General features: G+C 63.0%; 102 protein-coding genes (2 of these 102 only partly in view). 44 read left to right on the plus strand and 58 right to left on the minus strand.

The features are described 5' to 3' along the window. Positions 1–302, plus strand: the 3' portion of a protein-coding gene (locus IGS58_RS24210) for an EAL domain-containing protein (RefSeq protein ID WP_230522893.1). 490 nt of this gene lie to the left of the window's left edge; only the last 302 of its 792 coding nucleotides appear in the window; the start codon falls outside the window, past its left edge; it ends in the stop codon at positions 300–302. Positions 303–348: 46 nt separating this feature from the next. On the opposite strand, the gene IGS58_RS24215 is transcribed toward IGS58_RS24210, so the two are convergent. The 7 genes from IGS58_RS24215 to IGS58_RS24245 form a co-directional block, all read right to left on the minus strand. Next, entirely contained in the window at positions 349–2409 is a 2061-nt protein-coding gene (locus tag IGS58_RS24215) for a D-(-)-3-hydroxybutyrate oligomer hydrolase (protein ID WP_230522894.1), read from the minus strand. Positions 2410–2485: 76 nt separating this feature from the next. Further along, the gene (locus tag IGS58_RS24220) at positions 2486–3466 is read right to left on the minus strand and encodes a branched-chain amino acid ABC transporter permease (RefSeq protein ID WP_034752665.1); all 981 of its coding nucleotides are present in this window, start codon (positions 3464–3466) and stop codon (positions 2486–2488) included. 31 nt (positions 3467–3497) lie between these two features. Continuing rightward, a complete protein-coding gene (locus tag IGS58_RS24225; protein WP_034783850.1) occupies positions 3498–4382 on the minus strand; it encodes a branched-chain amino acid ABC transporter permease in 885 nt (294 codons plus the stop codon). Positions 4383–4541: 159 nt separating this feature from the next. Beyond that, a complete protein-coding gene (locus tag IGS58_RS24230; RefSeq protein WP_230522895.1) occupies positions 4542–5750 on the minus strand; it encodes an ABC transporter substrate-binding protein in 1209 nt (402 codons plus the stop codon). An 84-nt stretch (positions 5751–5834) separates the two neighbouring features. Continuing rightward, entirely contained in the window at positions 5835–6563 is a 729-nt protein-coding gene (locus IGS58_RS24235) for an ABC transporter ATP-binding protein (RefSeq protein WP_034783852.1), read from the minus strand. After that, entirely contained in the window at positions 6563–7333 is a 771-nt protein-coding gene (locus IGS58_RS24240) for an ABC transporter ATP-binding protein (protein ID WP_035823437.1), read from the minus strand. Before IGS58_RS24240 ends, IGS58_RS24235 begins: the two co-directional genes overlap by 1 nt. Positions 7334–7476: 143 nt before the next feature. After that, on the minus strand, positions 7477–9102 hold the full coding sequence (locus IGS58_RS24245) for a GMC family oxidoreductase (RefSeq protein ID WP_070257833.1): 1626 nt from the start codon (positions 9100–9102) through the stop codon (positions 7477–7479). 1476 nt (positions 9103–10578) lie between these two features. Between IGS58_RS24245 and IGS58_RS24250 the strand changes: the two genes are divergently transcribed. Next, the gene (locus tag IGS58_RS24250) at positions 10579–11337 is read left to right on the plus strand and encodes a 5'-methylthioadenosine/adenosylhomocysteine nucleosidase (RefSeq protein WP_230522961.1); all 759 of its coding nucleotides are present in this window, start codon (positions 10579–10581) and stop codon (positions 11335–11337) included. Between the two features lie 75 nt (positions 11338–11412). Here IGS58_RS24250 and putA read toward each other — a convergent pair whose 3' ends face one another. Next, positions 11413–15066, minus strand: a complete 3654-nt coding sequence (gene putA / locus IGS58_RS24255) for a trifunctional transcriptional regulator/proline dehydrogenase/L-glutamate gamma-semialdehyde dehydrogenase (protein WP_230522896.1) — start codon at positions 15064–15066, stop codon at positions 11413–11415. Between the two features lie 207 nt (positions 15067–15273). Between putA and IGS58_RS24260 the strand changes: the two genes are divergently transcribed. Both IGS58_RS24260 and IGS58_RS24265 read left to right on the plus strand, forming a co-directional pair. Beyond that, on the plus strand, positions 15274–15729 hold the full coding sequence (locus tag IGS58_RS24260; protein ID WP_010393827.1) for an Lrp/AsnC ligand binding domain-containing protein: 456 nt from the start codon (positions 15274–15276) through the stop codon (positions 15727–15729). Between the two features lie 204 nt (positions 15730–15933). Beyond that, on the plus strand, positions 15934–17493 hold the full coding sequence (locus IGS58_RS24265; RefSeq protein ID WP_230522897.1) for a methyl-accepting chemotaxis protein: 1560 nt from the start codon (positions 15934–15936) through the stop codon (positions 17491–17493). Positions 17494–17542: 49 nt separating this feature from the next. Here the strand turns inward: IGS58_RS24265 and IGS58_RS24270 are convergent, their stop codons facing one another. After that, positions 17543–18523: a LysR family transcriptional regulator gene (locus IGS58_RS24270; protein ID WP_034752642.1), complete on the minus strand. Its 981-nt coding sequence runs from the start codon at positions 18521–18523 to the stop codon at positions 17543–17545. A 192-nt stretch (positions 18524–18715) separates the two neighbouring features. On the opposite strand from IGS58_RS24270, the gene IGS58_RS24275 reads away from it, so the two are divergent. Next, positions 18716–19021: a hypothetical protein gene (locus IGS58_RS24275; RefSeq protein WP_034783860.1), complete on the plus strand. Its 306-nt coding sequence runs from the start codon at positions 18716–18718 to the stop codon at positions 19019–19021. Positions 19022–19093: 72 nt separating this feature from the next. On the opposite strand, the gene IGS58_RS24280 is transcribed toward IGS58_RS24275, so the two are convergent. The 5 genes from IGS58_RS24280 to IGS58_RS24300 all read right to left on the minus strand — a co-directional run bounded on the left by IGS58_RS24280 (position 19094) and on the right by IGS58_RS24300 (position 22328). Next, on the minus strand, positions 19094–19690 hold the full coding sequence (locus IGS58_RS24280) for a chalcone isomerase family protein (RefSeq protein WP_070279916.1): 597 nt from the start codon (positions 19688–19690) through the stop codon (positions 19094–19096). A 112-nt stretch (positions 19691–19802) separates the two neighbouring features. Further along, a complete protein-coding gene (locus IGS58_RS24285; RefSeq protein WP_034752637.1) occupies positions 19803–20069 on the minus strand; it encodes a YfhL family 4Fe-4S dicluster ferredoxin in 267 nt (88 codons plus the stop codon). A 14-nt stretch (positions 20070–20083) separates the two neighbouring features. Further along, positions 20084–20581 (minus strand): pantetheine-phosphate adenylyltransferase, encoded by a 498-nt coding sequence (gene coaD, locus IGS58_RS24290; protein ID WP_034752633.1) that lies wholly within the window; start codon positions 20579–20581, stop codon positions 20084–20086. 112 nt (positions 20582–20693) lie between these two features. Further along, positions 20694–21353 carry a 16S rRNA (guanine(966)-N(2))-methyltransferase RsmD gene (gene rsmD, locus IGS58_RS24295; RefSeq protein WP_230522898.1) on the minus strand — a complete coding sequence of 220 codons (660 nt, stop codon included), beginning with the start codon at positions 21351–21353 and terminating at the stop codon, positions 20694–20696. 69 nt (positions 21354–21422) lie between these two features. Then, complete coding sequence (locus IGS58_RS24300) at positions 21423–22328, minus strand: DUF6279 family lipoprotein (protein WP_230522899.1); 906 nt, start codon at positions 22326–22328, stop codon at positions 21423–21425. Between the two features lie 25 nt (positions 22329–22353). Here IGS58_RS24300 and glmU point away from each other — a divergent pair, with 25 nt between their 5' ends. Continuing rightward, on the plus strand, positions 22354–23730 hold the full coding sequence (gene glmU, locus IGS58_RS24305; protein WP_230522900.1) for a bifunctional UDP-N-acetylglucosamine diphosphorylase/glucosamine-1-phosphate N-acetyltransferase GlmU: 1377 nt from the start codon (positions 22354–22356) through the stop codon (positions 23728–23730). Between the two features lie 650 nt (positions 23731–24380). On the opposite strand, the gene IGS58_RS24310 is transcribed toward glmU, so the two are convergent. Then, positions 24381–24854 carry an Lrp/AsnC family transcriptional regulator gene (locus tag IGS58_RS24310; protein WP_070257839.1) on the minus strand — a complete coding sequence of 158 codons (474 nt, stop codon included), beginning with the start codon at positions 24852–24854 and terminating at the stop codon, positions 24381–24383. A 161-nt stretch (positions 24855–25015) separates the two neighbouring features. Between IGS58_RS24310 and glmS the strand changes: the two genes are divergently transcribed. After that, a complete protein-coding gene (gene glmS, locus IGS58_RS24315; RefSeq protein ID WP_034782627.1) occupies positions 25016–26845 on the plus strand; it encodes a glutamine--fructose-6-phosphate transaminase (isomerizing) in 1830 nt (609 codons plus the stop codon). Positions 26846–26912: 67 nt separating this feature from the next. Here glmS and IGS58_RS24320 read toward each other — a convergent pair whose 3' ends face one another. Continuing rightward, positions 26913–27794 carry a methylenetetrahydrofolate reductase gene (locus IGS58_RS24320; RefSeq protein WP_230522901.1) on the minus strand — a complete coding sequence of 294 codons (882 nt, stop codon included), beginning with the start codon at positions 27792–27794 and terminating at the stop codon, positions 26913–26915. A gap of 13 nt (positions 27795–27807) precedes the next feature. Then, entirely contained in the window at positions 27808–28707 is a 900-nt protein-coding gene (locus IGS58_RS24325) for a LysR family transcriptional regulator (RefSeq protein WP_099395538.1), read from the minus strand. Positions 28708–28836: 129 nt separating this feature from the next. Here IGS58_RS24325 and msuE point away from each other — a divergent pair, with 129 nt between their 5' ends. The 3 genes from msuE to IGS58_RS24340 all read left to right on the plus strand — a co-directional run bounded on the left by msuE (position 28837) and on the right by IGS58_RS24340 (position 31515). Continuing rightward, positions 28837–29418 carry an FMN reductase gene (gene msuE / locus IGS58_RS24330; RefSeq protein ID WP_230522902.1) on the plus strand — a complete coding sequence of 194 codons (582 nt, stop codon included), beginning with the start codon at positions 28837–28839 and terminating at the stop codon, positions 29416–29418. Between the two features lie 65 nt (positions 29419–29483). Next, complete coding sequence (locus IGS58_RS24335; protein ID WP_230522903.1) at positions 29484–30461, plus strand: DUF1852 domain-containing protein; 978 nt, start codon at positions 29484–29486, stop codon at positions 30459–30461. A 25-nt stretch (positions 30462–30486) separates the two neighbouring features. Then, positions 30487–31515, plus strand: a complete 1029-nt coding sequence (locus tag IGS58_RS24340) for a methionine synthase (protein ID WP_070257843.1) — start codon at positions 30487–30489, stop codon at positions 31513–31515. A 111-nt stretch (positions 31516–31626) separates the two neighbouring features. On the opposite strand, the gene IGS58_RS24345 is transcribed toward IGS58_RS24340, so the two are convergent. Beyond that, a complete protein-coding gene (locus tag IGS58_RS24345) occupies positions 31627–33306 on the minus strand; it encodes a methyl-accepting chemotaxis protein (RefSeq protein ID WP_329958019.1) in 1680 nt (559 codons plus the stop codon). 268 nt (positions 33307–33574) lie between these two features. Between IGS58_RS24345 and IGS58_RS24355 the strand changes: the two genes are divergently transcribed. Beyond that, positions 33575–36004 carry a DUF3772 domain-containing protein gene (locus IGS58_RS24355; protein ID WP_230522904.1) on the plus strand — a complete coding sequence of 810 codons (2430 nt, stop codon included), beginning with the start codon at positions 33575–33577 and terminating at the stop codon, positions 36002–36004. On the opposite strand, the gene IGS58_RS24360 is transcribed toward IGS58_RS24355, so the two are convergent. Next, on the minus strand, positions 36001–36489 hold the full coding sequence (locus tag IGS58_RS24360) for a DUF2938 domain-containing protein (protein ID WP_230522905.1): 489 nt from the start codon (positions 36487–36489) through the stop codon (positions 36001–36003). The genes IGS58_RS24355 and IGS58_RS24360 overlap by 4 nt on opposite strands. Before the next feature lie 59 nt (positions 36490–36548). Here IGS58_RS24360 and IGS58_RS24365 point away from each other — a divergent pair, with 59 nt between their 5' ends. The 4 genes from IGS58_RS24365 (at position 36549) to IGS58_RS24380 (ending at position 40567) form a co-directional block, all read left to right on the plus strand. After that, positions 36549–37193, plus strand: coding sequence for an ArsR/SmtB family transcription factor (locus tag IGS58_RS24365; protein ID WP_092609715.1), 645 nt, complete (start codon positions 36549–36551; stop codon positions 37191–37193). Further along, positions 37193–37705 carry a ClbS/DfsB family four-helix bundle protein gene (locus IGS58_RS24370; protein ID WP_230522962.1) on the plus strand — a complete coding sequence of 171 codons (513 nt, stop codon included), beginning with the start codon at positions 37193–37195 and terminating at the stop codon, positions 37703–37705. The genes IGS58_RS24365 and IGS58_RS24370 overlap by 1 nt, the downstream gene beginning before the upstream one ends. A gap of 94 nt (positions 37706–37799) precedes the next feature. Continuing rightward, entirely contained in the window at positions 37800–39515 is a 1716-nt protein-coding gene (locus tag IGS58_RS24375) for an NAD+ synthase (protein WP_230522906.1), read from the plus strand. Next, positions 39512–40567, plus strand: a complete 1056-nt coding sequence (locus IGS58_RS24380) for a bifunctional nicotinamide-nucleotide adenylyltransferase/Nudix hydroxylase (protein ID WP_230522907.1) — start codon at positions 39512–39514, stop codon at positions 40565–40567. The genes IGS58_RS24375 and IGS58_RS24380 overlap by 4 nt, the downstream gene beginning before the upstream one ends. Before the next feature lie 26 nt (positions 40568–40593). Here IGS58_RS24380 and IGS58_RS24385 read toward each other — a convergent pair whose 3' ends face one another. Together IGS58_RS24385 and IGS58_RS24390 are read right to left on the minus strand one after the other, a co-directional pair. Next, positions 40594–41409 (minus strand): hypothetical protein, encoded by an 816-nt coding sequence (locus IGS58_RS24385; protein WP_070257921.1) that lies wholly within the window; start codon positions 41407–41409, stop codon positions 40594–40596. Between the two features lie 115 nt (positions 41410–41524). Beyond that, on the minus strand, positions 41525–42427 hold the full coding sequence (locus IGS58_RS24390) for a LysR family transcriptional regulator (RefSeq protein ID WP_070257851.1): 903 nt from the start codon (positions 42425–42427) through the stop codon (positions 41525–41527). Between the two features lie 127 nt (positions 42428–42554). Here IGS58_RS24390 and IGS58_RS24395 point away from each other — a divergent pair, with 127 nt between their 5' ends. The 3 genes from IGS58_RS24395 (at position 42555) to IGS58_RS24405 (ending at position 44876) form a co-directional block, all read left to right on the plus strand. Further along, on the plus strand, positions 42555–43976 hold the full coding sequence (locus IGS58_RS24395; RefSeq protein ID WP_230522908.1) for an MFS transporter: 1422 nt from the start codon (positions 42555–42557) through the stop codon (positions 43974–43976). Beyond that, the gene (locus tag IGS58_RS24400; protein ID WP_230522909.1) at positions 43973–44380 is read left to right on the plus strand and encodes a DUF4440 domain-containing protein; all 408 of its coding nucleotides are present in this window, start codon (positions 43973–43975) and stop codon (positions 44378–44380) included. The genes IGS58_RS24395 and IGS58_RS24400 overlap by 4 nt, the downstream gene beginning before the upstream one ends. Positions 44381–44459: 79 nt before the next feature. After that, positions 44460–44876: a hypothetical protein gene (locus IGS58_RS24405; protein ID WP_070257854.1), complete on the plus strand. Its 417-nt coding sequence runs from the start codon at positions 44460–44462 to the stop codon at positions 44874–44876. 22 nt (positions 44877–44898) lie between these two features. On the opposite strand, the gene IGS58_RS24410 is transcribed toward IGS58_RS24405, so the two are convergent. From IGS58_RS24410 to IGS58_RS24430, 5 genes are read right to left on the minus strand one after another with little or no spacing between them, the layout of a single operon-like run. Further along, a complete protein-coding gene (locus tag IGS58_RS24410) occupies positions 44899–45474 on the minus strand; it encodes a DUF1349 domain-containing protein (protein ID WP_230522910.1) in 576 nt (191 codons plus the stop codon). A 25-nt stretch (positions 45475–45499) separates the two neighbouring features. Beyond that, complete coding sequence (locus IGS58_RS24415; RefSeq protein WP_230522911.1) at positions 45500–46888, minus strand: efflux transporter outer membrane subunit; 1389 nt, start codon at positions 46886–46888, stop codon at positions 45500–45502. After that, complete coding sequence (locus IGS58_RS24420; protein ID WP_230522912.1) at positions 46885–49977, minus strand: MexW/MexI family multidrug efflux RND transporter permease subunit; 3093 nt, start codon at positions 49975–49977, stop codon at positions 46885–46887. The genes IGS58_RS24415 and IGS58_RS24420 overlap by 4 nt, the downstream gene beginning before the upstream one ends. A gap of 15 nt (positions 49978–49992) precedes the next feature. Continuing rightward, positions 49993–51093 (minus strand): efflux RND transporter periplasmic adaptor subunit, encoded by a 1101-nt coding sequence (locus IGS58_RS24425; RefSeq protein WP_230522913.1) that lies wholly within the window; start codon positions 51091–51093, stop codon positions 49993–49995. A 51-nt stretch (positions 51094–51144) separates the two neighbouring features. Then, positions 51145–51627, minus strand: a complete 483-nt coding sequence (locus IGS58_RS24430; protein ID WP_230522914.1) for a DUF2165 family protein — start codon at positions 51625–51627, stop codon at positions 51145–51147. 123 nt (positions 51628–51750) lie between these two features. Here IGS58_RS24430 and IGS58_RS24435 point away from each other — a divergent pair, with 123 nt between their 5' ends. Then, positions 51751–52410: a helix-turn-helix transcriptional regulator gene (locus IGS58_RS24435; protein WP_034782669.1), complete on the plus strand. Its 660-nt coding sequence runs from the start codon at positions 51751–51753 to the stop codon at positions 52408–52410. Here the strand turns inward: IGS58_RS24435 and IGS58_RS24440 are convergent. After that, positions 52407–53672 carry an MFS transporter gene (locus IGS58_RS24440; RefSeq protein WP_230522915.1) on the minus strand — a complete coding sequence of 422 codons (1266 nt, stop codon included), beginning with the start codon at positions 53670–53672 and terminating at the stop codon, positions 52407–52409. The two genes, IGS58_RS24435 and IGS58_RS24440, sit on opposite strands and share 4 nt — an antisense overlap. A 112-nt stretch (positions 53673–53784) precedes the next feature. On the opposite strand from IGS58_RS24440, the gene IGS58_RS24445 reads away from it, so the two are divergent. After that, positions 53785–54684, plus strand: coding sequence for a LysR substrate-binding domain-containing protein (locus IGS58_RS24445; RefSeq protein ID WP_230522916.1), 900 nt, complete (start codon positions 53785–53787; stop codon positions 54682–54684). Here IGS58_RS24445 and IGS58_RS24450 read toward each other — a convergent pair. Further along, positions 54681–55433 carry an SDR family oxidoreductase gene (locus IGS58_RS24450; RefSeq protein ID WP_070257866.1) on the minus strand — a complete coding sequence of 251 codons (753 nt, stop codon included), beginning with the start codon at positions 55431–55433 and terminating at the stop codon, positions 54681–54683. The genes IGS58_RS24445 and IGS58_RS24450 overlap by 4 nt on opposite strands. Positions 55434–55550: 117 nt before the next feature. Further along, entirely contained in the window at positions 55551–56582 is a 1032-nt protein-coding gene (locus IGS58_RS24455; RefSeq protein ID WP_230522917.1) for a methyltransferase domain-containing protein, read from the minus strand. Positions 56583–56721: 139 nt separating this feature from the next. On the opposite strand from IGS58_RS24455, the gene IGS58_RS24460 reads away from it, so the two are divergent. Further along, entirely contained in the window at positions 56722–57618 is an 897-nt protein-coding gene (locus IGS58_RS24460) for a helix-turn-helix transcriptional regulator (protein WP_230522918.1), read from the plus strand. A 55-nt stretch (positions 57619–57673) separates the two neighbouring features. After that, positions 57674–58078, plus strand: coding sequence for a VOC family protein (locus IGS58_RS24465; RefSeq protein WP_230522963.1), 405 nt, complete (start codon positions 57674–57676; stop codon positions 58076–58078). 28 nt (positions 58079–58106) lie between these two features. Here IGS58_RS24465 and IGS58_RS24470 read toward each other — a convergent pair whose 3' ends face one another. Next, positions 58107–60977, minus strand: a complete 2871-nt coding sequence (locus tag IGS58_RS24470; protein ID WP_230522919.1) for an insulinase family protein — start codon at positions 60975–60977, stop codon at positions 58107–58109. A gap of 283 nt (positions 60978–61260) precedes the next feature. Between IGS58_RS24470 and IGS58_RS24475 the strand changes: the two genes are divergently transcribed. From IGS58_RS24475 to IGS58_RS24495, 5 genes are all read left to right on the plus strand, one after another. Further along, positions 61261–62673, plus strand: coding sequence for a HAMP domain-containing sensor histidine kinase (locus tag IGS58_RS24475; RefSeq protein ID WP_070257870.1), 1413 nt, complete (start codon positions 61261–61263; stop codon positions 62671–62673). Continuing rightward, positions 62670–63212, plus strand: coding sequence for a hypothetical protein (locus IGS58_RS24480; protein ID WP_070257871.1), 543 nt, complete (start codon positions 62670–62672; stop codon positions 63210–63212). Before IGS58_RS24475 ends, IGS58_RS24480 begins: the two co-directional genes overlap by 4 nt. After that, on the plus strand, positions 63209–64576 hold the full coding sequence (locus tag IGS58_RS24485; protein ID WP_070257872.1) for a sigma 54-interacting transcriptional regulator: 1368 nt from the start codon (positions 63209–63211) through the stop codon (positions 64574–64576). The genes IGS58_RS24480 and IGS58_RS24485 overlap by 4 nt, the downstream gene beginning before the upstream one ends. A 267-nt stretch (positions 64577–64843) precedes the next feature. Next, positions 64844–65206 carry a BON domain-containing protein gene (locus tag IGS58_RS24490; RefSeq protein WP_034752546.1) on the plus strand — a complete coding sequence of 121 codons (363 nt, stop codon included), beginning with the start codon at positions 64844–64846 and terminating at the stop codon, positions 65204–65206. Between the two features lie 212 nt (positions 65207–65418). Beyond that, positions 65419–66432, plus strand: coding sequence for a bile acid:sodium symporter family protein (locus IGS58_RS24495; RefSeq protein WP_070257873.1), 1014 nt, complete (start codon positions 65419–65421; stop codon positions 66430–66432). On the opposite strand, the gene IGS58_RS24500 is transcribed toward IGS58_RS24495, so the two are convergent. Both IGS58_RS24500 and IGS58_RS24505 read right to left on the minus strand, forming a co-directional pair. Continuing rightward, on the minus strand, positions 66384–67847 hold the full coding sequence (locus IGS58_RS24500; protein ID WP_230522920.1) for a UdgX family uracil-DNA binding protein: 1464 nt from the start codon (positions 67845–67847) through the stop codon (positions 66384–66386). The two genes, IGS58_RS24495 and IGS58_RS24500, sit on opposite strands and share 49 nt — an antisense overlap. Next, positions 67844–69076 (minus strand): putative DNA modification/repair radical SAM protein, encoded by a 1233-nt coding sequence (locus tag IGS58_RS24505; RefSeq protein ID WP_230522921.1) that lies wholly within the window; start codon positions 69074–69076, stop codon positions 67844–67846. The genes IGS58_RS24500 and IGS58_RS24505 overlap by 4 nt, the downstream gene beginning before the upstream one ends. 212 nt (positions 69077–69288) lie before the next feature. On the opposite strand from IGS58_RS24505, the gene IGS58_RS24510 reads away from it, so the two are divergent. The 6 genes from IGS58_RS24510 to IGS58_RS24535 all read left to right on the plus strand — a co-directional run bounded on the left by IGS58_RS24510 (position 69289) and on the right by IGS58_RS24535 (position 73447). Then, the gene (locus IGS58_RS24510) at positions 69289–69813 is read left to right on the plus strand and encodes a hypothetical protein (protein ID WP_139144210.1); all 525 of its coding nucleotides are present in this window, start codon (positions 69289–69291) and stop codon (positions 69811–69813) included. 73 nt (positions 69814–69886) lie between these two features. Continuing rightward, entirely contained in the window at positions 69887–70258 is a 372-nt protein-coding gene (locus IGS58_RS24515) for a hypothetical protein (protein ID WP_230522922.1), read from the plus strand. A 214-nt stretch (positions 70259–70472) separates the two neighbouring features. Next, positions 70473–71231, plus strand: a complete 759-nt coding sequence (gene modA / locus IGS58_RS24520) for a molybdate ABC transporter substrate-binding protein (RefSeq protein ID WP_230522923.1) — start codon at positions 70473–70475, stop codon at positions 71229–71231. A gap of 17 nt (positions 71232–71248) precedes the next feature. Further along, positions 71249–71920, plus strand: coding sequence for a molybdate ABC transporter permease subunit (modB, locus tag IGS58_RS24525; protein ID WP_034782706.1), 672 nt, complete (start codon positions 71249–71251; stop codon positions 71918–71920). Positions 71921–71937: 17 nt separating this feature from the next. Continuing rightward, a complete protein-coding gene (locus IGS58_RS24530; protein WP_034782708.1) occupies positions 71938–72639 on the plus strand; it encodes a sulfate/molybdate ABC transporter ATP-binding protein in 702 nt (233 codons plus the stop codon). Positions 72640–72679: 40 nt separating this feature from the next. Then, positions 72680–73447: a TOBE domain-containing protein gene (locus IGS58_RS24535; RefSeq protein ID WP_230522964.1), complete on the plus strand. Its 768-nt coding sequence runs from the start codon at positions 72680–72682 to the stop codon at positions 73445–73447. Between the two features lie 92 nt (positions 73448–73539). On the opposite strand, the gene IGS58_RS24540 is transcribed toward IGS58_RS24535, so the two are convergent. Beyond that, on the minus strand, positions 73540–76614 hold the full coding sequence (locus IGS58_RS24540; RefSeq protein ID WP_230522924.1) for a response regulator: 3075 nt from the start codon (positions 76612–76614) through the stop codon (positions 73540–73542). Positions 76615–76863: 249 nt separating this feature from the next. On the opposite strand from IGS58_RS24540, the gene fnr reads away from it, so the two are divergent. Continuing rightward, the gene (gene fnr / locus IGS58_RS24545) at positions 76864–77622 is read left to right on the plus strand and encodes a fumarate/nitrate reduction transcriptional regulator Fnr (RefSeq protein WP_034782711.1); all 759 of its coding nucleotides are present in this window, start codon (positions 76864–76866) and stop codon (positions 77620–77622) included. A 3-nt stretch (positions 77623–77625) separates the two neighbouring features. Here fnr and IGS58_RS24550 read toward each other — a convergent pair whose 3' ends face one another. The 14 genes from IGS58_RS24550 to IGS58_RS24615 all read right to left on the minus strand — a co-directional run bounded on the left by IGS58_RS24550 (position 77626) and on the right by IGS58_RS24615 (position 93358). Further along, positions 77626–78150 carry a FixH family protein gene (locus IGS58_RS24550; protein WP_070257879.1) on the minus strand — a complete coding sequence of 175 codons (525 nt, stop codon included), beginning with the start codon at positions 78148–78150 and terminating at the stop codon, positions 77626–77628. A gap of 102 nt (positions 78151–78252) precedes the next feature. After that, positions 78253–79635, minus strand: a complete 1383-nt coding sequence (gene ccoG, locus IGS58_RS24555) for a cytochrome c oxidase accessory protein CcoG (protein ID WP_034782714.1) — start codon at positions 79633–79635, stop codon at positions 78253–78255. A gap of 2 nt (positions 79636–79637) precedes the next feature. After that, on the minus strand, positions 79638–80558 hold the full coding sequence (ccoP, locus tag IGS58_RS24560) for a cytochrome-c oxidase, cbb3-type subunit III (protein ID WP_230522925.1): 921 nt from the start codon (positions 80556–80558) through the stop codon (positions 79638–79640). Next, on the minus strand, positions 80551–80754 hold the full coding sequence (locus IGS58_RS24565; protein WP_230522926.1) for a cbb3-type cytochrome oxidase subunit 3: 204 nt from the start codon (positions 80752–80754) through the stop codon (positions 80551–80553). The genes ccoP and IGS58_RS24565 overlap by 8 nt, the downstream gene beginning before the upstream one ends. Position 80755: 1 nt before the next feature. Further along, positions 80756–81370 (minus strand): cytochrome-c oxidase, cbb3-type subunit II, encoded by a 615-nt coding sequence (gene ccoO / locus IGS58_RS24570; RefSeq protein ID WP_034782720.1) that lies wholly within the window; start codon positions 81368–81370, stop codon positions 80756–80758. 15 nt (positions 81371–81385) lie between these two features. After that, positions 81386–82813, minus strand: a complete 1428-nt coding sequence (gene ccoN / locus IGS58_RS24575; RefSeq protein WP_034782722.1) for a cytochrome-c oxidase, cbb3-type subunit I — start codon at positions 82811–82813, stop codon at positions 81386–81388. Positions 82814–82995: 182 nt separating this feature from the next. Continuing rightward, a complete protein-coding gene (gene ccoS, locus IGS58_RS24580) occupies positions 82996–83172 on the minus strand; it encodes a cbb3-type cytochrome oxidase assembly protein CcoS (protein ID WP_034782725.1) in 177 nt (58 codons plus the stop codon). A gap of 2 nt (positions 83173–83174) precedes the next feature. After that, entirely contained in the window at positions 83175–85607 is a 2433-nt protein-coding gene (locus tag IGS58_RS24585; RefSeq protein ID WP_230522927.1) for a heavy metal translocating P-type ATPase, read from the minus strand. Between the two features lie 22 nt (positions 85608–85629). Then, complete coding sequence (locus tag IGS58_RS24590; protein WP_230522928.1) at positions 85630–86394, minus strand: sulfite exporter TauE/SafE family protein; 765 nt, start codon at positions 86392–86394, stop codon at positions 85630–85632. A gap of 9 nt (positions 86395–86403) precedes the next feature. Continuing rightward, positions 86404–87852, minus strand: a complete 1449-nt coding sequence (hemN, locus tag IGS58_RS24595; protein ID WP_070257883.1) for an oxygen-independent coproporphyrinogen III oxidase — start codon at positions 87850–87852, stop codon at positions 86404–86406. 24 nt (positions 87853–87876) lie between these two features. Further along, positions 87877–89544: a methyl-accepting chemotaxis protein gene (locus IGS58_RS24600; protein WP_034782732.1), complete on the minus strand. Its 1668-nt coding sequence runs from the start codon at positions 89542–89544 to the stop codon at positions 87877–87879. 195 nt (positions 89545–89739) lie between these two features. Beyond that, positions 89740–91800, minus strand: coding sequence for an EAL domain-containing protein (locus IGS58_RS24605; protein ID WP_230522929.1), 2061 nt, complete (start codon positions 91798–91800; stop codon positions 89740–89742). 93 nt (positions 91801–91893) lie between these two features. Further along, positions 91894–92325 carry an inner membrane protein YiaA gene (gene yiaA / locus IGS58_RS24610; RefSeq protein WP_230522930.1) on the minus strand — a complete coding sequence of 144 codons (432 nt, stop codon included), beginning with the start codon at positions 92323–92325 and terminating at the stop codon, positions 91894–91896. Positions 92326–92410: 85 nt separating this feature from the next. Continuing rightward, on the minus strand, positions 92411–93358 hold the full coding sequence (locus IGS58_RS24615; RefSeq protein ID WP_230522931.1) for a DUF808 domain-containing protein: 948 nt from the start codon (positions 93356–93358) through the stop codon (positions 92411–92413). Between the two features lie 181 nt (positions 93359–93539). Between IGS58_RS24615 and IGS58_RS24620 the strand changes: the two genes are divergently transcribed. The 3 genes from IGS58_RS24620 to IGS58_RS24630 all read left to right on the plus strand — a co-directional run bounded on the left by IGS58_RS24620 (position 93540) and on the right by IGS58_RS24630 (position 96641). After that, positions 93540–94181 (plus strand): LysE family transporter, encoded by a 642-nt coding sequence (locus IGS58_RS24620; protein WP_070257886.1) that lies wholly within the window; start codon positions 93540–93542, stop codon positions 94179–94181. Between the two features lie 102 nt (positions 94182–94283). Beyond that, complete coding sequence (locus IGS58_RS24625; protein ID WP_230522932.1) at positions 94284–96023, plus strand: FecR family protein; 1740 nt, start codon at positions 94284–94286, stop codon at positions 96021–96023. Positions 96024–96344: 321 nt separating this feature from the next. Next, positions 96345–96641: a DUF493 family protein gene (locus IGS58_RS24630; RefSeq protein ID WP_034782741.1), complete on the plus strand. Its 297-nt coding sequence runs from the start codon at positions 96345–96347 to the stop codon at positions 96639–96641. Here IGS58_RS24630 and IGS58_RS24635 read toward each other — a convergent pair. Then, positions 96634–97833, minus strand: coding sequence for a multidrug effflux MFS transporter (locus IGS58_RS24635; RefSeq protein WP_230522933.1), 1200 nt, complete (start codon positions 97831–97833; stop codon positions 96634–96636). The genes IGS58_RS24630 and IGS58_RS24635 overlap by 8 nt on opposite strands. A 125-nt stretch (positions 97834–97958) precedes the next feature. On the opposite strand from IGS58_RS24635, the gene pdxR reads away from it, so the two are divergent. The 4 genes from pdxR to IGS58_RS24655 all read left to right on the plus strand — a co-directional run bounded on the left by pdxR (position 97959) and on the right by IGS58_RS24655 (position 102075). Next, complete coding sequence (gene pdxR, locus IGS58_RS24640) at positions 97959–99431, plus strand: MocR-like pyridoxine biosynthesis transcription factor PdxR (protein ID WP_230522934.1); 1473 nt, start codon at positions 97959–97961, stop codon at positions 99429–99431. A gap of 75 nt (positions 99432–99506) precedes the next feature. After that, on the plus strand, positions 99507–100211 hold the full coding sequence (gene lipB / locus IGS58_RS24645; protein ID WP_070257891.1) for a lipoyl(octanoyl) transferase LipB: 705 nt from the start codon (positions 99507–99509) through the stop codon (positions 100209–100211). 39 nt (positions 100212–100250) lie between these two features. Then, positions 100251–101267 carry a lipoyl synthase gene (gene lipA / locus IGS58_RS24650; RefSeq protein ID WP_034782748.1) on the plus strand — a complete coding sequence of 339 codons (1017 nt, stop codon included), beginning with the start codon at positions 100251–100253 and terminating at the stop codon, positions 101265–101267. A gap of 145 nt (positions 101268–101412) precedes the next feature. Beyond that, positions 101413–102075 (plus strand): uracil-DNA glycosylase, encoded by a 663-nt coding sequence (locus tag IGS58_RS24655; RefSeq protein ID WP_230522935.1) that lies wholly within the window; start codon positions 101413–101415, stop codon positions 102073–102075. A 68-nt stretch (positions 102076–102143) separates the two neighbouring features. Here the strand turns inward: IGS58_RS24655 and IGS58_RS24660 are convergent, their stop codons facing one another. Continuing rightward, positions 102144–104300, minus strand: coding sequence for a TonB-dependent receptor (locus IGS58_RS24660; protein ID WP_230522936.1), 2157 nt, complete (start codon positions 104298–104300; stop codon positions 102144–102146). Positions 104301–104391: 91 nt separating this feature from the next. Next, on the minus strand, positions 104392–104748 hold the full coding sequence (locus IGS58_RS24665) for a hypothetical protein (protein ID WP_230522937.1): 357 nt from the start codon (positions 104746–104748) through the stop codon (positions 104392–104394). Positions 104749–104898: 150 nt separating this feature from the next. Here IGS58_RS24665 and IGS58_RS24670 point away from each other — a divergent pair, with 150 nt between their 5' ends. Then, positions 104899–106056 carry a PepSY-associated TM helix domain-containing protein gene (locus IGS58_RS24670; RefSeq protein ID WP_230522938.1) on the plus strand — a complete coding sequence of 386 codons (1158 nt, stop codon included), beginning with the start codon at positions 104899–104901 and terminating at the stop codon, positions 106054–106056. A gap of 84 nt (positions 106057–106140) precedes the next feature. Next, positions 106141–106563 carry a PaaI family thioesterase gene (locus IGS58_RS24675; protein ID WP_230522939.1) on the plus strand — a complete coding sequence of 141 codons (423 nt, stop codon included), beginning with the start codon at positions 106141–106143 and terminating at the stop codon, positions 106561–106563. 2 nt (positions 106564–106565) lie between these two features. On the opposite strand, the gene IGS58_RS24680 is transcribed toward IGS58_RS24675, so the two are convergent. The 7 genes from IGS58_RS24680 to IGS58_RS24710 form a co-directional block, all read right to left on the minus strand. Continuing rightward, complete coding sequence (locus IGS58_RS24680) at positions 106566–107261, minus strand: anti-sigma factor (protein ID WP_230522940.1); 696 nt, start codon at positions 107259–107261, stop codon at positions 106566–106568. Then, on the minus strand, positions 107258–107848 hold the full coding sequence (locus tag IGS58_RS24685; protein ID WP_034782766.1) for a sigma-70 family RNA polymerase sigma factor: 591 nt from the start codon (positions 107846–107848) through the stop codon (positions 107258–107260). Before IGS58_RS24685 ends, IGS58_RS24680 begins: the two co-directional genes overlap by 4 nt. Before the next feature lie 110 nt (positions 107849–107958). Then, positions 107959–108480, minus strand: a complete 522-nt coding sequence (locus IGS58_RS24690) for a peroxiredoxin family protein (RefSeq protein WP_034782768.1) — start codon at positions 108478–108480, stop codon at positions 107959–107961. 83 nt (positions 108481–108563) lie between these two features. Further along, on the minus strand, positions 108564–109250 hold the full coding sequence (locus tag IGS58_RS24695) for a BON domain-containing protein (protein WP_070257900.1): 687 nt from the start codon (positions 109248–109250) through the stop codon (positions 108564–108566). Next, positions 109243–109839 (minus strand): phosphoheptose isomerase, encoded by a 597-nt coding sequence (locus tag IGS58_RS24700; protein ID WP_034752465.1) that lies wholly within the window; start codon positions 109837–109839, stop codon positions 109243–109245. The genes IGS58_RS24695 and IGS58_RS24700 overlap by 8 nt, the downstream gene beginning before the upstream one ends. A 57-nt stretch (positions 109840–109896) precedes the next feature. Then, on the minus strand, positions 109897–110256 hold the full coding sequence (locus IGS58_RS24705) for a YraN family protein (protein WP_230522941.1): 360 nt from the start codon (positions 110254–110256) through the stop codon (positions 109897–109899). Positions 110257–110265: 9 nt separating this feature from the next. Continuing rightward, positions 110266–111471, minus strand: coding sequence for a penicillin-binding protein activator (locus tag IGS58_RS24710; RefSeq protein WP_081345741.1), 1206 nt, complete (start codon positions 111469–111471; stop codon positions 110266–110268). Positions 111472–111636: 165 nt separating this feature from the next. Between IGS58_RS24710 and rsmI the strand changes: the two genes are divergently transcribed. Then, positions 111637–112545, plus strand: a complete 909-nt coding sequence (gene rsmI, locus IGS58_RS24715; protein ID WP_230522942.1) for a 16S rRNA (cytidine(1402)-2'-O)-methyltransferase — start codon at positions 111637–111639, stop codon at positions 112543–112545. A gap of 41 nt (positions 112546–112586) precedes the next feature. Here the strand turns inward: rsmI and IGS58_RS24720 are convergent, their stop codons facing one another. Next, positions 112587–113018 carry the 3' portion of a hypothetical protein gene (locus tag IGS58_RS24720; RefSeq protein ID WP_070257903.1) on the minus strand. The gene runs 171 nt beyond the window's last position, so only the last 432 of its 603 coding nucleotides appear in the window; its start codon lies beyond the right edge, outside the window — the gene reads right to left on this strand; the stop codon is at positions 112587–112589.

Raw genomic sequence — 113018 nt, forward strand, 5'->3', positions numbered from 1 at the left:
TCGATGATTTCGGCGCCGGCTATGCGGGCTTGAACCTGCTGGCCGAATACCAGCCCGACATCATCAAGATCGACATGGACCTGGTACGCGGGATCGATATGCACGCGCCACGCCAGGCGATCGTGCGGGCCATCGCCAGCCTGTGCCGTGAGCTCGGTATCCGCGTACTGGCCGAAGGCATTGAGACACGCGCCGAGCGCGATTTCCTGGCCAGCTGCGGCATTTCCCTGATGCAGGGCTACTGGTTTTCCAAGCCTGTCTTCCAGGGACTGGGCCACATCCCCGATACGGCCTGGGAATAAAAACGGCCACGTGAAACGTGGCCGCAAGTTCCACAAGCGATACTGCCTAGTTGGGAATGTCGACGACCGTCCCCGTCACGCTGATGACATTGCCGGGCGCCGGCGCCGCGGCGATCGCTGGCACGTTGACGTTGGTGATCAAGGTTGACGCATCGGCGCGCGTCACCGTGCGCACCACCTGCGATGGCGGCAAGGCTTGCTTGGCATTCAAGTGTACATACATGGCATCGAGCGCCCGGTTCAGGTACACGTGCAGGGGCACGATCAGGGTCGGCAAGGCGCTGCTGAAGGAATCGAAATGGTTGGCGTTCGTCACCTCGATATAGCGCAGGCGGCTATTCGTCCCTTCCACGGCGGCGTTCAGCCCCAGATAGGCGCGCGAAGCGTGATTGACGGGAATCAGGGTATCGCTGCGGCCATGCACGATGATGGCCGGCTTGCCATTCAATTTGCCGCTGGCCGCGACCTCCGCCATGCCTGCCCGCACGCGCACGCTTTGCCCGGCCAGCGTGCCTTGCAAGTTGGCGCCACTGACGGTATCGCGTCCCGTCGCCAGGCTGCGCAGGCACAGGAAGCCGTCGAGAGACTGGTCCGCCAGGCCGCTGGAAGACGACACGCCGGCCGTGTACACCCTGGCGCCGCCCACGCTGTTTTCGTACACGACATTGCCGAGGATGCCGTTTTGCGCGGCAAAGCTGGCCGCCTTTTGCGCCGACGTGAACGCGACCGGATTACCGCTGCCGTCCGTCTGCGCAAACGTGAAACCGCACACCTTGTCCGTGACGGAGAATTTGCCGTAGGCATACGCATACGTGACAGCCACGAGGATATTCGTGCCCGCGTGTGCCGCCTGCAACGGATCGGAATCCAGCAGCCAGCCATACGCGCGCAAGCGCTGCTTCGCGTCCGCCTGCTGCGCAGCCAGGTCGGCGCCGTTCAATAAACCCTTGCTGACGAGCGCCGTGCAGCGTCCCGCATTGCCGGCCACGGAAGCGATGCATGGCTGATACAGGGCCGCATAGGTGGCGTAGTCGAACAGCGCACGGCCGGGATTGGCGACTACCGCCCCACCCTGGCGTACGCTGTAGGCGCTTGACGCCGCCGGCTGGATCTGCGGCTCGCTGGCCGCCACGCCGCTGATCAAGCCCTTGGTATCCTGTTCCGCCGCCAGCAAGGCCGAACCGGCGCCGTTGGAAATACTCGAGGCAATCGTGATGGTGTTCTTCGGCGTCAGCCGCACGATGCGCGCACTGCCGTCGCGGGCCAGCACGCCGTAGCGCTCGTTCAAGACGTAATACGCCATCTCGATGGCCTGCAAGGTCACCTTGCCCCAATCCTTCTCGGGATTTTGCTGCGAGTGCGCGTGCTTGAAGGCGATGCGGTTCGGGTTCGCGCCGGCCCAGGCCAGGCGGTCGGCGTCGCTCAAGTCGGGCGCGAAGAGCGCATTCTTGCCGGCCGCCACCCTGCCCGCGCGCACGCCGTTCTGCAGGTTGACGCTGTCGTCCTCGAACACGTACAGGCCCGTGCCGGAGCCCTTGTCGGCATACGCCACGGCGCAGCCTTTTTTCAAGCCCCATTCACCCGAGCTGCCGATGGCGCCGTAGATGCCGCGCGAGCCGCTGGACGTGCCCGTGACGATGCAGGCATGGTCGGGATCGAAGCTGGCCGGCACCTGCACCATCAAGGTGACATTCTTCTTGCCCGAGCCATCGTCGGCATAGGCGATGTATTCACTGCCCGCGACCAGGCCCTCGCCCGTGCCCACGTTCCCGGACGCATCCACGTTCGGTCCGTACAGGGTGCCGTAGCCGCTGTTGGCGGCAATGTCGAGTACGGCGCGGTAATTGGCGTAGATGGCATTGCGGCGCAGTTCGAGCGGCGTCGGTTGCTCCACGTTCGCATACGCGGGCGCGGCGCCAGCCAGCCCCGTCTTGCCGAGGCCAGCCGTCAGCAGATCGTTCGTCTTGCCGTCGTAGTCGGCGCGCGTGATGGTACCCAGGTAGCTGGGCATCTGGTTCAGCTCTTCCGGTGCATGGTTGCTGCCGCAGGCTGCCAACGCCAGCAGGGTGCACAGGCTGCTCCCCGCGCGCGTGATCGTCGTTTGCATGGTGGTTCTCTCCGTTGAAGTAACAGTGGACGCACAATGAAAAACGCCGGACGATCCGTCCGGCGTTGCTTGAAAATCAGACCGCGGCCTTGGCAGCCCTGCCGCCGAAGCGCGCGATGGCTTCGCCGACAATGCCGCGCCGGAACATCAGTACGCAGATAACGAAGATCACGCCGGTCACCATGCCCACCGATTCGCCCAGGGTGCCGAACCACTCGATGCCCGTGTGCGTGGCCAGATAGGTACCGACATCGCCCAGCTTGTTTTCCAGCGCGATGATCAAGACGGCGCCGAGGATGGGACCGGACAAGGTGCCCATGCCGCCTACCAATGTCATCAGCACGACCAGGCCCGACATGCCCCAGTACACGTCGGTGAGGGTTTCAAAGCCCAGCACCAGGGTCTTGGTGGCGCCCGCCAGCGCGGCCAGTGAAGCGGACAGCACGATGGCCATCAGCTTGTACTTGTTGACGTCGTAGCCCAGCGAGATGGCGCGCGGTTCGTTTTCCTTGATCGCCTTGAGCACCTGGCCGAACGGCGAGTGGATGGTGCGCACGATCAGGGCGAAGCCGGCAACAAAAATGGCCAGCACGACGTAGTACAAGACGGTGTCATTGCCCAGGTCTATCGTGCCCAGCAAGGTTCCACGTGGAACACCCTGCAAGCCATCCTCGCCCCCCGTAAAGGGCAGACGCAAGGCCAGGAAGTACACCATCTGCGCCAGCGCCAGGGTGATCATCGTAAAGTAGATGCCCTGGCGGCGGATCGCCAGGCCGCCGATCACCAGGCCCAGCAAGGCGCCCGTGGCGACGCCGGCCAGCAAGCCCAGTTCCGTTGGCCAGCCCCAGGTGCGCAGCGCGTAGCCGGTGACATAGCCGGCGCCGCCGAAGAAGGCCGCATGGCCGAACGACAGCAAGCCGGTGTAGCCGATCAGCAAATTGAAAGCGCAGGCAAACAGGGCAAAGCACAGCAACTTCATCAGGAAGACGGGATAGCCGTAAAACGGGGCCGCCAACGCCAGCAGCAAGGCAATGGCGTAGCCTACATTTTTATTCATCGTGGTAGCTCCAATACATGACTGATGAGGATTACTTTTCTTTGCCGAACAGGCCGGCGGGACGCAGCAGCAGCACGATGACCATCACGACGAACACCACGGTGGCCGAGCCTTCCGGGTAGAACACGCGGGTCAGGCCCTCGATCACGCCCAGGCCCAGGCCCGTCAGGATGGAGCCCATGATGGAACCCATGCCGCCAATTACCACCACGGCAAACACGACGATGATCAGGTTCGAGCCCATCAGCGGCGAGACCTGGATGATCGGCGCCGCCAGCACGCCGGCGAAACCGGCCAGCGCCACGCCGAAGCCGAACGTCAGGGTCACCATCAGCGGCACGTTGATGCCGAACGCTTCCACCAGTTTCGGGTTTTCCGTGCCGGCCCGCAGGTAGGCACCGAGCTTGGTTTTTTCGATGACGAACCAGGTAGCCAGGCACACGGTGAGCGAGGCGATCACCACCCAGGCGCGGTAGTTCGGCAGGATCATGAAACCCAGGTCCGTCGCGCCGGCCAGCGCTTCGGGCACGGCATACGGCTGGCCCGAGACGCCATAGAAGGAGCGGAACACGCCTTCCATGATCAGGGTGATGCCAAAGGTCAGCAGCAAGCCATACAGGTGGTCGAGTTTATATAACCAGCGCAGCATGGTCTTTTCGATCAGGATGCCGACCAAGCCGACGAGGATCGGGGCGATGACCAGCATGGCCCAGTAACTGATGTCGAAATAACTGAGGCCCATCCAGGCCAGGAAGGCGCCCATCATGTACATGGCGCCGTGCGAGAAATTAATCACATTAAGCAAGCCGAAGATAACGGCCAGACCGAGGGACAACATGGCATAGAACGAGCCGTTGACGAGACCCAGCAGCAGCTGGCTCATCATCGCTTGTATTGGAACGCCGAAAATTTCCATGGCATCACAGTATAAAAAGCACCGCCGGACGACGGTGTGGTATCAAGGGAAACACGCCGCCGCAAACGGGTGCGGCAGCGCAAGGCGTACCCTGCGGGCGAAGCGTGCAGGACAGAGCGCCCGCGCAGCGGCGGGTACTCTGTGGAGGTTGCTACAGCGTTATTTCCACAACGAACACTTCGACTCGGCCTTGGTCACATACGCTTGCGCACCGGGCACAGTGGCGACCACCTTGTAGTAATCCCATGGATACTTCGACTCGGCCGGTTTCTTGACTTCCATCAAATACATATCGTGCACCATGCGGCCATCGGGACGCACTTCGCCATTCTGGGTAAACATGTCGTTGATCTTGGTCTTTTTCAGGTAAGCCATGACTTTCTCGGTGTCATCCGTTCCCAGCGCCTTGACGGCTTTCAGGTAGTTCGCCGCGGCCGAATAGTCGGCCGCCTGCAGCATCGACGGCTCTTTCTTCATCTTGGCGAAATAGCGTTTCGACCAGGCGCGCGTGTCCGCATTCAAGTCCCAGTACCAGCCATCCGTCAGGTACATGCCTTGCGTCAGGTTCAGGCCCAGCGAATGGATGTCATTGATGAAGATCAGCAAGCCCGCCAGTTTCATCGATTTCGTCAGGCCGAACTCATTGGCCGCCTTGATACTGTTGATGGCGTCGCCGCCCGCATTGGCCAGACCGAGGATTTGCGGCTTGGACGATTGCGCCTGCAGCAGGAAGGAAGAGAAATCCGAGGCGCCCAGCGGATGCTTGACGCTGCCCAGCACCTTGCCGCCAGCTGCCTTGACGACCTCGGCCGTGTCTTTTTCCAGCGAATGGCCAAACGCGTAGTCGGCCGTCATGAAGTACCAGTTCTTGCCGCCCTGCTTGACGATGGTGCCGCCCGTACCGCGCGCCAGCGCCACCGTGTCGTAGGCGTAATGCACGGTGTAAGGCGTGCACTCTTCATTCGTCAGGCGCGAGGAACCGGCGCCGATGGCGATGAAGATTTTTTTCTTTTCCGCCGCGACCTTGGCCATGGCCAGGCTGGCGCCGGAATTGGTGCCGCCGATCAGCATGTCGACGCCCTGCTGGTCGAACCATTCGCGCGCCTTCGAGGCGGCGATGTCGGCCTTGTTTTGATGGTCGGCAGAAATGAATTCCACTTTTTTGCCGGCCAGCACGACGCCGGCATCGGCGATCGCCATCTTGATGGCTTCCGCGCCGCCGAGGCCGTCGACGTCGGAATACACGCCCGACATGTCGGAAATAAAACCGATCTTGATCGTGTCGCCCGATACCTGGGCATGCGCGGCGGCGGAAAAGCCCAAGGCGCAAAGAGTGGCGGTGGCAATGGCGATAGCGTTACGTTTCATAGTGTCTCCGTTGGGATTATTGTTTGCTATTCAGTCGATTGCTGGACGATAACGCGTACCAGATGGACGCGTACTACATGGGGACTACACGCCAAGCAGCTCGGTCAATACCGGCATCTTGGCCTCCAGTTCGGATGCAGCAAAAGTCTCGACGATCTGACCGTGCTCCATCACATAAAACCGGTCCGCCAGTGGCGCGGCAAACCGGAAATTCTGTTCCACCATGACAATGGTGTAGCCCTTCGCTTTCAGGGTGGTGATCATGCGCGCCAGCCCTTGCACGATGACGGGCGCCAGGCCTTCGGAAATTTCATCGAGCAGCAGCAGGCGCGCGCCCGTGCGCAGGATGCGCGCTACGGCCAGCATCTGCTGTTCCCCGCCCGACAGGCGCGTGCCCTGGCTGTGGCGGCGTTCCTGCAAGTTCGGGAACATGGCGTAGATTTCTTCCACCGACATGCCCTTCTCGCCGCTGGCCAGGGTCGGCGGCAGCAACAGGTTTTCCTCCGTCGACAGCGAGGAAAAAATGCCGCGCTCTTCAGGACAATACCCGATGCCCAGGTGGGCGATTTTGTGCGTGGCCAAACCTATCGCTTCGACACCGTTGACCTTGATCGAGCCCGTGCGCGCGCCCGTCAGCCCCATGATGGCGCGCAAGGTGGTGGTGCGGCCGGCGCCGTTGCGGCCCAGCAAAGTCACCACTTCACCCTGCTCCACTTTCAAGTTCACGTCATGCAGGATGTGCGATTCGCCATACCAGGTGTGCAGCTGTGCAATTTCCAGCGCGGGTGCGCCGCGATTCGCTTGTGTCGCCATCAATGCGCCCCTTCCAGTTCCGCGTGGGTGGTGCCCATGTACGCTTCCATCACTTGCGGATTGCGCGACACTTCCGCGTAACTGCCTTCGGCCAGCATGGCGCCGCGCTGCAGGACGGAAATCTTGTCGCAGATACCCGAGACCACGCTCATATTGTGTTCCACCATCAGAATCGTGCGGCCAGCCGACACCTTTTTGATCAGTTCCGTCACGCGGTGCACGTCTTCGTGGCCCATACCTTGCGTCGGTTCGTCGAGCAGCATCATTTCCGGCTCCATCGCCAGGGTGGTGGCAATTTCCAGCGCCCGCTTGCGCCCGTACGGCATGTCGACCGTGATGGTGTCGGCAAATTCCGTCAGGTCGACCTCGGCCAGCAAGGCCATGGCGCGGTCGTTGAGCTGGTTCAATGCGCGTTCGCTTTGCCAGAAGTGGAACGAGGTACCCAGCTGGCGCTGCAAGCCGATGCGCACATTTTGCAACACGGACAAATGCGGGAAGACGGCGGAAATCTGGAAAGAACGGATCACACCCATGCGGGCGATCTGGGCCGGTTTGGCGGCAGTGATATCTTTCCCATTGAACAGGATCTGTCCTGAAGTGGGGACCAGGAATTTGGTGAGCAAGTTAAAACACGTGGTCTTGCCGGCGCCGTTCGGACCGATCAAGGCGTGGATATGGCCCCGCTCTACCTTCAGGTTCACCTCGCTCACAGCGGTGAAACCCTTGAATTCCTTGGTCAAATTTCTTGTTTCCAAGATTACGTTTGACATCGTGTCTCCTAGTTGTACTTTTTGTACTACTTAGTCATTTTTATAATACACAACTTAAATTTAACGCACAATACAGTATAACTACGGGGATTTTGCGCCAGCCCGAATGGCGCAAACTCGCGCCTTTACCCAGCTATTTCCTGCTATTTCCAGGCCGCGTGTATCATTTGCGCCGCTTTTTCCGCGATCATCACGGTGGGCGAGTTCGTGTTACCAGAAGTAATGTACGGCATGATCGATGCATCGACAACGCGCAAGCCAGCCACGCCGATCACGCGCAACTGGCTGTCGACCACGCTGGATGCATCGCTGGCCAGGCCCATGCGGCAAGTACCCACCGGGTGGAAGATGGTGGTACCGATCTGGCTGGCGGCCTGCGCCAGCTCTTCCTGGCTCTGGAATTGCACGCCGGGCTTGTATTCCTGCGGCGCAAACTTACTTAACGCCGGCGCGGCAACGATGGCCCGCGTCAGGCGCAAGGCGTCGGCCGCCACTGTGCGGTCCTGCTCCGTACTCAGGTAATTGGGCACGATCTTCGGCGCCGCATAGCTGTCGGCCGAGGCGATCCGCACATGGCCGCGCGAAGTGGGCCGCAAATTGCAGACGCTGGCCGTAAACGCGGGAAACGCATGCAAGGGCTCGCCGAATTTGTCCAAGGAGAGCGGCTGCACGTGGTATTGCAGATTCGGCGTAGCTTGCTGCGGATCGGACTTGGCGAACGCGCCCAGCTGCGATGGCGCCATCGACATGGGCCCGCTCTGGAACAGCGCATACTGCAAGCCGATCTGCATCTTGCCCAGCATATTGCCCGCCATGATGTTCAGGGTTTTCACGCCCTGGACTTTGAATACCATGCGCAGCTGCAAATGGTCTTGCAGGTTGCCGCCCACGCCAGGCGCGTCCAGCACGGGCGCGATGCCATGCTGCTGCAGCAAGGCGGCCGGGCCGATACCGGACAATTGCAGCAATTGCGGCGAACCGATGGCGCCCGCCGTCAGCAAGGTTTCCCGCCGGGCTGTCGCCTGCCACTGCGTGCCGCCGCCCGTAAATACAATACCCGTGCAGCGCGGCCCTGACTCCGTCGTTTCCAGCAGCAATCGTTCCACGTGGCAGCCCGTCATGATGGTCAGGTTCGGGCGGCGCGATGCCGGTTTCAGGAACGCTTTCGAGGTATTCCAGCGGATGCCGCGGCGCTGGTTGACGTCGAAATATGCGCTGCCGCTGTTGTCGCCGCCATTGAAATCGCTGGTTTTCGGGATGCCGACCTGCTGCGCCGCATCGCGGAACGCGTTCAGGATATCCCACGACAAGCGCTGTTTTTCCACGCGCCACTCGCCGCCGACGCCATGGTTTTCCGACGCGCCGCCGTAGTAATCCTCGCTTTGTTTAAAGAGCGGCAAGACCTTGTCCCAGCGCCAGGAAGCGTCGTCCGTCAAGTCGGCCCAGTGGTCGTAATCGCCGGCCTGGCCGCGCATATAGATCATGCCGTTGATGGAAGAGCTGCCGCCCAGCACCTTGCCGCGTGGATAGATCAGGCTGCGCCCGCCCAGGCCAGCGTCCGCCTGCGTGGAATACAGCCAGTCCGTGCGGGGATTGCCGATGCAATGCAGATAGCCAACGGGGATGTGGATCCACACGTAATCGTCTTTGCCGCCCGCTTCCACCAGTAAAACGTTGGCATCCTTGTCGCGCGTGAGCCGATTGGCCAGCACGCAACCTGCCGTGCCGCCGCCCACGATGATGTAGTCGTATTCGCCTGCCGATTCCAATGAAGCTCCTTTCGGTATGCCATCAAGCTGTCGCGCGGCGTGTCTCCCCACCGCGATCCGCTACCAGAGTCTGTCTTTCTTCATGCATGCATGGCTGTTGAGCCGCCTTGAGATTACCACCAGTGCCGGGCCAGGGCGACATTAATCGTGGCCAGCGATATGAGCGAGCGTCACGGCAAGCTCAAAAACAGGGTCGCCAAGCTGTGGATAACCGTATGGATATCCACAGGTACGATATGTGGGTAAACGAAAATTTTTTTGGACGCCTTTTTTTTATCCCAAAACCATCCCAGGCAGATACACCCCTTACTCAGCGCTTATCCGCACGCCAAGCGATTGTTTACAAGGATAAATCGGGACTTATCCACAGAAGATGTGCCCGTTAACTACTATTACTATTCTTGTATATGAACTTCTTAAGGTAAACCCGACAACGCGCGCTTTGCCTGCCCTTCGTCTTTGAAAGGGTTCGCAAGCTTGTCTTCAAAAAAAAGCCGGCGAGCGGCTTTGCTGACAAAAAAAATTCGAGCCAACAACTGCGCGACGAAAACCGGTGTGGCCAACATCACGCGCACAGCACTGCCAAACCGTTTTGCAAAATGGGAACGTCAACCGACCTGACCAGCTGCTCAGCTAACAGGCCGTTTGATGTCAAAGAGAGGGGGAATTTGCTTCGATTGTGGATAAGTCACTTGATATCCACAGGATGACTTGTGAGTAAACACGAAGTTATGCGCAGGCCCGCATTTTATACAATTTTGCTCCTCGCGTGATACAGCGATTATGCACGCTTTATTTTGTGCGTAAACGGTTGATCCTGTTGAAAAAAAGTGACTTATCCACAGAAAAAAACGCGTTTACTATTACTACTATTTTTATATATAGATCTATTGTAAACCGATAAAAAAAGCGGAAGTCCGGGGATATTTTCAAAAAGCAGGCAAAAACCGTCCAAAAAAAAAGCCAACGGCGACATCACGACCCATTGCCAAACCGTCTTCCAGGAATCACCTGGATGCGAAGGTCTGTGAAAGAACAACGTTCGTGGTTGCTCAAGCTGGATTGCCAGGCAAGGATCAGGGCAGACGAAGCACGTCAACCATGCCACTACAGCAAGAAAAACCATGATTTTTGCTTGCTGCTGTGGATAAGTGCCTGCATATCCACAGGATGAGATGTGGGAAAAGTCAATCTTTGTCCACAGCCCGATTTTTATCCCAAACAAGTCCTTGCTGGATACAATGCTTGTGCGCCTACTTTTTTGAGCGCCAAGTTGATGATTTTTATACGGTATACCGACTTATCCACAAAAAAATGGCCGTTTACTATCACTACTATTTTTATGTATACATCTTTATTTAAAACACAGAGACAAACGCGAACGGTGGAAAAGTTGCCGAAACGGCTGTTTTCACCGTGTAAACCGTTTTGCAATCCCCAAAAACCTGTAAAAACAGCATGAATTCACACAAAAAAATGCGTTTAGGCATCATCAGTGCCTTGCACGAAGAACAGCAGGGGCTCGTAGAAGCCATGCAAGGCCCCCAGAGGCGTTCACACGGCATGCGCGACTACACCCTGGGAACCCTGTGGAATATCGACGCTGTGTGCGTCCTGTCGCGTTTGGGCAAGGTTGCCGCTGCCATGACAGCTTCTATCCTTGTGGAAAAGTACGGAGTTACCCACATCGTCTTCACCGGCGTGGCCGGCAGTGGGGATAAACGCGTGAAAGTGGGTGATATCGTGGTGGCCGAAGCGCTGCTGCAGCACGATATGGACGCCCGTCCCCTGTTTCCCCGCTTCGAAGTGCCGCTGACAGGCTTGCAGCGTTTTGCCACGGACCTGGAATTGAGCACGCAACTGGCTGGTGCAGCCGAAGATTTCTTGCGTGACGATGTCTCCAGCGTGCTCAAGGCAGCGCATATCGTGGAATTTGGCTTGCAGCACGCACAGGTCCACCGTGGCCTGATCGCCAGCGGTGACCAGTTCATCAGCAGCGCCGCGCATGTGAACCAGCTGAAAGAAGATATCCCCGACCTGCTGGCCGTCGAAATGGAAGGCGCCGCCGTGGCGCAAGTGTGTTTTGAACTGGGCGTGCCGTTTACCGTCATGCGCACCATTTCCGACAATGCCAACGAAGAGGCGGCCGTCGACTTCATGCGTTTCGTGCAGACCGTCGCCTCGCCGTATGCGTTTACGGTGATCCAGCAATTGTGCCAGCGCCTGGCTGGCTGATTTTTTAGCTAGCGTGCATAAAAAAAGGGCAGAACCACTGGTTCTGCCCTTCCGCGTTAACTGTCTGCCTAAAATTTAGACACTTAACATCATCAAGCTGGCATTTCCACCTGCTGCCGTCGTATTCACGCACAGCGCCCGCTCAGCGACCAGGCGCCACAGGGGGATGACACCCTCCTGCGTGGTGGCGATGGTGGCCACCAGGGCCCCTTCCCGTGCCGCCAGCAGCGGTTTGAGCTGGCCATCGAGACTCGGTTCGATCATGGCGATCTGGAAATCATGCTTGACCGACTCCAGGCTGCTGACGACCTGGATGCGGTCCTTCAGCGCGGCCGGCAAGTCGCCGGGAATCAGATCCGGCGCTTGCGCCAGCACGAGGGCCTGGTTACCGGTGGCCAGCACGGCGGCCAGCTGGTTCATCAAGGTGCCGGACGTGGCCGCCGCACACAAGATCGTGCCCCGCGCGGCAAAGCTCAGGGTATTGCGCTCGCCGGTCGGGCCTGGCAAGACGGTAGTGCTGCCCAGCAAGGTGGTGCGCGCATAGTCCTGTGCCAGTTGCTCGACCTTGTCGTGGCCATGCATCTTCGCCCAGACGGTCAGCGCATCCAGGGCCGGTGGCGCCTGGCGCTGGTGCTGCGCGCCGGCCGGCGCATTGCGCTGCAGGCGTTTCAGGTACAGGGGGCCACCGGCTTTCGGTCCCGTGCCCGATTTGCCTTCGCCGCCGAACGGTTGCACGCCGACGACGGCGCCGACGATGTTGCGGTTCACATAAATATTGCCCACATGCGCGCGCTTGGTGATGAAATCGATGGTTTCATCGATGCGCGTATGGATGCCCAGGGTCAAACCGTATCCGCTGTCGTTGATCGATTGCACCAGTTGCGGCAAGTCGGCCCGCTTGTAGCGGATCACATGCAGCACGGGGCCGAAGACTTCCTGCGTCAATTGCGCCAGCGACTTGATTTCCAGCACGGTCGGGGCGACAAACGTGCCTTTGACGGTCGGCAAATCGAGCGAATAATGGTCGATGGCCATGGTTTTCATCTTGTTGATGTGCGCCAGCAGATTACCTTGCGCTTCCGCATCGATGACGGGACCGATATCGGTCGCCAGGCGGTCAGGATTGCCAACGCGCAATTCCTGCATGGCGCCCTTGAGCATATGGATGGTCTTGTCGGCGATCTCCGTTTGCAGGAACAGCACGCGCAAGGCCGAGCAGCGCTGGCCGGCGCTGTCGAAGGCGGACGACATCACGTCCTGCACCACTTGCTCCGGCAAGGCGGACGAATCGACGATCAGGGCGTTCTGGCCACCCGTTTCGGCGATCAGGGGGATGTCGATGCCTTCGGCCACGGCGCGGGCGGCCAGGTTGCGGTTGATCAATTGCGCCACTTCCGTCGAACCCGTGAAAATCACTCCTTTCACGCGCGCGTCATTGCACAGGCCGGCACCAACGATCTCGCCGCTGCCGGGCAAGAATTGCAGCGCGCCCCGTGGCACGCCTGCCGCATGCAGCAATTGCACGGCGCGGTGGGCGATCAGCGGCGTCTGCTCGGCCGGCTTGGCCAGCACCACGTTGCCTGCGGCCAGGGCGGCGGCCAGCTGGCCCGTAAAGATGGCCAGCGGGAAGTTCCACGGACTGATGCAGGTGACGGGACCCAGCGCCAGGGTGTTCGGCGCGTGTTCCACCTGCGCCGCGTAGTAGCGCAGGAAGTCGACGGCTTCGCGGATTTCCGCGATCGCATTCGGCAGGGACTTGCCCGCTTCGCGCACGGCCAGGGCCATCAGCTCGATGTGGTGTTCTTCGAACAGGTCGGCCGCGCGCTGCAAAGCTTGCGCGCGGATCGAAGGCTCTGTCGTTTGCCAATCCATGGCGTACGCGCTGGCGCTGGCCAGGGCCGTTTCCACGTCGGCTGGACCGGCTTCCATGACCTTGCCCACGACATCGTCATGCTGGGCCGGGTTGTGCAGCATGTGCGTGGGGCCATTCAGGCTGACGGCGCCATCGATCAGCGGCGCAGCCTGCCATGACTGTTGCTGCGCCAGGCCGGTGGCCAGGGTACGCAAGGTGTCTTCATTCGACAGGTCCAGGCCGGCCGAGTTCTTGCGTTCACTGCCAAACATGTCCAGCGGCAGCGGAATCGACGGGTGCGGCAAGCCGCCCTGCAGGCGCGCCTGTTCCAGGGGATCGCGGATCAGGCTATCGATGGCCACGTTTTCGTCGACGATCTGGTTGACGAACGACGAGTTGGCGCCGTTTTCCAGCAGGCGGCGCACCAGGTAGGCCAGCAGGGTTTCATGCGAACCGACGGGCGCGTAGATGCGGCACGGCTTGTCCAGATTGTCGGGGCCGACGACCTGGTCGTACAGGGTCTCGCCCATGCCGTGCAGGCACTGGAATTCGTAGTCGGTGATGCCGTCGCGTTTCGCCCAGGTATAAATGGTCGACAGGGTTTGCGCGTTGTGGGTGGCAAATTGTGGATAGATCAGGCTGCTGGCGGCCAGCAGTTTTTGCGCACACACGAGGTAAGAGACGTCCGTGTAGACCTTGCGCGTGTAGACGGGATAGCCTTCCTGGCCATCGACTTGCGCGCGTTTGATTTCCGCATCCCAATACGCACCCTTCACCAGGCGCACCATGAACTTGCGGCCGCTGCGGTGCGCCAGGTCGATCAGGTAATCGATGGCGAACGGGCAGCGCTTCTGATACGCCTGCACCACATAGCCGATGCCGTCGAAGCCGGCCAAATCGGTATCAAAGGCAAGTGCTTCCATCAGGTCGAGCGACAGTTCCAGGCGGTCCGTTTCTTCCGCATCGATGTTGAAGCCGATGTTGTACTGTTTTGCCAGCAACAGCAACGCTTTGACTTTTGGCAGCAATTCTTCCATGACACGGGCACGCTGGGCGCGGCTGTAGCGCGCGTGCAGGGCCGACAGTTTCACGGAAATGCCGGGGCCGTTCTTGATGCCGCGCCCGTTCGACGCCTTGCCGATGGCATGGATCGCCGTTTCGTACGAGGCGTAGTAGCTGGCCGCGTCCTGCTGCGTCAGGGCCGCCTCGCCCAACATGTCGTACGAGTAGCGGTAGCCGCGCGTTTCATTCTCGCGGCTGTTCTTCAACGCTTCCTCGATGGTCTGGCCCGTCACGAACTGGTTGCCCAGCATGCGCATGGCCAGGTCGACGCCCTTGCGGATCAGCGGTTCGCCGCCTTTGGCGATGAGCTTGCTCATGGCCGAACCGAGGCCCGATTCGCTGCTGGTGCTGACCAGTTTGCCCGTAATCAGCAAGCCCCAGGTGGCGGCATTGACGAACAGCGATGGCGATTCACCCAGGTGCTTCTTCCAGTCGCCCTTGCTGATTTTGTCGGCGATCAGGCGATCGGCCGTTTGACTGTCGGGTATACGCAACAGCGCTTCAGCCAGACACATCAATGCAACGCCTTCTTCCGACGATAGCGAGAACTCGTGCATCAGTGCATCGACGCCCGATGCGCGTGTGCGTTTTTGGCGCACGTTCGAGACCAGGCGGTGCGCCAGCGCTTGTCCTTCGGCTGTCGTTTCGGTGCTGCTGGGGCGCACTTGTTGCAACAGCCACTGCACGGCGGAAACCTCATCGCGCCTATAGGCGGAGGTGATGGCGGCGCGTTGTGGTGTCGCTTCGGGCAGGATTTCTGCCTGGAACGCAGCAAAAGGAATCGGGGTAAAAGCCGAGGGGCCTGCAGGGTGCATAAGTGCTCTTTACAAGGAAATAGGGGACGAAAACTGACGTAATTCTTGCTCTTTTTTGGTGCAAAAAAATACAGAAAGTCGGACGTTAAGATGATTCGATTGTAAAGGGGATTCTTATGGATTAATTCTGGTAATACAGGGGACTAGCAATAGATAGTTTTTGATGCGACAATTTAACCAAATAATATTAATTTGGGGGTGATAGGAATGCTGGACAAGATCAGTAAGAAAATCTTGATGGAATTGCAGAGCGATGGACGCATCAGCAATGTGGAGCTGGCCGCGCGCGTGAACCTGTCGCCGGCGGCCTGCCTGGAGCGCGTGCGCAAGTTGCACGAATCCGGTTACATCATGGGCTATACGGCCCAGTTGAACCCGCAGCTGCTCGACGTATCGCTGCTGGTGTTCATCGAAGTCGTGCTTGATCGCACGACACCGGAAGTGTTCGATGCCTTCAAGCATAGCGTACAAATCATTCCAGAGGTACTGGAATGTCATATGGTGGCCGGCGGTTTCGATTACCTGGTCAAGGCGCGCGTCAAGGATATGGCCGCCTACCGCGAATTCCTGGGCAAGACGCTGTTGCAGAAAGGTGTGCGGGAAACCCACACTTATGCCGTCATGGAAGAGGTTAAAAACACCACCAAATTGCCAATTAAGTGACCTTGGTGTAGCCGCCCTACTTTTCTGATTGAGCTATCGGAACAAATGTTGTAGGGTAGAACTACAATTCTGCTACCCGGTAGCCGCCTGAAACGCCGCGCAGACGTTACGTTCAGGGTGCAAGGTGGGCAATCGTGCCCACCCGCATACGGTTACGGCACGTCCCCTCAACGGGACGTGACGGGTTCGCGCAGCGGGGGACAAATGAAGCAGTTGCAGCATCAGCTGGTGCGTTTCTTTGTATTCACGATCCTGGCCATGGCCGTGGCCTGTTGCCTGGCCTATCTGCTGCTGCTCTCGGGCGGCGACCATCCGTATCTGATCGCCTGCGTGGCCGCCGCCATCGGCGCCGCGCTGCTGGCGTTTGCCGGCCGTGCGCGCGGCGAGCCAGGCTTGCATCAGTTCGCCGACACGGTGGGCAACGCCATCGACGCCATCATGATCGGCGCGGCGGAAACCTCGTATTTTGTCGATTCCGTCAAACAGAAGGTGGAACTCGATGTGCGCACGGCCAGCGACATCGCCGACAGTTCCGTACAAAATGCCGTGATGACGGAAAAGATCGCCGCCAATGCGGAGCGGGCCGCCAAGGTGGCCGCCGGCGTGCGCGTGGAAAGCGTGGCGGCGCGCGCCGAAGTGGACCAGGGCTTGCAGCGCATCAATAAGGCACGCGAAGAAGCGCAAGGTGCTTCCAGTACCATGCTGAGCTTGCAGGAAAAATCCAAACGCATCACAGGTTTCACGGAAGCCATTTCCGATATTTCCGCGCGCACCAACTTGCTGGCGCTGAACGCCGCCATCGAGGCGGCGCGTGCCGGCGAACATGGACGCGGTTTTGCCGTGGTGGCCGGGGAAGTGCGGCAACTGGCGCAGCGCACCAAGGAAGCCTCCGATGAAATCAGCGTGATGGTGCGCGAAATCAATGAACAGTCGGAAAAAGCTGCGCGTGGCATGAGTTCGCTGGCGGCCGGCGTCACGGAAGCGGCGCGCAATGTGGAAAGCGTGCATGCATCGCTCAGCCATATTGAGGAATCGTCGGGCGTGTCGGAAGACGAGATCGGGCAAATCGCCCGCGCCTCGCGCGAACATGTCGACACGACGCAAGTGATCGCCGATGCCATCCTGCAAATCCGCGACAGCATGCTGTCGACGAACGCCGAATTGCCGCGCGCCACACAGTCGGCCATGGCCCTGGCCGAGCGGGCCGAAGTGATCGCCGGCGCCCTCGGCGAATCGAGCGTGGCCACGCCGCACGACGAGATCCGCGAGGCGGCCCAGCGCGCCGCGCGCGACGTGGGCAAACTCTTCGAGCAAGCCATCGCGTCGGGGCGCATCACGCGCGAAGCCCTGTTTGACCGCCACTACCGCCCCATCCCGAATACCAATCCGCCCAAGCACAACACGAAGTTCGACGCGTTTACGGACAAAGTGCTGCCGGATGTGCAGGAAGGCGTGCTGGCGGCCCTGCCGCACCTGGCCTACGCGGGTGCCGTTGACAACAATGGATATTTCCCGACGCACAACAAGAAGTTTTCCCAGCCGCTGACGGGCGACTACGCCACGGATATCGTGAATAACCGTACCAAACGCATCTTCAGCGACCGCACGGGCAAGCGCTGCGGCAGCAACACCAGGGCGTTCCTGTTGCAGACCTATAAACGCGACACGGGCGAAGTCATGCACGATTTATCCGTGCCCATCCACGTTGATGGCAAGCACTGGGGCGGTTTCAGAATCGGTTACCGGTCCAGCAGTCACGCATAAAAAAAACGCCTGATGTTTCATCAGGCGTTTTTTTGTGCCGGTAGAACACTTATTCAATATGCGGCTTCGGCGCCACGCCGCCGCCGGCCGCCGTGGCCGTGCGCAGGGTGGGCGTGTTCATGCTTTCCAGGTGGTTGCGCAGCCATTTGTGGGCGGGGCTGCGGGCGTCGCGCTCGTGCCACAGCATGTCCAGGTGGACGGCTGGCAGGGTCAATGGCAAATCCTTGTACAGCAGCGATTCCGTCATGCCTGTCGAGGCGATCAGGTGGCGCGGCAAGACCGTGATCAGGTCGGAATTGGCGACGACCCGCCCTGCGGTAAAGAACTGGTTGACCGTCAACAGGATGCGCCGTTCGCGGTGGATCTGCGACAGCGCCTCGTCGATCAAGCCATGCGCGCGGCCGGAAAAGCTCACCAATAAATGATTCGCCGCGCAGTAGTTATCCAGGGTCAATTCCTTGTCGGCCAGCGGATGGCCGCGCCGCATCACGCACACATACTTGCCGGAATACAGGCGTTCATGGCGGATGGGCGAACCCGTTTCGCTCGACAGTTGCGCCGCCACGCCGGGAAAGAAGCCCACGGCCAGGTCGATGTCGCCGCGCAGCAGCATCGGGCGCGGTTCACGCGTGGTCAGCGGCATCATGCGCACGTTGACGCCGGGCGCTTCCCGTTCGATCGAGCGCATCAGCGAAGGCAGCCAGAACGCGGCCGTCGCATCGGCCATGGCCATGCGGAAGGTGGCGTGGGTTTTCGACACGTCGAAGGTTTCCGGCGTGACGGCCGCTTCCAGGCTGGCCAGGGCCGACCGCACGGATGGCCACAGCGCTTCGGCGCGGGGCGTGGGTTTCACGCCGTACGCCGTGCGGATCAGCAATTCGTCACCGAGGCTCTCGCGCAGGCGTTTGATGGCGTTCGATACCGCCGGCTGCGTCATCGCCAGGTGGCCGGCTGCGCGCGTCAGGTTTTGTTCCGTCATGACGGCGTCGAAAACACGCAGCAAGTTCAGATCCAGCGTCAGAAAACTCATGGAAAGCCCAAGATAAAAGTTGAATTGATTACTTAAGAGTGTAAACCGCGCCGGGCACGAATATTTTCACTCGTAAAAAAATATTACAGTTTTCCATTCATGATTCATATAATTGGTATCAAGAAATGGAATTAGATTTATATGTTGCACTGCACTATAGTACTGGCAAATTCTATAATGCACTGGAACACTATGTCTACCTTCGCCTCCGCCCTGTACGCAGTATCCGCACCCGTGCTGGAGATTTCCCTGCTGAATGCCCTGCAACTCGTGCTGGTGATCGTGGCCGTGGGCGCCTTCGCCCTGCTGTTCAAGCCTTTGCTGGTGGGGATCGCCCGCGCCATGGTGCTGCTGGTGCGTCCCAAGCTGAGCCGCGAAGAGCGCCTGGCACGCCAGCAGATGCGCGAAGCGCAAGCCTTGAAGCGCACCCTGGGCAAGATGGATGGCGTGTCGCCAAGCAATGCCGCCGAGCTGCGTGCCCTGTCGACGCGCGCCTGAGCGATCAACTGTTGCAGATGACAAGCCGGCGCGAGCCGGCTTTTTTACGCCCGCGTTTTCGTTCAGGCCGCTTCAGGCCATGTCGCCCAGCAAATGCGCGCGCAACAAGGTGTCGGCCGGGTGGGCGCCGATCCAGATTTTCAGCAGCGCATTATAGAAAGCCAGGTCCGGCACCATGTCGCCCACCTGTTTGCCGTTCAGCTTGCACAACGTGCCTTCCTCCGGCAGCCAGTCCACGGTGAGAATGTCGCCCTTTTTCAGGCCGGGCACCATTTCGAACATGGCGCCGAACTGCATCGTCTGGCTCAGCAGGCGCGTGCGGTCGGCCTGGTCGGAGCTGCGCTTCAAGCCCTGCATGAAGGCTTGCCCCAGCTCGTCCGAGGTGATGTCGCGCAGCATGACGATTTCCAGGCGGCGCGGTCCGGGCAGCGCCAGGATGTCGGCCAGCTGGGTTTTCTTTTCCGGCAGGTACAGCGCGATCGTGTAGACCTTGAAGATGACCTTGTAGCGCACGCCGGCGCCGTTGAGTTTCAACTCGCGGCTGGCCAGCTGTACCGTGTCGTCCAGCTTGACGCCGCCGATCTCGACGGCCAGCGCTGCTTGTGCCAGGGCGGCGCACAGGCCGACGGCAGCGAGGGAGCGGCCCAAACGCGATGTGCATATTTGCATCTTCTACCTCCGTGGAAACCATGGGCTGTGGATAAGTCAGCACACAGTGTAGAACAGTTGGCAGAAGCTGGCGCCACGCAGAAGTGGCCCAGAAGTGGCGCGGGAGAAATGCTCAGGTTTTTGCGGCGGGGAGTTCCGCCTGCAAGCGTTCGTACTTGGCCATCAATTGCTCCGGGCTTTCGCGCCAGGCGGGATTGAAGGGGATGCAGCTGACGGGGCACACTTGCTGGCATTGCGGCTCGTCAAAGTGGCCCACGCATTCGGTGCATTTGTTGGGATCGATTTCGTAGATTTCCGCGCCCATGTAGATCGCGTCATTCGGGCACTCGGGCTCGCAAATGTCGCAATTGATGCATTCGTCGGTGATCAGTAATGCCATGATTTCACTCTTACTTATTGCGATGATGCAGCGTTGGCGGCAATCTTGTTTTGCAGCCAGCGGTTCACCGAGGGGAAGACAAACTTGGAGACGTCGCCGCCCAGCGCCGCGATTTCGCGCACGATGGTGCCCGAAATGAATTGGTACTGGTCGGATGGCGTCAGGAACATGGTTTCGACATCGGGCAGCAGGTAGCGGTTCATGCCCGCCATCTGGAATTCGTATTCGAAGTCGGAGACGGCGCGCAAGCCGCGCACGATGACCCGCGCTTCATGCTTGCGCACGAAATCCTTGAGCAGGCCGGAAAAGCTTTCCACTTGCACATTTGGGTAATGGCCCAGCACTTCGTTGGCGATTTCCAGGCGTTCGTCGAGCGAGAAAAACGGCTGCTTGTTCTTGCTGTCGGCCACACCGACGATCAGCTTGTCAAACAGACCCGATGCGCGGCGCACCAAATCTTCATGACCGCGCGTGAGCGGATCGAATGTTCCTGGATAAACGGCTACAACCATTGCGGCTCCCTGACGATGCACCAATATAGACGCGCATTATGCCTGAAATTGGTGACCACCTTGGTGCTGGGCCTCGGGGCAGGGAGCCTTTTTGCCTTATTTATAGGCAGATTCAGGCAGTTGCCGGCACTTTGTTGTAAGTTAGCAAATGATAATAAACGGTGCCCGCCTTGTCGGCGCGGATGACTTCCCACGGCGCCATCCACTCCGGTTTTTCCAGTGCGCTGGCTTCATCGAAGACCAGCGGCAAGCCCGATTCCGCGTACACCATGCCGCCTTCCGTGAGCAGGTTGGCGCACAGTGGCAACACTTTCGCCAGGAAGTCCTGCTGGTAGGGCGGATCGAGGAAGATCAGGTCGAAACGCTGGCCGCGCGATGCCAGGCCTTGCGCCGTCAGCAGGGCGTCTCCGCGCAGCAGTTGCACGTTGTCGGCGCGCAATTTCACCTTGTTCTCTTCCAGCTGGCGGATCACGGGCGTATGCGTATCGACCATGGTGACGGCGGCGGCGCCGCGGCTGGCCGCTTCAAAACCCAGCGCGCCGCTGCCGGCGAACAGGTCCAGCACCTGGGCGTTGGCCCAGTCGCCGTCGCGCAAGTGATTGATCCAGTTGAACACGGTTTCGCGCACACGGTCCGGCGTCGGGCGCAAGCCCAGTGCCTGCAAAACAGGCAGCACGGAACGCTTCCACTGGCCGCCGATGATGCGTACCTGGTTCGGTGGCGGCGCGTGGTGGACGGGGACTTTGGCGGGTTTCTTTATTTTCTTTTGCATGGGGATTTCTTCAATTCGGTGGCGGCCACTATAGCATATGGCCCCCTCCCCCCTGCTGGCGCTGCCGCTCTATTTGGGTTGCGTGGCTAGGGAATTGAAATCGTCGATCCAGCCCTGGATGCGCTTGACGGCATGGGCCTTTTGCGCCGGCGTGGCGATCTTGATCACCGTCAAGACCATCTGCGCCGTGCTGCTTTCGTAGGCATCGAAGAAGGCCTTGCGCTCCGAATGTTCGAGGCGCTCGAAACTGTCCTTGATCAGGGTCGTGATCAGGGCTGCGCTGGCTTCCTTGCCGAGTTTTTCCTGGTGAACTTTCTTGACCAGGTTCAACACATTCTGCTGGCGCCGCATGCGTTCGTCGAGCCAGATCTCATTGTTCAGCGGACGCGCGTCGGACGCCTTGCGGATGATGGCTTCCTGTTCGCTGCTGAAGCTGCCGAACCACAGTTCGAATTGCTCCATGGCTTTCTTGTAGCGCAGTTTCTGGCGCTTTTCCTGGTCGCCGCTCAAGTATTTCTTGCGGTAATCATCATTGTTCGACTTGAACTTCTTTTCCATCTGCGCGATCTGCTCGGGCTTGAGCGAGCGCGCCAGGTCGGCCAGCTCGGGCGCCGCTTTCAGCAGCAGCGCCTGGGTGCGCTGCTTGATCTCGCTGTAGTCCGCCATCAGGTCTGCCTGCGTGGTATTGCCTTGCAGCTGCTTCTGGCCCGTGCGCAGGATTTCCACGTAATCCTTCAATTGCGTCTTGCGGTGCCAGTCGAACAGCTTGTCGATATCGTCGCGCACCCAGCCCTTCTGGTCGCGGTCCAGGTCGACATACGCGTTCAGCCACCAGTACAGTACGGTATCGCCATTGTTGTAGGCCAGACGCAAGCCGCTGCAGCCGGCCATGACGACGAGCAGGATGGCCAGCACGGCATAAGTAAAACGGCCAAAGGGCATGGAAGACGGGGCCTGCGTGTTAAACTTTTTCATATTCTTAACTTATAAAAGACGGTCTATGAACGTTGTCATTCTCGCTGCCGGTATGGGCAAACGCATGCAGTCGGCACTGCCCAAGGTATTGCACCCGTTGGCGGGCAAGCCGCTGTTGTCGCACGTCATCGACACGGCGCGCGGCCTGGCGCCGTCCCGATTATGCGTGATTTACGGGCATGGGGGCGCTGCGGTGCTGAAGTTGCTCGACGGCTACAAGGTGAACCATGCCGTGCAGATCGATGCCGCCGAGCAGGCGCAGCAACTGGGCACCGGTCATGCCGTGCAACAAGCGCTGCCTTTGCTCGATGACAGCGTGCCGACCCTGATCCTGTACGGCGACGTACCGCTGACCAGCGCCGTTTCCCTGCAGCAGTTGGTGCAGGCGGCGGGCCAGGACAAGCTGGCCATTTTGACCGTGGAACAGGACGATCCCTTTGGCCTGGGCCGCATCGTGCGCGAGCAGGGTGCCATCGTGCGCATCGTCGAGGAAAAGGATGCCACGCCAGAAGAGCGCGCCATCAAGGAAATCAACAGCGGCATCATGGTCGCGCCCACCGTACAACTGAAACAATGGCTGTCGGCCCTGTCGAATGACAATGCCCAAGGGGAATACTATCTGACCGATATCGTTGCCCAGGCTGTCGCCGATGGCGTGGCCGTCACCTCGGCCCACCCGGCCGCCGTGTGGGAAGTGGCGGGCGTCAACAGCAAGGTGCAGCTGGCCCAGCTGGAGCGCATCCACCAGAACAATATCGCGCAAGCGCTGCTGGAACGGGGCGTGACCCTGCTGGACCCGGCCCGCATCGACGTGCGCGGCGAACTGATTTGCGGCCGCGATGTCACCATCGATGTCGGCTGCGTGTTCGAAGGCAGAGTCGAACTGGGCGATGGCGTGCGCGTGGGCGCCAACAACGTCTTCATCAATGCCACGGTGGCCGCTGGCGCGCACATCAAGCCGTTCTGCCATATCGAGGATGCCGTCGTTGGCGCCGCTTCCATCATCGGCCCGTACGCGCGCCTGCGCCCGGGCACGGTCCTGGCGGAAGACGTGCACATCGGTAACTTCGTCGAAGTGAAAAACAGCCAGATCGCCGCGCACAGCAAGGCCAACCACCTGGCCTACATCGGCGACGCCACCATCGGCTCGAAGGTCAACATCGGCGCTGGCACGATCACCTGCAACTACGATGGCGTGAACAAGTTCCGCACGGTAATTGAAGACGACGCTTTTATCGGCAGCGACAGCCAGCTGATCGCGCCCGTCACCGTCGGCAAGGGAGCCACGCTGGGCGCCGGCACGACCTTGTCGAAAGATGCGCCGGCCGGCAAGTTGACCGTGTCGCGCGCGCGCCAGGTCACCATCGACGGCTGGACGCGTCCCGTAAAAATCAAGAAATAAGCACCCCGCCCTCGGTACGCATGACGTCGTCAGCCTGTCCGGGCTGGCGGCGTTTTTTATGCCTGTGGATAATCCTGTGGAGAGTTGGCTGGCAACCCGGGATAAGTTGCGCCATTCTTCGCACCCAATATTTCTTCTACATTATCGAGTGTGGATAAGCATGTGAACAAGCATGCTGAGAAGTGATGGATAAGCCAGGTATAAGCTGCGTATAAGTGGTGAAAAAGCGGTGGAAAACTTGGGATAAGTTATCTGGCCCAGCTTGCCGATCGAGCGTACATGCCAGTCTGTGTAGACAAGCAAAGCATCCCCTGAGTTTGCTTGTCTGGATTGTGGATAAACTTGTGCGTAATCTGAGAATAAGTCATGAATAACTTGTAAGTCTTTGTATTCTAAAGATATTTGTGGCCTATTTATGCGGGCCGCTTGTGGGTAAAGCTGTGTAAAAGCCTGTGACTAAGGCGTGGGCAAGCGAAGGATAAGGCGGGATAAGTTTTAGCTGGGAGCCGATCCACATTTCTTGAGAAACCTCATGCGAGATGGGATTGTGGCAGCCGTGGACATCGGTGATTTTCATGCTGTGGATAAACTTGTGCATAAGCATGCAGAAAAGTGAGGATAAGCAAGGATAACTTCCCTGCCAGCCGGGTTTACACAGCGATGCGCGTCTCGAACTTGCTGCGGAACGTGGAAAAATAGCTTTTCACGTTGCGCACATTCGCGTGCGCGGCGAACAGGCGGTGCGCCAGCGCGTGATACGCGGGCATGTCGGCCACCTGCACCATCAGCACGAAGTCGGGCCCGGGCGAGACGCGGTAGCATTGCAACACGGCGGGCTCGTCCGCCACGAGTTGCTCGAATTCCGCCATGCGCTCCGCCGCCTGCACGTCGAGCGTGATTTCCACGATGGCCGTCAGGCGCGCGCCCACCAGCTGCGGCGCGACGATGGCCACTTGCCGCTCGATGACGCCGCTTTCCCGCAAATGCTTGACCCGCCGCAAACAGGTGGGCGCCGAAACGTGCACCGCCTGGGCCAGCTCGCTGTTGGTTTGCGATGCATCAATTTGCAGGGCGTTCAGGATGCGACGATCGATCTCGTCGAGGGTAATGTTGCTATCGTTCATGATTGCGATGAATTGGAAAATAAATCGATTCTAAATGAAATAATATTTCATCACAAAATGAGTGTGAAATATTCAGTCAAAAATACACGGATTTAGAAAGCATATTTCATTCACTCTGCATTAGCATGCGTGCATTGATTAAATTTTAGACAGAGGTTTCCATGTGCGGCATCGTCGGCGCGGTAGCGCAACGTAATATCACTCCCATCCTGGTCGAAGGCTTGAAGCGCTTGGAATACCGCGGCTACGATTCCTGCGGCATCGCCCTGCATGCGGATGGCCGTTTGCAGCGTTCGCGCTCCACCTCGCGCGTGGCCGAGCTGGAAAAGCAGATCGCCGAAGAAGGCTTGAGCGGTTTTACGGGCATCGCCCACACGCGCTGGGCCACGCATGGCGCCCCTGTCTCCTTCAATGCCCACCCGCACTTTTCCCCAACGGAAGAGAACGCCCGCGTGGCGCTGGTGCATAACGGCATCATCGAAAACCACGACGAACTGCGCGCCGAACTGACGGCCCTCGGTTACGTCTTCCAGAGCCAGACGGACACGGAAGTGATCGCCCATCTGGTCGAGCACATGTACAACGGCGATTTATTTGAAACCGTGCAGCAGGCCGTGAAACGCCTCGACGGCGCGTATGCGATTGCCGTCTTCTGCCGCGACGAACCGCACCGCGTGGTCGCCGCGCGCCAGGGCTCGCCCCTGATCGTCGGCCTGGGCAATGGTGAAAACTTTGTCGCGTCGGACGCCATGGCGCTGGCCGGCACGACCGACCAGATCATCTACCTGGAAGAAGGCGACGTGGTCGACCTGCAACTGTCGCGCTGCTGGATCGTCGACGTCGATGGCAAGCCCGTCGAGCGCGAAGTGAAAACCGTGCATGCGCACACGGGCGCGGCAGAGCTGGGCCCGTACCGCCATTACATGCAGAAGGAAATTTTTGAACAGCCGCGCGCCATCGGCGACACGCTCGAAGGCGTGACGGGCATCATGCCGGAACTGTTCGGCGACGACGCCTATAAAATCTTCAAGCAGATCGACCGCGTGCTGATCCTCGCCTGCGGCACCAGTTCGTATGCGGGCATGACGGCCAAATACTGGATCGAGTCGATCGCCAAGGTGCCCGTCAGCGTGGAAGTGGCCAGTGAATACCGCTACCGCGACAGCGTGCCGCACCCGAACACGCTGGTGGTCACCATTTCGCAAAGCGGCGAAACGGCCGACACCCTGGCCGCCCTGAAACATGCGCGCAGCCTGGGCATGCAGCACACCTTGACCATCTGCAACGTGGCCACCAGCGCCATGGTGCGTGAATGCGCCCTGGCCTACATCACGCGCGCCGGCGTGGAAGTGGGCGTGGCCTCCACCAAAGCGTTTACCACGCAGCTGGCCGGCCTGTTCCTGCTGACCCTGTGCCTGGCGCAAGTCAATGGCCACTTGAGCGAAGAACAGGAAGCGGCGCACCTGAAAGCCATGCGCCACCTGCCCGTCGCCATCGCTTCCGTGCTGGCGCTGGAACCGCAGATCATCGCCTGGTCCGAAGAGTTCGCCCGCAAGGAAAACGCCCTCTTCCTGGGCCGCGGCATGCATTACCCGATCGCCCTGGAAGGCGCGCTGAAGCTGAAGGAAATCTCGTATATCCACGCCGAAGCGTATCCGGCCGGCGAACTGAAGCATGGCCCGCTGGCCCTGGTGACAAATGAAATGCCCGTCGTCACCATTGCGCCGAACGACGCCCTGATCGAAAAGCTGAAATCGAACATGCAGGAGGTGCGCGCCCGCGGCGGCCAGCTGTACGTCTTCGCCGACGTCGATTCGCGCATCAGCTCCGGCGAAGGCCTGCACGTCATCCGCCTGCCCGAGCACTACGGCGACCTGTCGCCGATCCTGCACGTGGTCGCGCTGCAATTGCTCGCGTATCACACGGCGCTGGCGCGGGGCACGGATGTGGACAAGCCACGCAATTTGGCCAAATCGGTGACGGTGGAGTAAGCAGGCCGGATGTTGCCCTTCTCTGGCGGCGTGGTGCCGCCAGAGAGGCGCTCGTCACACCGGATGCTCAAGGGCCTGGGCCGGTGCGAGCACGGTACTGCTCTATCCACTTGACGGATTGTGCGATGCCGCCGAAGGGAAAGAAATGCAGGCTGACCTCGCCATGGGCTGCTGTCAGGCCGGCGGCCAGGCGCTCGACAAACAGATCCGGTCCTGCCGTGCCGAACAGCTTGCCGATGGACACGCCGTACTTGGACCACATCGATGCGCAGGCGCTGACGCCGCACATGGCGGCATAACGGGCCAGCACCGCGATGCTGGCGGGGCCCGGGACGCCCACGCGCACGGGATGGTCAATGCCACGCTCGCGCAGCGCTTTGAGCCACGTCAACACGATGTCGGCATCAAACGCAAACTGCGTGACGATCGAGGGCGCCATGCCGCGCTTGCCGATGCTGTCGCACTTGCGTTCAAGCACCTCCCACTGTTCGGCCGTGCTCATCACCGGATGGCCTTCCGGGTGACCACCCACGCCGATCACTTTGATTCCCGCGCGCTCGAACACGCCCGTGTCGATCAGCGAGGCACTGTCGGAAAACGGCCCCATCGGGGTGGACGGATCGCCGGCGATCACGAAGCAGCGCTCGACGCCCGCTTCGGTGACCGCGCGCTGGATGAGCGACTCAAACTCGGCGAGCGAGGCAATCCGGCGCGCAGACAGGTGCAGCATGGGTTCAAAGCCGAGGCTGCGCACGGTCCGCGCCGCGGCCAGCCGCGCGTCGTTATCCTCGCGTGGCAGGTAGGGAATGGCAATGGTGGATGCGGGCGCTATCCGCGGCGCCGCCGCGCTCAACGCCGGCATGTCTTTCGCACTGACTTCCAGGGAATAGGCGTGCGTGATGTTGCCAGCGGCCCTGAGCTGAGCTGGATGCATCAAGAGATGACCCATGGCGTCGCCGCGGTCACTGCGCACTGGCGCTGGCCGGCTGGCGCGCCAGTGCGATGAAGGCCCGCACGTAGTCGATGGCGGTGTCCGTCTCGCGTGCTCCCAGGAAAATTTGCTTGGCGATGCCGTGCACACCCAGCCGCACAGGTACCACGTCCATCTTGGCCGCATATTCCTCGACCAGCCAGCGCGGCAGGGCGGCCACGCCGCGGCCGCTGGCCACCATCTGCAGCATGATGTCGGTGGTTTCGATGGCTTTGTGGCGCTTGGGCGTGACACCGGCCGGCAGCAGGAACTGGTTATAGATGTCCAGGCGCTCGATGTCCACGGGGTAGCTGATGAGCACTTCCCGGGTCAGCTGCTGGGGCTGCACATAGGCCGCCGAAGCCAGGGCATGGCCCTTGGCCACGACGAGCACCTGCTCGTAGTCGAACACGGGTTCGAATGTCAGTCCAGGCTTGTACAGCGGATCGGGCGTGACCAGCAGGTCGATTTCGTAGCCGAAGAGCGCGCCGATGCCGCCGAACTGGAACTTCTGCTTGACGTCCACATCCACGTCGGGCCATGCGGCCAGATACGGCGACACCACCTTTAGCAGCCACTGGTAGCAAGGGTGGCATTCCATGCCGATGCGCAGCGCACCGCGCTCGCCCTGTGCGAACTGGCCCAGGCGCTCTTCGGCCAGATCCAGTTGCGGCAGCACCCGGTTCGCCACCGCCAGCAGATACTGGCCGGCCTGCGTCAGGCGCAGGTTGCGCCCTTCGCGCAGCCAGACGTCGGTGCCCAGTTGCTGTTCCAGCTTCTTCATGCTGTGGCTCAGGGCCGACTGGGTCAGGTGCAGCACGCCTGCGGCAGCCGTCAGCGACCCTTGTTTCTCGACCTGCTGGACGATGCTGAGGTGGATGCGTTCAAGCATTGAGATGAGCCATGTTCATGGATGTATGAAATAAGACCATTATACTTCATCGATTCCCGCCGCTATCATCGATTCCCTTGTTGCCTGCACTCTTTCGGCCCTGGCGCATCCATCCACATGAAAGCAAACATGACACGTCCACTTCATTTAGTCGCGGTTTCCGGCGGGCTGCAACGCCCTTCCAAGGCGGCCGCCCTGGCCGAGCACCTGATGGACCTGATCGCCGATGAAGTGCTGTGCGAACAACGCCTGGTCGAATTGGGCCAGTTCGCACCGCAGCTTGCCGGCGCGGTCTGGCGCTCCCACCTGCCCGATACGGTGGAGCGGGAACTTGCAGCGGTCGAGCAAGCCGACATCCTGGTGGTGGCAACACCGGTCTACCGCGGCGCATACACGGGACTGTTCAAGCACTTCTTCGATTTCATTGACCAGGACGCCTTGATCGACAAGCCGGTCCTGCTGGCGGCCACCGGCGGCAGCGAGCGCCATGCCCTGATGATCGACCACCAGTTGCGGCCGCTGTTCAGCTTTTTCCAGGCACGCACATTACCGCTGGGTGTGTATGCGACCGACAAGGATTTCCTCGACTACCGCCTGCAGGACGAAGCCCTGATCCAGCGGGCCACGCTGGCGGTGCAACGGGCATTGCCCTTGCTCGATTTGACGCGCCATGCGAGATCTGCCACTGCTGAAGAGCTGGTCGCAGCCTGATACGCATCACGACGCTCAGCCATCAACACATACATTATTCGCAAAAATCAGGACACCAGATCACCATGAGCAAAGATTTTATATTCAGTATCAAGAGCATTGTTTTCGATGAAAACTATCATCCATCGGACAATACGCGCCTGACGACCAATTTTGCCAATCTGGCCCGGGGAAACAGTCGCCAGGAAAACCTGCGCAATACCCTGAGGATGATAGACAACCGCTTCAACAACCTGGCGCATTGGGATAACCCGAACGGCGACCGCTATTCGGTAGAGCTTGAAATCATCTCGGTGGAGCTGAATATTGATGTCGAAGGCAGTAATATCCCGTTGATCGAGATATTGAAACCGACCGTTATCGACAAAAAAACCGGTGAACGCATCGATGGGATCGCGGGGAATAATTTTTCCTCCTACGTGCGCGATTACGACTTCAGCGTGCTGCTGCCTGAGCATAACAACAATCAATCCACCTTCACCGCTCCCGACGATTTCGGCGATTTTCATGGCAAACTGTTCCGGCACTTTGTCAAATCACATACGTACAAAGAGCGCTTCAGCAAGCCGCCTGTCATCTGCATCAGCGCCTCGAGCAGCAAGGTCTATCACCGGACGGGGAATCAGCATCCCGTATTGGGCGTCGAGTATCAACAAAATGAATTTTCCTCGACGGATCAATATTTTGAAAAAATGGGCATGCAGGTTCGCTACTTCATGCCGCCAGATAGCGCCGCCCCCTTGGCGTTTTATTTCATCGGCAACCTGCTTGGCGACTACACCAATCTTGAGCTGATCGCCACCATCAGCACGATGGAGACGTTCCAGAAGATTTACCGCCCCGAGATTTACAACGCCAATTCGGCGGCAGGCAAGTCGTATCAGCCGAGCCTGAAGAACCAGGACTATTCATTGACGCAGATTGTCTATGACCGGGAAGAGCGCAGCCAGCTGGCAGTCAAGCAGGGCAAATATACGGAAGAGCATTTCATCAAGCCATACAAGCATATTCTTGAACAGTGGACTGCCAGTTACGCTCTCTGACCAACCAACACACGAAATCACCACCATGAAAAAATTATTGCCTACCTCGACCGCCGGCAGCTTGCCGAAACCTTCCTGGCTTGCCCAACCTGAAAAACTCTGGTCGCCGTGGAAATTGCAGGACGAGGAATTAATCGAGGGCAAACAGGATGCCTTGCGTTTGTCACTGCAGGAACAGCAGCAGGCAGGGATCGATATCGTCAGCGATGGCGAGCAGACGCGTCAGCATTTTGTCACCACGTTCATCGAGCATCTGAGCGGCGTCGATTTTGACAAACGCGAGACCGTCAGAATCCGCGACCGCTATGATGCGAGTGTGCCGACCGTCGTTGGCGCCGTGAGCCGCCCGAAGCCGGTGTTTGTTGACGACGCCAAGTTTTTACGCCAGCAAACCACGCAGCCGATCAAATGGGCCCTGCCAGGTCCGATGACGATGATCGATACGCTGTATGACAGCCACTACAAGAGCCGCGAAAAGCTGGCCTGGGAATTTGCCAAGATCCTCAATCAGGAAGCCCGGGAACTAGAGGCGGCCGGCGTCGACATCATCCAGTTTGACGAACCTGCGTTCAATGTCTTTTTTGATGAGGTGAATGATTGGGGGATTGCCACCCTGGAGCGGGCGATCGAAGGGCTCAAGTGCGAAACGGCCGTGCATATTTGCTATGGTTACGGCATCAAGGCCAATACGGACTGGAAAAATACGCTGGGGTCCGAATGGCGTCAATACGAGGAATCTTTCCCCAAGCTGCAGAAATCGAATATCGACATCATCTCGCTGGAATGCCACAACTCGCGTGTTCCCATCGACTTGATCGAACTCATACGCGGCAAAAAAGTGATGGTCGGGGCCATCGACGTGGCATCCAATACCATTGAAACGCCGGAGGAAGTGGCCAACACCCTGCGCAAGGCGCTGCGCTTTGTCGATGCCGACAAACTCTACCCTAGCACCAACTGCGGCATGGCGCCCTTGTCTCGTCACGTAGCCAGAGGCAAACTCAATGCGCTCAGTGCTGGCGCAGACATCATCCGGAGAGAACTATCGGCCTAGCCGCGTCGTGTCAAATTTGATTGTTGATTGACATGGATCAGATCGCGTAGCAGGAAGCAGCCATGCTGCATGACGCCACAGGCGCCGAGAGGCACCTGTGGCGTTGCTGCCTTAGAACTCTTCCCAGTCGGATGACGCCGTTGCTGCCGGTGCAGCTTTCCTGGCCGCCGGCACGCGCAGGGCGACGGCTTGCTGGCGCGGTACGGTTGTCGCGGCGATTGCCGGCTTGCTTGCCGGTGCGCCGGCGTCCAGCTTGAAGGCGCTCACCACCTGCGCCAACGTAGCCGCCTGCTCCTGCATGGCAGCGGCGGCGGCCGCCGATTCTTCCACCAGGGCCGCGTTTTGCTGGGTGACGTTGTCCATCTCGCTGATGGCCTGGTTGATTTGCTCGATGCCGGCCGTCTGTTCCGCGCTGGCCGAGGTGATTTCTTCCATGATGTCCGTGACGCGGCGCACGCTGTCGACCAGGTCGCTCATGGTGTTGCCGGCCTGATGCACGAGCTCGCTGCCCGCCGCCACGGTCTGGGTCGAGTCGTCGATCAGGGTCTTGATTTCCTTGGCCGCGGCAGCGGAGCGGTGCGCCAGGCTGCGCACTTCCGTGGCCACGACGGCAAAGCCGCGGCCCTGCTCGCCCGCGCGCGCCGCTTCCACGGCCGCGTTCAAGGCCAGAATGTTGGTCTGGAAGGCGATGCCATCGATGACGCCGATGATGTCGGCAATCTTGCTTGACGAGGCATCGATTTGCCGCATGGTCGCTACCACTTGCGCGATGACGGCGCCGCCGCGCTGCGCCACGCCGGAGGCCGTATCGGCCAGCACATGCGCCTGGCGCGCATTGTCGGCATTCTGCTTGACGGTCGAGGTCAGTTCTTCCATGGAAGAGGCTGTCTCTTCCAGCGAACTGGCTTGCTGCTCCGTGCGCGCAGACAGGTCCAGGCTGCCTGCCGCTACTTCGGACGAGGCCGAGGCGATCGTTTCCGTGCCGGCGCGCACCGTGCCCACCGTTTGCGCCAGGTTGTCGTTCATGCGCTTGAGTGCCTGCAACAGTTGTCCCATTTCATCGCGCGAATGCACGGTGATCTGGCTGCGCAAATCGCCTGCGGCCACCGTGTTGGCCACCTGCAGCGCCGTGGTGACGGGGCCGGTGATCGAGCGCGTGATGCCATACGCCAACGCCGCCGCGATGGCCAGTGCCGCCAGCGACATGCCGATCAGCAAGGTGCGCGTATTGGCATAAGTGGCATTGGCGTTGTCGCCCGCCGTGTTGGCCAGGGTATTTTGCAAGCTGATCTGTTCAGCAATCAACTGTTTATAGACGAGCAATACGGGACGCAGCTGGCCGTACAGGTAGGCGCTGCTGTCGTCCGGCGTGCCGCTACGGATCAGTTCAAGCAAGGCCTCCTGCCCCTGCGCGTAGCGGGTGTTGGCGTCGTTCATCTTGGCCAGCAACGCGCGTTCGCGGTCGGAATCGAGCATGTTCGCGAGCTTGCCGAGATTGCCGGCCGCCGCCTGGCGCGCAGCCAGGATGGCGTCCGTTTGTTTGCGCTGGTCGGCCGGATCGGCGCTGAGCATCATGTTGCGCAGCGCAATGGCGATATCGTTGATGTTGGCCGACACGCTGTTGGCGAGCTCGATCTTGGGCATGCTGTCATGCACGATATGGCCGGTGCCCTGGTTGATCTTGCCCAGCATGGCAATGCCCAGGCAAGAGATGATGATCAGCATGGCGCCGATGGTGCCAAAGCCTGTGGCGAGGCGTGTGCCGATGGTCAGGTGGGATAAAAACTTCATGGCTGTCTCAATACGGAGGGAATGGTGAAAAGGTCGGCGGCGTGCAGATGGCTGCCGCGCCGCCAAGCGGACGACGATCCTAGACCTTTTCGAATGATATTTCCATAGGGCAATATGTCTAGTTTCTCCCCGGGGCACACGCCAGTTCCGCCTGTCCTGCGGCTTGCCCGCGTTTTCAGCTATATTGGCAGGCACCTGCCGGGCAGCACGCCATGACTGGCGCTGCTGCCAATCCGGCCGTTTTTCTCATTTCCAGCCATAGGTCCGCATGACTTCTTTCCGTGTCCGTTTCTTCCCCTTCCTGTTGGCCTTGCTGCTGGCGTGCTCGCTCGCCCCGCCGCCCGCCTGGTCGCAGCCCGTCGATGACGCCGCCACGGCCGACCAGCGTCTCGATGGCTTGCGCAAGCAGATCACCGGTATCCAGAAGGCGCTCGATGGCGAGGCTGAGCTCGATGATGCGACCCTGTCGCAGATGCGGGCTGATGCGCTGGCGGCCAGCGCCGAGGCGGACAAGGTGGCCGATGCGCTCGCGCCGACGCTCTCCAGCGTGCAGGCGCGGCTGGCCGAGCTGGGCAAGCCGGCGGCGGGTACGAAAGATGCGCCCGACGTGGCGGCGCAGCGCAGCCAGCTGGACCGCACCAGCAGCGCGCTCGATGCGCAAGTCAAACTGGCGCGCCTGCTGGCCGTGGAAGCGACGCAGGCCTCGGAACAGGTGTCGACGGTGCGCCGCGCCCAGTTGCAGGCGCGCCTGGGCGAGCGCACGGCTTCGATACTCGCCGGTTCGTTCTGGAAACAGCTGCATGCGGAATTGCCGCAGAACCTGCAGCGCTTGCGGGCGCTGGAGCTGGAGTTGGCGAACGCGGCCAGCGCCACGCCGTGGTCGGCCTGGGGCGGCTTGCTGGCCGCCATCGTGGCTGTGATCGGCGCCAGCGTCTGGGCATCGCGCTACTTGCTGGTGGTGACGTCCACGCGCGTGCCGCATGGCCGCTTGCGCCGCTCGCTGCATGCGCTGGCCGTGCTGGTGCTGGCGCTGGCCACGCCGGGCCTGGTGGCGGAATTGCTGGCCATGGGGCTGCGCTGGGAGGGCGGCCTGTCCGAAAAAACCTCGACTTTCCTCAGCAGCTTGATCGGCATCATCTGCTTTGCCGGTTTTACGGCGGGACTCGGCCACGCGCTGCTGTCGCCGCGCCGCGTGTCGTGGCGTCTGCTGCCCCTGCCCGATGCGCTGGCGCACCGCATGCGCAACTTCCCGTCGATGTTTTCCTTCATCGTCGTGCTCGTGTGGGCGACGGAACGGGTCACCATCGTCATCAATGCGGGCCTGTCGACGGCTGTGGCCGTCAACTGCATCGTCGCCCTGGTGATGAGCACGACCATCGCCTATGGCTTGATGCGCGCCGAGCGCTGCTGGCGCCAGTTGCGCGAGGCTGATCCCGCCACCCTGGTCACGCCCCTGTGGCTGCGCTGCGTCACGGTTCTGTTGTGGCTGGCGCTGGCGTCGAGCGTCATCAGCTTGTTGATCGGCTATGTGGCGTTCGGCAGCTTTGTCGCCAAGCAAATCGCCTGGGTCATCGTGGTGGTGTGCAGCACCTATCTGCTGACGGTGCTGGTGGACGATATCTGCATGCTGCTGGCCTCCACGCCACCGCCGCCGGACGCGGCCCATCCTGTACTGGCCACGCCCAAGGCGCGCGACCAGGCGGCCGTGCTGCTGTCGGGTATCGGCCGCGCCATCGTCGTGCTGCTGGCCCTGATGCTGCTGCTGGCGCCGTTCGGTGAAGGTCCGGGCGAGCTGTTCCAGCGGGTCGGCAAGCTGCAGGATGGCCTGGCCATCGGCGAGGTGGCGATCCGCCCTGCCGCGCTGATCCAGGCCCTGCTGGTGCTGCTCGTTGGTTTTGTTGCGCTGGGCCTGTTCAAGCGCTGGCTGCAAAACAGTTATTTGCCGACCACTAATCTCGATACGGGCATGCAAGTGTCGTTCATCACCTTGTTCGGCTATATCGGCGGCGTGCTGGCCGTGGCGCTGGCCCTGTCGGCGGCCGGCATCGGCCTGGAACGCATCGCGTGGGTGGCGTCAGCCTTGTCGGTGGGTATCGGTTTTGGCTTGCAGGCGGTGGTGCAGAACTTCGTTTCCGGCTTGATTTTATTGGCCGAACGTCCTGTGAAAGTGGGCGACTGGGTGTCGCTCGGTGGCGTGGAGGGCGACATTCGCCGCATCAATGTGCGCGCCACGGAAATTCAACTGGGCGACCGTTCCACGGTGATCGTGCCGAACTCGGAATTCATTACCAAGACGGTGCGCAACGTGACTCTGGCCAATCCGCTGGGCCTGGTGCAGGTCAAGCTGCCGCTGCCGCTGGGCACGGATGCGCAGGCGGCGCGCGCGCTGATCCTGTCCGTCTTTGTCGACAATCCCGACGTGCTCGACACGCCGGCGCCCAGCGTGCAGCTCGATGGCATCGACAATGGCCTGTTGCTGTTCAACGCCACCGGCTTTGCCTCGTCGCCGCGCTTGACGTCGGGCATCCGCAGCGCGCTGCTGTTCGAACTGCTCAAGCGCCTGGACGAGGCGCACATCGCGATTGCCAAGCCCAGCACGATGGTGCTGAGCACGGTGCCGGCCCAGCCGGAGGCACCGGCCATGTCGGCGGTGGCAGCCGCACCGGCACCGGCTCCCGTGCCACCGCTGACCTCCTAGCGGACCGTCGACCACAGCAGCGCCGCCAGGTACAGGCCGATGCCGAACGCCGTGTGGGCCATCAGGCTGCGCAGGCGGGCGGCCGTCGGATGCGGCGTCTTGCTGGCGGCCAGGCCGGCGCCCATGCCCGGCTGCAAGATGCAAAACGGCGCGGCCACGCTGACGAGACTCGCCAGCAGGGCTGGCGCGAACGTCGGCCCTTGCACCCATTCCTCTCCCACCAGCGCCAGCAGCACGGCCGCAAACAGCACGCCGATCACATAATGAAACGTCCAGCCCAGGATCGCTTCATCGCGCACGGGCGCCGCCTGGGCGATGTTGGTGTGCGTGATCGTGCCGCGCGGCAGATGGCCCAGCCAGCGCCCCACCATCGCAAAGTTCAGCGAAGGAATGCACCAGTAGCGTTTTAACGCCACCGCCCACACATCCATCACCGCCGTCGCGCCCACGCCGATGGCCAGCGCATCGAGCCAGAGTATTTGCATTGCCGCTCCTAACATTCAATTGATTGCTTGAATGTTATAAGGGTGCTAGCATCGTGTCAATGAAAAATGCCGATATCGAATTTCTCACCGGTTCCGCCGGGTTTGCCCATATTTTAGGCAGTGCGCCGCGATTGCGCCTGCTCGAGCAGATCGCACATGGCGAATATGCGGTGGAGCAGCTGGTGGAGTTGACGGGTTTGTCCGTGGCGAATACGTCCCAGCATTTGCAGCAGTTGCGGCGCGCCGGTTTCGTGCAGGCGCGGCGCGACGGCAAGCGCGTGCTGTACCGGCTCGGCAGCGGTCCCATCGTGCAGCTGCTGGCCGCGCTGGACGTGTACGCGCAGCATCAGCGCAGCGAGTTACAGGCGCTGGGTCGGGGTGACCACGTGGAAGCGATCACGGGCAATGAGTTGCTGGAACGCATGCACGAAGCGAGCATCACCGTGCTCGACGTGCGGCCCGCGCAGGAATTCGCTGCCGGCCACTTGCCCGGTGCGATCAATATTCCTTTTGATGACTTGCAGCGCCGCCTTGGCGAATTGCCCGCGAACGCAGAGATCGCCGCGTATTGCCGCGGCCCGTACTGCGTGCTGTCCGTGCAGGCTGTGGCGGCCCTGCGCCAGCACGGCTTGCATGCGCGCCGTCTCGGCAGCGGCTACGATGACTGGCAGGCGGCTGGCTTGCCGGTGAGCCGGGCGGCGTGATGGCGATCCCCGACAGCAAGCAGGAACTCATCGACGCCATCAACAGCACGTATGCAAAGTTGATGCAGGAGCTGGCGCGCGTGCCGCCCGCGCTGGCGCGCGATCCCGTGCTGGAAGGACAAGTGGCGGGCACGCGCATGAGCGTGTGCGACCTGCTCGCCTATCTGGTCGGTTGGAACGAGCTGGTCTTGCACTGGCATGCGCAGCTGCGCGACGGCAAACGCATCGAGGATATCGCCTTTCCCGCCGAAGGTTTCACGTGGAACGCTCTGGGAACATTGGCGCAGCGCTTCTATGCGGACTATGCTGAACTGGGCATGGACGACTTGCTGCAGCGCCTGGAACAGGCGAAGAACCAGCTGCTGGCGCTGATCGAGGCGCACGACGACGCGCAATTGTATGGCCAGCCCTGGTACACGCATTACACGATGGGGCGCATGATCCAGTTCAACACGGCGTCGCCGTATGCGAATGCGCGCACGCGCTTGCGGGCCTGGCTCAAGACCTTGTAGCAAGCCGACCGGCAGGCTTGCACGATTGCATCAGTACGCTCAGGAAAATTTCAGGCAGGATAGTGGTTTCAAGCGTAACCAATGAAGGATCACCATGCTGACCATCGCCCTCGCGCAGATGAATCCCACCGTGGGCGATTTCGACGCCAATGTCGGCGCCATCATCGCGCGCATGCAGCGTGCCAGCGACGATGGCGCCGACCTGCTCGTGTGCCCGGAACTGTCGCTGTGCGCGTATTACCCGGGCGACCTGTTCGAGGACGCCGCCTTCCTGCGCGACATGCAGCAGGCGCTCGATACGCTGCTGGAAGCATCCACGCGCTGGCCGGCGCTGGTCACCGTCATCGGCACGGCGCGGCCCAATCCCGGCGTCGGCAAGCCCCTGTACAACGCCTTGCTGGCGCTACGCGACGGGCGCATCGTGGCCGAATACTACAAGCAGCTGCTGCCCACCTACGGCATCTTCGACGAGGGACGGCATTTCGAGCCGGGCCCGCCCGGCGCCTGCACCCTCGATATCGCCGACTGCAAGGTCGGCTTCATGATTTGCGAGGATGGCTGGAACGACGATGGCCGTGCCTACGCCGTCAATCCGTTCGATGCCTTGCACGCGGCGGGGCCCGACCTTGTCGTCAGCATCAACGCCAGCCCGTCCGACATCGGCAAGCGCGCGCAGCGCCACGCCGTGTTTGGCGCCGCCTGCGCGCGCGTCAACCTGCCCTTGCTCTTCGTCAACCAGGTGGGCGGCCAGGACCAGCTCGTGTTCGACGGCGCCTCGTTCGCCATCTCGCCCGGCGACGGCCTGCAATTCGAGGCGGCCCGCTTCGTCGAGGATTTTCCCTTGCTGCGCTTTGCCGATGGCCGTTTTACGCGCCCCGATGGATCGGCGTTTCCCGTGCCGGACCCGGACGGCATCCCCGCCGTGGAGTTTGCGCGGCGCCAGATCGTGCTCGGTTTGCGCGACTATGCGCGCCGCTGCCGCTTCACGAAAGTCGTCGTCGGCTGTTCGGGCGGCATCGATTCGGCGCTGACCCTGGCCCTGGCCGTCGAGGCGCTCGGCGCGCCCAATGTCGTGGGCATCACCATGCCGTCCGTGTTTTCCAGCCCCGGCTCCGTCACCGATTCCGTCGCCCTGTGCGCCAACCTGGGCATCGTCCTGCACACGCATGCCATCCGCGACATCGTGGCGCAATACGAAGCCGGCTATGCCCAAGCCTTCGACGGCAGGCTGCAGGGGCTGCCGCTGGAAAACCTGCAGGCGCGCGTGCGCGGCACCATCCTGATGGAATACTCGAACGCCTTCGGCGCCCTGCTGCTCACCACCGGCAACAAGAGCGAAATCTCGGTGGGCTACTGCACCCTGTATGGCGACACGAACGGCGGACTGGGATTGATCGGCGACCTGTATAAAACGGAGGTATTCGCCCTGTCGCGCCATCTCAACGCCAGCGCCGGGCGCGAACTGATACCCGTCGCCGTGCTGGACAAGCCCCCGTCGGCGGAACTGGCGCCGGGCCAGCGCGACACCGACAGTTTGCCGCCGTATCCCGTGCTCGATGAAATTCTCAAATGGCATATCGAGGGACGCCGCCTGCCGGCGCAGGAAAGCGCGCAAGCGCTGACCCTGGTCGACCAGCTGCGCGAGACGGATGAGGGGCGGGCGCTCGTGACGCGCATCCTCGACATGGTCGCCCGCAACGAGTACAAACGGCGCCAGGCGGCGCCCATCATCCGCGTGCGTTCGCGCGCCTTTGGCAGCGGGCGCCAATTGCCGATCGCCGCCCACTACCCCACCGGAGACGACGCATGACCCTCACTTATTCTGCCGACGCGGCCATCCTGATCGGCCGCTTCCAGCCGTTTCACCATGGCCATGCGGGCTTGCTGCAGAAGGCGCTGACGACGGCCGCCCAGGTGGTGGTGGTGCTCGGTTCCGCCTTCCATGCGCGCAGTCCGAAGAATCCGTTTACGTGGCAGGAGCGGGCCGCCATGATCGCCGCCACCCTGCCCGAGGCGCAGCGCGCGCGCGTGCATTACGTGGCCGTGCGCGATTATTACGATGATGGCCTGTGGGCCGATGCCGTGCGGCGCGCCGTGGCGGGCGCCTTGCCCGCGGCGCAGCGCGTCACCCTGGTGGCCTGCTTCAAGGATGCCACCAGTTATTACCTGCACCACTTCCCGCACTGGCAGTTATTGAATCTGGAGATCGATCCCGGTGCGCCCATCGGCGCGACGGCCATCCGCAACGTGCTGTTCGAAGCGGAAGACGTGGATGTGTCGCTGAGCGCCGTGGCGCAGCTGCTGCCGGCCGCCATCGGCCAGTATGTGAAGGCGTGGACCTTGTTGCCATGGTATGCACCGCTGGTGCAGGAATACCGCGCCATCGAAGCGTATAAAGCGCGCTGGCGCGCGGCGCCGTATCCGCCCATCTTCACGACTGTCGACGCGCTGGTGCAGACGGGTGGCCACGTGCTGCTCGTGCGCCGCGGCGGCTATCCGGGCAAGGGCCTGTGGGCATTGCCCGGTGGTTTCCTGGAGCCGCGCGAACGCCTGCTGCAGGGCGCCCTGCGCGAGCTGGCGGAAGAAACCCAGCTGGGCGTGCTGGCGCCCACCCTCGTCGAGGCGCTGGTCGGCGTAGCCGTGTTCGACCATCCGGACCGCAGCCAGCGCGGGCGCACCATCACGCATGCGCATTATTTTGACCTGAAGACGCGCCAGCTGCCGGCCGTGAAGGCGGCCGACGATGCGGCGCTGGCGCAATGGGTGCCGGTGAGCGCCCTGCCGGCCATGGAAGAGCAATTCTTCGAAGACCATTTTCACATCCTGAACCACTTCCTCAAGCTCACGCACGAGGGGCGCTGAGGGGGGGCTATCCCCCTCAGCGCGCATCAGGAAGTGATGCGTTCCCAGCCATGTTTGACAGCTGCCTTGAAGTTGTCCCACGCTGATTGCGGATACGTGTGCTCCCACGTGGAACGCAGGTCCGCTTCCACGTCGTCCCACGGGCGGCCCCGGTAGCTGTCGCTGCTGGCCATCGAATGGCCATAGCGGTAGGCGGGATCGTAGTCCTCGAAGCGCGCGCCGGTGGCGACATAGGTGGCGCTCCAGTGGCTGCGGTAGTACTGCTCGTCGTCGTAGCTGGTGCCTGGCAGGTTGTCGGCGCTGGGGTAGCGGCGCGCGTTGGCGCCCGCGCCCGATGACGGCGGCGCCATGCCGCCCGCAAATTGCTGCGATGCCGCCGCTTCGTTCAGGTTGCCCTGCTGCGATGGCGCGCTCGATTGCATGCTGGCGCCCTGGCGCATTGCGCTGTCGTCGTGCGGCGCGCCTTGCCAGCCGCCGGCGCGCCAGTGGTCGGCATGCGCATCGATGTCGAGCGGCGCGTAGCGCTCGACGAGGTCGGTGGCGCGCTGGATATCGGCGTCGCTCGCGCCTTCCAGTGTCAGCACGACATGTCCGCGCCGCACGGCTTCCGCATAGATGTGGCGGTCGGCGTGGCTGCCGAACAGATCCGTAAAGAAATGCTTGATATTGTCGAGCAGGCTGTCGCTGTCGTCGCGGCGGATGTTTTCCGTGGCGGAAAAGTCGTCACTGCCCGCATCGTGCAGGCGGATGCTGGCGCCGGGAAAGCCCGCCGTGATCAGGTCGTGCCGGGCGCGCTCGGCCATGTCGCGGACGGCGAAAACTGCTGCCAATGTATGTGCCATGATGGTCTCCAATCGGTGAACAACGTCCTTCCAGTGTAGGCCGTGAAAACCGAAAGGGGCGCTCGTTTGCCCCTTGGAAACCGTTGTCATCGTCAAATATTGACGAAGTGAAATCTCAGTCCGGCGTGCCCACGAATGTGCGTAAAAAGTCGATAAAGGCGCGCACCTTTTCTGCGATATGCTGCGTGTTCGGATACACGGCATACACGCCCTGCTCCGGGAAGGCGACGTCGGGCAGCAGGCGGCGCAGGCGTCCCGCGCGCACTTCCCCCTCCACCTGCCATTGCGGCAGCAGGGCCACGCCGCAGCCGCCCAGGGCAAAGCCCAGCAGGGCCGAGGCGGAGTCGGAATGGATGGCGGCGTCGTCCTGTACGGCAAAGGCGGCGGGACCGTCGGGCGTGTGCACCTCCCAGCGCAGGGGCGTGCTGAGGCGGCTGTGCGCCAGCCAGCGCGCGCGCTGCAAGTCGGGCAAGGTGGCGATGTCGCGGCCGGGCAGGCTGGCCAGGTAGGCGGGCGAGGCGACAGGCCAGATCGCATACGGCTCGATCAGCGCGGCGCGGTAGCTTGAGTCGTTGAGTGAACCCATGCGGATGGCCAGGTCATAGCCGCCCGAGATCAGGTCTTCATGCGACGACGACGAGGAATGCTGGATCTGCAATTGCGGGTGGGCGGCGGCAAAGGCGATCAGCGCGGGGATCACCGTGCGGCTGCCGTATTCGACGGTGGTCGTCAGGCGCAGGGTGCCGCGCAAGCCCTGGTGGCCCTGGCGCGCCGTTTCGATGGCGCCCTGGGCTTCGCTCAGCACGCGCTGGCAATCCTCATAAAAGCGCCGCCCCACGTCGGTCAGCGCCAGGCTGCGCGTGCTGCGCGTCAGCAGCGACACGCCCAGCTCCGCTTCCAGCTGTTTCAAGTTAAAACTGACGACGGCCTTGCTCTGGCCCAGCACGGCGGCGGCGGCCGTCAGCGAACCGGCATCGACGATGGCGATGAAAATACCCAGGCGGTCGAGACTGATCATAAATAAAAATGAATAAACATGCGGCTTCCAGCGGTTTGTCAAAATTTGTTTGACAGTGTAATCGGGGCCGGCCCGTTACGCAAATGGCGCTAGGCGCTTAAGCTGGCCGTTTGCCATTCGGAGCACCATGGACTATCGCAAAAAAGTGGCGGCCATCTATCTGCTGGGGTTTTTCGTCGACCTGATCAACATGTTCATCACCAGCGTCGCCTATCCCGACATCGGCCATGCCCTGCACGCCTCGGTGGCGCAGCTGGCCTGGATCAGTACGGCCTACATCCTCGGCCTGACCATCGTCATCCCGGCCAGCGCCTGGCTGGCTGCCTATTATGGCAGCAAAACCGTGTTCATGGCATCGTTGCTAACTTTTTTATGCGCCAGCATCGGCGCCGGCCTGGCGCCCTCGATCGAGGCGCTGATCGCCTGGCGCTGCGTGCAGGGCCTGGGTGGCGGCTTGCTCATTCCGCTGGGGCAAAGCATGACCTACCAGCTGTATCGGCCTGCCGAGCGTCCCGGCCTGTCCTCCGTCATCATGCTGGTGGGCTTGCTGGCGCCCGCCCTGTCGCCCGCCTTGGGTGGCGTCATCGTCGACAGCCTGTCGTGGCGCTGGATTTTTTACCTGAACGTGCCGTTTGCCGCGCTGGCGCTGCTGCTGGCCGCTTGCTGGCTGCGTCCCGACCCGCCGCGCGCGCAAGTGCCCCGCCTCGACACGGGCGGCCTTGTGGCGGGCAGCACAGCCATCCTTTTGCTGTTGCTGGGCTTGACCATGCTGGGCACGCCGGGCGAGCTGCTGGCCGGCGCCGGCGTGCTGGCCCTGGGCGCCGCCTGCGCATGGGTCTACGTGCGCGGCGCGCTGCGCAAGTCGACGCCGCTGCTCAACCTGCGCCTGGCCGCCGAACCGCTGCTGCGCATTGCCATGCTGATGTATTTGCTGGTGCCGGGCGTCTTCATGGGCGTGAGCCTGCTGGCCATGCTGTACCTGCAGGGCGTGCTGGGCATGTCGGCGTCGACGGCGGGCGCGCTGATGCTGCCGTGGGCGCTGGCCTCGTTTGCGGCCATCTCGCTCACGGGAAAAAGCTACCGCCGCGTGGGGCCGCAACCCCTGTTCATCGCCGGTGCACTGCTGCAGGCGGCGGGCATGCTGATGCTGCTGCGCGTGGCTGCGGCCGATCAGCTGTTCTGGCTGGCCGGCGCGTATGCCGTGATGGGCTTTGGCGGCGGTTTGTGCAGCAGCACGGCGCAAAGCACGGCGTTCTTGCGCACGCCCGACGCGCAACTGAGCCAGGCCAGCGCCGTGTGGAATATCAACCGCCAGCTGGGCTTTTGCCTGGGCGTGGCGCTGCTCAGCGTACTTCTGAATGGCTTGCTGGCGGCGCAGGGCATCGCCACCCTGGACGACCCTGCCCTGCATGCGCGCGCGGCGCGGGTCTTTCACTGGTGCTTTGCGCTGGCCGCCAGCGCGTGCGTGCTGCCTGTGGCACTGTGCATGCGCATCGACAACCGCGCCGTTCTCGACCTTTTACATCACCATGGAGTAGCCAAAAAATGAAGACAACGCACCCCTGTTTTGACGACGTGTTATCCACGCATGTGCTGATCCGCGAGTGGCTTTCGGGCGCAGCCACGGCGCCGGAACATTGCGCTGATTTGCTGGCGCGTTTTTCACCCGATTTCACGATGGTGTCACCCGGTGGCAAGCAGCTCGATCATGCCGGCTTGACGGCGTTTTTCCAGGGCGCCGGTGGCAGCCGTCCGGGCCTGCTCATGCGTATTTCCGACCTGGCATTGATCCAGGACAGCGCCGCCGGCGCCACCGTGTCTTACCGCGAATTCCAGTCGCTGCCCGGCGCAGAAAACACCGAGCGGCTGTCGACCGTCGTGTATGAGAAAACGCCGGATGGCGCCTTGCTGTGGCGCCATTTGCACGAGACGTGGGTGGCGCGGGCGGATTGATCTTGCCACGTGGTGGCACGCGCGCTGCCTGAAGGACGATGCGCGTATCATGCGGTTCTTGCACTCGGAGAAAACAAAGATGCGCATAGACACGACATCGGACTCGCCAAGCTGGACCAAGGTCTTTGATATTGGTCATGAACTGCGGCAGCTTGGTCCCTTGATGGAAGAAAAATATCCTGATCTCGACTGGGAATTGTTTGTCTGCCTGCGCTGCGTGCCAAAAGACTTGCAGCGAAAAACATTCTGCCGCTATTACGCCAGCGACAACATGTTTGGCCTCGATATCGCCATGGACGAGGAAGACTTCGTGCCGGTGAAAAAAGACACGCCTGGGCAACGCAAATTGATCGGCACAGCTTTCTTCACTTTTTTTGCCGCCAGCATCCGGAAATACGAGAAAAAACTCCCGGGACTCCAGCCCGTTTCAGCGCAACTGATCGCCGATGTGCGGCAATGGTGCATCGATAATCAGTGGACGGATTCCGCCGTCTGATCCGCCATGCACACACGGGCACTCAAGTGAGGTCGTGCAAGTCCTTGCGCTGGGCCGGGCCCAGCGTAAATTGCGAAAACGCGACCTCGAGGCCGGCGCGTTCCGGCGTGCAGCACATGGGCCCGACAAGGTAGCTGCTGGCCTCGGGAAATGGCGCCAGGCGCAGCAGCGGCCACAGCTTGCCATCGGTCGAATACTGCACCCGGATCACGCCCTTTTCCACCGTCACGCGCAGCCAGAAACCATCCGGCATGGCGGGAGCGATGCTGACGGCCCAATCCGATGTGTCCACCGTCAGCACGGTGCTCAACAGTAACTGGCCGTCGGAAAATTCGACGCCGCATTTGATCCAGTTTTCCGCGTCGATGCGCACCATCATGCCCGCCTGGTCGTACAGCGCTGCGTACTGCGCCGCCACATGCAGCTGCGCCGTGAAATCGCCCTCGATTTGCGTGCCGAAAAAGTGGCCGCTGTCGCGGATAAACCCATACGCGGTCTTGCGCCAGAAATCCGTGTTGGCATCCGTCGTCACGCGCAATTGCGCGCCGTCGGCGGACCAGTTTTCCGGTGGATTGAGCCAGCTGCCTTGCGTGAACATTGCGTGCCTTTCCGAGCTAAAAAGATCACATAGTTTGCCCCCATCCCAGCGCCTTGTACAGGGCAATCGCATCGATATAGGACGCCGTTTCCGCCAGCAGCGCTTCGCGCCGGATATCGTACAAGGCGCGCTGGTTTTCCAGCACGGCCTGGTAGCTGCCGGAACCACCCTGATAGCGCGTGCTGGCGATGCCTAGGGCCGCGTTGCCGTGGCGCGCCGATTCCAGCAGGGAAGCCAATCGCGTCTGGTTTTGCGCCAGCTGCGTGACGGCATTTTCCACGTCTTCCTGCGCCAATAACATCGTTTGTTCATAGCGCGCCAGCGCGCCCTGCGCTTCGGCCTGCGTGCCGCGCAAGCGCGCCTTGACGCTGCCGAGGCGGAAGGCCGGATAGCTGATGGAGGGCGCCACCTCGAAGGCGCGCGCGCCGCCGTCGAACACGCCGCTGCCGCGCAGTGCAAAGAAACCCAAAAAGCCGCCCAGGCTCAGGCGTGGATACAGGTCGGCCGTGGCGGCACCCACGTCTTCACTGGAGGCGGCCAGCAGGCGTTCGGCACGCACCACGTCGGGCCGCTGCTTGATCAGGCGGTTCACGTCGCCGAGCGGCAGCTGGCCCGCCAGCGGCGCTTCCTGGCGCGGCATGGTCGCCAGCGAAATGGCGCCCGGCGTCTGGCCGCTCAGCACATCGAGCCGGTACTGCGCCTGGCGCAAGCCCGCCTGCAAGGGCGGCAGCATCGCCTCGCTGCGGGCCAGGTTGGCCAGCGCGTTGTGGCGCTCTTCCGGCAAGCCGCTGCCGGCACGGATGCGCGCATCGATCAGGGCGACGGTGTCGCGCCAGCTGTGCACCTGCGCCTGCGTCAGCGCCAGGTTTTGCTGGTAGCCCAGCGCCTCGTAGTAATTGCGCGCCACCTCGGCGGCGATCGTCAGCTGCACTTGCCGCAAGTCCGCCTGCACCGCTTCGGCGCGCGCCTGCGCCGAGCGGCTGATATGGGCCAGGCGGCCGAACAGGTCGATTTCCCATTGCGCGTCGAACCCTACGCGCGTGCTGGCGCTGGCGGCGCGGCTATCGGGTGTGTCCTGTTGCACCTGGCGTTGCCAGCCCGCCTGGCTGGTGACGGCAGGCAGCTCATCGAGCCGGCGTTCGTCGAAGACGGCGCGCGCGGCCATCAGGTTCGCTTGCGCCTGGACGATATCGAGGTTGTGTTCGAGCGCGCTGGCGATCAGCTGCGACAGGCGCGCATCGTCGAAAAACGTCCACCAGGCGGCTTCGCTGGCGGCGCTCGCACCGGGGGCGAATTGCGCCTGCTGCGGGCTGGCCAGGGTGATGGCGGGCGTGCCCGGCGTGACATAGGCGGGGCTGACGGCGCAGCCGGCCAGCAGGGGGAAAAGGGAGACGAGATAGCGGTAATTTTTCATGGGGATTCCTTCAGCGCCTGGGACAGGTCGCGCGCGCGCGGCGTGGCATGGTCGGCTGTGTGGCGGCGGGCCAGAAAGGTGTACACGGTGGGCAGCACGAACAGGGTGAAGAAGGTGCCGATCAACATGCCCGAGACGATCACCACGCCCAGCCCGAAGCGGCTGTTGGCGCCGGCGCCGGAAGCGAACAGCAGCGGCACCAGGCCCACCACCATGGCGGCCGTCGTCATCAAAATCGGGCGCAAGCGGATCTGCGCCGCCTTGCGGATGGCCGTGATGCGGTCGAGCTGTTCATGTACCTGCAATTCGTTGGCAAACTCCACCATCAGGATGCCGTGCTTGCTGATCAAGCCGATCAGGGTCACGAGGCCGATCTGCGTGTAGATGTTGACGGTGGCGTAGCCGAGGGCCAGCGGGATCAGGGCGCCGCAAATCGACAGCGGCACGGTGATCAGGATGATCAGCGGGTCCGTCAGGCTTTCGTATTGGGCCGCCAGCACCAGGTAGATGACGACGACGGCCGCCAAAAAGGCCAGCAGCAGGGCATTGCCTTCCGTGGCGAACTGGCGCGCATCGGACTGCCAGTCGTAGCTGAAGCCCGGCGGCAGGGTTTTCGCCACGCCGTCGAGGAAGGCGACGGCGTCGCCCAAGGTCACGCCCGGCGCCGGTACGCCCTGGAAGGTGGCCGCATTTTGCTGGTTGAACTGGGTCAGCATGTTCGGCTCGATCTGTTCCGTCACGGACACGACGGCGGACAGGGGCAGCAGGCTGCCGTCGTCGGCGCGTACGTACTGCTGCGTCAGGGCTTGCGCCGTCAATCTCTGTTCGCGCGGGCTTTGCGCGATGACGTCGTAGGCGCGGCCATCCATGCCGAAGCGGTTCAGATAATTCTCGCCCACCAGCACGGCCAGCGATTCGCCGATGTCCTGCATGCGGATGCCCAGGCTGTTCGCCTTGGAGCGGTCCACGCGTACTTTCACGACGGGGTTGTTGTAATCGAGGTCGCTGTCGACCACGGCAAACAGGCCGCTGTCGCGTGCGCGCTGCTTGACGTCTTCCATGGTGCGGAACAGGGTGGCGTAATCCTGCGCGCTGCGCAAGACCATCTGCACGGGCAAGCCGCCGCTCGATCCCGGCAAGGGCGCCAGCTGGAAGGCGAAGATGCTGGTGCCTTCCACGTCGCCCACGGCGTGCTGCAATTCCGCCTGGATGACGGCCGCATTGCGCGAACGCTCGGCCCACGGCGTCAGGTTGATGCCGCCGATGCTAGACGCAGGCCCCTCGCCGCCGTTGATGATCCAGCGCGAATCCGTTTCGGGGATATTCTTGTAGATGTCATCGAGCTTGTAGGAAAAGCGTTCCACGTAATCGAGGTTGGCATGCTGCGGCGCCTTGATCGCCGTCAGCACGCTGGCCTGGTCTTCCGCCGGCGCCAGTTCGCGCTGCGGCAGCAGGTACAAAAACGGCAGACTGACCATCACCAGCGCGGCGAAACCGGCGCTCAGCCAGCGGTGGTGCAGGGAGTGGTCCAGCAGGCGCGCATAGCGCGATGTCAGGCCTTCGAAGAAATGCTCGGCGGCGCGCGCCATGCGCCCTTCCGTCTGTTTCGGCTGCAGCAGCAGGGAGCTCATTACGGGAGACAAGGTCAGCGCCACCACGCCCGACACCACCACGGCGCCGGCCAGGGTCAGCGCGAATTCCTTGAACAGCGCGCCAGTCAGTCCCCCCATCATGCCAATCGGCGCATACACGGCAGCCAGGGTGATCGTCATGGCGATGACGGGTCCGGCCACTTCGCGCGCGCCGACCAGGGCGGCCGCCACGGGCGTCTTGCCTTCCTCGATATGCCGGTGCACGTTTTCCACCACGACGATGGCGTCATCGACCACCAGGCCCACGGCCAGCACCATCGCCAGCAAGGTGAGCAGATTGATGCTGAAACCGAAGGCCAGCATCAGTGCTGCCGCGCCCAGCATCGACAGCGGGATGGTCACGACGGGAATCAGCACGGAGCGCAGGGAACCCATGCACAGGTAGATGACGATGACGACGATGAGCAGCGCTTCGAGCAGCGTATGCGCCACCTCGTCGATGGACGACTGGATGAAGCGTGCCGTCTCGAATGCCAGCTCGACCTTCACGCCGGGTGGCAGGGTTTTCTGGATCTCCGGCAGCAGCTTCCTGATGCCGTTGACGATCACCAGCGGGTTGCCGCCTGGCGTGGGTGACAGGCCCAGATACACGGCCGGCACGCCGTCCATGATGCCGCTCGTCTCCGTGGCGGCCGCACCCAGTTCCACCGTGCCCACATCCTTCAGGCGCACCAGGGCAGCACTGTCATCGCCGCCCTTGCGGATGACCATGTCGCGGAACTCCGCCACGCTGGTCAGATCCGTGTTGACGCTGATGTTCGAGACGACGAATTGTCCTTTCACCTTGCCGGGCGCCGCCTGGTAGTTATTGCGCCGCACGGCGTCGGCCACGTCGGCCGCCGTCAAGCCGCGCGCGGCCAGCTTGGCTGGATCGATCCACAATCGCATGGCCAGCTGCTGGCCGCCATACACGTCGACCTTGGCCACGCCGTCGATGGTGGCGAACATCGGTTGCACCACGCGCGCCAGGTAGTCCGTCAGCGCGGGTGCGGACACGCTCTCGCTGGCAAAGCCGACATAGGCGACGGCCGAGGAATCGCCGGCCGAGCGCTCGATGACGGGGTCAAACGCGCCTTCTGGCAGCTTGTAGCGCACCTGGTTGACCTTGGCCATGACTTCCGTCAGTGCCTGCGTGGAGTCGCGGTTCAGCTCCATGCGCACGGTGACCGTGCTGCTGCCCTGCACCGACGACGAGGTCAGGTAATCGATGCCTTCCACCGACGATACGGCTTGCGCAATCGGCTGCGTGACAAAACCCTGCATCAGTTCCGCCGAGGCGCCCGGATACGTGGTTTTCACCGTGATGGTGGACGATTCGAGCATCGGATATTGGCGGATCGGCAGCTGCAGGATGGCGATCACGCCCAGCATCAGGATCAATGTGCTGATCACCAGCGCCAGCACGGGGCGGCGTACGAATAAATCGGTAAATTTCATGGTGGTGGCCTTCCCTTACGAGCCGGCCTTGGGCGCGGCGCGCTTGGCCTCGTCCAGGGTATTGGCCACGGCTTGCACTGCCATGCCGTCGGCCAGTTTCAGCTGGCCCGAGGCGACTACCCGCTGGCCTTCGCGCAAGCCGTCAAGAATGGCGACCCGGCCCCCGGCCCGCTCGCCCAGTTTCACGCCCACGCGCTTGACGGTGAGCGGCTGTTTTCCTTCCTGCTGCGCGACGAACACGGTGTCGCCATACGCGCTGTAGGTCACCGCCGTTTCCGGCACCGTCAGCTGCTGGCCTGCCTCGCGCGCCACGCGCACATTCGCATACATGCCCGCTTTCAGCGCGCCGCGGGGATTGCTCAATGCCGCCTGTACCTGCACCATGCGCGAGCGGGCGATCAGCGGGTCGATGGCGTTGATCTTCGCCGTGAAGATGTCATCGGGATAGGCGTCCACCAGCACTTGCACGGCCTGGCCTGGCGCCAGCTTCGCGCTGCTCTGTTCATCGAGGGCGAAGTTCACCATCAGCGACTTCGTGTCGATCAGGCTGGCCACCGTGTCGGCCGCGTTCAGGTACTGGCCCGCGTGCACCTTGCGGATGCCCAGCTGCCCGGCGAATGGCGCGCGGATGGTCTTTTGCGCGATCAGCGCTTCCGTCTGGCGCACGTCGCCCAGAGCCGCGTCGCGGGCGGCCAGGGCCGTGTCGAGCTGCTCCTGCGTGGCCGCCTTTTCCTTGACCATCTGCACCGTGCGGGCATGGCTGCTTTCCGCGTTTTTCAGCTGCGCGCGCTGGCGCAGCAGCATAGCCTTTTCTTGGGCGTCATTCAGCTGCACCAGGATGGCGCCGGCGGGCACGGTCTGGCCCGACTCGAAGCGGATCTGCGTGATGCGCCCGCCCGTCTCAGCCGCCACCTGCACCTGGCGCGCCGCTTCCAGTTCGCCCACGCCGGCGAAGTAGCGTTCCTGCGTGCCCAGCACGACGGGGACCAGCGCCACCTTGGTGGCAGGATAGGCGGCGGCATCGGCCGCATGCGAGTCGGCACGCGGATACAGCGCGGCACCGGCGACGGCCAGGGTGATGGCCAGCGCGGAGGCGCCGACGATTTTCGTATTCATGATGAAGTCCTTTACTGCAGTCAAAGGGAGAAGAGGCGCAGCGGAGGCTGATCAGGTCCGCTGCGCGTTGAAAAGTACAAACAGGGCAATGGTCCACAGCAGCAGCACCAGATGCGTCGTCTGCAAGCCTTCCTGTGCGATCCAGTAGCCGAACCACAGGCCGCCCAGGTGCATCAGCAGCAAAAAGGCGGCCATGGCGCACAAGGCCAGATTCAGCCAGGGTAAGGCAGCGGCCGGGCCGTCGCCGGCAAACAGCGCCACGCCCGTCCAGGCGGCAATGGCGGCCAGCAGTTGCAGCGTCAGCACCACGCCCAGCGACAGCCGATGCAAGCTCAAGGATGTGAGCGCGCGGCGCAGCAGCGGCGTCTGGATGGTCGGGTCCTGGCGCAGCGGGTCCATGCGCATGGTGTTGCCGATGGCCCAGACGGAGCCGTGGAAGGCGTGCAAGTTGTTGATGGCGGCCAGGGTGAGCCAGATGGCCAGGCCGGTAGCGAGGATGGCGTGAAACAGCCAGATGGAGTGCTGCAGCTGCATGGGATTCCAGTCCAAAGAGTGTCTTGCTGGCACGCGGACGTGGAAACTCCTCGACAGCGGGGAGCTACCGGCCTATTATGCAAGCAATTAGTTGGTTAACTGGCCCCATGATAGTTGAGCGAAATGAATTACACAAGTAAACGTTTGGATAATAGCGAAGCGCCGCAAACGACGGAGCGCATCCTGTATTTCATCAAGACCAAGGGACCCGTCTCCACGGCGACCCTGGCCAAGACGCTGGACATGACGGGCGAGGCGGCGCGCCAGCAAGTGCAAAAGCTGGTGGCGGCGGGCTTGATCGAGGGGCGCCAGGAAGCGCAGGCGGGCGCCGGCCGGCCACGCCAGAACTGGGTCTTGACGGAGGCGGGCAATGCGCGCTTTCCCGACACGCATGCGCAGCTGACGATCAAGCTGATCGGCTCGGTGCGCCAGCTGTTCGGCGAAGCGGGGCTGGATAAACTCATCACCCAGCGCGAGGAGGAAAGCCGCAGCGCGTATGCGTTGGCGTGCTCGGCGCCGGATTTGCCCACGCGCTTGCAGCAGCTGGCGGCCGTGCGCGATGAAGAGGGCTATATGGCGCGCGTGGAAGCGGACGGCGACGACTGGCTGCTGATCGAAGACCACTGCCCCATCTGCGCCGCCGCGCGCACCTGCCAGGGCTTTTGCCGCTCCGAATTGCAGCTGTTCCAGGAAGTGGTGGGGCCAGGCGCCAGCATCGTGCGCGAGCAGCATGTGCTGGCCAATGCCATGCGCTGCGTCTACCGCATTTCTGTCTTGCCCTAAGCCTTGGGAAACAGGGGCCAGGTGCACAGCGCCACCAGCCCCGCCAGCCACCACACGACGGGCCAGCTGCTGGCCGCCAGCAGGTGCGGGATGGCGATCGGCGTAAGGAACAGCCCCACGTAGACCGCCGTGTTTGCCATGCCCAGGGCCGTGCCCGCGTTGGCGCCGCCCGCTTCCGTGGCCAGCTCCGTGTAGGCCACGCCATGCCAGGCGGATACGGCGATGCCGGCAGCCACCACGGCGGCCATCAGCAGCCAGCCCGGCGCGTCCAGCCAGGCGATGCATCCCAGCAAGACGAATGAGGCCAGCGCCACCAGGGCCGAGCCGCGCAGCCAGGCGGGCCGGTTCGCGTGGCGGTCCGTGTGGCGTCCGCTCCAGATGCGCATCACCATGGCGCCCGCCTGCAGGGCCACCATCACGGCCGTGATGGCCGCCAGGCCCAGGTGACCATGGTCGTGCAGGAACACGGTGGCGAAGCTGAGCACGGCAAATTGCGGCACGCACAGCAAGCCGATAGCGGCCACCATGCGCCAGACTTTACGATTCCGCAAGGGCGGCGCAGGCTTGACCTCCATCAGGCCCGTGGACGCGTTGTGCGGGCCCGTGGCAGCCTCGGCAGAGAAATCGGGCTCATGCATCCAGCGCCACGTAAAAAACGCCGACAGGGCGCATACGAGGGCCAGGGCGCCAAACACGGGCATGAAGCCATAGCGCGATGCCAGGCTGGGCAGGACGAGGGCGCCCAGGCCGCCGCCCAGGGGCACGGCCGTCTGGCGTATGCTCATGGCGAAACCCCGTTCGCCGGCGCCGAACCAGCGCATCACGGCGCGCCCGCTGGCGCCATTCACGCTGCCGCCCAGCACGCCGACCAGCGCCAGCCCGGCCGCCAGCGCCCATAGCGGTGGCACCGTGCCCTCAGTCGGGGTGATCCATAGCAGCAAGGTCAATAGTGCCAGCATGGTCCCCAGCAAGCCGGTCAGCAGCACGGGGCGGTCGCCCCAGCGGTCGGTGGCCATACCCCATGGCAATTCGGTCAGGGCCACGCCCAAGCCCATGGCACCCAGCGCCACGCCCAGTTCCGTATTGCCCAGGTGATAGCCGCTGCGCAGCCAGATGGCCGTGGTGGGCATGCCGTTGGCGGCGGCGGAAAAGCTGGCATTGGCGGCCACGCCGACGGCCAGCACCTTCCAGCGGTGGGCATTGCCCAGCGCGGGCGCGGTGACGGGGACAGGAACAGGAACGGTTGGGCAGCTGGTGTTCATGGCATGGACGGGAAAGTGGTTGACCCTGACAGTGTTGCGCAGTACGATCGTTCTGAATATCAGATAATTTACCAGTCACCATCCCATAAAACAGGACAATCTCCGTCGCGCCATGAGCTTGCTGAATTTCGACATCGCCTTCTTGCGCAGCTATGTGGCTGGCATCGAGCTGGGCAGCTTTGCCCGCGCGGCGGACAAGGTGGGCCGTTCCACCTCGGCCGTCAGCGCGCAGCTGAAAAAACTCGAGGAGCAGGCGGGCATGCCTCTGTTCCGCAAGGATGGCCGTGGACTGGCGCTGACGCCGGCCGGCGAAGTCTTGCTCGGCTACGCGCGCCGTTTGCTGGAACTGAACGACGAGGCGGCCGTCGCCTTGCGCGGCGCGGAACTGGAAGGCTGGATCCGGCTGGGCCTGCAAGAGGATTTTGGCGAAGCCTTGCTGCCCGACGTGCTGGGGCGCTTTGCCCGCGCGCATCCGAAAGTGCGCATCGAAGCGCACGTGGCGCGCAACACGGCCTTGATGCAAGGCCTGGCCATGGGCCAGCTGGACCTGGCCCTGCTGTGGGGCGGCGCGTGCACCGCTGACGTGGCCGAGTACCCGTCGCAGCAGCGCCAGCATATTGCCGAACCGGCCATGCGCTGGATCGCTTCGTCCAGCCTGGCCTGGCGGCCCGAGTCGGGCGAACCGTTGCCGCTCATTGCGTTCGATCGCGACTGCCTGTTCCAGCGCTGCGCCACGCAGGCGCTGGACCATGCCGGCATCGCCTGGCGCACGGCGTTTACCAGCCCCAGCCTGGCCGGTCTGTGGGCGGCGGCGGCAGCCGGGTTGGGCGTGACGGTGCGCACGGGCCTGGGCTTGCCCTCAACCGTGCGCGCGCTCGATCACGTGGCGGCGGGCTTGCCCGCCCTGCCCCCGTTGTCGCTGGAGCTGCTGCGCGCCTCCAGCGTGCCGAGGCCGCCCGTCGAGCGGCTGGCCAGCCTGATCATCGAGTCGTTGCAACAAGATGCGGCTTAAAACTCCTGCACCGTCGGGCGCAGCACGATTTCATTGATGCTCACGTCGTCCGGCTGCCCGATCGCATACGCGACGGCGCGTGCCACGGCGTCGGCGGGGATGGCTTGCTTGTAAAACTCCTTCAAGCCGGCCGCGCTTTCCGCATGGCTGCTGCCACCCGTCAGCTCCGTGGCGATGGCGCCCGGCAAGATGGTCGTGGTGCGGATGGTGCCGCCGCTGGCCGCCAGCTCATGGCGCAAGCCCTCCGAGATGGCGCTGACGGCAAACTTGGTGCCGCTGTAGACGGTCCCGCCAGGGCTGAAGACTTTTTGTCCCGCCACCGATGAGATATTGATGAAGTGGCCGCTGTTTTGTGCCTGGAAATGCGGCAGGACGGCAGCGATGCCATTCAACACGCCCTTGATGTTGATATCGATCATGTTGTTCCACTCGTCGACTTGCAAGGCGCTCATCGGCGCGATGGCCATCAACCCCGCATTGTTGATCAGCACATCGACCTTGCCGAACACGGCGAGGGCCGTGTCGATCAGATTCTTGACCTCGGCAGGCACCGTGACGTCGGTATCGGCAATGGCGGCCTGGCCGCCGGCCGCCGTGATTTCCTCGGCGAGGATGGTGAGCAAATCCATGCGCCGCGCACCGAGCACGACGCAGGCGCCCAGTGTGGCCAGATGGCGTGCCGTGGCTTCGCCCAGGCCGCTGCTGGCACCGGTGATGACGACGACTTTCCCTGCGATATTTAGACTCATGATGGATTCCCTGTGGAGGCAGCAGAGTGCTGCGGATGACATCGATCAATGCTGGCACAGCTTAGCGCATTTGCGCCTTTTGCTGCTATAAAAAAGATAATTATTAAATGATAATTGTTAGGCGCGCGCAATCAACACCTGCACGGGTGCCATGGGGAAATCGCTGGCGCTGTATTGTTCCACTTCCCGCCAGCCCGTGTCGCGCAGCAGCTGCGCCAATTCTCCCTGGCGCGTCACCGTGCGGCCCAGCATGCGCATCGGCAAGTAATACGGCAGCACGCGCGCCGCGTCGCCGGCTGCCGGGGCGATTTCCGCCTGCACGCAGATGAAGACGCCTCCGGGTTTCAAGGCTGCATGGATCTTGCGCAAGGCCGCTGCCATGTCGGGCACGAAATGCAGCACGGACGAGCACCAGATGAGATCGTAGCCACTGCCGATATCGTCACTGTCCAGATCGCCACCCAGCGTTTCCAGCCGGTCCGATAGTTGCGCATGGGCGATGTTCGCGGCCGCCACGGCCACCGTTTCCGGCCAGTCGAAAACGCAGCCGTGCAAGCCCGCATGGGCTTGCGCCAGCGCAATGGCAACCCAGCCCGGGCCGCCACCCACATCAAGCAGGCGCAGCGGCGTGAGGCCGTCTGCAAACGGGGCGATGCGCTGCATCACGGACAGGGCCGCGCGCATGGTGACGGCGCGTTGTTCCTGGCCAATTTGCTGCTGCGCGGCAGCGGCCCAGTTGACCCCATTCGCCGTGCTGTACGGTGCGGCCTTGCCGCCCTCGCGCACCAGCGTACTCAGCTGCGTGGCGAAATGGCGCAGCGCATGCAGCCGGTACAGCCAGGCGTCGCCGCAAAAGGCCACGGAGTCGCGGCAGAAATACTGCAAGGTGGCGGCCGTGCAGCGGTAGCGCTCTGCCTCGTCATCGGCCGCATCGCGTTCCAGCACCTGCATGCTCCAGAGTAATTCCAGCAGCAGGGCCGTGTGCGGCGCGTGCAGCGACAGGGTGTCGGCCAGCTGCGCCGGCGTGTGCGGCGTGGCCAGCAATTCGAAAATGCCCAGTTCCAGGGCGGCGGCCAGCCCGTCCGCCTGCACGGGGGCGACGGCCAGGTCCCAGTAGGGTTGCAAGGCGTGTTGCGAGGTGAACGGCATGGTGCTTCCTTTCGGCGTAGTGGGCACGAGGTGTGCATAACGCTATTTTATGCAACAATGAGAATAATTATCATTTGCATTTGTATGCGACCCGGTGCATTTCGTATGCGCGACGGCGCGCGGGAAAACAGGAGGAGCGATGATGGAACAGGACAGGGAAGCGGCAGGCTGGACGCGGCGCCAGCTCGATCCCGGCATGGGCGAGTGCCGCGCCGACCAGCGCCAGGTCGATCAGGGCTTGCTGCTCGTGCATTCCGATTACCGTCCGCGGCTGGCGCTCGTCGAGCAATCGAAGCATGACGATGCGGGCGGCATGGTGATCACCATCGGCCTGCAAGGCGCATCCTGCTACACGACGCGCGATGGCGAACAATTGCGTTTCCGGGGTGGCCATACGACGGTGACGGCGTTTCGCCACACGAGTGGCGAGCGCCGTTTCGAGGCGAATCAGCGGGCGGCGCAATTGCGCGTGCTGGTCGCTGAAGACGCGCTGGCGCGCTACTGGCCGGAGGGACTGGCATCCCTGCTGCCCAACGGTGGCGCGCGCCAGCTGGCGCATGCGGCCACCACGGCGGCCTGCGCCCAGCATGCCCGGGCGCTGGTGCGTGCGACGGACCCGCTGGCCGTGCATATCGGCGTGCTCAGTGTCCTGGCGGAACAGTTGCGGGCACTGCGCCCGGCGCCCGCGTCCGCTCCCGCGCCGCGCTGGCCCGAGGCCGAGATGATCAAGCTGGAGCGTGCCTACGCGCTGATGCAGGAGCAGATGGCGCAAGACCTCACGCTTGATTACCTGTGCGCGCAAGTGGGGCTGAGCCTGTTCAAGCTCAAGCAGGGATGGCGCTACCGCTACAACGACAGTCCGCAGCGCACCCTGCTGGCGCTGCGCATGCAGCGGGCAAAGTTACTGCTGGAAAATGGTTGCCAGGTGGCGCAAGCGGGCTGGCAAACGGGCTATCGCCATCCGTCCAATTTCAGCGCCGCGTTCAGCCGCTATTTCGGCTACGCGCCGAAGACCGTGGGACGCGCTGGCACGTAAAAAGCCGGTGTAGAATCGGCGGGCAGCACACTCATACGACCCACAAGGAGACATGATGGCCCGCAAAATCTTTGTCAATCTGCCCGTCCAGTCGCTGGAACGTTCCGTAACGTTCTTCACGGCGCTGGGCTTCAGTTTCAACGCCCACTTCACGGATGAAACGGCGACGTGCATGATCGTTGCCGACGACATCTTCGTGATGCTGTTGACGCACGACAAATTCCAGCAATTTACGCCCAAGCAGCTGTGCGATACCAAGGTGGCGACGGAAGTGCTCGTGTGCCTGTCGGCCGAGAGCCGCGGCGAAGTCGATGAGCTGGTGGCGAAGGCCGTCCAGGCGGGCGGCAGCATCTACAAGGAGCCGATGGATTTCGGCTTCATGTATGGCCACAGTTTCCAGGACCTGGATGGACATCAGTGGGAGTTGATGTTCATGGAGCCGAATTCAATACCGCAATAGTTGCGGTATTGAATTCGGAAAAGCGCTCTTAGCTGGCCAGCGCCAGCAGATCGACCACGTCCAGGCCGGCCAGGTCTTGTGTCGTATTGCCCGCAAACGCGGCGCGGCTCGGCTGGCCGTTCTTCAGCCAGGTGCGCGTGACTTCCTTGATCTGCGCCAGGGTGCAGGTCAATACGCCGGTGCGGAATTGCTGGCGCACGGCTTCCGTCGTGCCGCGCTGCTGCATGTTCCACGCCGTCAGCGCTTCCGCGTACGGCGAGTGCGGCTTGTCGAGGCCCTTGATGACGCAGATGATGGCTTCTTCCACTTGTTCCTGCGAGAAATCGCCGTCGAGGATTTGATCCAGGGTCGTGCCGAAGTCGGCGAACGTGCCGGCCAGGCGCGGATCGCGGTAGGAGCTCAACGTGAACGTGCCGGCGCCGGCCGCATAGCTGGCGCTGCCGCCATACGCGCCGCCTTTTTCGCGCAGGGCCGTATGCAGCACCTGGTTGGTCATCAGTTCGGCAGCCACGGCCAGGGCGGACGCGTCCGGATTGTGCACGCCAGGTACGGCCCAGGAAACGAAGCAATGGTTGATCTGGCTCGTCGCATGCAGGGCCGTGTTGGCCAGCGGCAAGGCAGTTGGCGTTGCCGTGTCGCTTGGCGTCGTGGCATCGGTGCTGGCTGCCGGCAATTCCAGCAAGCGGGCCAGGGTGATGCCATCTTGCTCCAGGCCTGCGCACAGCACGGTTGGCTGCTGGGCGATGATGTGCGCGTGCAGGGTGTCGAGTTCGCGGGCGATTTCCTGCAAGCCTGCCGACGTCTTGCTCAATTGCTGCAAGCGGCGGTAGAACGGCAGCGCTGCCGGGCCGCCGACGATGTCGTCGAAGCGGCGCGTGGGCGACAGCGGTGCCGCCGCAGCCAGCATGGCGTAGCGGTTGCCCGATTCGGCCAGGCTGGAGAGTTTGTCCTGCACCAGGCTTTCGATCAGGAAAGCCAGGCGTTCTTCTTCATCGAAGCGGGGCTTGGCGATCCAGGCCGACAGCACGGCGGCAATCGCCGCGTGTTCTTCACGCAAGCCGCTGGCCGAGAACGACAATTCCACGCGCATCGCCTGTTGCGGGCGGGGAATGGCTTCCAGGCCGATGTGGAACGAAGGCACCATGCTCTGGCGCCAGGCACTGGCATCGTCGAACGACATGTCGCCCACGCCCAGTTCCGGCGCCAGGTCCGTGTACAGGCGCAGCCAGGGCCACGACGCTTCCGGCAGGCTCGACACGTCGTACAGCACGTTGGCATAGCTGATGCCGTTCGAGGCGATACTGAACGCCACGGCGCCATCGACGGCGGCGGGAATCGGCAGTGCCGGGCGCGGCAGCGCACTGACGTCGCCGGGGCGGATGCGCGGCAAGACTTCGGAATTCGATGGCAGTTGCTGATGCGCTTCCAGCGCGGCGGACTCGGCCACGATGTGCTCGCGTTCGGCGTCCGTCAGCGTCGTTTGCAGGGCCGCCAGCTTGGCGTCTTCCTGTGCGGCGCGGTCCGTGAAGTAGGCGCTGTCGGGCACCACGTGGGTCGTCAAACGGGTCGGATTGGCGATCAGCTCGCGCACCAGCTGCTTGAAGAATTCCGGGTCTTCGATCTGCTGTTCCAGCGTTTCCAGGATGGCCGCGTTGTCGAACGCATCCATCACGTCGCCGCCGTACATGGCCAGCGGCAAGGCGTGCAGCAGGCGGCCCAGGCCGTAAGGCATGCGGCCGCTGCTGATTTCGCGCTGGCTGTACTTGATGTCGCGCAAGGCCGCGTGCAGCACGGCGGCGGGAATGCCCTCTTCCGCCGTCTCTTCCAGGGCCGTCCAGATGCGCTGGTGCGCATCGGCGATCTGTTCCTGGGTTAAACCTTCCATGCCGATGTGGAACACCATCTGGCGGATGCCCGCGTCGCGGCCGTTCATGTCCGATGGGCGGCCATAGCCGGCCGATTCCATGGCGCGCATGACGGGCGCCGACGATTCGCCCAGCAAGCCGTGCGACAGCAGATGCGCGTGGTAGTACGCGATGGGGTCGCTCGACTCGCCCATCAGCCAGGCGAATTGCAGGCCGAACTCATCGTCGCGCGCTTCCTGCGACGGAATCTTGACGATGTTTTCCTGCGGCGTGGTCCACGCGGGCGCCAGCTGCGGCAGGCGGCGTTCGGAGAAACCGCTGAGCTTGGACAGTACGCGCTCGGCGACTTGTTCCTGCACGGCCGACGCTTCGATATTGCCGGCGGTCATGATCACAGCTTGCGACGGATGGTAGTGGCTGGCGTGGAATTCTTTCAGCATGGCATGCGTCAGTTCCGGGATCACCAGCGGATCGCCGCCCGACTCCACTTCATACGTCGTGCCCTTGAGCAAGGCGCTGGCGATGCCGCTGTCGAGCGCGCGCATGGGGCTGTTGAAAGCGCCCTTCATTTCATTGAAGACGATGCCCTGGTACACGAGCTTGTCGCCTTCGAACGCATGGCGCCAGCCTTCCTGGCGGAAATTCAGGTAATCGAGGTTCGGGAAGAAGGCCGCGTCCAGGTAGACGTCGAGCAAGTTGAAGAAATCCTTGCGGTCGGTGCTGGCGAACGGGTACACGGTGCGGTCCGGATAGGTCATCGCATTCATGAACGTGGCCGTCGAGCGGCGCAGCATCGAGAAGAAGGGGTCGCGCACCGGGTAGCGGGACGAGCCGCACAAGGCCAGGTGCTCGAGGATGTGGGCACGCCCGTCGCTCACTTCCGGCACAGTGGGAAAGGCCACCAGGAACACCATCTCAGCCTGCTCGGTATGCATGTGGATATGGCGCATGCCCGTTGCTGGCTCGACATATTGCTCGATGGTTGCCTGCAAGACTGGAATGAAGTTGCTGCTGACTTTTTCAAATGTGCTCATGCGGTATGGGATCTCTGCGGTAGGTGATTCGGAGTGTCGGTGGGGCTGCATCACATATGGGGGCAAACTGGCGCAATGCCAGGGCGGGCCCCAGTTTGATGCCTGTATGAAGCTTTTCCCTATTGTACTAGGAGTATTCGTGCGCCGCCGCCGGGGCCTTGCCGGCGGCTGGAAAAGCGACAGTGTTGCAAAATTGATCATTTCAGAGTGGGTGGCGTCTCCGAATGAAAGCTTAGCGTACCATGCGCCTTTTACTGTCCAGACTGAACCGAAGGCGCCTACCTTGTCCCGACTTTCCTTTCGCCAACTGTTATTTGCCGCCTTCATTTTGACGACGGGCATTTTGACGGCCACCTCCGTGCAAGCCCTGCTGACCCTGGAACACCTGGCGCGGCTGGGGCGCGAGACGGCGGCGCAGGCGATTGCCTTGACGGAACAGTCGCAGCGCCTGTCCGAGCGCACGCTGGCCATGGAGCGCAGCGCGCGCCAATTCCTCGTGCTCGACGACCCCGTGTTCCGCGAGCGCTACGCGGCGGCCCGCGACGAAGCGACGGCGGCGCTGCAAGTGCTGAACCGGGCCACGCCCGAGTTCGCTCCCCAGCTGGCCGACGAATGGACGGTGCAGGCGCAATCGGCGTGGGAAGTCTTGCAAGCGGGTAAGCGCCGCAAGCGCGATGGCCATGCCGTCGTGTACCGCGCGTTTGCCCGCATGACGCAGATCAATGACAGCCTGGCGCGCGAAAGCAAGACGGAAATCGGCAGCCGCAACGACGCCCTGCTGGCCGAGCTGGAACGCCAGCGCCGTCTGCTGGGCGTGCTGGTGGGCGGCGCCGTGCTGCTGGCGGCCGTGCTGGCCACCTGCTTTGGCTTCTTGCTGTCGCGCCCGCTGCGTCGCATCGAGACGGCCATCGAGCGCCTGGGCGACAAGCGCTACGACCAGCCCATCGTCGTCGGCGGACCGGCCGATACGCGCCGCCTGGGCCAGCAGCTCGACTGGCTGCGCCAGCGCCTGGCCGATCTCGATGCCGACAAGGAGCGTTTTTTGCGCCACATTTCGCATGAGCTGAAAACGCCGCTGGCAGCCCTGCGCGAAGGCGTGGCCTTGCTGGAAGACGAGGTGGCCGGCAAGCTCAGCGACAGCCAGCGCGAAATCGCCGGCATCCTGCAGCAAAACACGGCCTCGCTGCAAACCCAGATCGAAGACTTGCTGCGCTACAATACCGCCGCTTTTGACGCCCAGCACCTGGCGCACAGCAAGGTCGATCTGCTGGTCTTGCTGCAAGATGTGGTGGCCGGGCAGCGCCTGCAATGGCTGGCGCGCCGTTTGACGGTCGAGGTGCAGGGCGAGTCCCTGATCGTGCAGGCCGACCGCGACAAGCTGGCGACGGCCTTGGCGAACCTGCTGTCGAATGCCGTGCGCTTCAGCCCGGAAGGCGGCACCGTACGGTTTACCCTGTCTTGCGAAGGCGGCCGCGTGCGCATCGACTGCATCGACGAGGGAGCCGGCGTGGCGCCCGAGGATGCCGCGCGGATTTTTGAACCGTTTTACCAGGGAGTGCGCCAGGCGGCCGGCGCGCGCAACGGCAATGGCATCGGCCTGTCCATCGTGCGCGAATATATCGCCGCCCACGATGGCAGCGTCACTCTTTTACCGCGCCCCGCCGGCGCGCATTTTCGGATAGAACTGCCCTTATGATGACGAGAATTTCCCTGGCCGGCATGGCCGTCAGCGCGCTGCTGTTGGGCGCTTGCGCCGCCAAGCCCCCCATCCAGACGCCCGTGCTGGTGCAAACGCCGCCGCGCGTGGTGGTGGTGGCCGATCCCCAGCTGACCGAATTGCTCGCGTATCAAGGCGCCTTGCGCCTGATGACGCCGTCGGAACTGGTGAAAGCGCAGCTGGACCTGGCCAAGGCCGATCACGCGCCGCACAACACGCTACGCCGCGCCATGCTGCAAGCGGCCTTGCGCGGTCCCGGCGACCTGGCCCGCGCGCAAGCCTTGCTGGAACCGCTGGCCACGGCCACGGGCAAGGACGCGCAATTGCTGGCGCCGTTGGCGCAATTGCTCGGCAGCCAGTATGCGGAGCTGCGCCGCCAGGAAGAGAGCATCGACAAGCTCAACACGCAGTTGCGCGACGCCCAGCGCCGCATCGACCAGCTCAATGAAAAACTGGAAGCACTGAAAAACATCGAGCGCAGCCTGTCCGTGCGCCCTGCCGCGGGAGCGCCGAAATGAGCGAGCACGCCCACATTCTATTGGTCGACGACGATCCCGACCTGCTGCGCCTGCTGACCATCCGCCTGAAGGCGGGCAACTATCGGGTCACGGCCGTGGGCAGCGCGGAAGCGGCACTGGCGCGTCTGGCCGTGGAATTGCCGGCCCTGGTCATTACCGACGTGCAATTACCGGGCCGCGACGGCCTGGCCTTGTTCGATGAAATCCGCCGCCAGCATTCGGCCCTGCCCGTGATTCTCTTGACGGCGCACGGTACCATCCCCGACGCCGTCGACGCGACGGCGCGCGGCGCGTTTGCGTATCTGACGAAACCGTTCGACGGCAAGCTGCTGATGGAAAAAGTGGCGTATGCCATCAACTTGTCCACCGTCATGCCGGCGGCAGCGTCCGGCGACGAGAGCTGGCGTGCCGAGCTGATCAGCCGCAGTTCGCAGATGGCCGAACTGCTGGCCGAAGCCAAGCTGGTGGCCGGATCGGACGCCAGCATCCTGATCCGCGGACCCTCCGGCACGGGCAAGGAATTGCTGGCGCGTGCCTTGCACAACGCCAGCCGTCGCGCCAAGGCGCCGTTCATTGCCGTCAACTGCGGCGCCATTCCCGAGCAGCTGCTGGAATCGGAACTGTTTGGCCACGTCAAAGGTTCGTTTACGGGGGCCGTCGGCAACCGCGAAGGCTTGTTCCAGGCGGCCGATGGCGGCACCCTGTTTTTAGATGAGATCGGCGACATGCCCTTGCCGCTGCAGGTGAAACTGCTGCGCGTGCTGCAGGAACGGGCCGTACGCCCCGTGGGCGCCGACCAGACGCGTCCGGTCGACGTGCGGCTCCTGTCCGCCACGCACCGCGACCTGGACGTGGCCATGCAGGAGGGGCAATTCCGCGAAGACTTGTATTACCGCCTGAACGTGGTGACCTTGACCCTGCCGCCGCTGGCCGAGCGCCGCGAAGATATCTCCCTGCTGGCGAATCATTTCCTGCAGAAACTGGCGGCCAAGTACCAGAAACCCCTGAATGGCTTCGCCCCTGACGCCTTGACTGCCCTGGTGGCCGCGCCATGGCCTGGCAATGTGCGCCAGTTGGTCAATGTCGTCGAGCAAGTGTGCGCGCTGGCCACGGCGCCGCTGGTGCCCTTGTCCCTGGTGCAGCGCGCGCTGCGCGTGCCGTCCCTGGAGGCGCTCAGCTACAACGAAGCCAAGCAGCGTTTCGAGCGCGACTACCTGATTCAATTGCTGCGCCTGACGGACGGCAACGTGGCCGACGCGGCCCGCCTGGCCGACCGCAACCGCACGGAGTTCTACCGTTTATTACAGAAATACGAGCTGACGCCGGCCCTGTTCCGGCTTGACGGCGACCCTGTCGCTGAATAGCGACAAAAATAAAGCGTTGAAAATCAGGGGCTTGGCGTAAAACATTGACGGTCTTGCCACAAACTGTCGCTGTCAGGCGACAAAAAGCCCCGTTTTTCCGGCCAGATCCGTCTGAAACGCGCTGGAAAAATCGAGTTAGAATGTAAGTCATTGATTTTCAAGGAAATTTAAAAGCTGGCACGGTGCTTGCTGTATGGGTAGATGTGACGCTTCAAAGTGTTGCTTTATCCAAGTAAGAAGCTTTTAACTTCATTGAGAGGAACTACCATGCAAACATCGAAACTGTTCAATACCCTGGTTGCCGCTATCGTACTGTCGGGCGCCTCGATCACCGCTTCGCATGCAGCTGACTCCGCCCCAAAAGCACAAGCTCCTGCTGACACCGTAGTGGCCGCCAACGCTGCCGCTGCCGTCCCTGATGAAACCATCACTTCCTCGGCCAAGGCCGCCCTGAGCGCCGATGCGCAAGCCGCTGCCCTGCCAGTCAAGGTAGCAACCCAGCAAGGTGTGGTCGTCCTGTCGGGCGACGTGCCGAGCGCCGAAGCGGGTGACCGCGTCGTGCAGATCGTCGCTTCCGTGAGCGGCGTGAAAGAAATCAAGAACGAGCTGAAAGTCAAAGCCGCCGGTTAATCCCCTCGCGCTGTACTTTACTCCGGGTTGCCCTGTCTGCGGACAGGGCATTTTTTTGTCTGTCCGGTTTGCGCTGAAAAGCCAGGCCATGCCATCAGGCAAGGAATTGGGCAATACAGGTAGAATAGCCAGTACTGGCGCCGCTCCCGGCGCTGTTTGTCATCCCCGGCACAGCATGCTGTTGCAAGGCTGCACCGTTACCAGGCTACCGCATGTCTTCTTTTTCCCCCGCTGCCCTGTTGCGCAATCTGAAACCCGATAATTTCACCATCGCCCTGCTCGTCACCGTGGGGCTGGCCACATTCCTGCCCTGCACGGGCCAGACGGCCGTGGTCTTCGGCAACATCACCACCGTTGCCATCGGCGCCCTGTTCTTCCTGCATGGCGCCAAGCTGTCGCGCGAAGCCGTGGTGGCCGGCGCCATGCACTGGCGACTGCACTTGCTGGTGCTGGCCAGCACCTTTGTCCTGTTTCCGCTGCTGGGCCTGGCCCTGCGTCCGCTGGCGCTGACCTTCCTCACGCCCGACCTGTACATGGGCATCTTGTTCCTGTGCGCCCTGCCGTCCACCGTGCAGTCCTCAATTGCCATGACGGCCATGGCGCGCGGCAACGTGCCGGCCGCCATTTGCAGCGCCTCGGCCTCGAATTTCATCGGCATTTTCCTCGCCCCCATTCTGGTGGGCTTGCTGGTAGCCAAGGGCGCGGAAAGCAAGTCGTCGGTGGACGCCGTGCTGTCCATCGTCATGCAGCTGCTGCTGCCATTCCTGGCCGGCCAGTTCCTGCGCCGCTGGATCGGCCGCTGGGTTGACCGCCATAAAGCCACCCTGAAATATGTCGACCAGGGTTCGATCCTGCTGGTGGTCTACACGGCCTTCAGCGAAGCCGTCAGCGAAGGCCTGTGGCATACGATTTCGGTGGAAACCCTGGTCGCCCTGGGCTTGATCAGCCTGCTACTGCTGGCGCTGGTGCTGGGCATTTCCACCTTCATCAGCCGCCGCCTGGGTTTCAACAAGGAAGATGAAATCGCCATCGTCTTTTGCGCCTCGAAGAAAAGCCTGGCCAGCGGCGTGCCGATGGCCAAGGTGCTGTTTTCCACCCGTTCGCTGGGCATGGTGATCTTGCCGCTGATGCTGTTCCACCAGATTCAGCTGATGATCTGCGCCGTGATCGCGCAACGCTATGCGCGGCGCGATGAGGGGCAGGAAGTGCCGGCTTCAACGCTGTGATGGCTATCCTGCCCTAGCAGCAGCGCCTGCCGCAACCCCGCCACGATCACTTCGTAAGCTTGCCGCCGGCTCCCCTCATCGGGCGCGCGCAGCACATACGAGGGGTGATATACGGCGACCACCCAGCGCCCATCGTGCCGGATCGGCGTGCCGACCAGCGGCGTCATGCTTGCCGCGCCGTCCTGCAGGATGGACTTCAATGCCGTGCTGCCCAGCGCCACGATCACTTGCGGTTTTACGCTGGCCAATTCCTGTTCCAGCCAGCCATGGCAGGCGAGGATCTCGCGCTGCGCTGGCGTCTTGTGCAGGCGGCGCTTGCCGCGTGGTTCCCACTTGAAATGCTTGACGGCATTGGTCAAGTAAATACTGTCGCGCGCCATGCCCGCTTCCCGCAGCGCCTGGTCCAACAGCGCGCCAGCCGGGCCCACGAAGGGCAAGCCTGCCAGGTCTTCCTGGTCGCCCGGCTGCTCGCCCACCAGCATGATGCGCGCCTGTGGCGGCCCGGCGCCGGGCACGGCTTGCGTGGCGTGCTGCCACAGCGTGCAGCGGCGGCATTGGTCCAGGGTGGTGGGCAGTTCGCGCGCGGGCTGGGCGCGCTCGGCGGAGAGCGGGATCATGGTGGCGCCGCTGCGCTGGCCCACGCTGGCCGTCTGGCCCGTGCGCCGTTCGCCGTTGGCGGCGCCGCTGAGCATGGCGGGCACGATGGCGCCTTCGGGCAAGTTCTTCCAGAAGCGCGAGGGGATATGGCTGCGCAGCAGGCCGGCATTGACGCGCGCGGGATTGAAGATGCTGCGGTAGTAGGTCAGCCACAGGGCTTCGCCCGCATCGTCGATATCGGCCGCTCCGCGCAGCAGGGCCGGTCCCGCATGCAAGGTCGTGCCATCCCACAGCATGCTGGCGACGGGCGTGGCGATCATCCAGCTGGCAGATCCCATGCGGCGGGCGAAGTGGCGCGCCACCTGCGGCAGCACGTCGTGCGTGGGCTCGAACCAGGCCACGAAGCGGGGTGCGCCCTCACTTTCCGCCCGCTCGCGGAAACGCACATACGCATGCATGTCGTGCTCTTCGCGGCGCACGGCCTTGGCCATGGCGTGCAGGCGCGCGCCGTCCGCGTCGGCGGGAGAAAGTACATCGTGCTGGTCCAGTTGCCAGCGCCAGAGCACCTGGTACAGGAAGGCCCAGCGATCCGGGGCACTAAAACAGGCGGCGCTTTCCAGCAATTCCACCAGGGAACGGGGCAGGCGCAGCAGTGGCGCGCTGGTATCCGTCGCATCTGGCGTCGAGGAAAACAGGTCGCCATCACCGGGCTGTGACTGCCAGGCAACGTCGGCAGGCGGCACGCCGCGCGCGATCAGTTCGCGCGCGGCCGCGCGCCACTCGTCGAACGATTGCGCCAGCCGCACCACCGTACTCATGCGGCCTGCAGCTCCGGCCACAAATTCATCTGCTGCGGCGCTTCCGCCAAGGCGCGGCGCAGGTGTTCCGAGGCGGTGGTGTCGCGTGCGGGAAAGTAGTCGGCCGTGATGATGAAGGGGGCGATTTTCTTCATGCTGCAGCGCAGGCGCGACAGGTCGGCGTAGCGCACTTGCCGCAACTGGCGCAGGTCGACGATGCGCTGCGCGTTGCGCAGGCCGATGCCGGGCACGCGGGCGATCATGTGCTGCGCCGCGCGGTTCAAGTCCAGCGGAAAATGTTCGCGGTGCGCCAGCGCCCACGCCAGTTTCGGATCGATATCGAGCGCCAGGTTGCCGCCCGTGGCGGGCAGCAGTTCGCTGGCCTGGAAACCATAGCTGCGCAGTAAAAAGTCGGCCTGGTACAGCCGGTGTTCGCGCAGCATGGGCGGCGGCGCCAGCGGCACGCTTTTCGGGCTGTCGGGGATGGGGCTGAAGGCCGAGTAATACACGCGCTTGAGTTTGTAGCTGCCATACAAGGTCTCAGCCGTGGAGAGGATTTGCTGGTCGTCGCTGGCGTCGGCGCCGACGATCATCTGCGTGCTTTGCCCGGCCGGCGCGAAACGCGGCGCGCGCGGTTCTTCCGCTTTCTCATCGAGCTTGCGGCGGATGGCGCCCATGGCCAGCTTGATCGTATGCACGCTTTTTTCCGGCGCCAGCTTTTGCACGCTGTCCTGCGTCGGCAGTTCGATATTGACGCTGAGCCGGTCGGCATAGCGGCCCGCCTGCGCGACCAGGGCGGGATCGGCGTCTGGGATGGTTTTCAGATGGATATAGCCGCGGAACTGGTGCACCTCGCGCAACTCGCGGGCCACCTGCACCAGCTGCTCCATCGTGTAGTCAGCCGACTGGATGATGCCGGAACTGAGGAACAGGCCGTCGATGTAGTTGCGCAGGTAAAAGTCGGCCGTCAGCTTGACCACCTCGGCCACCGTAAACCGCGCGCGCGGCACGTTCGAACTACGGCGGTTGACGCAGTACTGGCAATCGTACAGGCAGTAATTGGTCAGCAGCACTTTCAGCAGAGAAACGCAGCGCCCGTCCGGCGTGTAGCTGTGGCAAATGCCCATGCCGGAGGTGGCGCCAAAGCCGTCCTTGCCGATGGAATCGCGTTTGGGCGCGCCACTGCTGGCGCAAGACGCGTCGTACTTGGCCGCGTCGGCCAGGATTTCCAGCTTGTCCGTCAATTCCATGGTGCACCCCGATATACTGTGTTTATATACAGTATATCAGGAATGCAGTGCGACATAGTACGCAAGAGGCTGCGTTATTTGGCCATTGAGGAATGGCCTGCAAACGGTAAGGACATTGCATATAAGTAATGAAATATAGTGCTAGGATGTCAATGTTAGCTGGCGTTTCATTCTGTGAGGCGCTTAGCCAAAAATACCTCCGATCCACTCCCATGTTCAGCCTATTTCAGAAAAAACTCGTTCTATTATTTCTCGTCCTTTTCTTCCAGAGCCCGTTCGCGCAAAGCGATACCCTGCCCAAGCTCTCTGCCGTCTCCACAAACGCCTGCGATAAAAAAAATGGCGCATTGCAGATTAGTGTCGTGCTGGACAAGACCATCGCCGCCGCACACGAACCCGTTGGCGTGACCATCATGGTGGCGAATACCGGTAGAGATACCTTGCACTTGCCGGCCTTCATGGAACTGGAATCCTATTGGCTGCGTTTCGAGGTGCTCAATGAAAAAAACCAGCGGGTACGCTGGTTGGGGCCGGAAATGAAAATACTGGAGACAGATGACAAGGTCTCTTTGGAACAAGGCTATCAATGGGGAAGAAAGTTCCGTGATTTCGAGCGGCGCTACGCTGTATCCAAGGCCGGCATGTATCGCATACGGGCCATTTATGGCATATCGCCAGAGGGACGCTGTCCATTTGGCCGCGTCGTCTCGGAAGTCGTCAGCTTGCGCATCCGCTAGCAGGCGGCGTGCACTGGTTCGCAGACAAGCATGTCGTGATGTTTTGGTACTTGCAATGCAGGAGGCTGAGGCCATGAAGCAGGAAATAAAATTAGGCATAGGAGCCGCTCTGCTGGTTCTTTTTGCGTATTGGGTCATGCAGGAGCGGCGTACGACCGGTGAGGAACCAGTCGTTACGCCGCTGGAGCAGCGGGCGATCGATGGTGATGGAAAGGCCATTGCCGAACTGCGCCAGGAATATTTGAAAAAAGGCGAAGTATCCACAGCGAATTACTGGCTGTATGCGGGAGCCCTGCGCGGGAATGCCGCATTGGTGGAGGAATATGCGCAACGGTTTGCGGCGATGTCGGAAGACAGGCAGGCGGCGCAAATACAAGGCATCAAGACCAGTTCCGCATCGCCCGCGCAAAAAAAGGCCTTGCTTGAGAGGCTAGGAAAAAATTGAACGGCCAAGTTAAGCGATGAATTTGCTCGATCCGCTTGATCGCTTCCCTGCTGGCAGGTGTCATTGACGTACCGCAGCCAGCTGCCATTTCCCGGCGCTGGCTGCATTTTCCCTCATTTGCTCTTTGCCATTGCTTGACCCATGCGATGGCAGAACGCTATATATAAGTGTATATTACGCTCCTTGTTCACTGTTCACTTACAAGGATACGATCATGCGCCTCACCTCCCTCGCCCGCCTGCTTGGCACCGCTCTTCTCGCTACTGCCGCCAGCTCCGCCTTTGCCGGCGAAGTGGTGGTGTCGGCCGCGGCCAGCCTGACGAATGCGTTCAAGGATGCGGCGCAGAGCTATGAGGCGCAGTATCCAGGCAGCAAGGTGTCCTTGAACTTTGCCGCCTCGGGCGTGCTGCTGCAACAGATCGTCAAGGGCGCGCCCGTCGACGTGTTTGCCTCGGCCGACCAGGAAACCATGGATGCGGCGCAAAAGCAGGGCCTCGTCTTGCCGGCCGACCGCATGGATTTCGTCGGCAACAGCCTGGTGCTGATCGTGCCGCACGATAGCAAGCTGGGCATCAAGAGCCTGGGCGACCTGACGCAAAAAAGTGTGACCCGCGTGGCCATCGCCAACCCGGCCAGCGTGCCCGTCGGCCGCTATTCGGAAGGCGCGCTGAAGAAGGCCAAGCTGTGGGATGCCGTGCAGACCAAGGCCATCGGCACGCAGAACGTGCGCCAGTCGCTCGACTACGTGGCGCGCGGCGAAGTCGATGCGGGCTTTGTCTACGCCACCGACGCGGCCATCATGAAAGACAAGGTCAACGTGGTGCTGGACGTGCCATTGGATGCGCCCGTGCTGTATCCGATCGCCACCATCAAGGGCAGCAGCAATGCCGCCGAAGCGAAGCGCTTCGTCAGCTACCTGCAGACGGCGCCGGCGCAAGCCATCCTCGCCAAGTACGGTTTCAAGAAGCCATAATTCAGGTAGGCGCCTGCATGGATATCGCCTGGACCGCGCTGGCCCTGTCGCTCAAAGTGGCGGCGTGGGCCACGGCGCTCAATTTGTTGCTCGGCATCGGCACGGGCTATCTGCTGGCGCGCACGCGTTTTCCCGGGCGCGAGCTGCTCGACGCCCTGTTGACCCTGCCGATGGTGATGCCGCCTACCGTACTCGGCTATTACCTGCTGGTGCTGCTGGGCCGGCGCGGCACCCTGGGCGTCTGGCTGCAGGACAGCTTCGGCATCAACCTGATTTTTACCTGGCAGGGCGCCGTGATCGCCTCCACCGTGGTCGCCTTTCCCCTCGTCTTCAAGCCGGCGCGCGCCGCCTTCGAGGCCGTCGACGGCCAGCTGGAGCAGGCCGCCCGCGTGCTGGGCATTTCGGAAATGGCGATTTTCTTTCGCGTGACCTTGCCGCTGGCCTGGCGCGGCATCCTGGCCGGCGTGCTGCTGGGCTTTGTGCGCGCCCTGGGCGAATTCGGCGCCACCCTGATGGTGGCCGGCAGCATCCCCGGCAAGACGCAAACCCTGTCGGTGGCCGTGTATGAAGCCGTGCAGGCGGGTCAGGATGACGTGGCCAATACGCTGGTCCTGATTATCTCCTTTGTCTGCATCGTGGTGCTGTTGTCGGCTGGCCGCCTGGCGCCCGGGCGCATCGCGCACAAATGACGGCTATGATGACGCCTATGCAACTCGACCTCGACATTCGCGCCACCTTGCGCTCTGGCAAACGCCGCTTCGACATGCAAGTGCAATGCACGTCCGATAGCCAGCGCATCGCCATGTATGGCCCGTCCGGCGCAGGCAAGAGCATGACCCTGAAAGCCATTGCCGGACTCTTTACGCCTGACGCGGGCCATATCCGCCTGAACGGGCGCACCCTGTTCGATGCCGCCGCCGGCATCAACCTGCCGCCGCAGCAGCGCAATGTCGCCTACCTGTTCCAGGATTACGCGCTGTTCCCGCACCTGACGGTGCGCCAGAACGTGGGATTTGGCCTGGCGCGGGGCTGGTTCAATCCGCGCGCGCGCGAAAAATTGCAGAAGGTCGAGCATTGGCTTGACGCCTTCCACTTGCAGGAACTGGCGCATCAGTTTCCCGACGAGTTGTCCGGAGGCCAGCGCCAACGGGTGGCGCTGGCGAGGGCGCTCGTGGCCGAGCCAGCCGCGCTGCTGCTCGACGAGCCGTTTGCCGCCCTCGATCCGGCCCTGCGTGTCAAAATGCGTTTGGAACTGAGCCAATGGCAGCAGCGCCTGGACGTGCCCATGATCCTGATCACACACGATCCGGAAGATGCGCGCATCCTGGGCGAGCATGTGCTGTACTTGCGCGACGGACAGATCGATAACAGGGAAGAACACATGGCATTGGGTGAACGCATTGGATAAATCAGCGGCAGCGGAAATCGGCTTGCAAGGCTCGGTATGGATGACGGTGGGCGGAGAAAACCTGGGCGGCGCCGGCCGGGTGGAATTGCTGGGCGCTATCGCCGAATGCGGCTCCATCACGCAGGCGGCCAAGCTTGTGAAGATGAGCTACAAGGCGGCCTGGGACGCCATCGACGCGATGAACAACCTGGCCGGCGAGCCGCTGGTCGAGCGCCTGACGGGCGGCAAGGGCGGCGGCGGCACGCGGCTGACGCAGCGGGGGCGCCAGCTGGTCGACAATTTCCGCATCATCGAGCGTGAGCATGCCCGCTACCTGCGCCAGCTGGGCAGCCAGGCGGAAGGCATCGCCGACGATCTTTTACTCATACGGAGAATGGCCATGAAAACCACGGCACGCAATCAATTCCTGGGCAAGGTGGCCGAACTGAAACAGGGCGCCGTCAACGACGAAGTCACCCTGGAATTGCCCGGCGGCCAGCAGATCGTCGCCATCGTCACGCAAGGCAGCAGCGCCAGCCTGGGCCTGGTGCCGGGCGCGGAAGCGTTTGCGCTGATCAAGGCTTCGTCCATCATCCTTGTGGCGGACAGCGAAGGCGCGCGCTTTTCCGCGCGCAACCAGCTGGCCGGGGTCGTGACGCGCGTGCAGACGGGTGCCGTCAACACGGAAGTGGTGCTGGACCTGCCGCGCGGCGGCACGATTGCGGCCATCATCACCAACCAGAGCAGCACCGACCTGGGCATCGCCATCGGCAGCAGCGTGACGGCGATTTTCAAGGCATCCAGCGTGATCCTGGGCGTGCCCGCGTAAATGGGGTAGGTCGGATTAGCGCGCAAGCGCGTAATCCGACAAGGTTCCGGGGTCAGACCCGGCGGGTCTGACCCCAGTTTTACGTTGCAGGCTTAATCCTTCAGCCTGGACAACCAATCCGCCGCCGCCGCCAGCGCCTGCTCCAGTTCCTGCGCCGTGTGCGCCAGCAGCGCCGGCACCTCGTCCAGGCGGCCCGCGTCGATGGCTTCCTCGGTGGCGAACGCGGCGCGGATCAGGCGTTTCGTGCCCAGGGTGCCCACGGAGCCGCGCACGCCGTGCAGGATGCGCGCCACGTCGCTGTGGCGGCCCGATTGCAACGCTGTTTCGGCGTCGCGCACGGGCGTCATGCCCTTGTTCAGCGCGTCTTCCACCATGCGCCGCAGCACGCCGCGCCCCTTCGCGTCGCGTCCCATCACGCGCATCAGCGGCGCCATGGAAAACACTTCTTCATCGGCGACGCGTACCGGCTCGGCCGCCTGCACTTGCGGGCGCTTGGGCAGGTGGCGCAGGATGACTTCCATCATCTCTTCCACCACCACGGGCTTGGCGATGAAGTCGCTGATGCCGGCCGTCATGCAGCGCTCGCGCTCGGACGCCAGCACGCCGGCCGTCATGGCGATCACGGGCAGGTTCAGGCGCAGTTCCGTGCGGATGATGTGGGTGGCGCTGAAACCGTCCATGACGGGCATCTGCATGTCCATCAGCACGATGTCGTAGCGCAGCGCTTCCGTGCGCAGCCGTTCCACGGCTTGCAAGCCGTCGCCCACCACGTCCAGGGTGGCGCCCATGTGTTCGAGGATGCCGCGCGCCACGGCCTGGTTCAAATGATTGTCTTCCACCAGCAGGAAATGCACGCCGGCCAGTTCCGTGCCCAGCGGCTGGTGCAGGATGCGCTGCTCGCCGCCGTCATTCTTGGCGATCAGCGCCTGGTGCAGGGCATCGAACAGGCTGGAGCCCGTGATCGGCTTCATCAGCACGACATCGGCCTCGGCCGCACTGGAGATTTCCTCCAGGTGGTTGCGGGCGAAGGCGTTGACCATCACCACGATGGGCTGGCGCTGGCCGCTGGCCGCCTGGCGGATGGCCTTGGCCGTGGCCAGTCCGTCCATCACGGGCATGTGCCAGTCGGCCAGCACCACGTCATACGGCTGCTGCTGCGCCAGGCGTTCGCGGTACAGTTCGATGGCGGCAAAGCCGGAGTCCACTTCGTCGGCCAGCCAGCCCCACGCCTCGATCAGCTTGACGATCAGTTCGCGCGTGGTGCGGTTGTCGTCGGCCACCAGCAGGCGCAGCTGGCCCAGGGCCGGCGTGCGCCGCGTTTCGGCCGGCTGCGCCAGCATCTCGAAGGGCACGCTGAACCAGAAGCGGCTGCCCTTGCCTTCGCTGCTGGCGACGGCGATGTCGCCGCCCATCATGTGGATCAGCTGCTTGCTGATGGCCAGGCCCAGGCCCGTGCCGCCGAAGCGCCGCGTGATGCTCTGGTCGGCCTGTGAAAACGCGGCAAACAGCTGCTGTTGCTGCAGTTCCGTCATGCCGATGCCCGTGTCGCGCACTTCGAAGCGCAGCCAGGCGCGGCCACTCTCGCTCTCGGCCAGGCTGACGGCCACTACCACTTCGCCGCTCTCGGTAAACTTGATGGCGTTGCCGGCCAGGTTGACGAGAATTTGCTGCAGGCGCTGGGCGTCGCCGACGAGGCGCCGCGGCACGTCGGGCTCGACGGCGATGGCCAGTTCCAGCTCCTTTTCGCCCGCATTCATCGTCATCGTCGTGGCCAGGGTATTCATGACTTCATCGAGGTCGAATTCGACGGGCGACAATTCCATGCGGCGCGCCTCGATCTTCGAATAGTCGAGCACATCGTTGAGGATGCCCAGCAGCGACTGGCCCGCCACTCTGACCATGGTCAGGTACTTGCGCTGTTCCGTGTCGAGCTTGGTATTGCCCAGCAAATACACCATGCCCAGCACGGCATTGAGGGGCGTGCGGATTTCATGGCTCATGTTGGCCACGAAATCGCTCTTCGCGCGGTTGGCCGCCTCGGCCCGGTCGCGTTCCTGCTCCAGCTCCGCCGCGCGCGCTTCGAGTTCCTGCTGCAGGCGGTCGCGTTCGCTCATCAGGCCATTGAACGCTTCCGTCAGTTCGCCGATCTCGTCGCGCTGCTGTACCGGCACGGGGGTGAAACGGCTGCCGCTGGTGCGCAGGGCCAGCAGGGTATCGCGCAGGCGCACCAGCGGCGACAGCAGGCGCACGGTAACCCAGCCCAGAACGGCAGCGGCCAGCAGCGAAGCGAGGATGCTCCACAGCACCAGCCGGTACAGCACGCCATCGAACGGTTCGAAGGCATCCTCGACGGGCAGCGAGGCGGCCAGCAGCCAGTTCACGGATTTCAGGCGCTTGAAGCTGTTGACGGCCGTGATGCCGCGGCTGTTGGTGCTGACCATGCTGCCTTCGCCATCCTCCTTCAGCAGCTGGGTGGTCGTCAGGTTGGCGTTCGGCTTGCGCGGCTGCAGCAAACGGCTGGTATCGGGGTGCAGCACGTAGCGCGGCACGGCGCCGCGCGTGAGGATGAAGTAATAGCCGCTCTTGCCGATCTTTTCCGAGCGCAGGCGGCCCAGCAGATTGTCCTTGTACAGGCGCAGCACGCCGATCACCACGCCGGCCACCTGGCCATCGGCGGCCAGCACGGGCGCCACCATCTGCACGATGGGCATGCCGCTCGACTTGCCCAGCATCGGCTCGGTAATCATGGGCTGGCGCGTGCGCAGGACGGTCTGGAAATACTCGCGCTCGGCGACGTTGATGCCGGCGCGCCCCGTCACTTCCGGCATGTCGGCCACGATGGCGCCATGCGCGTCGAGCACCAGCACGTCGTCGAACAGCACCAGCATCGAGCGGCGCGCATAGTATTCGCGCAATTGGGCGGGCTGGGCGATCAATTCCGGCGGCTGCTGCCTGGCCGTCAGGGTGACAATCTGCAGCAGCATGCCCAGCTTGTCGTCGAGCTCGGCAGCGGTGCGGCTGATCAGCGATGACTGCTGGCTCAGCAGTACTCGGGTGAAGTCGTCGCGCATGTGCTGCACCTGGATCATGGTGACCAGCGCGATCATGGCGATCGAGGTCAGGCTGGTGGCCAGCGCGACTTTTGCTTTAATGCCGAGAGGCTTCATGATTTCCTTTTCAGTGCCGGGCGGCACAGGCGGCAGATAATGCTGTCAGGAATTTTCCTATCAATACCCCAGCTTGGCAAGCGCCGCCGCGCAAATTGCCCGCCCCGTATGGGCTTTTGACGATGTTGCCATATAATTAAAGGCTGGACGTCGTTTATTCGCCGAATTTACGGTGAAATTGGCATACGGCAACCCTGTATGCAGCTGTATGCAGTAAACTTGTTGTTGCATTTTCTAAAAGGTACCGACATGACTGAAGCGCTCCTCACTCCAACCTTGCCCACCGTGAACGTGGAGGCGTTGCGTGCACGATGCTCGACCTGCAGCATGCATCAATTGTGCCTGCCGATGGGCCTTGATGTGGGCGACATGGATCGGCTGGACCAGATCATCGGCCGCCGCCGCAAGATCGTGCGCGGGGCCTCGCTGTTCCGCATCGGCGACTCGTTCCAGAACCTGTACGCGATCCGCCTGGGGCACTTCAAGACCTACCAGATCAATCCGGGTGGCGAAGAGCAGGTGACGGGTTTCCAGATGGCCGGTGAACTGCTGGGCATGGATGCCATCAGCGCCGACCGCCACCACTGTAATGCCGTGGCGCTGGAAGACAGCGAAGTGTGTGAAATTCCGTTTTCCAGCCTGGAACAATTGCTGGGCAATATGCCGACCCTGCTGCGTCATTTCCACCGCATGATGAGCCAGGAAATCACGCGCGAGCAAAGCGTCATGCTATTGCTGGGCAATATGCAGGCGACCCAGCGTTTTGCCGCCTTCATCGTCAACCTGGCATCGCGCTATGAAGCACGCGGCTATTCGGGCAGCAATTTCCAGCTGCGCATGTCGCGCGAGGAAATCGGCAACTATCTGGGCCTGACCATCGAAAGCGTCAGCCGCTTATTGTCGAAATTCAAGAAGGAAGGCTGGCTGCGCGTCTCGAACCGCGAGATCGAAATCCTGCAGCCGGCCAAGTTGAAAGCGATTACGGCCGGCACGGACGTCTGCAAATAAGACTTACAGTTCTTCATCCGCGTGCAGCGCGATGCTGCGCTGCAGGGGCCAGGTCCAGATGCCGGACAGCCGCCACTCGCGTTTGTCGTTTTCCACCAGCACTTGCCAGCGGCTGCGCTCGAGCATCGGCAGTGCTACGGAAAAATTGCCGGCCGCATCGGGCTGCACCAGCAGCTTGATATCCTTTTCCGGCAGGGTCGCATGCGCCAGGTGCAGCTGCAGCGGCGCCTGATAGGCCTTGCCGAAGCTGTGCACGGAACCACTGAGGCGCGCTGCAGCCACGTCATATGACAGGCGCGTATCCATGGCCAGGTCGCTGGCGATCGTGTCGCGCTTCAAATCCTGGTTGATCGCCTTGCCCTGCTTGTAATAATCGCCCACCACCAGCGCATCGGGCTGCGTAAACGCGATATAGCCCATGAAGCTGCCGACGACCACGGACAGGCCGGGACCGATCATCAGCAGCCATGGCCAGCGATGCTTGTACCACGGTGCAACGGGGGGTTGCAGTTTCAGACTGTCGGACATGGTGTTTCTCCTGTTTAATCAGCCAGTCCCCGCATGGGGACCGGCCTTCCTGCAACTTCGTGGCGGCGGCGAGGGCACCCGGTCCCCGTCCGCCTTTCCTTGTTAACGTGGCACGATGAATACCGCGCTTTCACGCACATGCAGCGATGGATCGTCCAGCGATTGCAATTCGATCGCAATCTTGTTCGAGCCCTTCTCTCCCACGCCGTGCGGTACGCGCAGGCGGATCGGCCAGCCCAGCGTTTCCGTCGGCTGCAAGGTCACTTCTTCGCGCGTCAGCAAGGTCAGGCCCGGCAAGCCGGAAGCGCTGATTTTAAAATGCTGGCTTTGCTCGGACGTATTCATGATCTGCAGGCGGTAGACGTTTTCGATCATGCCGTCTTCGACTTCGCGCCCCATCGAACCGCGGTCGCGGATCACGTCCATTTTCAGGGGCGTGCGCAGGGCCAGCGACGTACACACGGCGATGATGATCAGGGCCAGGATGGAAGTGTAGATCAAGACGCGCGGGCGCATGGCGCGCTGACGTATCTGCTTCGAATTGAAGTTGTTTTCCATCGCATGGTCGGTGCTGTAGCGTATCAGGCCACGCGGCCGCTCGACCTTGTCCATCACGCTGTTGCAGGCATCGACGCAGGCGGCGCAGCCGATGCATTCATACTGCAGGCCGTTGCGGATATCGATGCCGGTCGGACACACCTGCACGCACAGGGTACAGTCGATGCAATCGCCCAGCTTGTCGTTGTTGCCGGCCTTCTTGCTCATGGCGCCGCGTGGTTCGCCGCGCTTGGCATCGTAGGTGATGATCAGGGTGTCCTGGTCGAACATGGCGCTCTGGAAGCGCGCGTAGGGGCACATGTATTTGCACACCTGCTCGCGCAGCCAGCCCGCGTTGCCGTAGGTTGCCAGGCTGTAGAACAAGACCCAGAACCATTCCCAGGGACCGAAATTGAGGGTGGTCACCGACTGCGCCAGTTCCTTGATCGGCGTGAAGTAGCCGACAAAGGTAAAGCCCGTCCACAGGGCGATGGCGCCCCATACCAGGTGCTTGGCGGTCTTCTTGAAGGCCTTGCGCACGGAGGGGCCCTGCTTGTCGAGGGCCATGCGCGCGCTGCGCGTGCCCTCGATGCGGCGTTCGACCCACAGGAAAATTTCCGTGTATACCGTTTGCGGGCAGGAGAACCCGCACCACACCCGCCCGGCAATGGCCGTGACGAGGAACAACAAATACGCACAGATGATCAGCAGGGCCGCCAGATAGATGAAATCCTGGGGCCACAGCACGACGCCGAAAATGTAGAACTTGCGCGTGGTCAAATCGAACAGCAGGGCTTGCCTGCCATTCCAGGTCAACCACGGCAAGCCGTAGAACGCCAGCTGGGTAAGCCATACGCATACCCATCGCCAGGTAGCGTAGCGTCCTTTGGCCTCGCGAGGGTAGATTTGCTCGCGGGCCGCATACATCTTGATGACTTGAGGTTCCATTTTTACTTTGCGGGCGCCTGCGGATTCGACAGGCTCCAGACATACGCCGACAGCACGTGTACCTTGGATTCGCCGAGGAAATCGCTGAAGGCCGGCATGGTGTTGCTGCGTCCCTTGCGTACGGTTTCCATGATGGTATCGGCGCTGCCGCCGTACAGCCAGGTCTTGTCCGTCAGGTTCGGCGCACCGAGCATCTGGTTACCCTTGGCATCGGCGCCATGACAGGCCATGCAGGCGCCAAACTTGGCCTTGCCCAGCACGGACTTGACGGGATCCGAGGTCGAGCTGGACAGGCTCAGCACATAATGGGCCACGTTCTCGACATCCTTTTCGGAGCCCAGGGCGGCGCCCATCGGTGGCATTTGCCCATTGCGGCCGTGCAGGATGGTGGTCTTGATGACGTCGGGTTCGCCGCCATACAGCCAGTCCTTGTCGGTCAGGTTGGGGAAGCCCTTGTTGCCGCGTGCATCCGAACCGTGGCATTGCGCGCAGTAGGTCAGGAACAGGCGCTGGCCGATGGCTTGCGCCTGCGGATCGGCGGCCACCGTCTTCAAGTCCTGGCTCAGGTACTTGTTGAACAGCGGACCGTAGTCGGCTTCCGCCTTCTTCAGTTCTTCCTCGTACTGGCCCGTCGATTTCCAGCCCAGGCTGCCGGCATAGTTGCCCAGGCCCGGATACAGGAACAGGTACGCCAGGGAGAAGACGATGGTGATGTAGAACAGCCACATCCACCAGCGCGGCATCGGCGTGTTGAGTTCCTTCAAATCCTCGTCCCAGACGTGGCCCGTGGTGCCGTCAGCGGGGGCGCCCTCGACCACTTTGATTTTCGACTGCGAGTACAGCAGCACGCCGCAGCCGATGATGCCCAGCAGGGACAGCACGATGATGTAGATATTCCAGAAGCCATTGGTAAAGTCAGCCATGGTTATGCTCCTTCGCCAGGGGCATTTCGGCTTCGGCCGGATAGTCGAGCGCGTCGTCGGCGAACGGCAGGCGTGCCGCCGCGTCGAAGTCGCTGTTGCTGCGGCTGAACGTCCACCACAGGATACCCACGAACGTCGTAAAGGAAACCACCGTCATGACGCTGCTGGCGCTGTCAAACAGGTTTTCGATTGCCATGCTAATTCCTTGTTTTGATTAATGTACCGAGGCCTTGCAGATAGGCGACCAGGGCGTCTTCTTCCGTCTTGTCCTGCAGCTGCGCAGGGCCGGCGGCGATCTCTTCATCGCTGTACGGCTGGCCCAGGCGTTTCAGGGCGCGCATCTTCGGCATGATCTCGTCAGGCACCAGCTTGGTCTTCGCCAGCCAGGGGTAGGACGGCATGTTCGACTCGGGCACCACGTCGCGCGGGTTGTTCAAGTGCGTGCGGTGCCATTCGTCGCTGTAGCGCGCGCCCACGCGGGCCAGGTCGGGGCCCGTGCGCTTGGAACCCCACTGGAACGGACGGTCGTAGACGAATTCGCCGGCGACCGAATAGTGGCCATAGCGTTCCGTTTCCGCGCGCAGCGGACGCACCATCTGCGAGTGGCAGTTGTAGCAGCCTTCGCGCACGTAAATGTCGCGGCCCGCCAGGCGCAGCGGCGAGTACGGCTTCAGGCCGGCGACGGGTTCCGTCGTGCTCTTCTGGAAGAACAGGGGAACGATCTCGACGGCGCCGCCGATGCTGATCACCACCGTGACCAGGGCGATCAGCAGCCAGGGGTTTCTTTCAATCCATGCATGTGAAAATTTCATTTGCTTTCGCTCCTATCAGGCGTGCGCCGCGTTCAGTTCCGGAATGCGGGCGACGGGGAGTTTGCTGCCGCGCAAGGTCATCCAGGTGTTGTAGCCCATGATGCACATACCCGACAGGTACAGCAGGCCACCGGCCACGCGCACCACGTAGTACGGATACGTCGCTTTCACGCTCTCGACAAAGGTATAGGTCAGGGTGCCGTCCGGATTGACCGCGCGCCACATCAGGCCCTGCATCACGCCGGCGATCCACATTGCCGCGATGTACAGCACGATGCCGATGGTGGCCACCCAGAAGTGCACGTCGACCAGGCGCGTGCTGTGCATCTGCGTGCGGCCAGCCAGGCGCGGCAGCAGGTAGTAGATCGAACCCATGGTGATGAAGCCCACCCAGCCCAGGGCGCCCGCATGCACGTGGGCAACGGTCCAGTCGGTGTAGTGCGACAGCGAGTTGATGGTCTTGATCGACATCATCGGACCTTCGAAGGTGGCGATGCCGTAGAACGACAGCGAGACGATCATGAATTTCAGGATCGGATCGGTGCGCAGCTTGTGCCAGGCGCCCGACAGGGTCATGATGCCGTTGATCATGCCGCCCCAGCTTGGTGCCAGGAGTACCAGCGAGAAGACCATGCCGATCGATTGCGTCCAGTCAGGCAATGCCGTGTAGTGCAGGTGATGCGGGCCGGCCCACATGTAGGTGAAGATCAGCGCCCAGAAGTGGACGATCGACAGACGGTACGAGTACACGGGGCGCTCGGCCTGTTTCGGGATGAAGTAGTACACCATGCCCAGGTAGCCGGCGGTCAGGATGAAACCCACCGCGTTATGGCCGTACCACCACTGGATCATCGCGTCCTGCACGCCCGCATACGCGGAATACGACTTGGTGAACGAGGCTGGCATGACGGCGCCATTGACCACGTGCAAGATCGTCACGGCCAGGATATAGGCGCCGAAGAACCAGTTGGCCACGTAGATGTGCTTGACCTTGCGCTTGATCAAGGTGCCGAAGAACACGATGGCGTAGGCGATCCAGACGACGGCGATGAGGATGGCGATAGGCCATTCCAGTTCGGCGTATTCCTTGCCGCGTGTCATGCCCAAGGGCAGGGTGACGACGGCGCACAGGATCACCGCTTGCCAGCCCCAGAACGTGAAGGCGGCCAGTTTGTCGGAAAACAGGCGCACCTGGCAGGTGCGCTGGACAACGTAGTACGAAGTAGCGAACAGGCCGCAGATGCCGAAGGCGAAAATCACCGCATTCGTGTGCAGCGGACGCAAGCGTCCGTATGTCAGCCATGGTATGTCGAGGTTCAGGGCAGGCCAGGCCAGCTGAGCGGCGATGATAACGCCAACCAGCATGCCGATGATGCCCCATACCACAGTAGCGACCGCGAATTGCTTCACGATCTTGTAGTTATAGTTCAGCGATTGATCCACAAAGACTCTCCCTGGAATTACTATTTATGATGGTGGCCAGAGAGTAAGTGTTTGATCGCGAAAAAACTTTGATGTGGATCAAAATTCCCCGGATGAAATAAGCGTAGCGAACTGGCATCGAAATAAAGTGATATTTCGGTCAAAAAAGCCATGCAAGATCCCGGCAATCCGGGCGGGTGAAATCAGGGATGCGGTTCGCCGGGCGCCGGCTTGGCCGTCGTATCGTCGTCCTGCAGCACGCGCAGGCCTGGTCCGACGAGGTCGTCGAACTGGCCGCCGTCCGAGGCCGTGAAATACACCCACAGGGCGATGAAGACGACCACGACGCTCAAGGGGATCAGGAGGTAGAGTGCTTCCATGTTCAGGCTTTCCGCAGGCGCAGGGCGTTGGCGATGACGACGGCCGAGCTGGCAGCCATGCCGACGCCGGACAGCCAGGGGTTCAGGAAACCCAGCGCGGCGGCCGGGATGGCTGTCAGATTGTACAGGGTGGCCCAGCCCAGGTTTTCGCGGATGATGCGCATGCTGCGCGCGGCCGTTTTCGCCGTGTCGAGCACGGACACCAACTGGCTCGACAGCAGCACGGTATCCGCATGCGCCTGCGCCAGCGCGGCGCCGGAACCCATGGCGAAGGACACGTCGGCACCGCTCAGCACGGCGGCGTCGTTGATGCCGTCGCCCACCATCGCCACCACGGCGCCCGTCGCCTGCAACTGCTGCACGAAATCGAGCTTTTCATCGGGCAGGCATTCGCCGCACGCCGTGTTGATGCCCAGTTCCGTCGCCACGCTTTGCGTCAGCGCTTCCTGGTCGCCACTGAGCAGCACGACCTGCTTGCCGCGCCGGTGGAAGTACGCGACCACGTCGCGCGCCTCGGGGCGCAGCGCATCGCTGAGTAAGAAGCGCGTCAGCCAGCGCCCCTGCGCACCCAGGTACAGCGGCGTCATGCCCTGCATGCCGACGGCCGTGTCGCCCAGCGGCGGCCCGGCGATGGCGGCGACAAAGGCCGCGTTCCCCAGGCGGTAGCGCACGCCATCGACGATGCCCTCCAAGCCTTGTCCCTGCACTTCCTGCAATTGCTCCGCATGCGTGCGCGGCTGCGGCTGTTCCCCTGCCGCCGCCAGGATGGCCTGCGCCAGCGGATGGGCGCTGCCCGCTTCCAGCGCGGCGGCCACCTGCAGGCAAGCGTCTTCGCTCATGCTGCCGAGTCCCTCGATTTGCCGCAGCACGGGCCGGCCCAGGGTCAAGGTTCCCGTCTTGTCGAAGACGATGTGGGTGGCGCGGTGCAGGGTTTCCAGCACATGCGGCTGGACGATCAGCACGCCGCGCCGCAGCAGGCTGTCGGTGGCCGCCGCCAGCGCCGTCGGCGTGGCGAGAGACAGCGCGCAGGGGCACGAGACGACCAGCACGGCGATGGCCACGGGCCACGCCTGCGACGGGTCGTGCCAGCTCCAGAAGGCGAACACGGCGACGGCAAACAGCAGCAAGCCCAGCACGAACCAGGCGGCGACCTTGTCGGCCCACTGCGCGATCTGCGGCTTGCCGCTGCCGGCCCGCTCGATCAGTTTCAGCAGGTCGGACAGGGTACTTTCGCGCGCCGGCTTGAGCACGCGCAAGATGAGCGCCGCGCTGGCGTTGATCGCCCCGCCCGGCACCCGCTCGCCGGTTTTCCTGCGCTGCGCCGCGCTCTCGCCCGTCAGCAGGGATAAATCGAGCGCGCTCGTGCCTTCGACGATGATGCTGTCGGCGGCAATCGCCTCGCCCGGTTTCACCAGGATGACGTCACCGACGGCCAGGCTGCCGGCCGGCACCAGCGTGGTGGCGCGGTTGTCCGGGAAGCCCGCCATCAGCGAGGCGGACGCGGGCAAGGCGTGCTGCAGGCGCTCGAGGGCCGAGGCCGCCTTGCGGCGCGCCTGCAGCTCGAAATAGCGGCTGCACAGCAAGAGGAAGATGAACATCGTGGCCGAGTCGTAATACACCTCGCCGCGTCCCGTAAAGGTCGCTACCACGCTGCCGAAGAAAGCGGCCAGGATGCCCAGCGCCACGGGCACGTCCATGCCCAGGGTGCGCGCGCGCAGGCTGGCCCAGGCGCCCTGGAAAAACGGCATGGCCGAATAGCAGATGGCCGGCAGGGTCAGGAGCAGGCTGGCCCAGCGCATCAGGCTGGCCATATTGTCGTCCAGCGTGCCATCCTCGGCCAGATAGGCGGGCGCCACGTACATCATCACCTGCATCATCGACAGGCCGGCCACGAACAGCTGGCGGCCCAGGGTCTTGCTGGCCTTTTGCAGGCGCTCGCCATGGCGCACGGCGTCGTACGGATAGGCCGTATAGCCGACTTGGCGCACGGCTTGCAGGATGTCGCCCGGCTCGCATTCGGCGCGGCTCCAGCGCACGTACAGGCGCTCCGTGGCGACGTTCAGGCTGGCTGCCTGCACGCCGGGCAGGCGCGTCAGCTGGCGCTCGATCAGCCAGACGCAGGCGGCGCAGCGGATGCCTTCGACGGACAGCGTCGCTTCGCAGCTGCTGGCGTCGCGCGCGAATTGCGCATCGTCATTGCTGTACAGGCGCAGCTCGGGCGGCATCAGGGTGGCATCAAAGGCGTTGACGGCGTATTCATCGCGGTCGCGGTAGTACGCGCTCTGGCCGATGTCGACGATGGTTTGCGCCACCGCTTCGCAGCCGGGGCAGCACATGGCGCGCGGCACGTCGTCGATGGTGACGTTCCAGCTGGAACCGCTCGGGACGGGCAAGCCGCAATGGAAGCAGGCGGAGGGTTGTAAAACAGCATTCATAGGTTTGGTTTCATGCGTCTGTTCATGGATGGCCCGTGACGCACAGGGCGTCGAGCCAGCCCAGCGATACGCCATTCGCGGCGCGCAGCAGGCCCAGCAAGCCAAAGCCCAGCACCAGCAAGCCGCTGGCGATGCGCACGGGACGGCGCTGCATCTGCGTGCGCAAGCGCGTGCCCAGCAAGCCCATGCCCAGCAGGGTGGGCAGGGTGCCCAGGCCGAAGGCGGCCATGGCAGCCGCGCCGTTCAGGGCAGAACCTTGCATCATGGCCGTCAGCAGCGCGCTGTAGACCATGCCGCACGGCACCCAGCCCCACAGGCCGCCCACAGCCAGCGCCTTGAACGGCGTATCCATCGGCATCAGCGGTTTCAGCAGGGGGCGCACGCGGCGCCAGACGACATTGCCGGCCGCTTCCAGGTGGGCCAGGCCGCGCCAGGCATCCATCAGGTACAGGCCCAAAGCCACCAGCATCAGGTTGGCCAGCCAGTAGCCGGCCACCTGCAATGACGCCAGGTGTAGCATGCCGGCGCCCGCCAGGCTGCCGGCCATGGCGCCGGCCAGCATGTAGCTGCCGATGCGCCCGCCGTTGTACGCCAGCACGCGCAGCACGTTCGCTTGCACGCTGGTCTGCAATGCGGGGCGCGCCACGGCGATGGAAATGACGGGGCGCACGGGCGCCGCGCCCCCGCCCAGCGACAAGGCGCCGACGATGCCGCCGCACATGCCGATGCAGTGCACGCTGCCGGCCAGGCCGACCAGGAACATGGGCACGAGGCTGAGGGCATTCATCGCGCTGCGCTACACCGTTTTCGAGTAGCGCAGCGGCTGCACGGCGTCGGGCGCCGTGTTGGCGCGCGCCAGGGTCAGGTAGCGGTCGAAGACCATGCAGATATTGCGAATCAGCAAGCGCCCTTTCGGCGTCACCGTCAGCCAGTCTTCCTCGATGACGAGCAAGCCGTCGCGCGCCAGTTCGCGCAGCTTGTCCAGTTCGGCGGCGAAATAGCTGCGGAATTTGACGGGGTGCGCTTGCTCGATGCTGGCGATCGACAATTCGAAATTGCACATCAGCATCTGGATGATGATACGGCGCAACAAATCATCCGTATCGAGCTTGATGCCGCGCGCGATCGGCAGCACGCCTTCGTCCAGCTTTTCATAGTACGCGTCGAGCGTCTTTTCATTCTGGCTGTAGACGGCGCCGACGGAACTGATGGCCGACACGCCGCAGGCGATCAGGTCCGCTTCCGCGCGCGTGGAATAGCCCTGGAAGTTGCGGTGCAAACGGCCCTGGCGCTGCGCCACGGCCAGATCGTCCGTCGGCTTGGCGAAATGGTCCATGCCGATGTAGACATAGCCGGCGGCCGTCAGGCGCGCGATGCACAGGCCCAGCATGGCCAGCTTGGTGGCGCTGTCGGGCATGTCGGCGTCGAGGATGCGGCGCTGCGGCTTGAACAGGTGCGGCATGTGCGCGTAGTGATACAGGGCGATGCGGTCGGGGCTGGCGGAAATGACCTTGCGCAAGGTTTCCGTCATGGTGTCCAGGCTTTGCTTGGGCAAGCCGTAGATCAGGTCGATGCTGATCGAGCGGAAGCCCGCGTCGCGCGCGGCCTGCATGATGGCCACCGTCTCCGCTTCCGGCTGGATGCGGTTGACGGCCTTTTGCACGTCGGCGTCGAAATCCTGCACGCCCAGGCTGATGCGGTTGAAACCTTGCGCGCGCAGGGAAAACACGCGCTCGCGCGACACGGTGCGCGGATCGATCTCGATCGAATATTCGCCGTCTTCATCGGACGCGAACTCGAAATGCTGGCGCAAGTGCGCCATCAGTTCGTCCATCTGCTTTTCGCTCAGGTAAGTGGGCGTGCCGCCGCCGAAATGCAGCTGCTCGATCTGGTTCATGCCGGCAAACAGCTTGCCCTGCATGGCGATTTCCTGTTTCAGATAGCTGAGGTAGGTAGCGGCCTTGCTGCGGTCTTTCGTGATGATCTTGTTGCAGGCGCAGTAGTAGCACAGGGTGTCGCAGAACGGCACATGTACGTACAGCGACAGCGGACGGCGGCCGCCGCGCATGCGCAAGGCGGCCAGCGCTTCGAGGAAGTTACCGTAGCCAAATTCCGCATTGAAACGGTCGGCGGTCGGATAGGACGTGTAGCGCGGGCCGGACTGGCTCATCTTGCCGATGATGACCGGGTCGAATTCGACGACGGCGTCCAGGTCGGCGGAAGCACTGCTGAGTAGTGTAGGCATGGTGTGTATGAAGTCTTGAAAGGTTTAGGCGGCCAGGCGTTTCATGGCGGGTTTGCCGGCGTTCGCGGCGCCCGCAGCACCCGATTTACCGCCAGGCATGGCGACGCGGCGCGGTGGCGGCATCTTGCCGAAATTGAACAGGCTCACGGCTTGCGACAGGCTGGCTGCTTCTTCCGCCAGGCGCGTGGCGGCCGCGGCGGCTTCTTCCACCAGGGCCGCGTTCTGCTGCGTCACCTGGTCCATGTGGGCGATGGCCTGGTTGACCTGGTCGACGCCGATGCTCTGTTCGCGCGAAGCGATGGAAATTTCCTGCATGATGGCCGTCACCTGCTTGACGGAGCTGACCACCTGCTCCATGGTGGCGCCGGCGCGGTTCACCTGCAGCATGCCGGCGCCCACCTTGCCGACGGAAATTTCAATGAGTTGCTTGATATCCTTGGCTGCCACGGACGAGCGCTGCGCCAGGTTGCGCACTTCGCCCGCCACAACGGCGAAGCCCCTGCCCTGTTCGCCTGCGCGCGCCGCTTCCACGGCCGCGTTCAAGGCCAGGATGTTGGTCTGGAAGGCGATGCCTTCGATCAGGCCGATGATGTCGACGATCTTCTTCGACGAAGTGTTGATCTCGTCCATGGTGGTGATCACTTCGGAAACGATCTCGCCGCCCTGCACGGCCACTTTCGAGGCGGCCACGGCCAGTTCATTTGCCTGCACCGAGTTGTCCGCATTCTGTTTCACGGTCGACGAGAATTCCTCGATGCTCGAGGCCGTCTCTTCCAGGCTGGCGGCCTGCGATTCCGTGCGGCCCGAGAGGTCCATATTGCCGACGGCGATTTGCTTGGTGGCCACGGCCATGGTTTCCACGTTGATGCGCACGTCGCGGATGGTGGCGATCAGGTTGCTGTTCATCTGTTGCAGCGCGCGCAGCAGTTGCCCCACTTCATCCGTGCTTTCCGTTTCAAAACTGCCCGACAGGTCGCCGGCGGCAATGGCCCGCGCGCCGTTCAGGGCCTTGCCCAGCGGCTTGAGCACGGACATGCGCAAGGTGTACCAGAGGAAGACGTTGATCAGGAAGCCGAACAGGGTGGCGCCGAAGATGGCGTAATTGGTGATCTTGCCGCCGCTGGCGAACAAGCTGATGACGCACACCAGCAGCTGCAGACAGTTGACGATGGAGGTGGCGGCCCAGATGCGCAGGTTGAGCGACATGTGCGTCAGGTTGTGCAGCAGGTGCGCCAGGCCCGGGCGCACGATCTGTCCGTTCTTGATGACGATGTTGCCGCCTTCCTTGTTGCGGATGGCCGCATAGGCTTCTTCGGCCGCCTTGACCTGGTCCTTGTCCGCTTTCACGCGCACGGACATGTAGCCGATGGTCTTGCCCGCTTCGCGGATGGGCGTGACGTTGGCGCGCACCCAGTAAAAGTCGCCGTTCTTGCAGCGGTTCTTGACCAGGCCCGTCCACGGCGTGCCGGCCTGGATCGAGGCCCACAGGTCGGCAAACGCTTCGGCCGGCATGTCCGGGTGGCGCACGATGTTCTGGGGCGAACCGAGCAGCTCTGCCTCGCTGAAGCCGCTGACCTGGCTGAAGTAGGGGTTCACATATACGATATTGCCGTTCATATCCGTTTTCGACACGATGGCCTGATCGTCCAGGACGAGGACTTCACGGTTAGTCACTGGCAAATTTTGTCGCATGGTCGCGGCTTCCTGATCAGTTAAACAAGCAATTGGTGAGTAAGACTTGCACGATTGCAAGAATGGAGATCAGTGTAAGGAGTCGCCTGCGCAAATTTATTGATGTAGATCAAAATCCTCCAGATTGGTCGTGCTTGCACGCATTTAGCGATAGCAATGCGGCATTGTTTTAAAGGCACTGGTTGTCGGCAGCGGCTAATCGATACCCGCCGTCAGGGGGCGCAGGCTGCCCACGGCGTAGCCTTGCGCGTAGTCGATGCCCAGTTCGCGGATGACGGCCAGGGTGGCATCGTCTTCCACGTATTCGGCCACCGTTTTCAAGCCCATCACGTGGCCCACCTCATTGATGGCCTTGACCATGGCGCGGTTGATGGCATTGGTGGCGATGTCGCGCACGAAGACGCCGTCGATCTTCAAATAGTCGACGGGCAGGGCCTTCAGGTAGCCGAACGAGGAAAAACCGCTGCCGAAGTCATCGAGCGAAAAGCGGCAGCCCAGGGCCTTGAGCTGGCGCATGAACACCTGCGCCTTGGGCAGGTTGGCGATGACGGCCGTTTCCGTGATTTCAAAGCAGATTTGTTCGGGGGCAATCGCGAATTCTACGAACTGCTCGGTGATGTAGTCGTGCAAGCCGGCATCGGCCAGCGACATGCCCGACAGGTTGACGGAATACAGGGCCGGTGCGCGGCGCCGGCTTTCCGCCAGCGCGGCCAAAGGCGGCAGGCTGTCGCGCACGCTCTGGATATGGTGGCAGACGGCACGGATGACCCAGCGGTCGATGGACAGCATCATGTCGTAGCGTTCGGCAGCCGGAATGAAGGCGCCTGGCAAGATCAGGTCGCCCTGGCTGTTGTGGATGCGGATCAGCACTTCGTCGTGGTGTTCCGGGCTGTCGTGCAGGTGCACGATGGGCATGGCGTACAGGCGGAAATAATCGTGCGCGAACGCTTCGTTCAGGCGCGAGATCCACAGCATTTCGCCATGCCGCTGCGCCAGCATGACGTCGGACTCCTGGTAGACATGGATGCGGTTGCGGCCCTGCTCCTTGGCCAGGTAGCAAGCCTGGTCGGCGGCGCTCAGCAGCTCGCTCATGGACTTGCTGTCCTGATTGATTTCCACGATGCCGATGCTCACGCCCAGCTCGAAGCTGCGGTTATCCCAGGCGAAACGGAAATCGCGGATGGACTGGCGCAGCTGTTCGCCGATCTGGCGCGCATGCTCGAGCGGACAGTGCGGCAGCAGCACGCCCAGTTCATCGCCGCCGAGGCGCGCCAGGATGTCGCTGTCGCGCATGCGCGCCTGCAGCATCTTGGCCAGCAGCTGCAGCAGCACGTCGCCGGCGCCATGGCCGCTGGTGTCGTTGATGACCTTGAACTGGTCCAGGTCCAGGTACAGCAGCGCATGCATGTGGCCATCCTGCTTGGCCGTGTGCAGGGCGCCGGCCACCAGGTGTTCGAATTCGCGCCGGTTGATCAGCCCCGTCAGGGCGTCGTGCGTGGCTTGCCACGACAATTGCTGGCTCAGCTTGCGTTCGTGGCTGACGTCGCGAAACACGACGACGGCGCCGAGGATCTCGCCGTCGCGCGACCAGATGGGCGCGGCCGATTCCTCGACGGCGATGCGCCGGCCGTCGCGCGTGATCAGTTGCGAGCGGGGGGAAATGCCGATGGCCTGGCGCTGTTGCAGGCAGCGCATGGCCACGTGCTCGAGCGCCTCGCCCGTGCGTTCGTCGGCCAGCGGCATGGTCTGGCCGATGTCCCTGCCCTGCGCCAGCTCGTTGCTCCAGCCCGTCAATTGCTCGGCCACCCGGTTCAGGTAGCGCGTCTTGCCCTGCGGATCGGTGGTGATGACGCCGTCGCCGATGGAGCTGAGCGTTACTTCGGCCAGTTCCTTGCGCTCGGCGATCATGAGTTCGCGTGCCATGTGCTCGGTGATATCCCAGATGATGCCCAGGGTGCGTTCGGGTTGCCCGCCGGCATCGGCGAAGACGTGCGCCTTGGCCGCCAGCCAGTGTTCGCTGCCATCGGGCCAGACGACGCGGTATTGCAGGGCGTAGCCGCCGCCCCGGCGCACGCCGTCCTGCAGCACTTTGATCACCTTGCCGCGGTCGCCGGCGTGCACGCAGTCGAGAAAGCTGCGAAATGGCTGCGTCAGCGCGCGCTCTTCCAGGCCCAGCAAGGTGGCGCCCTTGGCCGACCAGCTGACCGTGCCGTCGATGACCTGGCCATCGACGATGCGCGAATCCCAGATCGCCATGTGCGCCGCCTCTAGTGCCATCTGCAAACGTTTCTGCTGGTCGCCCATCATCCTCTCCCGACATGGATACAGGAATAGACGCACTGCTGCTATTTAAGTTCCCGGCGCCTCGGCGGGCGAGGCGGCCGAGGCGCGCGCCACGTCACGCACATTCTTTTGCACGGCCACGGCGGCAAACAGGCTCAGCAGGAATGCCATGGCATAAAACCCCTTCTCGCTATTTTGCAGATTAGCGTTCCACAGGCCCACAGTCAATAACAGCAAGGCCAGCAGCACGGAAATCCAGCACAGGCCAAAGTAAATCCCCGTCACGGCGATGCTTTCGGCGCGGTCGCGCACGGATTTTTGCAGCGAGATGGCGGCGAACAGGCCGTACATGAGGATCGTAAAATAATAGCCCTTCTCGTTGAGGGCCATGCCGGCGTTCCACAGGCCGGACAGGTAGGTGACGATGCCGATCAGCAATGCCGCCCAGGAAGCGCCGATAAAGGCGCTGCTGGGACGTTGGATGGGGGAAGTCTGCATAGGGTCTCCATGGGCAGGCAAGCGCCGCCGGCATGGCCGGGGCGGCAGGCACGGATGTGCCTGCCGTCCCATCAGACCAGAAAGTTTATTTGCTCGGCTTGACCATGCGCAATAAAGCCGACACGGCCGTGACGCCGGCCAGCACCAGGCCACCGGCGATGAGGCCGGCCACCGCGTTGATCAGGCTGGGCGTGACGGCGGCCAGCACGGGGCCGATGCCGGCCACGCCGCCGACGGCTGCTTCCGCATGGTGCAGCATGGCGCTGGCCCACGGCCAGCCGTGCGTCAGGATGCCGCCACCGACCATGAACATGGCCAGGGTGCCCACGACGGAGAGAAATTTCATCAGTTTCGGCGCCGCCGACACGAGCATGCGGCCAAAGCCGCGCACGCCGTCCATCAGCGCGCCCGCGCCCTTGCGCGCGGCCAAATAAAAGCCCGCGTCATCGAGCTTGACGATGCCGGCCACCAGGCCGTACACGCCCACCGTCATGATGAGGGCGATGCCGACGACGACGGCCACCTGCTCGGCGAAGGTGGCCGCGGCCACCGTGCCCAGGGCGATGACGATGATTTCCGCCGACAAAATGAAATCGGTGCGGATGGCGCCCTTGATCTTGTCCTTTTCCAGCGCGACGAGGTCGACCTGCGGGTCGCGCAGCGCCTGGGCCAGCTCGGCCTTGTGACTGTCGTCCGGGTGCAGATACTTGTGCGCGATCTTTTCGAAACCTTCGAAGCACAGGTAGGCGCCGCCCACCATCAAGAGTGGCGTGATGGCCCATGGCGCGAACGCGCTGATGGCCAGCGCGGCGGGCACGAGGATGGCCTTGTTCTTCAGCGAGCCGACGGCGACGGCCCACACGACGGGCAATTCGCGCTCGGCGCGCACGCCGGCCACTTGCTGTGCGTTCAGGGCCAGGTCGTCACCGAGCACGCCGGCCGTCTTCTTGGCGGCTACCTTGGTCATCAGGGAAACATCGTCGAGGATGCTGGCGATGTCGTCGAGCAGGGCCAGCAGGCTGGAGCCGGCCATCTCAGCGCGCTCCCGCGGTGGTGGCAGGGAATGTTTGGGCTAGGAAAGTGTTGTTTTTCATGATGTTATTCTTGGTTGTACGGCAAGGGAGTGTGTGACTGCGATCTTACCTCAGGGCGGGCCGGCAAGGCCGCACTGAGCGGGTTAAAATTGTTCATCGTCACCATTTTTTGGAAACCGCATGCACTTCGCCACCTGGATCACCTTTGTCATCGCCGCCTCCATCATCGCCGTCTCGCCCGGCTCGGGCGCCGTGCTGTCGATGTCGCACGGCCTGTCGTACGGGGTGAAAAAGGCCAGCGCCACCATTCTCGGCCTGCAGCTGGGGCTGCTGGTGGTACTGGGCATCGCCGGCGCCGGCGTCGGTTCCTTGCTGCTGGCCTCCGAAGTGGCCTTCAATATCGTCAAGACGGTGGGCGCCTTGTACCTGATCTACCTGGGCCTGTCGCAGTGGCGCGCCAAGGTGGCGGTGACGGGCGACCTGCATGCCGACGCCGTGGTGCCCTCCATGGGCCGGCGCGTGCTGACGGGTTTTTTGACCAATGTGACGAATCCGAAAGGCATCATTTTCATGGTGGCGGTATTGCCGCAATTCATCAGCCCAGCTGCGCCCCTGCTGCCGCAACTGCTGATCCTGGCCGTCACCATGTGCACGATCGATCAGGTCGTCATGCACAGCTACGCCTTCCTGGCTTCGTCGATGCAACGCTTTTTCCGCGATGCCAGGGCCGTGAAAAAGCAGAACCGCTTCTTTGGCGGCTTGCTGATGGCTGTCGGCACGGCCTTGTTCTTCGTCAAGCGTGGTGGCCAGGCGGCATCCTGAGCCAGATCAAGTTGCAAACATTTGTAAGCCCGCTTGCGATGCCCGCCCAATGCGGATGTAATCGGTAGCAATCATCCTTGTAAGTCCTGCCTGGAGCGCGCCATGCGTCCGATCCTGTCTTCCCCCTTCTTGAACACAGTGTGCGCCGTGCTGCTGTCGTCGGCGTGCTCCCTGGCCCTGGCGCAGGACCCGCCCGCCCGCGTGGGGCGCATTTCCACCGTCGAAGGGCAGGTGCTGGTGCGCGCCGGCGATGGCGAGGCGCAAAACGCCCTGCTGAACTGGCCCGTCACCACGGATAACCGTTTGACCACCGAGCGCGGCGCGCTGGCGGAGTTGCGCGTGGGCGCGGCCGCCGTGCGCCTCGATGGCGACTCCGAGCTGGAAGTGAGCGAGCTCGATGACGACAGTTTCAAATTGCATCTCAGCTATGGCACGGTCAGCGTGCGCGTGCGCAATCCCGACGCGCTGCGCGGCTTCGAGCTGACCACCGGCCAGGCCCGCGTGATCCTGACCCAGCCCGGCTGGGTGCGCATCGAGGCGGGGCGCCAGCCCGGCACCAGCGTCGTCAGCGTGCTCGACGGTGCGGCCGACGTGGATGGGGCGACGGGCAGCGTGACCTTGCGCACCGGCAAGCGCGCCGAGCTGACGGACGAGGAATTGCGCACGGGCGCCTTGCAGAGGATCGCCTTCGACAACTGGCCCGAAGCCTTGCCCGCCGCCGCGCCGGCCTTGCGCTATGTCACGGACGATACGACCGGCTATGAAGAGCTGGACCGCTACGGTGCCTGGCAGGATGACGCGGAATACGGCCCCTTGTGGCTGCCGAGCACGGTGCCGGCCGGCTGGGCGCCGTACAGCGACGGGCGCTGGACGTGGATCGCGCCGTGGGGCTGGACCTGGGTGGACAATGCGCCGTGGGGCTATGCGCCCTCGCACTACGGCCGCTGGGTGCTGCTGGGCCACCGCTGGGGCTGGGCACCGGGGCGCGAGCGCGGCCGCGTGCCTTGGGCGCCGGCCCTGGTGGGCTGGGTCGGCGGCAGGCCTGATCGCGGTTCGCAGCATGGCCAGCGCCCTGGCGTCGGCTGGTTCCCCCTGTCGCCGCACGAGCGCTACGTGCCCGGCTACCGCGCCAGCGCCGAGTATGAACGCCGCATCAACCGCGTCGCAGAAGGGCGCCGCCCTGTGGCGGGCGAACGCGAACGCCGTGCAGGCATGACGATGCTGCCAGGCGAGCGTTTTGGCGGCGCGCGCACGGTCGACGTGCCGCGCCGTAACCGCACCACCATGCCGCCGCCCGTCATGCAAAGCTTGCCGTTGAGCACGGCGCCTGCGCCGGCGGGCAACTGGCAGCGTCCTTCCGATGCGCCGCGCGGCGACAGGGAGTTCCGGCGTGACTGGGTAAACCGCCCTGGCCGCTTGCAGACGGACGATGGCCAGACGCATATGGCGCCCCGTCCCATGCAGCCGAACCGCCCACCCGTGCCGGCACAGCCGCAACAGCCGCCGGTGCCGCCCCAGCCCGTGATGCCGGCGATGCCGGCCTTGCCACCCGTGCAAGACCAGGTGGCGCACCCCGGTTGGCGTGGCGAGCAGCGGCCCCGTGCCGAGCGGCCACTGCCGCGCCCCGTCATGGAACGCCAATTTGATGCGCCGCGCCCGGACCGCGCAGAACGTGGCCCCCGCCGCGAAGTGCTGCAAACGCCGCCGCCGGCCATGCCTGCGCCTGCCGCGCGTGCGCCACAGGAGGCGCGCAGTGCCGAGCGCCCGATGCCACCGCGAGAGCGCAACCATGAGCGCGGCAATCCCGGCCGCAATGGCAGGATGCAGGAAGTGGAGCGCTGACGGCCGTGCCGTCTGTCGCGCCGTATCGACGTTCAAGCCGCAAAATGCGCAGTTCGTCACATACCGGAGGTAAAGCCGCCGTGGTTTGTCTACAGTACGACCACTGCTTATCCTCCAAGTGACAGCACCGATTTTCCGGCTATTTTGTCCAAACGAAATAGTTTTTCGCCAGCTTACCCAGCTGGCTTTTTTTTTGCCGTGCCGTGTGTGTCATCGCAACGGGCGCAGCCGCCCTCAAAGTTGGCTACAATACGTTTTTATGCAGCCGCCGCGCGCTATGCGCTGCGCCGTCTGTTCTGACCGGCACTGATTGGATTTCCCATGCAAACCACCCCACCCACCGAAGTGACGATTCCTCCCAGCGAATCGCTGATCGAATACCCGAGCGACTTTCCCATCAAGATCATGGGCCCGACGCATGTCGACTTCGCGCCGACCATGCTGGAACTGGTCATCAGCCACGATCCGACCTTCCACGCCGGCCGCATGGAAGAGCGCCCATCGGGCAAGGGCAATTACACGGGCCTGACCGTCACCGTGCGCGCCGTCAGCCGCGAGCAGCTCGACGCCCTGTACATGGCGCTGTCGGGCCACCCGATGGTCAAGATCGTCATGTAAGACATGCTGTTGCCCTGGCGGGCTGGCGTTTCGTCAGCCGCCACACGAGGGCAAAGGCCGCGCTGGCCGCCGCCGTTACCCACAGCAGCGGCTTTTCGCTGCCGTCCGTGATGGCGGCGATGACGGCGCCGCAGGCGGCCGTGATGAGCATCTGCACGAAGAAGAACAGGCCCGAGGCGCTGCCCGCCTGATCGCCATACGGCTGCAGCACGGCCAGCTGGCAGGCCGGGATGGCCATGCCCACCGACACCATCACCAGCAGCATGGGCACCACCAGCGACGCCACGTGCTGCGGCGCCAGACTACCCGCCAGCAACAGGCTGGCCGCGCCCGCCACATTGATCAGCACCGCCACACCCAGCATGTAATCGGCGCCCAGGCGCGGTCCCAGCGCGCGGAACAGGCTCGACCCCGCGATATAGCCGCTCACCGTCAGGCCGAACACCAGCGCATACGCGCCGGGCGACAGGTGCATGCCCCTTTGCAACAGCACGGACGATTCCGCGATGAACGGAAAATACGTGCAGTACACGCAGCCGATGGCCAGCGCATAGCGCAGGAAATACGCATCGCCCAGCAGGCGCCGGTACAGCGCCAGGGTATTGCCCTGTGGCACGACGCTGGCCGGCCTGGTTTCCGGCACATACGCGGCGATCAGCCACAGCGACAGCGCGCCCAGCAGGCACAGCACGCCAAACACGGCGCGCCAGCCGAATGCCGCATCGAGCACGCTGCCGGCCAGCGGCGCCAGGATCGGCGACAAGCCCATCACCATCGAGATTTGCCCCAGCATGCGCGCCTGCGTGGCGGGATCGAAGCGGTCGCGCACCATCACCCGGCCGATGATGGTGCCGCTGCAGCCGCCGAACGCCTGCAGCACGCGCGCGGCGATCAGCACGTGCACGTCGGACGTCACGGTGCAGACGATGCTGGCGAGCACAAAAATGCCCGTGCCGGCCAGCAGCACGGGGCGGCGCCCGTAACGGTCGGCCAGCGGCCCGCAAGCGAGCATCGAAGCGGCCGAGCCGGCCATGAACAGGCTCAGGGTCAGTTGCAACTGGGCATCGCTGGCATGCAGGGCATCGGCCATGGCCGGCAGCGAAGGCAGATAGATGTCGATGCTGATGCGCGACAGGCAGACCAGCAGCAGCACGATGCCGCCCCAGGCCCATACAGCGATTTGTTTCTGCATTGTTTTACACGATCCATGCAAGCGTGCGCCCCGCTGGCGCACCGGAACGGTGAGAGTAGAATGTTTGTGGTGTAATGCGAAGTGCCAGTCATCAGAAAACTCATTGGACCACTTGGACGATTATCATGCCGCGAGGAAAATCACCACACGCCCTGGACTTGCCTCGTCCCACCAGCTGGCTCGACAAGGTGGGCGTCAATAAGCAGGATGGCGCGTATGAAGCGCTGCGCTCGGCTATCCTGACGAAGATGCTGCCGGCGGGCAGCCGTTTGCCGTCCAGCCGCACCCTGGCGGAACGGTGGGAGTTGTCGCGCGGCACCATTGAAACCGTGTTCGACCGCCTGCATGCTGAGGCGTACGTGACGCGCGTGCCCGGTTCCGGCACGCGCGTGTGCGCCGTCGTGCCGGAACGCTTCTTGATGGCAGGATTTGCGGATGCCACCCCGGCCGGGACATTTTCCGCGCCGATACCGGTGTCCGATACGGGTGTGCGCGACGGCTTGCCCTTCGTGGCGCGGCGCGCCGACGCCAGCCTGTTTCCCATGGCCGCCTGGTCCAAGTGCGCCACGCGGGCCCTGGCCGCCGCCACGCCGGAACAGCTGTGCAGCGCCGATCCGGCCGGCCTGCCTCAGCTGCGCCAGCAGATCGCCGATTTTCTCGCCAAGTACCGCGGCATCCGCTGCGACCCGCAGGACATCGTTGTCACCACCGGCATCCGCCACGCGATCGACTTGCTGGCGCGCAGCATCGTGCGCGATGGCGACAAGGTTTGCCTGGAAGAGCCCGGCTACCCGGCCGCGCGCGCCCTGTTCGCCCTGGCCGGTGCCGTGCCGGTGGACATTGCCGTCGACGCCGAAGGCATCGATTGCGCCGCCCTGGCCGCGCATGCGGACGCCAGCCTCGCGTATGTGACGCCGGCGCACCAGTCACCGCTGGGCGTGACCATGTCCGTCACGCGCCGCCTGGCCTTGCTGGAATGGGCGAACGACAACGGCGCCTGGGTGGTGGAAGACGATTACGACAGCGAATTCAATTACCAGAGCGCGCCGCTGGCAGCCCTGAAGGCGCTGGACCAGTACCAGCGCGTGATTTACTGTGGCAGTTTCAACAAGACCCTGTTTGCCGGCCTGCGCGTGGGCTTCATGGTGTTGCCGCCCGCCTTGCGCCCGCAGTTGCTGCGCACCCTGCAGTTGACGGGCAGGTCCGTGGGCGTGACGGAGCAACTGGCGCTGTCCGCCTGGATGGAAGACGGCGCTTTCGTGCGCCATTTGCGCCAGGCGCGGCTGGCCTACAAGGAGCGGCGCGACCTGCTGCTGGCCTGCCTCGAGCAGACCGCCCCCGGCCGCTACGCCATTTCCGGCCAGCAGGCGGGCTTTCATTGCGTGCTGTGGCTGCCGCCAGGCAGCGACGAGCGGGCATTTTGCGCGCGCGCGGCGCAAGAGGGGCTGGCGCTGCAGCCGCTCGGCGATTTTTGCCATAGCGCCAAGCTGGCGCCGGCCGTGCTGCTCGGCTACACGGCCCTGAATGCGGCCCAGATACGCCATGCTGCACAAAAATTGGGCAGATTGCTGCTGTTGCCAGAGTCCGTCCCGGAATGAAACGGCTGCCTGGCTTATAATCACGGCTTCGCCGCAGCGTCCGCAGGGCGCCGGCAGCTGATTACAGAATCCGTCATGACCACCACCCGCACCGAAACGGCGCTGATCCGCGAGCTGGGCCGCGTCGATTACGAGCCGACCTTTGCCGCCATGCGCGCGTTTACCGACGCGCGCACGACGGAGACGCGCGACGAACTGTGGATCGTCGAGCATCCGCCCGTGTTCACGCTGGGCCTGGCTGCCGACCGCGGCCATTTGCTGGCGGGAGCTGACGCGATTCCCGTGGTGCAGACGGACCGGGGCGGCGAAGTCACCTTCCACGGCCCCGGCCAGGTGGTGATTTATTTGCTGATGGACTTGCGCCGCAACAAGCCGGGCGGCAAGCTGTATGCGCGCCAGTTCGTGCATAAAATCGAGCAAGCCATCATCAACGTGCTGGCGGCGTATAATCTCGCTGGCGAGCGCATCGATGGCGCGCCTGGCATCTATCTTGCCGGCGGACCAGACAAGGGTGCAAAGATCGCCGCGCTGGGGTTGAAAGTGCGCGGCAACGGCTGCACCTACCATGGCGTATCGCTCAACGTGGCGATGGACCTGGCGCCGTTTTCCTGGATTAACCCGTGCGGCTATTCCGGCCTGAAGACGGTGGACATGCGCAGCATGGGCGTCGTAGTGCCGCTGGCCGAGGTGCAGCGGGCCCTGGCCCATGAATTGACCGTATTACTCGATGTAAGCGAAGCAAACAGCGCCGCAGGCGCGCCTCAGGCAGCGGATGCCTGAGCAAACAAACCAAACTTTGCCCCTCAAGGGCTTGCAGCCATGACTTCTGAGACCATTTCCAGCACCGCCCCCGCCGCTACTGCCGCTCCCGCGTACAACCCGAGCGAAAAGCAAAAAGGCGCCAGCAAGACTTCGCGCATCCCGATCAAGATCATTCCGATCGAGCAAGTCGAGCGCTTGAAAAAGCCGGACTGGATCCGCGTCAAGGCCGCCTCGGCATCGACGCGCTTCTATGAAATCAAGGACATCCTGCGCGAAAACAAACTCGTCACCGTGTGCGAGGAAGCCAGCTGCCCGAACATCGGCGAATGTTTCGGCAAGGGCACGGCCACCTTCATGATCATGGGCGACAAGTGCACGCGCCGCTGCCCGTTCTGCGACGTCGGCCATGGCCGCCCGGACCCGCTGGACAAGGAAGAGCCGGCCAACCTGTCGAAAACCATCGCCAAGCTGCGTTTGAACTACGTCGTCATCACCTCCGTCGACCGCGATGACTTGCGCGACGGCGGCGCCGGCCATTTCGTCGAGTGCATCCAGCAAACGCGCGCCCTGTCGCCGAACACCCGCATCGAAGTGCTGGTGCCCGACTTCCGCGGCCGCCTGGAAAAAGCCCTGAACCTGTTCAAGGATGGCTTGCCTGACGTCATGAACCACAACCTGGAAACGGCGCCGCGCCTGTACAAGGAAGCCCGTCCCGGCTCCGACTACATGCACTCGCTGAAGCTGCTGAAAGACTTCAAGGCCATGTACCCGGACGTGAAAACCAAGTCCGGCATCATGGTTGGCCTGGGTGAGACGGACGAGGAAATCCTGCAAGTCATGCGCGACATGCGCGAGCACGACATCGACATGCTGACCATCGGCCAATACCTGGCGCCATCGAACAGCCACTTGCCCGTGCGCCGCTACGTGCACCCGGACGTCTTTAAAATGTTCGAGGAAGAAGCGTACAAGATGGGCTTCACCCACGCTGCCGTGGGCGCCATGGTGCGCAGCTCGTACCACGCGGATGAACAGGCGCACAGCGCCGGCGTGGAATCGGCGCTGAATTTCTAAGCCCTTTGCGCCACATCAAAGCCGCCCGCTGCAGAGCTGGGCGGCTTTTTTTTGCCTGTTCGAATCGTATGTGCCTCATCCGGCCGGGCGTCCTATACTGGCATGCTGAAAAAGCATGATTGACGGATAAGTGATGAGGTGAGGCATGGACGTACGCATCGACGCATCGTGGAAGGCGCGGCTGGAAGGCGAGTTTGCCCAGCCTTACTGGGAACGCCTGGCCGCCTTCGTGAAGGAAGAGTATGCGGCAGGGCCGTGTTGTCCGCCGGGGAAAACCATCTTCCGGGCGTTCGACCTGACGCCGTTCGAGCAAGTCAAGGTGGTGATCCTGGGACAAGACCCGTATCACACGCCCGGTGCGGCCATGGGCCTGTGTTTTTCCATTCCCGAAGGCAAGCCGTCGCAGCCGAGCCTGCAGAATATCTTCAAGGAATTACATAGCGACCTAGGCGTGGTGCGCACGCGTACGGATTTGTCAGACTGGGCCGAGCAAGGGGTATTTTTGCTCAACAGTGTGCTGACGGTGCGCGCGGGCACGGCCGGTTCGCACGCGGCCAAGGGGTGGGAGAAATTGACGGACAGCGCGATCCGCCACCTGTCCGCCGAGCGCGAGCACCTGGTTTTCATCCTGTGGGGCGGCTACGCGCAAGCCAAGCGCAGCCTGATCGACCCCGGCAAGCACCTGGTGCTGGCGGCGCCCCATCCGTCTCCCTTGTCGGCAAGTAAAGGTTTCTTTGGCAGCAAGCCATTCAGCCTGGCGAATGCTTACCTGCAAGCGCATGGCCAGGCGGCCATCGCCTGGGCATAATTCCTGGAACCGTACGGCAACCGACAGCGGCAGGCGTTGCTCCCTGCCGCTGTCTTCGCGCGTAACTCTTAGAAGCTTGTCGACAAGCCGGCATAGAAACTGCGGCGGGCGCCGTATTGCGGTGCGCCTACGCCCACGCCGGAACCGTCGCGCAGCAGGTAGGACTTGTCGAACAGGTTGATCAAGGCCAGACGTCCCTCGACCTTGCCGACCGGCGTATTTTTCCACGTGTGCGTAAGCGCCGTGTTGACGGTGAAATAACCGGGCAGATGGCCGGAATTCGGTGCGCCACCGTCCGGGGTCATGCGCAGGCCGCTGCCGTAAAGGAAGTCAGCGCTCACTTGCGAATCGCCAAAGTGATAATGGCCGCCGCCCGACAGCGTGTATTTCTGGTCATGATCGAGGTAGACATAGTGTTTGCTGATGTAGTTCAACTCATCGGCGCCAAACAGGGCCTGGCCCGAATTGATGTTGCGGCCCTGCGCCTTTTGCGTGCTGGCGTTGAGGAACAGGCCCCAGTTTTTCTCGCTGTAAATGGCCGACAATTCCAGGCCCTTGGCGTAGCCGTCCGCATAGTTGAATGGCGTCAGGATCAGCGCCTGGCCGAACTGGCCTTCGTCCAGCAGATTGTTGATCTTTTTATAGTACACATCGGCCGTCACGGTCAGTTTCGCATTCACCTGGTGGCTGATGCCGACGTCGTAGTAGTGCGTGCGCTCGGCCTTGACGTTGTCGGACTGGCCGATTTCCGGCGCATTCGTCGTGTTCGCATACAGGTCGATGCTGCCTTGCGCCGCCAGTTCCTGCGGCGGCGGCGTGAAATAGCGCGAATAGCCGGCGTGCAGGGCCGTGCCCGGCGCCAGTTGATACGCCAGGTTGACGCGCGGGCTCCATTGCTGCTCGCTGGTATAGGCCGAGACCTTGTCGAAGCGGGCGCCATAGTTCAGGGTCAGGGGTTTACTGATATGCCATTCATCCTGCAGGTAGAAACTGGCCAGCGTGCCCGTCTTGCCGCTGTTGTCCAGAATGCTGATCGGCGTGGTGGAGGTTTGCGCCCCGTCCATCGCGGGGAAGACGGCCACCGTGTTGTCGCTGGTCGTCTTCTGGCGCGTGTAGGCCAGGCCCGCGCGCACGGTGTGGTCCTGGTGCAATTTGTAGCTGATGTCGAACTGGGCACCCGAGGCGCTGTTCGCGCGGCGCGAGTCCGATGCCACGCCGTTGTAGATCAAGTCGCCGATGGCATCCGGCGTGAAGTGCAGTTCCGAATACTGGTGGAAGGCGGAAACCTGGTAATTGAGGTCGCCCAGGCTCTTTTGCAGCGACAGCACGAGGAAGCGGTTCACTTCGCGCTGGTTTTCATTCAGCTGCGACGACGGGATACTGGACGTGCCCGCCTGCGCATCGCTGTGGCCAGCCAGCGAGAAGGCGGGCGCCTGATCCGGATTGTTCGGTATCTGGAAGCGGCCGTTGTAGGTGCCGAACATGGCGCCCAGGCGCGTATTGTCGTCGAGGAAATACGACAGGCTGCCGAACGATTTGTTCTGGCGCGTCTTGTCGTGCAGGGCGCTGCGCGTATCCTGCGGGTTTTCCACGCCCAGGGAATTGCCCAGATAGCTGCCGGACAGGTAGTAGTTGAACTTGCCCACGCTGCCAAAAAATTCGGCACTCGGCTCCACATGGTCGTGGCTGCCGACCATGATGCCGATGCGCCCGCCTGGCGTCAGTCCGCCCTCTTTCGTTTCAATATCGACAATGCCCGCCGTGCGCAGGCCGAACTGGGCCGGCAAGGCGCCCGTCATGAAATCCGTCTTGTCGATCAGGCGCGTATCGATCGACTGGCCGAAGCCGCTGATGCTTTCCGGCAACTGCACGCCATTGATGCGGTATTGCACGTTGGCATGGTCGTCGCGCACGTGCAGGGCGCCGGAACCCTTGGAATCCTGCGATACGCCCGGCAGGCGCAGCAGCACTTCATTGAATGGCGTGTTGTCGCCCTGGCCCAGCATGTCGACCATGTGGCTGTCGATGCTGTAGATGGTGGTGCCGACTTTCGGCGACAGCTCGATGCGGGCGCTTTTCAGGTGAGCGGACGTGACTTCGACCTTTTGCATGTCTTGCGGTGCAGTATCGGTATTGGCTTCGGCCGGCTCGGCGGCATGGGCGGAAAAGCTGAACAGGCTGGCAAGGGCGAGCGACAGCGCGCTCAGACGGGGAGTGTGTTGCATGGTAAACCTCAAAAATAGTCAACGCCAGGCGGCCCGGCGCGCATGACAGCGCGGCAAGGGGCAGCCTGAAAAGGGAAAAACAGCGTGGGAACTACAGTGAGGCGGCAGGCGGGCCGCGCACGGGCGGCAGGATGAGGGCGGCGATGGGTGCCAGGGTGGCGGGAGCCAGGGCCAGCAGGCGGTACGGCAGCAATTGGGCGGGCGGCTCGGCGATGGCCGGCGGCACGGCGATGTCGGCCACCTTGTCGATGACGGTGGCGCACAGCGCGCACTCTTCCGCGTCGAGCGTCGTCTTGTGCAGGTGCGAGGCGGCCGTCGACAGCAGGAACACGAGGGCCAGCGCGCTGAACAGGGCCACGCACAGCCGCCACGGCGTGCGCGCGAGGGCGGCGGCACGGTGATGGGCAGGCTCGCCGTAAGGCGTGCGGGTGGGCTGGCGGGAAGACATGGGCGCATAGTAGCAAGAAAATCGCCCCGCTGTCAGCGCTTGTGGCAATTCATTTGCGCTGCGGGGGCAGGACAGAATGCCAGCTGATAATGATTTTCACTCCGGGCCTTTCATGCTATCGTTTCGCAGCCCAAATTTTCCAAAGTTTCCATGTCGCAACGTTCGATCAAGTGGTTGTTTGCCAAACTGCACCTGTATGCGGGACTGTGGTTTGGCGCCCTGTTCGTCCTGCTGGGCTTGACGGGGTCGGCTATCGCCTGGATGCCGGAACTCGATGCCTGGCTCAATCCCACATTGTTGCAGGCGAGTACGCCCGCGCCTGGCCAGGTGTTCCAGGTCACGCCGCGCACGCTGCAAGCCGTGGTGGACGGGCTCACGGCCGACCCCGCCTACGGCAAGCCGAGCCAGCTCAATCCACCGGCCGATGCACGCGACGTGTACGTGGCCTCATACCGCCAGGCGGGCACGCCATCGCCGTTCAGCCAGGCCATCGTGCGTCAGGTGATGGTCGATCCCTACACCTTGCAAGTCAAAGGCGAGCGCGACTGGGGGCGTTTCGGCCTCACGCGCCCGTTGCTGATGTCGGGCATGTTTCATCTGCACCGCTATCTGCTGTCGGGCGACGCGGGCAAGACCATTACGGGCATCTCGGGCGTGATGCTGCTGCTGATGGCCTTGAGCGGCATCTATCTGTGGTGGCCGCGCCTGCAGTGGCTGGCGATCAAGCGTGCCTTGACGGTGTCGCATGGCGGCTCCTGGCCCCGCTTCAACTATACGTTCCACAAGGCAGCCGGTTTCTTTGCCGCGCCCGTGCTGGCCATGCTCGCCTTTTCCGGCATCTATTTCAATTTGCCGCAATTGATCGTGCCGCTGGTGGCACTCGTGTCGACGGTGCCGGACACGGCCAAACTGAAGAATGTGCAGCAAGACGGCGCCGTGCTCGATGCGGGCCAGGCCATGGCGGCCGCGCAGAAGCTGTATCCGCAGGCGCGCGTGTCGCGCATCGTGCTGCCGGCGAAAAAGGATCAGCCGTATGACGTGCGCGTGCGCCAGTCTGACGAGATCGCCCACGGCGACGGCGCCACGCGCATCACCCTGGATGCGCGCAGCGGCTTGCCCCTGCGCATACGCGATCCCTTGCGGGCGCCGGCCGGAGACGTTTTTCTGGGCTGGCAATTCCCCCTGCATTCAGGCCAGGCGTTCGGCGCGGCCGGGCGCGCCTTTATTACCGTCTTTGGCCTGATGCCGCTGTTGTTCATGCTGACGGGCAGTTTGGTGTGGTGGAAACGGCGGCGCGGCCGGAAATAAGCGGCCGCCAAACCGATGCGGGGAAAGTTGCTATCATCATAGTATTTTCCGGCGGATCCCGGATTCACCCGCACAAGGACCAGCATGAGCAATCCCGAGATTACCGTAGCAACGTTGAATGAACGCGGCACCGGCCGCCTGCCCGGCCACCTGGGCATCGTCATCACGGAAGTGGGCGATGGCCAGCTGACGGCGGAATTGCCCGTGCTGCCGCATCTGCTGGCGCCGAATGGCTATCTGCACGCGGGCAGCGTGGTGACCCTGGCCGACACGGCTTCCGGCTATGGCTGCATCGTCAACCTGCCCGAAGGCGCGAGCAATTTCACGACCATCGAACTGAAATCGAACCACCTGGGCACGGCCCGCGAAGGCACGCTCACCTGCACGGCGAAAGTCGAGCACAAGGGCCGCAACACGCAGGTGTGGGATGCCGTGGTGAAAAGCAAGGAAACGGGCAAGACGATTGCCCTGTTCCGCTGCACGCAGATGATTCTGTATCCTAAGTAAGACTATATTTTCACCCAGTTACCCTTGTACAAGATTGGTCCCGTCGGTCCGTTCGGATCCGGCGAACCGCCTTTCGGCTCCAGGGTAACGGCCAGCAGGGCCACGTCGTTGCCGAGGGCGCGCTGGGACAGGGCCAGTTTCACGCTGCCCTTGTCGGCCAATAAACCCAAGGAGCGCGGGTTGCCGCTCTTCGGCACGGCCCACAGTTCCAGGTCGCGATCAGCAGGCACGGGTGCGTTGCCCACCATGCGCACCTCGAGGGCGCCGTGGCGGCTGTCGGCCGTCAGCAGCAGGGCCGTTTGCGCTTTCTCGTCCGTCAGGCTGGCGACATAGCTGATCTGCGGCGCGTCCATCACGCGCGTGGCCACGACGATCACCAGCAGCGCGGCGATGGCGCTCGACGCCATGCCCAGCGAACGCCAGAACGACAGCGAATCGCGCCACAACGACCAGCCGCCTTGCGGCGCCAGGTGCAGGCGCTGCTCGATCTGCTGCCACACGCGTTTGGGCGGCGCCACGGGCGTGGCAAATTCCGCCATCGGTTCCAGGCGCTGGCGCCATTCGGCCGTGATATTGCGCAAGTCGGCGTCGTTGTGCAGCCAGCCTTCGAAACGCCGCCGCGCGCCCCCTTTCAGGGTGCCCAGCACGTATTCGGACGCCAGTTTCTGGCGCAGCACGTCATTGCCGCGGATATTCATGATGCCTCCCGTTTCGCCAGGCACGTGCGCAGCCGTTCCAGGCTGCGGCGTATCCAGGTCTTCACGGTGCCGATCGGCAGCGACATCTGCTGCGCCACTTCGCTGTGCGACAGGTCATGATAGAAGGCCAAGGCGACCACCTGCCGGTGCAGCCCTTCCAGGGCGGACATGCAAAACGCCAGCGCCTTGGCGTCACCGCTCAGTTGCAGCGACTCGATCGGCGTGGCCTGGGGATCCCGGAGTGCATTCATGACTTCGCTATCAAATTGTTCGGCATCGATTTCCACGGTATCGTCGCTGCGCCGCAGCACATCGAACGCCTTGTTGCGCACGATGGTGGCCATCCAGGTCATCGGCGCCGCCAGATGGCTCTGGTAAGTGGCGGCATTGTTCCAGATGGCGACGAACCCCTCTTGCAAGGCTTCTTCAGCGAGCTCTTGCTTATGCAATATACGCAGCGCAAAGCCAAACAGTTTCGATGAGGTGGAGTGATAGAGCTGGCGGAACGCGGTGGCGTCCTTGTTGCCGGCGGCAAGCAGCCAGGTTTTCAGTTGCTGCGGGTCGAGCGATTGAGCGGCTGGGGACACGGCTGGCCTTCACAAGGTGAGTGGAAATCACACTTGGGAAGGTTATAACAGTTTGGCAACACTTGGCAACAGAGTTTTGTGCGGTGTAGAGCGGGTATTTTTGCGTTGGATCAACCGGCGATGGCGGTTTCCAGCAGCTTGTGCAGTTCCGCGAATTCCGGCTTGCCCACGTAGCGCTTGAGGATCTTGCCCTGCTTGTCGAGTACGAAGGTGGTGGGCGTCAGGGCCACGTCGCCGTAGGCCTTGGCCGCCTCGCCCGTCACGTCGAGCGCCACCTTGAACGGCAGCTGGCGCGTTTCGGCGAAGTTCAGCACGTAGTTGGCCGGATCGTATTTCATGGCCACGGCCACGAATTCCAGTCCCTGCCCCTTGTACTTGTTGTAGGTATCGACCATGTCCGGCATTTCCGCCACGCAGGTGGTGCACGAGGTAGCCCAGAAATTGACCATCACCACCTTGCCGCGCAGGCTGGCCGAGGTGATTTTCTCGCCATGGATGCCGTGGAAGGTCACGTCCGGCGCGCTTTGCTTGTCATTCAGCGACAGGTAGGCTGCCGCCGCCACGCCCGCCACGAAGACGGCGATCAGGGCTGGTTTGATCCAGGACTTGCTTGCGGATGGCGAAGTTGACATGGTTTTCAATAGAGTAGCGCTACGATGCGTCCATTATAGACGCATCATCAGTCTGGCGCCGTAGGCCGGATGGGGGATGCCGCTTATTGCTGGACCGTGTCGCTGGCGCTGCTCGTCGTGCGTGCTGGCGCCGGATCGGGTTGCAATTGCTTCAGTTCCGCTTCCGAAATGTAATCGAACAGCTTGACCACTTTCTGCACGCCGCCCACGCCGCGCGCCACGTCGGCCGCGACCGTGCCTTCGCGCTGGGTGACTCTGCCCATCAGGAAGACGGTGGCGTTCTCGGTGACGACCTTGAACGAGGCCGCCGAAATGGTTTTCATGTCGACCAGGCTGGCCTTGACCTTGGTGGTGATCAGCGCGTCGTTCGAGCGCGAGGTGTAGCTGGCCGGACCGGCGATGATCAATTCATTGGCCACCGATTCCACGCCCTCGATATTGCGCACTTCGCGCTCGACGGCATTTTTCATCGCTTCATCGCGCACTTCGCCCGTCAGCAGGACACGGCGGTTGAAGCTGGTGACATTCACGTGGCCCACGTCGCCGACGATGGAGGGGATGCGCGACTCGCCTTTGAGGGCGATCGACTTGTCTTCGGTCTGCGCGCCCAGGGTGCGGCGGTCCGCTGCGGCAACGCCGCCCATCACCGCGCCGCCGACCATCAGTTCGATGCAGCCGGTCAGCGAGGTGAGCATGGCGCCGCACAGCAGTGCGGTGGCCAGCGGGCGTTGTACGCGTTTCCAGCCTGGGCCAGTACCGAATTTAGTCATTCACGTCTCCTCCGAATAGGGCGACATCGATGCCGTCGCAGATGCAATGTATGGTGGTCAGATGGACTTCCTGGATGCGCGCCGTGCGCTCGGCCGGCACGCAGATATGCACGTCGGCGTCCGTCAGCATCTTGCCGATGGCGCCGCCGTCCTTGCCCGTCAGCGCCACGACGCGCATTTCGCGCTCGAGCGCCGCTTCCACGGCGGCCATCACGTTGGCGGAATTGCCCGACGTGGAGATGGCCAGCAGGATGTCGCCGGCCTGGCCGAAGGCCTGCACCTGCTTCGAGAAAATCTCGCGGTAGCTGTAGTCGTTCGCCACGGCCGTCAGGATCGACGTATCCGTCGTCAGCGCCAGGGCCGGCAGCGGAAAGCGCTCGCGTTCGAAGCGTCCGACCAGCTCGGCTGCGAAATGCTGGCAGTCGGCGGCGGAACCGCCGTTGCCGCAGGCGAGGATCTTGTTGCCGTTGGACAATGCATAAAACATCAGGTCGATCGCCTGCGCAATGGGTTGCGCCAGTACGGTAGCGGCCTGGATCTTGAGTTCGGCACTTTCGTGGAAGTGCGAGAGGATGCGTTGATTATTCATAGTCTGCCGATTATAGTGCAGGCGCGCGGCATGGCGGACAAGCACTGTTAAAAATGCTTACATATCGAGGATGTTCTTCAGCCAGCTGATGCGCCCGCCATCGATGGCCAGCGCGTCGAAGCGGCACGGCGGCAGCGCCTTTTGCTCCAGCAGCCAGGTTTGCGCAGCCACCACCATGCGCCGCTGCTTGGCCGGCGTAATGCTGGCCAGGGCGCCGCCGAAGGCTGCACTGCTGCGTAGCCGCACTTCGACGAAAACGATGGAGGGGCCATCGCGCATGATCAGATCCAGCTCGCCGCCCTTGCACAGATAGTTACGTTGTAGCAGCACCAAGCCTTGCAGCAGCAGATACGCGAGCGCATCGTCTTCCCCTTGCCGTCCCCGTGCCTGTTTATTCTGGAACGGCAGGGGAGGCATGGCGTGTCCTTATTGGGCCGGCGGCACGGCGACAGGCGCGGCCGGCGGCCAGGTGCCCAGCACGCCCTGCTGGTAGGTGGCGGCCTGTTCCGTGCGTTCGAACACGCTTTGATCACCCTCGAAGCGCACGGCCAGGCGGCCCGTCACGCCATCGAGGGTAAATGGCGCGTTCGGGCGCAGCGCCACTTCGCGCGCCACGCGGAAGGCATCGATGCCCAGCGCGTACAGGCGCTCCATGTCGGCCGTCAGGCGGGTGTCGGCCGGTTGCGGCGGCTGTGGATAGACCATCACTTGTGGATGGTCGCGCTGCACTTGCCACGGCAAGTCCAGCAGGCGCGCGCCGTCGAGCTCGGGGCCGCTGGCGCCGCGCCCGGCGCCGGGATTCAAGGATGAGGTGCCATACAGGGGCAAGTCGCCGCCGATGGCCACGCGCAGCTGGCGCGCCTGGTCGGCGTCGAGCGCGGCAAACAGCAGTCCCGGCGGCGTGGCGGCCAGGCGCGCGCGCAGTTGCACCAGTTCGGCATCGCTCAGGTAGCCATTCGTGGCCGTCAAGTCCATCGTCTCGATCTTGCCGCCCTGGCGCAGCCATTCCTGCTTGAAGGCGGCGCTGATGCGGCGCTGCGACGGCGATCCGGCCGACAGGACCAGCGCGCTGGCACCAGGCTGTTCGCTGGCGGCCCAGGCGGCGACCTGGCGCGCTTCCGCCTCGATCGACAGGCCCATCACCAGCAGCTTGGCCGGCAGGCGCGCCTCGCCGCGGTTGTCCGGGTGGTTCAGGGCGATCGTCGGTTTGCGCACCAGGTCGCTGTTCGCCACGGCCGTGACGGCCGAGCGCGACAACGGCCCCACGACGATGTCCTGTTCCTCCTGTGCTTGCGCAAACTTGTTCAGGACGTCGCTGCTGCCGTCGCCCGTGTCGATCACCGTCACTTCAAAGCCGCTGCGGTCGCGCTCGTATGCGGCCATGAAACCGGCGCGCAGCAGTTCGGCGGCCGGACCCAGCGAAGCCGAGCGCAGCGGCAGCAGCAGGCCGATGTGGTGGGCCTTGCCGTCGGACGGTGCCGGTGCCGTGGCGGCCGGCATGTCTTGCGGCGTGCCGGTCGCCGGCTTGGTATTGATGGGCGCCAGCGGGGCGCCATTGCCGTCGTACGCGGTGATATCGGGCACGGCCACGGCAAACGTCACCGGTTCGGGTGCGGGCGGCTTGGGCGGCACGGGCGGTGGCAGCGGCTTCGGTGGCGGCAGCGCCCTTGTGTTAGATTCAATAGGCGCGCACAATTGCCCGGGCGCGTCGCAAGGCGTGCTGCAAGCGCTCAGCATGCCGGTCGCGGCACAAACAAGCAGTAACTTCACACTATTAGCAAGCATTTAACCTCCAAAATGACCGTACAAGAAATCAGTTCCATCGCCAGCCTGCCCATCATGACAGAGGCGGCGCACCAGGTCTATCCTATCGCAACATTGTATATAGTGGCCACGCCGATCGGCAATGTGACCGATATCAGCCTGCGCGCGCTGCATCTGCTGAGCCTTGCCGATGCCGTCGCCTGTGAAGATACGCGCAACACGGCGCACCTGCTGACGCGCTTTGGCCTGAACAAGCCGTTAATTGCGGCGCATCAACATAACGAGCGCGAAGTGGCGCAGACCCTGATTGCCCGCCTGCACGCCGGCGAGCGCATCGCCCTCGTTTCCGACGCGGGCACGCCGGCCGTTTCCGACCCCGGCGCGCGCATCGTCGACGCCGTGCGCGCGGCCGGCCTGCGCGTGCTGCCCCTGCCCGGCCCTTCGGCGGCGATTACCGCCATTTCCGCCAGCGGCTTGTTGAATGACCAGTTTTACTTTGTCGGCTTCCTGCCGGCCAAGGCCAAGCAGCGCGAAAACATGCTGCACAGCCTGCGTGGCATGACGGCAACGATGGTGTTTTACGAGGCGCCGCACCGCATCCTCGATTGCGCCACGGCCCTGGTGGAAGCGTTCGAGCCGACGCGCCAAGTGGTGTTCGCGCGCGAACTGACGAAACTGTTCGAGGAAATCCACCGCTGCCCCCTGTCGGAAGCGGAGGCGTGGATACGCGCCGATGCGCACCGCGAAAAGGGAGAGTTCGTCGTCCTGCTGGAAGGCGCCACGGAAGCGCAGGACGCGGAAGACGTGGAAGCGGAACGCATCCTGAACATTTTATTGGCCGAATGCAGCGTCAAGCAGGCGGCGAATTTGACGGCGCAAATCACGGGCCGCAAGAAAAACGCTCTGTATGAACGGGCGTTGCAGTTGAAGGGGCAGGAATAAGCGGATGACGGCCCACCCAAAATGGGTGTATTGTTAAATTGTTACCATTTGCAGCCGCTATCCTTCTTGTCGAGCAACATCAGCACGGGCGCCAGCAAGCCTGCGCCTGAATAGGCGGTGCGGCAATCGCCGCGCTTGCCTTGCGCGATGTCGCGCGCCAGCTGGGTTTCCGTTTGCAGCGGCTTGTCGGGGATTTGCCCCACGGCCGTGCCCACCTTGGATGGATCGCGCTCGCCGGCCATCTTGCGCGCCGTTCTTCTGGCCGCTTCCATATCGAATTTCGGCGTTTCCGGGGTTTCTTGCCTGAAGGTATCGGTACTGGCCGCCGGCGTGGCCGGTGATGCCGGCACGACAGTGATGGCTTGCGGGCTGGCCGCCGGCGCCGTGGCCGCCGCCGGCGTTTCCCGGGCAGTGGCGAGTTTCGGTTTGCTGATGGGCTTGGGTTCGCGTTTCGGCTTGACGACTTCGACAGG

It is taken from the genome of Janthinobacterium sp. EB271-G4-7A, from assembly GCF_020858075.1.
In the GTDB taxonomy this organism is placed as follows: Bacteria; Pseudomonadota; Gammaproteobacteria; order Burkholderiales; family Burkholderiaceae_D; genus Janthinobacterium; species Janthinobacterium lividum.

What these genes read in the sequence shown, in the direction of transcription:
- IGS58_RS24215 (WP_230522894.1), bottom strand. Translation starts at nt 2,409, where the DNA reads ATGCAAACGACGATCACGCGCGCGGGGAGCAGCCTGTGCACCCTGCTG.
- IGS58_RS24220 (WP_034752665.1), bottom strand. Translation starts at nt 3,466, where the DNA reads ATGAATAAAAATGTAGGCTACGCCATTGCCTTGCTGCTGGCGTTGGCG.
- IGS58_RS24225 (WP_034783850.1), bottom strand. Translation starts at nt 4,382, where the DNA reads ATGGAAATTTTCGGCGTTCCAATACAAGCGATGATGAGCCAGCTGCTG.
- IGS58_RS24230 (WP_230522895.1), bottom strand. Translation starts at nt 5,750, where the DNA reads ATGAAACGTAACGCTATCGCCATTGCCACCGCCACTCTTTGCGCCTTG.
- IGS58_RS24235 (WP_034783852.1), bottom strand. Translation starts at nt 6,563, where the DNA reads ATGGCGACACAAGCGAATCGCGGCGCACCCGCGCTGGAAATTGCACAG.
- IGS58_RS24240 (WP_035823437.1), bottom strand. Translation starts at nt 7,333, where the DNA reads ATGTCAAACGTAATCTTGGAAACAAGAAATTTGACCAAGGAATTCAAG.
- IGS58_RS24250 (WP_230522961.1), top strand. Translation starts at nt 10,579, where the DNA reads ATGCGTTTAGGCATCATCAGTGCCTTGCACGAAGAACAGCAGGGGCTC.
- putA (WP_230522896.1), bottom strand. Translation starts at nt 15,066, where the DNA reads ATGCACCCTGCAGGCCCCTCGGCTTTTACCCCGATTCCTTTTGCTGCG.
- IGS58_RS24260 (WP_010393827.1), top strand. Translation starts at nt 15,274, where the DNA reads ATGCTGGACAAGATCAGTAAGAAAATCTTGATGGAATTGCAGAGCGAT.
- IGS58_RS24265 (WP_230522897.1), top strand. Translation starts at nt 15,934, where the DNA reads ATGAAGCAGTTGCAGCATCAGCTGGTGCGTTTCTTTGTATTCACGATC.
- IGS58_RS24270 (WP_034752642.1), bottom strand. Translation starts at nt 18,523, where the DNA reads ATGAGTTTTCTGACGCTGGATCTGAACTTGCTGCGTGTTTTCGACGCC.
- IGS58_RS24275 (WP_034783860.1), top strand. Translation starts at nt 18,716, where the DNA reads ATGTCTACCTTCGCCTCCGCCCTGTACGCAGTATCCGCACCCGTGCTG.
- IGS58_RS24280 (WP_070279916.1), bottom strand. Translation starts at nt 19,690, where the DNA reads ATGCAAATATGCACATCGCGTTTGGGCCGCTCCCTCGCTGCCGTCGGC.
- IGS58_RS24285 (WP_034752637.1), bottom strand. Translation starts at nt 20,069, where the DNA reads ATGGCATTACTGATCACCGACGAATGCATCAATTGCGACATTTGCGAG.
- coaD (WP_034752633.1), bottom strand. Translation starts at nt 20,581, where the DNA reads ATGGTTGTAGCCGTTTATCCAGGAACATTCGATCCGCTCACGCGCGGT.
- rsmD (WP_230522898.1), bottom strand. Translation starts at nt 21,353, where the DNA reads ATGCAAAAGAAAATAAAGAAACCCGCCAAAGTCCCCGTCCACCACGCG.
- IGS58_RS24300 (WP_230522899.1), bottom strand. Translation starts at nt 22,328, where the DNA reads ATGAAAAAGTTTAACACGCAGGCCCCGTCTTCCATGCCCTTTGGCCGT.
- glmU (WP_230522900.1), top strand. Translation starts at nt 22,354, where the DNA reads ATGAACGTTGTCATTCTCGCTGCCGGTATGGGCAAACGCATGCAGTCG.
- IGS58_RS24310 (WP_070257839.1), bottom strand. Translation starts at nt 24,854, where the DNA reads ATGAACGATAGCAACATTACCCTCGACGAGATCGATCGTCGCATCCTG.
- glmS (WP_034782627.1), top strand. Translation starts at nt 25,016, where the DNA reads ATGTGCGGCATCGTCGGCGCGGTAGCGCAACGTAATATCACTCCCATC.
- IGS58_RS24320 (WP_230522901.1), bottom strand. Translation starts at nt 27,794, where the DNA reads ATGGGTCATCTCTTGATGCATCCAGCTCAGCTCAGGGCCGCTGGCAAC.
- IGS58_RS24325 (WP_099395538.1), bottom strand. Translation starts at nt 28,707, where the DNA reads ATGCTTGAACGCATCCACCTCAGCATCGTCCAGCAGGTCGAGAAACAA.
- msuE (WP_230522902.1), top strand. Translation starts at nt 28,837, where the DNA reads ATGACACGTCCACTTCATTTAGTCGCGGTTTCCGGCGGGCTGCAACGC.
- IGS58_RS24335 (WP_230522903.1), top strand. Translation starts at nt 29,484, where the DNA reads ATGAGCAAAGATTTTATATTCAGTATCAAGAGCATTGTTTTCGATGAA.
- IGS58_RS24340 (WP_070257843.1), top strand. Translation starts at nt 30,487, where the DNA reads ATGAAAAAATTATTGCCTACCTCGACCGCCGGCAGCTTGCCGAAACCT.
- IGS58_RS24345 (WP_329958019.1), bottom strand. Translation starts at nt 33,306, where the DNA reads ATGAAGTTTTTATCCCACCTGACCATCGGCACACGCCTCGCCACAGGC.
- IGS58_RS24355 (WP_230522904.1), top strand. Translation starts at nt 33,575, where the DNA reads ATGACTTCTTTCCGTGTCCGTTTCTTCCCCTTCCTGTTGGCCTTGCTG.
- IGS58_RS24360 (WP_230522905.1), bottom strand. Translation starts at nt 36,489, where the DNA reads ATGCAAATACTCTGGCTCGATGCGCTGGCCATCGGCGTGGGCGCGACG.
- IGS58_RS24365 (WP_092609715.1), top strand. Translation starts at nt 36,549, where the DNA reads ATGAAAAATGCCGATATCGAATTTCTCACCGGTTCCGCCGGGTTTGCC.
- IGS58_RS24370 (WP_230522962.1), top strand. Translation starts at nt 37,193, where the DNA reads ATGGCGATCCCCGACAGCAAGCAGGAACTCATCGACGCCATCAACAGC.
- IGS58_RS24375 (WP_230522906.1), top strand. Translation starts at nt 37,800, where the DNA reads ATGCTGACCATCGCCCTCGCGCAGATGAATCCCACCGTGGGCGATTTC.
- IGS58_RS24380 (WP_230522907.1), top strand. Translation starts at nt 39,512, where the DNA reads ATGACCCTCACTTATTCTGCCGACGCGGCCATCCTGATCGGCCGCTTC.
- IGS58_RS24385 (WP_070257921.1), bottom strand. Translation starts at nt 41,409, where the DNA reads ATGGCACATACATTGGCAGCAGTTTTCGCCGTCCGCGACATGGCCGAG.
- IGS58_RS24390 (WP_070257851.1), bottom strand. Translation starts at nt 42,427, where the DNA reads ATGATCAGTCTCGACCGCCTGGGTATTTTCATCGCCATCGTCGATGCC.
- IGS58_RS24395 (WP_230522908.1), top strand. Translation starts at nt 42,555, where the DNA reads ATGGACTATCGCAAAAAAGTGGCGGCCATCTATCTGCTGGGGTTTTTC.
- IGS58_RS24400 (WP_230522909.1), top strand. Translation starts at nt 43,973, where the DNA reads ATGAAGACAACGCACCCCTGTTTTGACGACGTGTTATCCACGCATGTG.
- IGS58_RS24405 (WP_070257854.1), top strand. Translation starts at nt 44,460, where the DNA reads ATGCGCATAGACACGACATCGGACTCGCCAAGCTGGACCAAGGTCTTT.
- IGS58_RS24410 (WP_230522910.1), bottom strand. Translation starts at nt 45,474, where the DNA reads ATGTTCACGCAAGGCAGCTGGCTCAATCCACCGGAAAACTGGTCCGCC.
- IGS58_RS24415 (WP_230522911.1), bottom strand. Translation starts at nt 46,888, where the DNA reads ATGAAAAATTACCGCTATCTCGTCTCCCTTTTCCCCCTGCTGGCCGGC.
- IGS58_RS24420 (WP_230522912.1), bottom strand. Translation starts at nt 49,977, where the DNA reads ATGAAATTTACCGATTTATTCGTACGCCGCCCCGTGCTGGCGCTGGTG.
- IGS58_RS24425 (WP_230522913.1), bottom strand. Translation starts at nt 51,093, where the DNA reads ATGAATACGAAAATCGTCGGCGCCTCCGCGCTGGCCATCACCCTGGCC.
- IGS58_RS24430 (WP_230522914.1), bottom strand. Translation starts at nt 51,627, where the DNA reads ATGCAGCTGCAGCACTCCATCTGGCTGTTTCACGCCATCCTCGCTACC.
- IGS58_RS24435 (WP_034782669.1), top strand. Translation starts at nt 51,751, where the DNA reads ATGAATTACACAAGTAAACGTTTGGATAATAGCGAAGCGCCGCAAACG.
- IGS58_RS24440 (WP_230522915.1), bottom strand. Translation starts at nt 53,672, where the DNA reads ATGAACACCAGCTGCCCAACCGTTCCTGTTCCTGTCCCCGTCACCGCG.
- IGS58_RS24445 (WP_230522916.1), top strand. Translation starts at nt 53,785, where the DNA reads ATGAGCTTGCTGAATTTCGACATCGCCTTCTTGCGCAGCTATGTGGCT.
- IGS58_RS24450 (WP_070257866.1), bottom strand. Translation starts at nt 55,433, where the DNA reads ATGAGTCTAAATATCGCAGGGAAAGTCGTCGTCATCACCGGTGCCAGC.
- IGS58_RS24455 (WP_230522917.1), bottom strand. Translation starts at nt 56,582, where the DNA reads ATGCCGTTCACCTCGCAACACGCCTTGCAACCCTACTGGGACCTGGCC.
- IGS58_RS24460 (WP_230522918.1), top strand. Translation starts at nt 56,722, where the DNA reads ATGATGGAACAGGACAGGGAAGCGGCAGGCTGGACGCGGCGCCAGCTC.
- IGS58_RS24465 (WP_230522963.1), top strand. Translation starts at nt 57,674, where the DNA reads ATGGCCCGCAAAATCTTTGTCAATCTGCCCGTCCAGTCGCTGGAACGT.
- IGS58_RS24470 (WP_230522919.1), bottom strand. Translation starts at nt 60,977, where the DNA reads ATGAGCACATTTGAAAAAGTCAGCAGCAACTTCATTCCAGTCTTGCAG.
- IGS58_RS24480 (WP_070257871.1), top strand. Translation starts at nt 62,670, where the DNA reads ATGATGACGAGAATTTCCCTGGCCGGCATGGCCGTCAGCGCGCTGCTG.
- IGS58_RS24485 (WP_070257872.1), top strand. Translation starts at nt 63,209, where the DNA reads ATGAGCGAGCACGCCCACATTCTATTGGTCGACGACGATCCCGACCTG.
- IGS58_RS24490 (WP_034752546.1), top strand. Translation starts at nt 64,844, where the DNA reads ATGCAAACATCGAAACTGTTCAATACCCTGGTTGCCGCTATCGTACTG.
- IGS58_RS24495 (WP_070257873.1), top strand. Translation starts at nt 65,419, where the DNA reads ATGTCTTCTTTTTCCCCCGCTGCCCTGTTGCGCAATCTGAAACCCGAT.
- IGS58_RS24500 (WP_230522920.1), bottom strand. Translation starts at nt 67,847, where the DNA reads ATGAGTACGGTGGTGCGGCTGGCGCAATCGTTCGACGAGTGGCGCGCG.
- IGS58_RS24505 (WP_230522921.1), bottom strand. Translation starts at nt 69,076, where the DNA reads ATGGAATTGACGGACAAGCTGGAAATCCTGGCCGACGCGGCCAAGTAC.
- IGS58_RS24510 (WP_139144210.1), top strand. Translation starts at nt 69,289, where the DNA reads ATGTTCAGCCTATTTCAGAAAAAACTCGTTCTATTATTTCTCGTCCTT.
- IGS58_RS24515 (WP_230522922.1), top strand. Translation starts at nt 69,887, where the DNA reads ATGAAGCAGGAAATAAAATTAGGCATAGGAGCCGCTCTGCTGGTTCTT.
- modA (WP_230522923.1), top strand. Translation starts at nt 70,473, where the DNA reads ATGCGCCTCACCTCCCTCGCCCGCCTGCTTGGCACCGCTCTTCTCGCT.
- modB (WP_034782706.1), top strand. Translation starts at nt 71,249, where the DNA reads ATGGATATCGCCTGGACCGCGCTGGCCCTGTCGCTCAAAGTGGCGGCG.
- IGS58_RS24530 (WP_034782708.1), top strand. Translation starts at nt 71,938, where the DNA reads ATGCAACTCGACCTCGACATTCGCGCCACCTTGCGCTCTGGCAAACGC.
- IGS58_RS24535 (WP_230522964.1), top strand. Translation starts at nt 72,680, where the DNA reads ATGACGGTGGGCGGAGAAAACCTGGGCGGCGCCGGCCGGGTGGAATTG.
- IGS58_RS24540 (WP_230522924.1), bottom strand. Translation starts at nt 76,614, where the DNA reads ATGAAGCCTCTCGGCATTAAAGCAAAAGTCGCGCTGGCCACCAGCCTG.
- fnr (WP_034782711.1), top strand. Translation starts at nt 76,864, where the DNA reads ATGACTGAAGCGCTCCTCACTCCAACCTTGCCCACCGTGAACGTGGAG.
- IGS58_RS24550 (WP_070257879.1), bottom strand. Translation starts at nt 78,150, where the DNA reads ATGTCCGACAGTCTGAAACTGCAACCCCCCGTTGCACCGTGGTACAAG.
- ccoG (WP_034782714.1), bottom strand. Translation starts at nt 79,635, where the DNA reads ATGGAACCTCAAGTCATCAAGATGTATGCGGCCCGCGAGCAAATCTAC.
- ccoP (WP_230522925.1), bottom strand. Translation starts at nt 80,558, where the DNA reads ATGGCTGACTTTACCAATGGCTTCTGGAATATCTACATCATCGTGCTG.
- IGS58_RS24565 (WP_230522926.1), bottom strand. Translation starts at nt 80,754, where the DNA reads ATGGCAATCGAAAACCTGTTTGACAGCGCCAGCAGCGTCATGACGGTG.
- ccoO (WP_034782720.1), bottom strand. Translation starts at nt 81,370, where the DNA reads ATGAAATTTTCACATGCATGGATTGAAAGAAACCCCTGGCTGCTGATC.
- ccoS (WP_034782725.1), bottom strand. Translation starts at nt 83,172, where the DNA reads ATGGAAGCACTCTACCTCCTGATCCCCTTGAGCGTCGTGGTCGTCTTC.
- IGS58_RS24585 (WP_230522927.1), bottom strand. Translation starts at nt 85,607, where the DNA reads ATGAATGCTGTTTTACAACCCTCCGCCTGCTTCCATTGCGGCTTGCCC.
- IGS58_RS24590 (WP_230522928.1), bottom strand. Translation starts at nt 86,394, where the DNA reads ATGAATGCCCTCAGCCTCGTGCCCATGTTCCTGGTCGGCCTGGCCGGC.
- hemN (WP_070257883.1), bottom strand. Translation starts at nt 87,852, where the DNA reads ATGCCTACACTACTCAGCAGTGCTTCCGCCGACCTGGACGCCGTCGTC.
- IGS58_RS24600 (WP_034782732.1), bottom strand. Translation starts at nt 89,544, where the DNA reads ATGCGACAAAATTTGCCAGTGACTAACCGTGAAGTCCTCGTCCTGGAC.
- IGS58_RS24605 (WP_230522929.1), bottom strand. Translation starts at nt 91,800, where the DNA reads ATGGCGATCTGGGATTCGCGCATCGTCGATGGCCAGGTCATCGACGGC.
- yiaA (WP_230522930.1), bottom strand. Translation starts at nt 92,325, where the DNA reads ATGCAGACTTCCCCCATCCAACGTCCCAGCAGCGCCTTTATCGGCGCT.
- IGS58_RS24615 (WP_230522931.1), bottom strand. Translation starts at nt 93,358, where the DNA reads ATGGCCGGCTCCAGCCTGCTGGCCCTGCTCGACGACATCGCCAGCATC.
- IGS58_RS24620 (WP_070257886.1), top strand. Translation starts at nt 93,540, where the DNA reads ATGCACTTCGCCACCTGGATCACCTTTGTCATCGCCGCCTCCATCATC.
- IGS58_RS24625 (WP_230522932.1), top strand. Translation starts at nt 94,284, where the DNA reads ATGCGTCCGATCCTGTCTTCCCCCTTCTTGAACACAGTGTGCGCCGTG.
- IGS58_RS24630 (WP_034782741.1), top strand. Translation starts at nt 96,345, where the DNA reads ATGCAAACCACCCCACCCACCGAAGTGACGATTCCTCCCAGCGAATCG.
- IGS58_RS24635 (WP_230522933.1), bottom strand. Translation starts at nt 97,833, where the DNA reads ATGCAGAAACAAATCGCTGTATGGGCCTGGGGCGGCATCGTGCTGCTG.
- pdxR (WP_230522934.1), top strand. Translation starts at nt 97,959, where the DNA reads ATGCCGCGAGGAAAATCACCACACGCCCTGGACTTGCCTCGTCCCACC.
- lipB (WP_070257891.1), top strand. Translation starts at nt 99,507, where the DNA reads ATGACCACCACCCGCACCGAAACGGCGCTGATCCGCGAGCTGGGCCGC.
- lipA (WP_034782748.1), top strand. Translation starts at nt 100,251, where the DNA reads ATGACTTCTGAGACCATTTCCAGCACCGCCCCCGCCGCTACTGCCGCT.
- IGS58_RS24655 (WP_230522935.1), top strand. Translation starts at nt 101,413, where the DNA reads ATGGACGTACGCATCGACGCATCGTGGAAGGCGCGGCTGGAAGGCGAG.
- IGS58_RS24660 (WP_230522936.1), bottom strand. Translation starts at nt 104,300, where the DNA reads ATGCAACACACTCCCCGTCTGAGCGCGCTGTCGCTCGCCCTTGCCAGC.
- IGS58_RS24665 (WP_230522937.1), bottom strand. Translation starts at nt 104,748, where the DNA reads ATGTCTTCCCGCCAGCCCACCCGCACGCCTTACGGCGAGCCTGCCCAT.
- IGS58_RS24670 (WP_230522938.1), top strand. Translation starts at nt 104,899, where the DNA reads ATGTCGCAACGTTCGATCAAGTGGTTGTTTGCCAAACTGCACCTGTAT.
- IGS58_RS24675 (WP_230522939.1), top strand. Translation starts at nt 106,141, where the DNA reads ATGAGCAATCCCGAGATTACCGTAGCAACGTTGAATGAACGCGGCACC.
- IGS58_RS24680 (WP_230522940.1), bottom strand. Translation starts at nt 107,261, where the DNA reads ATGAATATCCGCGGCAATGACGTGCTGCGCCAGAAACTGGCGTCCGAA.
- IGS58_RS24690 (WP_034782768.1), bottom strand. Translation starts at nt 108,480, where the DNA reads ATGTCAACTTCGCCATCCGCAAGCAAGTCCTGGATCAAACCAGCCCTG.
- IGS58_RS24695 (WP_070257900.1), bottom strand. Translation starts at nt 109,250, where the DNA reads ATGACTAAATTCGGTACTGGCCCAGGCTGGAAACGCGTACAACGCCCG.
- IGS58_RS24700 (WP_034752465.1), bottom strand. Translation starts at nt 109,839, where the DNA reads ATGAATAATCAACGCATCCTCTCGCACTTCCACGAAAGTGCCGAACTC.
- IGS58_RS24705 (WP_230522941.1), bottom strand. Translation starts at nt 110,256, where the DNA reads ATGCCTCCCCTGCCGTTCCAGAATAAACAGGCACGGGGACGGCAAGGG.
- rsmI (WP_230522942.1), top strand. Translation starts at nt 111,637, where the DNA reads ATGACCGTACAAGAAATCAGTTCCATCGCCAGCCTGCCCATCATGACA.